The sequence below is a fragment of the Streptomyces sp. NPDC023527 genome (assembly GCF_055560115.1).
In genome coordinates, this window is record NZ_JBVHJJ010000019.1 from 56,642 (window position 1) to 144,976 (window position 88,335).

76 protein-coding genes and 6 pseudogenes are annotated in these 88,335 nt (G+C 70.2%); 47 read left to right on the forward strand and 35 right to left on the reverse strand.

All coding sequences use genetic code 11. The annotated features are described in order from the left end of the window. Positions 1–68: 68 nt before the first annotated feature. Positions 69–539 carry an RICIN domain-containing protein gene (locus ACZ303_RS30260; RefSeq protein WP_467343671.1) on the reverse strand — a complete coding sequence of 157 codons (471 nt, stop codon included), beginning with the start codon at positions 537–539 and terminating at the stop codon, positions 69–71. Between the two features lie 376 nt (positions 540–915). Here ACZ303_RS30260 and ACZ303_RS30265 point away from each other — a divergent pair. Then, positions 916–1,161: pseudogene (locus tag ACZ303_RS30265) on the forward strand (ADP-ribosylglycohydrolase family protein); the annotation flags it as partial. Between the two features lie 102 nt (positions 1,162–1,263). Here the strand turns inward: ACZ303_RS30265 and ACZ303_RS30270 are convergent. Continuing rightward, positions 1,264–1,803, reverse strand: coding sequence for an ArsR/SmtB family transcription factor (locus ACZ303_RS30270; protein ID WP_467343672.1), 540 nt, complete (start codon positions 1,801–1,803; stop codon positions 1,264–1,266). Positions 1,804–1,860: 57 nt separating this feature from the next. On the opposite strand from ACZ303_RS30270, the gene ACZ303_RS30275 reads away from it, so the two are divergent. Beyond that, complete coding sequence (locus ACZ303_RS30275; protein WP_467343673.1) at positions 1,861–2,766, forward strand: S41 family peptidase; 906 nt, start codon at positions 1,861–1,863, stop codon at positions 2,764–2,766. 263 nt (positions 2,767–3,029) lie between these two features. On the opposite strand, the gene ACZ303_RS30280 is transcribed toward ACZ303_RS30275, so the two are convergent. Next, positions 3,030–3,203 (reverse strand): hypothetical protein, encoded by a 174-nt coding sequence (locus ACZ303_RS30280; protein WP_467343674.1) that lies wholly within the window; start codon positions 3,201–3,203, stop codon positions 3,030–3,032. A 439-nt stretch (positions 3,204–3,642) separates the two neighbouring features. Then, positions 3,643–4,860, reverse strand: coding sequence for a GDSL-type esterase/lipase family protein (locus ACZ303_RS30285; protein ID WP_467343675.1), 1,218 nt, complete (start codon positions 4,858–4,860; stop codon positions 3,643–3,645). A gap of 335 nt (positions 4,861–5,195) precedes the next feature. Between ACZ303_RS30285 and ACZ303_RS30290 the strand changes: the two genes are divergently transcribed. From ACZ303_RS30290 to ACZ303_RS30300, 3 genes are all read left to right on the forward strand, one after another. Beyond that, positions 5,196–5,903, forward strand: coding sequence for a nuclear transport factor 2-like protein (locus ACZ303_RS30290; protein WP_467343676.1), 708 nt, complete (start codon positions 5,196–5,198; stop codon positions 5,901–5,903). A gap of 94 nt (positions 5,904–5,997) precedes the next feature. Further along, the gene (locus ACZ303_RS30295; protein ID WP_467343677.1) at positions 5,998–6,531 is read left to right on the forward strand and encodes a DUF4282 domain-containing protein; all 534 of its coding nucleotides are present in this window, start codon (positions 5,998–6,000) and stop codon (positions 6,529–6,531) included. A 6-nt stretch (positions 6,532–6,537) separates the two neighbouring features. Continuing rightward, positions 6,538–7,203 carry an NPCBM/NEW2 domain-containing protein gene (locus ACZ303_RS30300; RefSeq protein WP_467343678.1) on the forward strand — a complete coding sequence of 222 codons (666 nt, stop codon included), beginning with the start codon at positions 6,538–6,540 and terminating at the stop codon, positions 7,201–7,203. 88 nt (positions 7,204–7,291) lie between these two features. Here ACZ303_RS30300 and ACZ303_RS30305 read toward each other — a convergent pair whose 3' ends face one another. Further along, complete coding sequence (locus tag ACZ303_RS30305; RefSeq protein WP_467343679.1) at positions 7,292–7,603, reverse strand: hypothetical protein; 312 nt, start codon at positions 7,601–7,603, stop codon at positions 7,292–7,294. A 1,164-nt stretch (positions 7,604–8,767) separates the two neighbouring features. Between ACZ303_RS30305 and ACZ303_RS30310 the strand changes: the two genes are divergently transcribed. From ACZ303_RS30310 to ACZ303_RS30410, 21 genes are all read left to right on the forward strand, one after another. After that, entirely contained in the window at positions 8,768–10,240 is a 1,473-nt protein-coding gene (locus ACZ303_RS30310; RefSeq protein WP_467343749.1) for an FAD-dependent monooxygenase, read from the forward strand. 159 nt (positions 10,241–10,399) lie between these two features. After that, the gene (locus ACZ303_RS30315) at positions 10,400–10,726 is read left to right on the forward strand and encodes a TcmI family type II polyketide cyclase (RefSeq protein WP_467343680.1); all 327 of its coding nucleotides are present in this window, start codon (positions 10,400–10,402) and stop codon (positions 10,724–10,726) included. A gap of 73 nt (positions 10,727–10,799) precedes the next feature. After that, a complete protein-coding gene (locus tag ACZ303_RS30320) occupies positions 10,800–12,068 on the forward strand; it encodes a beta-ketoacyl-[acyl-carrier-protein] synthase family protein (protein ID WP_467343681.1) in 1,269 nt (422 codons plus the stop codon). Then, complete coding sequence (locus ACZ303_RS30325) at positions 12,065–13,282, forward strand: ketosynthase chain-length factor (protein WP_467343682.1); 1,218 nt, start codon at positions 12,065–12,067, stop codon at positions 13,280–13,282. The genes ACZ303_RS30320 and ACZ303_RS30325 overlap by 4 nt, the downstream gene beginning before the upstream one ends. A gap of 228 nt (positions 13,283–13,510) precedes the next feature. After that, entirely contained in the window at positions 13,511–13,780 is a 270-nt protein-coding gene (locus ACZ303_RS30330; RefSeq protein ID WP_467343683.1) for an acyl carrier protein, read from the forward strand. Between the two features lie 138 nt (positions 13,781–13,918). Further along, positions 13,919–14,704 (forward strand): 3-oxoacyl-ACP reductase FabG, encoded by a 786-nt coding sequence (fabG, locus tag ACZ303_RS30335; RefSeq protein ID WP_467343684.1) that lies wholly within the window; start codon positions 13,919–13,921, stop codon positions 14,702–14,704. Positions 14,705–14,925: 221 nt separating this feature from the next. Then, entirely contained in the window at positions 14,926–15,870 is a 945-nt protein-coding gene (locus ACZ303_RS30340; RefSeq protein ID WP_467343685.1) for an aromatase/cyclase, read from the forward strand. 3 nt (positions 15,871–15,873) lie between these two features. Continuing rightward, entirely contained in the window at positions 15,874–18,246 is a 2,373-nt protein-coding gene (locus ACZ303_RS30345) for an SDR family oxidoreductase (protein WP_467343686.1), read from the forward strand. 541 nt (positions 18,247–18,787) lie between these two features. Continuing rightward, positions 18,788–20,233 (forward strand): MFS transporter, encoded by a 1,446-nt coding sequence (locus ACZ303_RS30350; RefSeq protein ID WP_467343687.1) that lies wholly within the window; start codon positions 18,788–18,790, stop codon positions 20,231–20,233. A gap of 75 nt (positions 20,234–20,308) precedes the next feature. Further along, the gene (locus ACZ303_RS30355; protein ID WP_467343688.1) at positions 20,309–20,848 is read left to right on the forward strand and encodes an acyl carrier protein; all 540 of its coding nucleotides are present in this window, start codon (positions 20,309–20,311) and stop codon (positions 20,846–20,848) included. Then, positions 20,845–21,669, forward strand: a complete 825-nt coding sequence (locus ACZ303_RS30360) for a 4'-phosphopantetheinyl transferase family protein (protein WP_467343689.1) — start codon at positions 20,845–20,847, stop codon at positions 21,667–21,669. The genes ACZ303_RS30355 and ACZ303_RS30360 overlap by 4 nt, the downstream gene beginning before the upstream one ends. 134 nt (positions 21,670–21,803) lie before the next feature. Beyond that, entirely contained in the window at positions 21,804–23,426 is a 1,623-nt protein-coding gene (locus ACZ303_RS30365) for an acyl-CoA carboxylase subunit beta (RefSeq protein WP_467343690.1), read from the forward strand. 14 nt (positions 23,427–23,440) lie between these two features. Then, the gene (locus tag ACZ303_RS30370; protein WP_467343691.1) at positions 23,441–23,659 is read left to right on the forward strand and encodes an acyl-CoA carboxylase subunit epsilon; all 219 of its coding nucleotides are present in this window, start codon (positions 23,441–23,443) and stop codon (positions 23,657–23,659) included. A gap of 113 nt (positions 23,660–23,772) precedes the next feature. Next, positions 23,773–24,264, forward strand: a complete 492-nt coding sequence (locus tag ACZ303_RS30375) for a nuclear transport factor 2 family protein (RefSeq protein WP_467343692.1) — start codon at positions 23,773–23,775, stop codon at positions 24,262–24,264. A 333-nt stretch (positions 24,265–24,597) separates the two neighbouring features. Continuing rightward, a complete protein-coding gene (locus ACZ303_RS30380; RefSeq protein WP_467343693.1) occupies positions 24,598–25,878 on the forward strand; it encodes an MFS transporter in 1,281 nt (426 codons plus the stop codon). A gap of 38 nt (positions 25,879–25,916) precedes the next feature. Beyond that, on the forward strand, positions 25,917–26,543 hold the full coding sequence (locus ACZ303_RS30385; protein ID WP_467343694.1) for a DsbA family oxidoreductase: 627 nt from the start codon (positions 25,917–25,919) through the stop codon (positions 26,541–26,543). Between the two features lie 150 nt (positions 26,544–26,693). Next, complete coding sequence (locus tag ACZ303_RS30390) at positions 26,694–27,278, forward strand: NADPH-dependent FMN reductase (protein ID WP_467343695.1); 585 nt, start codon at positions 26,694–26,696, stop codon at positions 27,276–27,278. Between the two features lie 452 nt (positions 27,279–27,730). Next, positions 27,731–28,630 carry an alpha/beta hydrolase gene (locus tag ACZ303_RS30395; RefSeq protein WP_467343750.1) on the forward strand — a complete coding sequence of 300 codons (900 nt, stop codon included), beginning with the start codon at positions 27,731–27,733 and terminating at the stop codon, positions 28,628–28,630. Positions 28,631–28,869: 239 nt separating this feature from the next. Further along, on the forward strand, positions 28,870–29,334 hold the full coding sequence (locus ACZ303_RS30400; RefSeq protein WP_467343696.1) for a nuclear transport factor 2 family protein: 465 nt from the start codon (positions 28,870–28,872) through the stop codon (positions 29,332–29,334). Positions 29,335–29,630: 296 nt separating this feature from the next. Further along, positions 29,631–31,754 carry a hypothetical protein gene (locus tag ACZ303_RS30405; protein ID WP_467343697.1) on the forward strand — a complete coding sequence of 708 codons (2,124 nt, stop codon included), beginning with the start codon at positions 29,631–29,633 and terminating at the stop codon, positions 31,752–31,754. After that, entirely contained in the window at positions 31,751–33,301 is a 1,551-nt protein-coding gene (locus ACZ303_RS30410; protein WP_467343698.1) for an ABC transporter substrate-binding protein, read from the forward strand. The genes ACZ303_RS30405 and ACZ303_RS30410 overlap by 4 nt, the downstream gene beginning before the upstream one ends. Before the next feature lie 74 nt (positions 33,302–33,375). Here ACZ303_RS30410 and ACZ303_RS30415 read toward each other — a convergent pair whose 3' ends face one another. Next, positions 33,376–34,974 (reverse strand): alpha/beta fold hydrolase, encoded by a 1,599-nt coding sequence (locus ACZ303_RS30415; RefSeq protein ID WP_467343699.1) that lies wholly within the window; start codon positions 34,972–34,974, stop codon positions 33,376–33,378. Positions 34,975–34,986: 12 nt separating this feature from the next. Continuing rightward, positions 34,987–36,537: an alpha/beta fold hydrolase gene (locus ACZ303_RS30420; RefSeq protein WP_467343700.1), complete on the reverse strand. Its 1,551-nt coding sequence runs from the start codon at positions 36,535–36,537 to the stop codon at positions 34,987–34,989. A 250-nt stretch (positions 36,538–36,787) separates the two neighbouring features. On the opposite strand from ACZ303_RS30420, the gene ACZ303_RS30425 reads away from it, so the two are divergent. Continuing rightward, the gene (locus ACZ303_RS30425) at positions 36,788–37,237 is read left to right on the forward strand and encodes a nuclear transport factor 2 family protein (protein WP_467343701.1); all 450 of its coding nucleotides are present in this window, start codon (positions 36,788–36,790) and stop codon (positions 37,235–37,237) included. A 20-nt stretch (positions 37,238–37,257) separates the two neighbouring features. Here ACZ303_RS30425 and ACZ303_RS30430 read toward each other — a convergent pair whose 3' ends face one another. Further along, positions 37,258–39,291 (reverse strand): ABC transporter ATP-binding protein, encoded by a 2,034-nt coding sequence (locus tag ACZ303_RS30430; RefSeq protein ID WP_467343702.1) that lies wholly within the window; start codon positions 39,289–39,291, stop codon positions 37,258–37,260. Continuing rightward, complete coding sequence (locus ACZ303_RS30435) at positions 39,288–39,761, reverse strand: NUDIX hydrolase (protein ID WP_467343703.1); 474 nt, start codon at positions 39,759–39,761, stop codon at positions 39,288–39,290. The genes ACZ303_RS30430 and ACZ303_RS30435 overlap by 4 nt, the downstream gene beginning before the upstream one ends. A gap of 637 nt (positions 39,762–40,398) precedes the next feature. Between ACZ303_RS30435 and ACZ303_RS30440 the strand changes: the two genes are divergently transcribed. From ACZ303_RS30440 to ACZ303_RS30450, 3 genes are all read left to right on the forward strand, one after another. Further along, positions 40,399–40,896 carry a hypothetical protein gene (locus ACZ303_RS30440; protein WP_467343704.1) on the forward strand — a complete coding sequence of 166 codons (498 nt, stop codon included), beginning with the start codon at positions 40,399–40,401 and terminating at the stop codon, positions 40,894–40,896. A 363-nt stretch (positions 40,897–41,259) separates the two neighbouring features. After that, the gene (locus ACZ303_RS30445) at positions 41,260–41,385 is read left to right on the forward strand and encodes a hypothetical protein (protein ID WP_467343705.1); all 126 of its coding nucleotides are present in this window, start codon (positions 41,260–41,262) and stop codon (positions 41,383–41,385) included. A 24-nt stretch (positions 41,386–41,409) separates the two neighbouring features. Further along, entirely contained in the window at positions 41,410–42,411 is a 1,002-nt protein-coding gene (locus ACZ303_RS30450) for a hypothetical protein (protein WP_467343706.1), read from the forward strand. A gap of 489 nt (positions 42,412–42,900) precedes the next feature. Here ACZ303_RS30450 and ACZ303_RS30455 read toward each other — a convergent pair whose 3' ends face one another. From ACZ303_RS30455 to ACZ303_RS30480, 6 genes are all read right to left on the reverse strand, one after another. Continuing rightward, complete coding sequence (locus ACZ303_RS30455; RefSeq protein ID WP_467343707.1) at positions 42,901–43,113, reverse strand: hypothetical protein; 213 nt, start codon at positions 43,111–43,113, stop codon at positions 42,901–42,903. Between the two features lie 418 nt (positions 43,114–43,531). Beyond that, a complete protein-coding gene (locus tag ACZ303_RS30460; RefSeq protein WP_467343708.1) occupies positions 43,532–45,097 on the reverse strand; it encodes a phytoene desaturase family protein in 1,566 nt (521 codons plus the stop codon). 96 nt (positions 45,098–45,193) lie between these two features. After that, a complete protein-coding gene (locus ACZ303_RS30465; protein WP_467343709.1) occupies positions 45,194–46,738 on the reverse strand; it encodes an AMP-binding protein in 1,545 nt (514 codons plus the stop codon). Between the two features lie 87 nt (positions 46,739–46,825). Then, positions 46,826–47,713: a LysR family transcriptional regulator gene (locus ACZ303_RS30470; protein ID WP_467343710.1), complete on the reverse strand. Its 888-nt coding sequence runs from the start codon at positions 47,711–47,713 to the stop codon at positions 46,826–46,828. 161 nt (positions 47,714–47,874) lie between these two features. After that, positions 47,875–49,035 (reverse strand): FAD-dependent monooxygenase, encoded by a 1,161-nt coding sequence (locus ACZ303_RS30475; RefSeq protein ID WP_467343711.1) that lies wholly within the window; start codon positions 49,033–49,035, stop codon positions 47,875–47,877. Next, on the reverse strand, positions 49,032–52,022 hold the full coding sequence (locus ACZ303_RS30480; RefSeq protein WP_467343712.1) for a LodA/GoxA family CTQ-dependent oxidase: 2,991 nt from the start codon (positions 52,020–52,022) through the stop codon (positions 49,032–49,034). Before ACZ303_RS30480 ends, ACZ303_RS30475 begins: the two co-directional genes overlap by 4 nt. Before the next feature lie 228 nt (positions 52,023–52,250). Between ACZ303_RS30480 and ACZ303_RS30485 the strand changes: the two genes are divergently transcribed. The 4 genes from ACZ303_RS30485 to ACZ303_RS30500 all read left to right on the forward strand — a co-directional run bounded on the left by ACZ303_RS30485 (position 52,251) and on the right by ACZ303_RS30500 (position 56,563). Then, positions 52,251–53,039 (forward strand): aminotransferase class IV, encoded by a 789-nt coding sequence (locus ACZ303_RS30485; RefSeq protein WP_467343713.1) that lies wholly within the window; start codon positions 52,251–52,253, stop codon positions 53,037–53,039. A 58-nt stretch (positions 53,040–53,097) separates the two neighbouring features. Continuing rightward, the gene (locus tag ACZ303_RS30490) at positions 53,098–54,309 is read left to right on the forward strand and encodes a cytochrome P450 (protein ID WP_467343714.1); all 1,212 of its coding nucleotides are present in this window, start codon (positions 53,098–53,100) and stop codon (positions 54,307–54,309) included. Between the two features lie 57 nt (positions 54,310–54,366). Beyond that, positions 54,367–54,750, forward strand: coding sequence for a VOC family protein (locus ACZ303_RS30495; protein WP_467343715.1), 384 nt, complete (start codon positions 54,367–54,369; stop codon positions 54,748–54,750). A 529-nt stretch (positions 54,751–55,279) separates the two neighbouring features. After that, positions 55,280–56,563 (forward strand): NucA/NucB deoxyribonuclease domain-containing protein, encoded by a 1,284-nt coding sequence (locus ACZ303_RS30500; RefSeq protein ID WP_467343716.1) that lies wholly within the window; start codon positions 55,280–55,282, stop codon positions 56,561–56,563. A 7-nt stretch (positions 56,564–56,570) separates the two neighbouring features. Here the strand turns inward: ACZ303_RS30500 and ACZ303_RS30505 are convergent, their stop codons facing one another. From ACZ303_RS30505 to ACZ303_RS30525, 5 genes are all read right to left on the reverse strand, one after another. Then, positions 56,571–57,062 (reverse strand): hypothetical protein, encoded by a 492-nt coding sequence (locus tag ACZ303_RS30505; RefSeq protein ID WP_467343717.1) that lies wholly within the window; start codon positions 57,060–57,062, stop codon positions 56,571–56,573. Between the two features lie 160 nt (positions 57,063–57,222). Then, complete coding sequence (locus ACZ303_RS30510) at positions 57,223–59,058, reverse strand: CASTOR/POLLUX-related putative ion channel (RefSeq protein ID WP_467343718.1); 1,836 nt, start codon at positions 59,056–59,058, stop codon at positions 57,223–57,225. Between the two features lie 211 nt (positions 59,059–59,269). After that, complete coding sequence (locus ACZ303_RS30515; protein WP_467343719.1) at positions 59,270–59,500, reverse strand: hypothetical protein; 231 nt, start codon at positions 59,498–59,500, stop codon at positions 59,270–59,272. Then, the gene (locus tag ACZ303_RS30520; RefSeq protein ID WP_467343720.1) at positions 59,497–61,599 is read right to left on the reverse strand and encodes a CHAT domain-containing WD40 repeat protein; all 2,103 of its coding nucleotides are present in this window, start codon (positions 61,597–61,599) and stop codon (positions 59,497–59,499) included. The genes ACZ303_RS30515 and ACZ303_RS30520 overlap by 4 nt, the downstream gene beginning before the upstream one ends. Before the next feature lie 24 nt (positions 61,600–61,623). After that, positions 61,624–62,328, reverse strand: coding sequence for a hypothetical protein (locus ACZ303_RS30525; RefSeq protein WP_467343721.1), 705 nt, complete (start codon positions 62,326–62,328; stop codon positions 61,624–61,626). Between the two features lie 153 nt (positions 62,329–62,481). On the opposite strand from ACZ303_RS30525, the gene ACZ303_RS30530 reads away from it, so the two are divergent. After that, positions 62,482–62,805 (forward strand): CU044_2847 family protein, encoded by a 324-nt coding sequence (locus ACZ303_RS30530; protein WP_467343722.1) that lies wholly within the window; start codon positions 62,482–62,484, stop codon positions 62,803–62,805. Positions 62,806–63,356: 551 nt separating this feature from the next. Here the strand turns inward: ACZ303_RS30530 and ACZ303_RS30535 are convergent. Together ACZ303_RS30535 and ACZ303_RS30540 are read right to left on the reverse strand one after the other, a co-directional pair. Next, positions 63,357–63,659 (reverse strand): hypothetical protein, encoded by a 303-nt coding sequence (locus tag ACZ303_RS30535; RefSeq protein WP_467343723.1) that lies wholly within the window; start codon positions 63,657–63,659, stop codon positions 63,357–63,359. Between the two features lie 309 nt (positions 63,660–63,968). Next, positions 63,969–64,397 (reverse strand): annotated as a pseudogene (locus ACZ303_RS30540) (transposase); the annotation flags it as partial. A 274-nt stretch (positions 64,398–64,671) separates the two neighbouring features. On the opposite strand from ACZ303_RS30540, the gene ACZ303_RS30545 reads away from it, so the two are divergent. Continuing rightward, a complete protein-coding gene (locus tag ACZ303_RS30545; RefSeq protein WP_467343724.1) occupies positions 64,672–65,343 on the forward strand; it encodes a hypothetical protein in 672 nt (223 codons plus the stop codon). 154 nt (positions 65,344–65,497) lie between these two features. After that, complete coding sequence (locus ACZ303_RS30550; protein ID WP_467343725.1) at positions 65,498–66,634, forward strand: barstar family protein; 1,137 nt, start codon at positions 65,498–65,500, stop codon at positions 66,632–66,634. Positions 66,635–66,682: 48 nt separating this feature from the next. On the opposite strand, the pseudogene ACZ303_RS30555 reads toward ACZ303_RS30550, so the two are convergent. The 3 genes and pseudogenes from ACZ303_RS30555 to ACZ303_RS30565 all read right to left on the reverse strand — a co-directional run. Beyond that, positions 66,683–66,841, reverse strand: a pseudogene (locus tag ACZ303_RS30555) (site-specific integrase); the annotation flags it as partial. A gap of 170 nt (positions 66,842–67,011) precedes the next feature. Then, entirely contained in the window at positions 67,012–67,389 is a 378-nt protein-coding gene (locus ACZ303_RS30560; protein ID WP_467343726.1) for a lasso peptide biosynthesis B2 protein, read from the reverse strand. Between the two features lie 69 nt (positions 67,390–67,458). Next, positions 67,459–67,770, reverse strand: a complete 312-nt coding sequence (locus ACZ303_RS30565; RefSeq protein WP_467343727.1) for a lasso peptide biosynthesis PqqD family chaperone — start codon at positions 67,768–67,770, stop codon at positions 67,459–67,461. 70 nt (positions 67,771–67,840) lie between these two features. On the opposite strand from ACZ303_RS30565, the pseudogene ACZ303_RS30570 reads away from it, so the two are divergent. Then, positions 67,841–68,686: pseudogene (locus ACZ303_RS30570) on the forward strand (ABC transporter ATP-binding protein); the annotation flags it as partial. Positions 68,687–69,098: 412 nt separating this feature from the next. Here the strand turns inward: ACZ303_RS30570 and ACZ303_RS30575 are convergent. The 3 genes and pseudogenes from ACZ303_RS30575 to ACZ303_RS30585 all read right to left on the reverse strand — a co-directional run. Further along, complete coding sequence (locus ACZ303_RS30575) at positions 69,099–69,512, reverse strand: hypothetical protein (RefSeq protein ID WP_467343728.1); 414 nt, start codon at positions 69,510–69,512, stop codon at positions 69,099–69,101. Between the two features lie 67 nt (positions 69,513–69,579). After that, entirely contained in the window at positions 69,580–70,296 is a 717-nt protein-coding gene (locus ACZ303_RS30580; protein WP_467343729.1) for a leucine-rich repeat domain-containing protein, read from the reverse strand. Between the two features lie 63 nt (positions 70,297–70,359). Next, positions 70,360–70,743: pseudogene (locus tag ACZ303_RS30585) on the reverse strand (ISL3 family transposase); the annotation flags it as partial. Positions 70,744–70,924: 181 nt separating this feature from the next. Here ACZ303_RS30585 and ACZ303_RS30590 point away from each other — a divergent pair. Further along, positions 70,925–71,270: pseudogene (locus ACZ303_RS30590) on the forward strand (transposase family protein); the annotation flags it as partial. A 239-nt stretch (positions 71,271–71,509) separates the two neighbouring features. Here ACZ303_RS30590 and ACZ303_RS30595 read toward each other — a convergent pair. From ACZ303_RS30595 to ACZ303_RS30610, 4 genes are all read right to left on the reverse strand, one after another. Beyond that, positions 71,510–72,208 (reverse strand): hypothetical protein, encoded by a 699-nt coding sequence (locus tag ACZ303_RS30595; RefSeq protein ID WP_467343730.1) that lies wholly within the window; start codon positions 72,206–72,208, stop codon positions 71,510–71,512. Positions 72,209–72,530: 322 nt separating this feature from the next. Beyond that, positions 72,531–73,328 carry a class I SAM-dependent methyltransferase gene (locus ACZ303_RS30600; protein WP_467343731.1) on the reverse strand — a complete coding sequence of 266 codons (798 nt, stop codon included), beginning with the start codon at positions 73,326–73,328 and terminating at the stop codon, positions 72,531–72,533. Positions 73,329–73,335: 7 nt separating this feature from the next. After that, a complete protein-coding gene (locus tag ACZ303_RS30605; protein WP_467343732.1) occupies positions 73,336–74,559 on the reverse strand; it encodes a cytochrome P450 in 1,224 nt (407 codons plus the stop codon). Next, the gene (locus tag ACZ303_RS30610) at positions 74,556–75,344 is read right to left on the reverse strand and encodes a tRNA-dependent cyclodipeptide synthase (RefSeq protein ID WP_467343733.1); all 789 of its coding nucleotides are present in this window, start codon (positions 75,342–75,344) and stop codon (positions 74,556–74,558) included. Before ACZ303_RS30610 ends, ACZ303_RS30605 begins: the two co-directional genes overlap by 4 nt. Before the next feature lie 262 nt (positions 75,345–75,606). Between ACZ303_RS30610 and ACZ303_RS30615 the strand changes: the two genes are divergently transcribed. The 4 genes from ACZ303_RS30615 (at position 75,607) to ACZ303_RS30630 (ending at position 82,219) form a co-directional block, all read left to right on the forward strand. Continuing rightward, on the forward strand, positions 75,607–76,140 hold the full coding sequence (locus tag ACZ303_RS30615) for a hypothetical protein (RefSeq protein ID WP_467343734.1): 534 nt from the start codon (positions 75,607–75,609) through the stop codon (positions 76,138–76,140). 555 nt (positions 76,141–76,695) lie between these two features. Further along, on the forward strand, positions 76,696–79,212 hold the full coding sequence (locus tag ACZ303_RS30620; RefSeq protein ID WP_467343735.1) for a SpoIIE family protein phosphatase: 2,517 nt from the start codon (positions 76,696–76,698) through the stop codon (positions 79,210–79,212). A gap of 382 nt (positions 79,213–79,594) precedes the next feature. Then, positions 79,595–80,494: a methyltransferase domain-containing protein gene (locus ACZ303_RS30625; protein WP_467343736.1), complete on the forward strand. Its 900-nt coding sequence runs from the start codon at positions 79,595–79,597 to the stop codon at positions 80,492–80,494. A gap of 270 nt (positions 80,495–80,764) precedes the next feature. Further along, positions 80,765–82,219 (forward strand): APC family permease, encoded by a 1,455-nt coding sequence (locus ACZ303_RS30630; protein WP_467343737.1) that lies wholly within the window; start codon positions 80,765–80,767, stop codon positions 82,217–82,219. Here ACZ303_RS30630 and ACZ303_RS30635 read toward each other — a convergent pair. After that, positions 82,187–82,987 (reverse strand): GNAT family N-acetyltransferase, encoded by an 801-nt coding sequence (locus ACZ303_RS30635; RefSeq protein WP_467343738.1) that lies wholly within the window; start codon positions 82,985–82,987, stop codon positions 82,187–82,189. The genes ACZ303_RS30630 and ACZ303_RS30635 overlap by 33 nt on opposite strands. 298 nt (positions 82,988–83,285) lie before the next feature. On the opposite strand from ACZ303_RS30635, the gene ACZ303_RS30640 reads away from it, so the two are divergent. From ACZ303_RS30640 to ACZ303_RS30650, 3 genes are all read left to right on the forward strand, one after another. Beyond that, a complete protein-coding gene (locus tag ACZ303_RS30640) occupies positions 83,286–84,095 on the forward strand; it encodes a hypothetical protein (protein WP_467343739.1) in 810 nt (269 codons plus the stop codon). Positions 84,096–84,493: 398 nt separating this feature from the next. Further along, complete coding sequence (locus ACZ303_RS30645) at positions 84,494–85,606, forward strand: NucA/NucB deoxyribonuclease domain-containing protein (RefSeq protein WP_467343740.1); 1,113 nt, start codon at positions 84,494–84,496, stop codon at positions 85,604–85,606. A gap of 23 nt (positions 85,607–85,629) precedes the next feature. Then, positions 85,630–86,148, forward strand: coding sequence for a hypothetical protein (locus ACZ303_RS30650; RefSeq protein ID WP_467343741.1), 519 nt, complete (start codon positions 85,630–85,632; stop codon positions 86,146–86,148). Between the two features lie 162 nt (positions 86,149–86,310). Here ACZ303_RS30650 and ACZ303_RS30655 read toward each other — a convergent pair whose 3' ends face one another. Further along, positions 86,311–87,036 carry an alpha/beta fold hydrolase gene (locus tag ACZ303_RS30655; protein WP_467343742.1) on the reverse strand — a complete coding sequence of 242 codons (726 nt, stop codon included), beginning with the start codon at positions 87,034–87,036 and terminating at the stop codon, positions 86,311–86,313. Positions 87,037–87,235: 199 nt separating this feature from the next. Here ACZ303_RS30655 and ACZ303_RS30660 point away from each other — a divergent pair, with 199 nt between their 5' ends. Further along, positions 87,236–87,568 carry an Imm21 family immunity protein gene (locus tag ACZ303_RS30660; RefSeq protein ID WP_467343751.1) on the forward strand — a complete coding sequence of 111 codons (333 nt, stop codon included), beginning with the start codon at positions 87,236–87,238 and terminating at the stop codon, positions 87,566–87,568. On the opposite strand, the gene ACZ303_RS30665 is transcribed toward ACZ303_RS30660, so the two are convergent. Further along, the gene (locus ACZ303_RS30665) at positions 87,487–87,894 is read right to left on the reverse strand and encodes a peptidase inhibitor family I36 protein (RefSeq protein ID WP_467343743.1); all 408 of its coding nucleotides are present in this window, start codon (positions 87,892–87,894) and stop codon (positions 87,487–87,489) included. The genes ACZ303_RS30660 and ACZ303_RS30665 overlap by 82 nt on opposite strands. Positions 87,895–88,335: the final 441 nt, after the last annotated feature.

Below are 88,335 nucleotides of genomic sequence, written 5' to 3' on the forward strand. Positions count from 1 at the left end.
GTCCGGTGGACCTCCACCGGCCCCGGGCGCCGGCGCGGGCCGTTCCGGAGCCGGGCCGGGTCCGGGATCTACCGGTAGTCCCAGCGCTGGTAATCCTGGCTGTTGCAGGGGAAGGAACGAACTCCCACGGGGCTGTCGTCCAGACAGCGTCCGGTCTGGCGGTTCCGCAGTTCCAGTGCTCCGGCGGTGTCCGTCAGGACCCACTCCTGATTGGGTCCTCCGTTGCACACGATGGTGCGCAATCCGTACGGGTTGCTGTCGTCCAGGCAGCGACCGGTAGCCATATTCGTGACGTTCCACCAGTAATGGAGAACGGTATTCCAGCGTTGGAAATCAAGCCCATTGCACGGGAATCCGCGCAAGCCGTACTCGTGACTGTCGTCCAGGCACGCACGCGTGTACCGATTTTGCAGGGTTATTATGCGGTTGGCGACGGCGACCCGGTGCTCGCCGGGCGCGGTGACCGTGCCGGAAGCCTTGCCCGAGCCGGCCGCGGCTTGCGCGACCGTGGGTGTCGGGATCATCGCGGTGACGGCCATCCCCGAGACGAGTGCGAGAACGAGACGCCTTTTGCCTCTCATTGTCATGATCTCCTTTCCTTTCAGGGGCAGTAAGGAAGATGTAGTCGTCGCAGATCTCTGACACTCCGGCCGGTGAGGCCGCATCTTTCATGAGCGCCCCCATCTCGGGGGCCATCGTCCTCTGTTGAACTCGCCCACGGCGAGCCCTGTTTCCAGCCGATTCCTACGAGTTGTCACCGCGTGGTTCTCCGGACTCGGGGAGTCTTTCGGCCTGCCAGGCAAATGCGGGTTCGATTTCGGGAGCCTCCGGCCGACGCGTGGACGCGCCTGGCTGTCCGAAGGTTTGGCAGGCGCGCGAGTCGTTCTGTCGGCGTGGCACAGACAGTCTTCACGAATGAAGCGGATTCAGCGGGCCGCCGGCGCGGTCATCGGCTCAGCGGTGGGTGACGCCCTGGGCGGCCCCTTCGAGAGCATGCCCTGGGACCTGGCCGCCGCGAGCCGTTTCCAGGTCAACCAGCGAGCTGCGGGAAACGGCTCCCTGATGCGGGCATCGACTTCCGCGGTCTACTTCGCGCCCGCCGGCCAACAGGCCACCATGGACGCGGCCCGCCGCATCGCCGCCCTCACCCACGCAGCGAGGCACACCTCGCCTGGGCCGTGATCACCCTCATGAGCCGCCGCCTCGGGTAGGCGTCGTGGTCCCGCTGCGGACGGACTGGCGCGAGGTGCCACTGCTGCGCGGCTAGGCGGAACTGGTGGTGCTGGTCGGCAGAGCCTGCTGGTAGAGCGCTACCAGCACGCCGTGCACGGGCTGGTCCTCTGCATTTTCCTCGGCCTCGTTGACCAGTTTGGCGAGCGTCTCGCCGAGTTCTCTTGCCTTCGCGGGGCTGAGACGCAGGTGGCGCAGTGTCAGGTTCTCGGCAGGGGAGAGGTCCAGCTCCTGGGCGACCGCGGCGAGCATCGCGGCGGTTCCTGCCGCTTGGGGTTCGGCGACGACCATGCGGCGTGCCGTGCGCTGGTAGTACTGCTCGGTGCCGCCGCGGACCTGACGGGTCTCGGCGACGTGGACCAGTCCGGCTCCGCGGAGCACTTTGAGGTGGTGGGCCACGTTACCCTTCTTCGCGTCGAGTTGCGCGGCAAGCTGGCTGATGGTGGCAGGCCGATGGCCCAGGGCGAAGAGCAACCGCTGACGCAATGGGTGAGAGAGCGCCGCGAACTGCTCAGGCGCACCGATCTCCAGGACGTCCTCAGGAGGTGGCAGGTAGGAAGGCTGGTCGCGCATACCGAAAGTGTCTAAATTCTTTGACGCTTTCGCAAGGTCGGTGCTCTACTCTCTGCCATGACAACGCGTACGAAACTTCCGTCGGCTCCTGTCATCGGCGAGACGGCCCGGCTGCTGATCGAGCACTACGTCTTCCCCGAGATAGCCGAGCAGCTCGTCGGCCTGCTGCAACGACGCCTCGCCGAGGGCGCCTATGACGTCGACGGCGCGGAAGAGCTCGCTCGGCTGGTCACCGCGGACCTGCAGTCCGTCAACGGCGATCGGCACCTGAGCCTGAAGTACCACGCCGACCCGGTGCCTCCCAAGCAGGGGGCGGCCGCCCTGGATTCCATGCGCCGGGACTTCGACGCCTCGCTGGGCGGTGCGCCCCGGATCCAGTTGCTCGACGGAGGGGTCGCCGTACTGGAGCTGGCGCCGATGCTGTTCCCGCTGGATTGGGTCGCCGAACCGCTGAGCGCCGCGCTCACCCTGGCCTCCCGAGCCCAGGCGCTGATCGTGGACCTTCGCGCCAACCGGGGCGGCGACCCGGACACGGTCGCCTTCGTCTGCAGCTACCTACTGGACAAGCGTACCCACCTCAACACCATGTACTGGCGCGGCGGTGAGCGCAGCGAGCAGTCCTGGAGCCTGCCGCACGTTCCCGGCGCGCGCTTCGGTGGCAGCAAGCCACTGTATGTGCTGTCCAGCGGCCATACCTTCTCCGCTGCTGAGGAGCTGGCATACGACCTGCAGCAGCTCGGCCGCGCCGTTGTCGTCGGCGAGCGCACCCGCGGCGGCGCACACCCTCGGGAGGGATGGACGGTGCACCCGCACTTGGAAGCCACTATCCCGGTTGGCCGCGCGATCAACCCCGTCTCCGGCACGAACTGGGAGGGCACCGGTGTGCAGCCGGACATCCCTTGCGCTGCTGCCGACTCCCTCGACCGCGCTCACGCACTGGCCCTCGCCCAGCTGGCAGGCTGACCCACTCCAGCTGACGGAGCGTCACCAACCACGGGATATGGCACAGCTCTTGAACAGCCTCACCGCCGCCTGCGCCGCGGAGGCGGGGCGAAGCCGATGGCTGGAGTACGACCCGGCTCACGACTGGCTGCCCGAACCGGCTCGTAGCGCACGGTGTGCGTCCGTCTCGGGGTGATCAGCAGCAGGTGCCCGGTCGGCTCGACGGCTGCCCGCGGTAGTACCCACCGGACCGTGCCACGCGACCGCTGGGACTCTCAAGGTGCTCAGCCTTTCGGTTTGCCGAGCACCAGGGCGTGGTAGCGGGCAACTCGGCTCACGGCCCGGTGGGCCTGGGCGGTGTCGATGAGCTCGCTCCAGTCCGAGGCAGTGAATTCTTTCAGTCCTGGCGAGAGCAGGTGCAGGGCTTGGCGGCCGGCACGGCGCCGTGCGAGGAACATCGCCGCGGTTGTCTGCCAGGCGTGCGGTGGTGTAGCCCCGCCCAGGCCGCGTCGAGGACGAGGTGTCCGGGCAGGGCGTGCAGCAGGGCCGTTGAACGGTGCGCCAGGGCACGTTGGAAGGAGGCCAGCGAGCGGAGGCAGGAGGCAAGGCCGGCAGGGTGGCGTAGCCCAGATTGTGCAGGTCGCCCCAGCCCAGATGACGCAGGAAGTGAAACAGGACGTTGGTGTCGTCGTACGCCGGGGAGAGGTCTGGACGGTGGTTGGGCACAGTCTTGCCTCCTGGCGGTCGGGGTGGGCTGGGAGGGCGTCCTGCCAGGGTTGCAGCACACCAGCTCCACGCGCCGGGGGTGAGTTCGCCCATGACGGCGGCATCCACCCGTCCGCCGGTGGTGACGGACTGATCAGGCCCCGTTCGTCGGACGACGCCGTCCACAACGTCTCAAGCACGCTCTGCGGCGGCGAACAGGCCGCCGGAGCCGAAGACCAGCGCGGCGAAGCGTTCGCCGATGCGGTGGTGCGTGGCGGCGTCCGGGTGGAGCTGGTCGGGCAGGGGCAGTTCCGCGAAGTCCGCCTCGCCGTAGAGGTCGCGGCCGTCGAGGTAGTGCAGGTTCGGGTCGTCGACCGCCCGCTGCTTCACGATGCGGGCCAGTTCGTCCCGGATGACATTGAGGGTCAGCTTCCCGGCGGCCCGTTCCGCAGGGTCACCCGCGGCCCGGAACTGGAGCCTCCCGGCGCTGAAGTCCGGGGCGCTGGGTCCGGGCGTGTCCTCGTGGATGGGGCACAGCACGGGCGAGACGACCAGGAGGGGAGTGGCGGGGTGGCCCTCGCGAATGGTGTCGAGGAAGCCGTGCACCGCGGGGCCGAAGGCGCGCAGGCGCATCAGGTCGGTGTTGACGAGGTTGATGCCGATCTTGACGCTGATCAAGTCGGCCGGGGCGTCACGCAGGGCACGGGCGGTGAACGGGTCGAGCAAGGCGCTGCCACCGAGACCCAGGTTGGTCAGCTCCACGCCGCCGAGGGAGGCGGCCAGCGCGGGCCAGGTCGTGCTGGGGCTCGCGGCGACGGAGCCGTGGCTGATCGAACTGCCGTGGTGCAGCCACCGCTTGCGGCCCCTGTCCGGCAAAGGCTCGACGGGGGCGTCGGTGCGCAGGGCGACCAGCTGGGTGATCTCGTTGTACGGCAGCCAGATCTCGACGTCCTTGACGCGGTCGGAGAGGCCGGAGAACCGGACGGTGCCGACCGGGCCGGGCCGGGTCTCCGCGGACCCGGTGGCCATGTCCACCATCAGGACGTTGCCGCCGGGCACACTGGCCTGCCCGGTCAGCCGGCCGTCGACGAGCAGGTCGTACACGCCATCGGGGCGGGGCGGGGCGCCCTCGTAGGCATTCTTGGTGCGCAGTGCGTCCAGCTCAACGGTCGTGGCATGCGTGCGGAACACCATCCGTACGCCGGAGGGCTGAGCCTCGGCCATGGCCAGCTGCCCGTCGGCACACTGAGCACGGGCCCGGGCGGGCAGCCGGTGCGGCAGCACGCCGTGCTCGGTGCGCTCCAGATCCAGGGCGCCGCGCAGGAGGTCCGCGGTGATGGGCGTGGTGATCCAGTCCGTCGCCGGGGCCGCCGTGGGGTCGCCGGGGACGTCGTCGAGCCGGTCGTTCATGATTGCATTCTGCTGGTCGGATGCGTGGTCCGGCCAATGGTTTTCCTGGCACGGCGGGCCTTCACTCCGACCACCGGCGCCGGTGTCTCGGACTGATTCGCGGATGCGCCCACGGCGTCGGCGCCGGAGAATAAAAGCAGGAAGATCCTCGCTCCGTCGAGGGGAAACCGCTGATGACGAGCGAACAGGTACCCCACTGCAGGAACGGGCATCAGCCGGCGCCGGGGGAGCCCGCATCCTGGTTTTGCGCGGCCTGCGGCGCACCCATGGTGGTCACATGCCCCAACGGCCACGAGGTCGAACCCGCACCGTACTGCAGCGTGTGTGGCGTCCCCGTGACAGGCACCGGCGGGGACGAGGCGCCGACAGTACAGGGAACACAGATACCGGAACCTACGGCTCGAAATCTGTACAGCGACGAGCCGACGGTGCAGGGCGGCTTCTACGCGGACGAGCCGACGGTCCAGCACCCCTACGCCGAGGAGCCACCCGTAGAGCCGCCACCGGGAGGACCACCCAAGCACCGGCGCGGACCGCCCCCGCGGTTGATCGCCGCGGGGCTGCTCCTCGCGGCGATGCTCGCCGGGGGCGCGTACGCAGGGGTGACACAACTGACCGGCTCGGACTCCAGGGAGCCGGTGGACACCGTCACGGTGACGGAGTCCGCCTCGCCCTCCGAACCGGCCTCCCCCTCTCAGTCCGCCGGGCAGCCCGCACCGGGCACCACGGGGGGCACAGCGTCCTCACCGACCGCATCCGGCCCGCAGGCCACGGTCGAGGCATACTTCGCCGCCATCAACGCAGGCGACTTCCGACAGGCATGGGACCTCGGAGGCAAGAACCTCATCGGGGGCACCTACGAGTCCTTCGTCGACACCTTCAAGGGAACGGCGTCCGACGAGGTCACCGTCCTCTCCGTCGTCGGTGACCGGGTACAGGTCGCCCTCGACGTCACGCAGACGGACGGCACCCACCAGCACTTCGCCGGGATCTACACCGTCAGCGACGGCGTCATCACGTCGGCCGATATCGAGCAGCAATGACCACCCCTGCACCCCGCGCCGGCATCCGTCGCTCGTGGGACCCGGGTGCCGAGGGCCGGTCGTGCCGCGCAATGAGGAACGTGAGTGAGGCATCATGTCGGACTCAGTGAACTGCCCGAACTGCGGCGCATCGGTCGGGCCGGCGGCCGCCTTCTGTCCTCAGTGCGGCCACCAGCGTGTCACCGCAGCGGGCGTGGGCGGTGGGGCGCCGAGCCCCGGGCCGCCGCAGCCTTTGGGAGCCCCCACCGCGTCGGGAGCACCACTCCACGGTCCGCCGCCCCGGTTCGGCCCTCCGCATCAGCGGGTCGGAGGGCCACCTGCCGCGGAGAAGGGCTTCTTCGGGGATCTGTTCTCCTTCGGCTTCACCAGCTTCGTGACTCCTAAAGTCATCAAGTTCATCTACGTGGTGGCCACGATCATCATCGTGTGCGCCTGGATCTTCTATGTCATTCTGGGCTTCACCGTCTCGGCGGCCGGGGGCGTCATCGTCCTGGTCTTCGGCCCCGTCGTGGCGCTGTTGTGGCTGCTCGCGGTCCGTGTCGCCCTCGAACTGACGATGGTGATCTTCCGGATGGGTTCCGACCTCCATGAGATCCGGGAGCGCGGCGACGGACACAGAGGAGTGTGACGAGTCATGGCGATTGTGCGGGAGGCGACGCCGAAGGACCGTCATCCGAGAAGGACTTCGCCGGCCCGGCGGCGGTGCACTGCGCGGGCAGCCGCGCCCGCCCTGGCGCTGGCCGCGTCCGCCGCGCTCACCGTCGTGGCCTCCGGATGCGGATCCGATGAGGCGCCCCCGGCCCACGAGACCACGAAGACGGCGCCGGCCGGGGGCGGAGCGAGTGCCGGGGGCGGGACGAGCGATTCCCCCACGACGGCGCCTTCCACGACGGCACCCGCTACGGAGTACCTCGGCGAGATGGACCCGCTGCGCACTTCTTCTGGCGTCGACAACGGATCCGCCGACGTGAACGGCAGGACGTTCCCCCGCAGCGTTTCCCTCCGCGCGGACAAGAGCTCCATCCCGGCGAACGAGGCGGAATACCAGCTCGGCCGCCATTGGCGGACGTTCACCGCCGCAGCCGGCCTGCGCGACGACTCCCCGACAGGATCGACGACGACGTTCGAAGTCCTCGCCGACGGCAAATCCCTGTACAAGGAGCCGATCCGGCTGGGCGAGGTCAAGAACGTCCGCCTCGATGTCACCGACGTCCTGCGCATCACGCTGGTGGTCACCTACACCGGTCCCGATGCCGACACGTACGCCTACGGCGTATGGGGCGACGCCCGCCTCGACTGAGCCGCCCGGATCCCGGACGGTTCGGCGGGCGCCTCCGGCGCGCGTGAGCCAGGCGGCTGTGTGCGCTGCCCGGCTCTGTACGAGTGGTTCAAGACATCAGCGGTGAGGTGGCGATGCCACCCCGGAAGACGGGATCGATCTGGTGGAAGAGGCAGCCGCCCGGGCCCCTGCTGATGTAGGTAGCCTTGTCGCAGCGCAGCCCCAGCGTGTGGCGTACGAAGACACCGTTGCTGCCCTCCATCCGCACCACGGCCTGATGGAAGCTCACCACATCGTCGTCGTGATGGGGATTCTTCGCACCGGTATCCGTCACCGCGCTCTTCGGCGAGCTGGACGCATCGAGGGTGAACTCGCCCTTGTGCTGGGATAGGTACCAGTTCTCGAGTGTGTGGCTGTTCACGCGGGCATTGGTACTGCACGTGGCGCCGCCGTGGCCGCGCACGTCAGGGAGAGTGTGAAGGCCTCTTTCTTGGCCCTGTTCCAGTCGCCCCAAGGGTCGATGTCATCCAGCACCCACTCGAATCGGGCCTCACGGCCCCCGGTGTGCCGTCCATGGCCCAACAGCGTGACACGGAAATTCAGCACCGCCGAAAGGGGGTGCGCCCGGTTCTCTTGCGCCCATTTGAGCGCGCCGTACCATGCACGACTCGAATCGGCTACGGAACGCGTAGGCCACACCGAACTTACCCGGGAGCTTGGCCTCGTCGCGGCACTCCTTGAAGGAATACGGACCGACTGTCGCCGGATCGGCTGCTGACTCGGACCCCGCCGAGGTGGATGGCTGCTGCGGAGCTTCCTGGACGGAGGCATGTCTCCCTCGCGCGACAGAGGCGGATGCCTGCGTGGGTAGCGACGCGGGCACGGTGACGGCGACCGCCGCGGCCAGTACGAGCGCGGCCCGCCGCCAACGTATGTGGATGGGTCTGCCCAAGGGGTGATCCATTTCTGTGATCCCTCCCTTGGCGTCCGAGCCCCGTGCGAACCGCCCGGAGTCCCCGGAAAGGCCGCCAGGGTACTGGCGGACCCAGGAGCAGGAATAGGTCTCTTCACTGACCCGTACCTCTGTGCCGAGCGCATGGGCGCGGAGGCGCGTCGGCCGCTTTTGGTGAGGCCGGCGGCCGGCCCCGGTCGCCTCTCGCGTATGCCGTGACAGGCCTGGTGTTGGGCGGGTGGGGTGGGTTCGGGTGGCGGGTTGGTGGGCCGTTGGTAGTTGGCGTGAAGGAATCTTGCATGGTTTTGACGTTGCTCACCAAGGCCTGAATGGTTGCGGGTTGACGGGGGGTGTGGTGAGCGATGAAGCTTTATCTCAGCCCCGCCGGGCCGGTAAAACCGATGAAAAGGAAGAACTCCCGACTTTCGTGTGCGCGGTGTGCCGACGCGCCATTGAGAGCGCGTACCGGCAGGCAAGAGTCTCCTGGTGAGTGAGGGTTTGCTTTTCGGGTTTCGTGGCCGTGGTGCGGTGGTTTTGGTCGTGTCGGCGTTGTTGATTTCCGCAGGGTTTCTTCTTGTTGCATGTCTGGTGGCCGTGGTGGCCGTGAAGTTTTTCGTTCGTGAGGAGAGGTTTATGGATGCCGCGGTGATTATCGTGGGTGCTGGTCCGGCCGGGCTCATGCTCGCCGGTGAACTGCGCCTGGCCGGGACGGAGGTCATTGTTCTGGAGCGGCTGGCGGCACGGACGGGTGAGTCACGGGGTCTGGGCTTCACCGCGCGGACGATGGAGATCTTCGATCAGCGGGGGCTGCTGGGCCGTTTCGGGGATATCGATACCAGTACCCAGGGTCATTTCGGTGGGCTGCCCGTCGATTTCGGGGTCCTTCAGGGGGCGCAGCAGGCCGCCAAGTCGGTGCCGCAGTCGCACACCGAGACGGTGCTCGAGGAGTGGGTGCTCTCGCTGGGCACGGACCTGCGGCGCGAGCACGAGGTGTTGTCCTTCGCCGATGAGGGCGATCACATCCGGGTCGAGGTCAGCGGCCCCACCGGTCCGCTCACGTTGCGGGCGAAGTATCTGGTGGGGTGTGACGGGGGGCGCAGCCTGATCCGTAAGGGAGCGGGTTTCGATTTCCCCGGTACGGCGGCGACGATGGAGATGTTCCTCGCCGATGTGAAGGGTCTGGATCTCGAGCCGCGGATGATCGGGGAGACTCTGCCCGGCGGTATGGTCATGGTCGGCCCGCTGCCCGGCGGGATCACCCGGATCATCGTCTGCGAGCGCGGTACCCCGCCCCAGCGGCGGGCTGTTCCTCCTTCGTTCGAGGAGGTCGCCGCGGCGTGGAAGCGGCTGACGGGTACCGACATCTCCCACGGTGAGCCGGAGTGGGTCTCCTCCTTCGGGGACGCCACCCGTCAGGTCACCGAGTACCGGCGGGGCCGGGTCCTGCTGGCCGGTGATGCCGCGCACATCCATCTGCCCGCCGGCGGACAGGGGATGAACACCTCGATCCAGGACGCCGTCAACCTCGGCTGGAAACTGGCCGCCGTCACCGCCGGGACCGCGCCGGAGAGCCTGCTCGAGACCTACCACGACGAGCGGCACCCGGTCGGGCAGCGGCTGCTGATGAACACCCGCGCCCAGGGCCTGCTCTTCCTCTCCGGCCCCGAGGTCCAGCCTCTGCGTGACGTGCTGGGCGAGCTCATCGGCTATGAGGACGTCAGCCGCCATCTGGCCGGCATGGTCAGCGGCCTGGAGATCACCTACCCCGTCGGGACCGGCAGCCACCCGCTGCTCGGACGCCGGATGCCCCGCCTGGAACTGGTGGGGCCCAGCCTGAAGACCTCCAGCACCGAACTGCTGCACGCCGGCCGGGGTGTTCTGCTCGATCTTGAGGACAACCCGCGGCTGCGTTCCCGGGCCGCCGGCTGGCGCGACCGCATCGACATCGTCACCGCCGCCCCGCACGGCCTCGTCCCCGGCGATGATCTGCACGGCACCGGTGCGGTCCTCATCCGCCCCGACGGCTACATCGCCTGGGCCGCTCCCGGCGCCCACCACGATCTGCCCATGGCCCTGGAACGCTGGTTCGGCAAGCCCCTTATCTGACCCTCCGCCCCGCCCTGACCTGCCCTGGGTGGACTGCGGCCGGCAGACGATGCCACCCGGCGGGGCCGCGGACCACGGTCGGCGCGACCACGTACGTACCCACCCACCGGCGTACCGGATTCCGAATTACTGTCCTCCCATTCAGAAGAGAGTTCCTTCATGCACAGCACGTTGATCGTGGCCCGGATGGAGCCTGGCTCCAGCACTGATGTCGCCCGCCTTTTCGGTGACTTCGATGCCACGGAGATGCCGCACCGTATGGGTACGTTGCGCCGTCAGCTGTTCTCCTACCGGGGCCTGTATTTCCACCTGCAGGATTTCGAGGGGGACAACGGCGGCGAGCTGATCGAGGAGGCCAAGAGCGACCCGCGGTTCGTGGGGATCAGCCAGGACCTCAAGCCGTTCATCGAGGCGTACGACCCGGCGACCTGGCGGTCCCCGGCGGACGCGATGGCCACCCGTTTCTACAACTGGACGGCCGAGTGACCCCCGCCCCGGAGCCGGGCGCGGATTCGGTGGCGTGGACGTTGTTTACTGATACGAGGGGAGGCGACCTGTAGTGGGACGCCGGGTAGTAATCACGGGAATCGGTGTGCTGGCACCGGGCGGTATCGGGACGAAGAATTTCTGGAGTCTGCTGAGCGAGGGCCGCACCGCGACCCGGGGGATCACTTTCTTCGACCCCACTCCATTTCGCTCGCAGGTCGCCGCCGAGGCCGACTTCGACCCCGAGCTGCACGGGCTGAGCCCGCAGGAGATCCGGCGGATGGACCGCGCCGCGCAGTTCGGTGTCGTCACCGCCCGCGAGGCGCTGGCCGACTCCGGCCTGGACCTGGCCGGCCTCGACCCGCACCGCACCGGTGTCACCATCGGCAGCGCGGTGGGTGCGACCACCGGTCTGGACAACGAGTACCGCGTCGTCTCCGACGGCGGCCGCCTGGACCTGGTCGACCACACCTACACCCCCCAGCACCTGTACAACCACTTCGTGCCCAGCTCGTTCGCGGCCGAGGTGGCCTGGGCGACCGGCGCGGAGGGCCCGGCGACGGTGGTCTCCACCGGCTGCACCTCCGGTATCGACTCCGTCGGCCACGCGGTCGAGCTGATCCGCGAGGGCACCACGGATGTGATGATCGCCGGAGCGACCGACGCGCCGATCTCCCCGATCACCATGGCCTGCTTCGACGCGATCAAGGCGACCACGCCCCGCAACGACGACCCCGCCCACGCCTCCCGCCCCTTCGACGGCACCCGCAACGGCTTCGTCCTGGGCGAGGGTTCGGCCGTCTTCGTCCTGGAGGAACTGGGCTGCGCCCTCAAGCGCGGCGCACGGATCTACGCCGAGATCGCCGGCTACGCCTCGCGCTGCAACGCCTTCCACATGACGGGCCTGCGCCCGGACGGCCGCGAGATGGCCGAGGCGATCACCGTGGCGCTCGACGAGGCGCGGATGAACGCCACCGAGATCGATTACATCAACGCGCACGGCTCGGGCACCAAGCAGAACGACCGGCACGAGACGGCCGCGTTCAAGCTGAGCCTGGGTGAGCACGCCTACCGCACCCCGGTCTCCTCCATCAAGTCGATGGTGGGCCACTCCCTGGGCGCGATCGGCTCGATCGAGATCGCCGCCTCGGTGCTGGCCATGGCGAACAACGTGGTGCCGCCCACCGCGAACCTGCACACCCCCGATCCCGAGTGCGACCTGGACTATGTGCCGCTGACCGCCCGGGAGCACACCACCGATGCCGTGCTGACCGTCGGCAGCGGATTCGGCGGGTTCCAGTCCGCGATGGTGCTGGCCCGTCCTGAGAGGAGCATGGCGTGAGCGCCAAGGTAGTCATCACCGGTATCGGCGTCGCCACCCCCAACGGACTGGGCGTGGACGACTACTGGGCCGCCACCCGTATCGGCAAGAACGCGATCGGCCCCGTCACCCGCTTCGACGCCGGCCAGTACCCCTCGAAGCTGGCCGGTGAGATCACCACCTTCACCGCCGAGGACCACCTGCCCAGCCGGCTGATCCCGCAGACCGACCGCATGACCCGCCTGGCCCTGGTCGCCGCCGACTGCGCGTTCGAGGACGCCGGTGTCAAGCCCGGCGACATCCCCGAGTTCGACATGGGCGTGGTCACCGCCAGTGCCTCCGGCGGTTTCGAGTTCGGCCAGAACGAGCTGAAGAAGCTGTGGGGCCAGGGCAGCCAGTACGTCTCCGCCTACCAGTCCTTCGCCTGGTTCTACGCCGTCAACAGCGGCCAGATCTCCATCCGCAACGGCATGCGCGGCCCCTCCGGTGTCGTCGTCTCCGACCAGGCCGGCGGCCTGGACGCCATCGCCCAGGCCAGGCGGGCGATCCGCAAGGGCAGCAAGCTCATCTTCTCCGGCGGCTTCGACGCCTCCATCTGCCCCTGGGGCTGGGTCGCCCAGCTCGCCGGCGGCCGGATGAGCACGGTCGAGAACCCCGAGCGGGCCTACCTGCCCTTCGACGCCGACGCCTGCGGCTACGTCCCCGGCGAGGGCGGCGCCCTGCTGATCCTGGAGGACGCCGACGCGGCCCAGGCCCGCGGTGCCACCAACATCTACGGCACCATCGCCGGCTACGGCGCCACCTTCGACCCCAAGCCCGGCTCCGGCCGCGAGAGCGGTCTGCGCCGCGCGATCGAGGTCGCCCTGGCCGATGCGGGCCTCGAGCCCGGCGACGTCGATGTGGTCTTCGCCGACGCCGACGGCAACCCGGCGGCCGACCGCATCGAGGCCGACGCCATCAGCGCCGTCTTCGGTCCCGGCCGCGTGCCCGTCACCGCGCCCAAGACGATGACCGGCCGCCTGTACTCCGGCGCCGCCCCTGTCGACGTCGTCGCCGCGGTCCTGGCCATGCGCGAGGGCCTCATCCCGCCCACCACCAACGTCGAGCTCTCACCGGCCTACGACATCGACCTGGTCACCGGCAACGCCCGCCCGGCCGAGGTCCGCGCGGCCCTGGTCGTCGCCCGCGGCTACGGCGGCTTCAACTCCGCTGTCGTCGTGACCGCTGCCGACTAGCTCCCACGGCAGGGCGGCCCCGGGGAGCGCCAGGGCCTGACGGAGACCAGCCCGCCGGGGACCCGCTGGGGCCCGTGGGAGAACAACTCCCGGGGATTCGCCCGGGGTTCGCGGGCGAGCGGTCCGACGGGGACGTGTACGCGCCCCCCGCCCGGCGCCCATCCGACCCCCTTCATTCTCTCCTTTTTCTTCTCTCTTTTTCTCTTTCGCATCGGAAGGACAACCACCATGTCTGCCAAGGAATTCACCATCGAGGACCTCAAGCGCATCCTGCTCGAGGGCGCGGGCGCGGACGAGGGCGTCGACCTCGACAGCGACATCCTCGACACCGACTTCGAAGAGCTCGGCTACGAGTCGCTGGCCCTGCTGGAGACCGGCGGCCGCATCGAGCGCGAGTACGGCGTCTCCTTCGACGACGACACCCTCACTGAGAACCGCACCCCCCGCGCCCTGGTCGCCACCGTCAACGCCCTCCTCAACGACACCGTCGGCGTCTGACACACCCCCCAGGGGAAGGGCACGTCCCTTCCCGCACCACCTTTACGCCGCGGCCGCCGTGCCGGCCCACCCCGGCACGGCGCCCCGCCCCCCCGGCCCCGCCCCGAACACCCCTTTACCTTCTTGGAGTAGGCACTCATGTCGCAGAGCCCGGCGCGCGTCGCCCTCGTCACCGGCGCCACCAGCGGGATCGGCCTGGCCGTCGCCCGCCTGCTGGCCACCCAGAACCACAAGGTCTTCATCGGCGCCCGCAACGCCGACAACGTCGCCGCCACCGTCAAGGAACTCACCTCCGAGGGCCTGGACGTCGACGGCACCACCCTCGACGTCCGCTCCGCCGACGACGTCCGCGCCTTCGTGCAGGCCGCCGTCGACCGCTTCGGCACTGTCGACGTCCTGGTCAACAACGCCGGCCGCAGCGGCGGCGGCGTCACCGCCGACATCGACGACGAGCTGTGGCACGACGTCATCGACACCAACCTCAACAGCGTCTTCCGCCTCACCCGCGAGGTGCTGACCACTGGTGGCCTGCGCCACAAGGACCGCGGCCGCATCATCAACATCGCCTCCACCGCCGGCAAGCAGGGTGTCGTCCTGGGCGCGCCCTACTCCGCCTCCAAGCACGGCGTCGTCGGCTTCACCAAGGCCCTGGGCAACGAACTCGCCCCCACCGGCATCACCGTCAACGCCGTCTGCCCCGGCTACGTCGAGACGCCCATGGCCCAGAAGGTCCGCCAGGGCTACGCCGCCGCCTACGACACCTCCGAGGCCGCGATCCTCGACAAGTTCCAGTCGAAGATCCCCCTCGGCCGCTACTCCACCCCCGAGGAGGTCGCGGGCCTGGTCGGCTACCTCGCCTCCGACACCGCCGCCTCCATCACCGCCCAGGCCCTCAATGTCTGCGGCGGCCTGGGCAACTTCTGACCCGGCCCCGGCACCCGTACGCACACCCCGTACGCACAGGTCGGAACCTCGTACGGACCTGCCGGAACCCGTACGTACGCCCCGCGCCCCCGGTACGTACGTGCCCTACACGCGCGGCGCGGCTTTCCGTGGCCCGGGCCCGGGACCCCCGCCCGGCCCCGGCCCGGGGAGAGCGCCCCGAAAACAACCCGTCTTTCGCGTCTTTTGAGGAGTCATCGAACATGCCGCAGTCTTCCCTGCGTGAGGTGGAGCACGAGATCAGCGTCTCGGCCCCGGCCGTCGCGGTCTACGCCCTGATCGCCGATGTCGCGAACTGGCCGCGGATCTTCCCGCCCACCATCTACGTCGACCACGCCGAGCGGGGCGAGAACAGCGAGCGGATCCGTATCTGGGCCACCGCCAACGGCGAGCCGAAGAACTGGACCTCGCGCCGGACCCTGGACCCGCAAGCACTGAAGATCACCTTCCGCCAGGAGGTGTCGACCCCGCCGGTCGCCTCGATGGGCGGTACCTGGATCATCGAGCCGCTCGACGAGGGGTCCTGCCGGGTGCGGCTGCTGCACGACTACCGCGCGGTGGACGAGGCGCCCGAGTCCCTGGCCTGGATCGACGAGGCCGTCGACCGTAACTCCCGCTCCGAGCTGGCGGCGCTGAAGACCAACGTGGAGGCCGCCCACGCCGCCCAGGAGGCGACGTTCTCCTTCGAGGACACCGTGTACATCGACGGCTCGGCCAAGGACGTCTACGACTTCATCAACGAAGCCCACCTGTGGCCCGAGCGCCTCCCGCACGTGGCCACCGTCGACCTCCGGGAGGACGCCCCCGGCCTGCAGAGCCTGCAGATGGACACCCGCGCCAAGGACGGCTCGACCCACACCACCAAGTCCTACCGGGTCTGCTTCCCCAGCAACAAGATCGCCTACAAGCAGGTCACCCTGCCGGCCCTGATGACCCTGCACACCGGCTACTGGACCTTCGCCGAGCACGGCAACGGCGTGGCGGCCTCCTCCCAGCACACCGTCACGCTCAACACCGCCAACATCACCAAGATCCTCGGCCCCGACGCCGGTATCGCCGAGGCCCGCGCCTACGTCCACACCGCTCTGTCCACCAACTCCACCGCCACCTTGAACCACGCCAAGGCCTACGCCGAGCAGCAGCGCTGACCCATGGCGACGGACCACAGCGAAACCCAGGTGATCGTGGTCGGGGCCGGCCCGGTCGGGCTGATGCTCGCCGGTGAACTGCGCCTGGCCGGCGCCCAGGTGACCGTCCTGGAACAGCGCACCGCTCCCTCCACCGAGTCCCGGGCCTCGACCCTGCACGCCCGCACCATGGAGATCCTCGACGCCCGCGGGCTCCTGGAGGAGCTGGGGGAGACGCCCCCCAACCAGCGCATGGGCCACTTCGGCGGCATCCCCCTCGATCTGAGCCTGCCCAGCCCCTACCCGGGGCAGTGGAAGGTCGACCAGTGGCGCACCGAGGAACTGCTGGACGCCTGGGCCAGGCGCCTGGGCGCCACCGTCCTGCGCGGCCACCAGGTCCACGGGATCAGCGTCACCGACGACTACGCCCAGGTGGAGGCCACCGGTCCCGACGGCAAGCCGGTCATCTGGCGGGCCAAGTGTGTGGTGGGCTGCGACGGCGAGGATTCCACCGTGCGCCGTCTGGGCGACTTCGCCTTCCCTCACACGGCGCCCACCCGGGAGCTGCTGCGGGCCGATGTGCGGGGGATCTCCATCGCCGAGCGCCGCTTCGAGCGGCTGCCGGGCGGGCTGGCCATCGCCGCCCGGCGCGGCGACACCACCCGCGTCATGGTGTGCGAGTTCGACGCCGAGGCGAAACCCCGCACCGGCGACGTCGACTTCGCCGAGATCGCCGCCGCCTGGCACCGGGTGACCGGCGAGGACATCAGCGCCGGTACCCCGGTCTGGGTCAATGCCTTCACCGACGCCTCCGGCCAGGCCACCGCCTACCGCGACTACCGCCTCTTCCTGGCCGGCGACGCCGCCCACCAGAAGATGCCCATCGGCGGTCAGGCCCTCAACCTCGGTCTGCAGGACGCGGTCAACCTCGGCTGGAAGCTCGCCGCCCAGGTCGCCGGGCGCGGCCCGGACGGGCTGCTGGCGAGCTACCACAGCGAACGCCACGCCACCGGCGCCCGCACCCTGAGCAACATCCGCGCCCAGGCGCTGCTGCTGCTCGGCGGCGGCGAAGTGGACGCCGCCCGCGAGGTGATGGCCGAGCTCCTCGACCACGAACCGGTCCGCGAACACCTCGCCGGCATGATCTCCGGCCTGGACATCCGCTACGACACCGGCGACGGCGTCGGCGAACACCCCCTGCTGGGCATGCGCATGCCCCACTTCACGCTCACCACCGCCGAGGGCGAGAGCGTCACCTCCACCTCGCTGCTGCGCACCGGCGGCGGCCTGCTGCTGGACCTCACCGGTCAGGCGGCCGGGACCCTGGCCCGTACCGCGGCGCCCTGGGCGTCCCTGGTCCGTACCGTCACCGCCCGCCCCACCCCCGGCGGAGAGGTACCCGCGGGCACGGAAGCACTGCTGGTACGCCCCGACGGCTACGTCGCCTGGGCCGCCGGCGCGGACGCCGCTGGTACGGACAACACCGCTACGGGAGCCGCTGGTACCGGGGGGTTGGTCACCGCCCTCACCCGCTGGTTCGGCACCGCCGCACCCGCGCCGGGGTCCGCCGTCCCGGCGCCCGATCCATCCTCAGCACCTGTCACCGCACAGACCGCACAGAACGGGAGTACCCCCATGGGCAGGCTCAACGGCAAGACCGCGCTCGTCACCGGCTCCAGCCGCGGCATGGGCCGCGCCGCCGCCCTCCGCCTGGCACGCGAGGGCGCCCTGGTCGCCGTCCACTACACCGCCAACGCCGACGCCGCCGGCGAGGTCGTCGCCGAGATCGAGAAGGACGGCGGCCGCGCGTTCGCCGTCCGCGCCGAGCTGGGGGTGCCCGGCGATGTCCACGAGCTGTTCACGGGCCTGGAGAAGGGCCTGAAGGAGCGCACCGGCACCACCGACCTCCACATCCTGGTCAACAACGCCGGCGTCATGGGCGGGGTGGCCGCCGACGCCACCACGCCCGAGCAGTTCGACCGCCTGGTCGCGGTCAACGCCAAGGCACCGTTCTTCATCATCCAGCGCGCCCTGAAGAACATCCCCGACGGCGGCCGCATCATCAACATCTCCTCCGGCCTGACCCGCGTGGCCAACCCGGAGGAGATCGCCTACGCGATGACCAAGGGCGCCGTCGAACAGCTCGCCCTGCACTTCGCCAAGCTCCTGGGCCCCCGCAACATCACCATCAACAGCGTCGCCCCGGGCATCACCCGCAACGGCAACCCCGCCTTCGACATCCCCGAGGTCGTCGAGCAGATGGCGGCCCTCTCCGCCTTCAACCGCGTCGGCGAGCCCAACGACGTCGCCGACATCGTCGCCTTCCTCGCCGGTGACGACGCCCGCTGGATCACCGGCGCCTTCATCGACGCCACGGGCGGCACGCTCCTGGGCTGAGCCCACGGCCCTACGAGACGCCCCACGAGTACGAGCGCGCATGCCGGCGCTCCGTGTGGCCCACGCCTCTCTGCGGTCCGCGGCCCGTGCGGCGCGTGCGGCCCGACCACCTGCGGCCGCGCCCTGTGCGGGCGCGCGTACCCGGCGAGTCGACCGCGCTCTTGCGCCGTGCGGCCGGCCCCGGGGCCCAGCACGGACCGGCCCGGACCCGGGCTCCGGGGCCGGCCCTGGGCATCCCAGGCCGCGCCTGGTCTTGGCTCACGGGGCCGACTTCGGAGCCCGGGCCGCCCGTGCCCCCGGCCCCGGACGCCGGGCAACCCTGGCCGTACTGGCCTTGGATGACGAAGCCGGGGCGGGGGTTGCCCACCGCTGCGGCTCGGGCTCCGGGGGCTTGGCTCCCGGCCCGGTCCCGGGCTCTCGGTCCAGGGCCCCGGCCTCCGGCCTTCCGCCTCCGGCCTCGCGGTGCCCGGACCCCAACTCCGCCCGTAGCCGCCCGCCCCCCCTTCTCCGCCTCTCCGCCTCACCGCCCCGGAAAAGGACCATGAACCGCTCCCCACTCCTCTCCCCGCCCGCCGCCGCGGCACCCTCCGGCACGTGGAGCCCCCGCCTGTGGGGCCTGCTGGTGGTCCTGTCCGGGAACATGCTCATCGACGCCCTCGAAGTGTCCGTGGCCGTCGTGGCCCTGCCCTCGATCGGTGACGACCTGGGCCTGGCCGCCACCACCGTGCAGTGGACGATGAGCGGCTTCGCCCTCGGCTTCGGTGCCCTGATGCTCTTCGGCGCCCGGGTGGTCACCCACCTCGGCCGCCGCCGCATGTACCTGCTCGCGCTCCTCGTCTTCGCCGCCGCCTCCCTCCTGGCCGCCCTCACCAGCGACCCCGCCCTGCTGATCGCCACCCGCTTCGTCAAGGGACTGTGCGCCGCACTGACCGCCCCCACCGGCCTGGCCATCCTCTCCACCACCTTCGCCGAGGGCCGTGACCGCGACCGCGCCTTCTCCCTCTACACCCTCGCCGGCGCCAGCGGCTTCACCGCCGGTCTGCTCCTCTCCGGCGCCCTGACCACCGTCAGCTGGCGCCTGACCTTCCTCTTTCCCGCCCCCGTGGTGCTGCTGCTGTTCGTCTTCTGCCTGCGCCTGGTGCCCACCGACACCCCACCCGCCACCGGGGGGCGGCGCCGCTACGGACTGCCCGGCGCCGCCGCCCTCCTGGCCGCCCTGACCGCCCTGGTCCACGCGGTCAGCGGCCTGCCCTCAGACGGCCTGACCCACCCGCGCACCCTGGTGCCGCTGGCCGCGGCCGCGGCCCTGATCGCCGCCTTCGTCCGCCTCGAACGCGCCAGTGCCCAACCGCTGATCGGCCCCGGCGTCCTGAGCGACCCCGCCATGGCCCGCTCCGCGCTCGGCGCCGCCGCCCTCAACGGCTCCTACCTCGGCCTGCTGTTCATCGTCACCTTCCAGACCCAGCACCAGCTCGGCTACGGACCGATGCGCACCGCCCTGGCCATCGTCCCCGCGAGCCTGCCGCTGGCCGTCTGCGCCCTGGCTTCCGGACGCCTCGTACGCCGCTTCGGCGCCCCCCGCCTGATCGCCGTCGGCGCCCTGGCACCACCCCTGGGCTACGCCCTCTTCCTGCGCCTGCCCGCCCCCACCAGCTACCTCACCGACATCGCCCCGACGATGGTGCTGGTCGGCGCGGGGTTCGTCGCCTCCTTCGCGGCCCTCAACGCCCAGGCCGTCTCGGCCTTCCCGCCCGAGCGGCGCGGTGAGGCCGGCAGCGTCTACCAGACGGCCGTGCAGATCGGCGCCGCCCTGATGCTCGCCGCCACCGCCGCCCTGGTGGTCGCCTACCAGGCACCGCCGGGCGCCTCCGCCCAGCAGGCCATGGCCGGCTACCGCCCCGCCGTGGCGCTGGTGACCGCCGTCGGCACGGCCGGCCTGCTGGTCGCCCTGACCGGCGTCGTACGCCGTCGGCCTTCCGCCTCCTGACCCCACTGTGAACTCCCCGGCCCCTCTTCGTCCGCTGTCTTCCTTCCCGCCCTCTTTCCGCCGTCCGGGAGAACCATGAGCACCGACCAGCACACCGTCGACTGGGACGCCTCCGCCCTCGTCCACACCACCCACCCCGGCGCCGGCTCCGACTTCGATCCCGCCTTCGATTCCGACTTCGACTTCGGGTTCGACTTCGACGCGGCCTTCGCCTCCCACCCCGACCCCGACCCCGATGCCTGGGCCGGTGAGGCAGCGGAGGCGGCGGAGGTGACCGTGCCGGACCTGGGCGTCCTGGCCCGCGCCGCGCTGCCCGAGCGCACGGCCCTGCTGGAGCGTTACGTCCGCCAGGAGATCGGCCGCGTCCTGGGCGTCGCTCCCGAGGACATCGACACCACCGGCCGGCCCATGAACAGCCTGGGCGTCGGCTCCATCAACGGCATGGAACTCCAGGCCCGCATGGAGGCCGCCCTGGGCGTGGAGCTGAACCTGCAGAGCCTGCTGCGCGCCAACAGCGCCGCCGAACTGATCGACTGCCTGGCCGGCCAGCTCGGAGACGAGGACAGCCCCCACAAGCGTCCCGCCGCCCCCACCACCCCCGCGGCCGGCGCATGAGAACCACCGCCGCACCTCCCGCCGCGACCCCGGCGCCCACCGTGCTGGACCAGGGCCGCCTCGACCTGTGGCTGATCGCCACCCCGCCCCCGCACAACTCCACCGGCGTGTCGGATGCCTCCGTGTTGGACACCTCCGAGCTGGACGAGGCCGAACGCCGGCGCACCGCCTCCTTCATCCGCCCCTCCGACGCCGCCACCTACGCCACCGCCCACATCGCCCTGCGGCGCCTCCTGGGCGCCTACCTCGACCAACCGCCCCAGGACCTGGTGTTCGTGCGCGAGCCCTGCCCGGGCTGCGGAGAACCGCACGGCCGGCCCGCCGTCGCCGCCCCGGGCCCCGCACCCCTGCACTTCTCCCTCTCCCACAGCCACGGCATGGTCCTGGTGGCCGTGGCCGCCCGCCCGGTGGGCGCGGACGTGGAACGCCTGCCCCGCCCGCAGACCACCGCGGTGTGCACCCCCGCCCTCCACCCCCAGGAGCGCGCCGAGCTCCAGCAGGTCCCCGACGCGCTGCGCCCGGCCGCCTTCGGGCAGCTGTGGACCCGTAAAGAGGCCTACCTCAAGGGCATCGGCACCGGACTCAGCCGCTCTCCCGCCGCCGACTACCTCGGCGCCGACCCCGCGCGCCGTCCGGCCGGCTGGACCCTGCTGGACATCCCCGCGGGCCCCCGCCACCACGGCGCCGTCGCCCTGGCCGGCCCCCCGCCCCGCACGGCGAGCGTGCGGCCGCTGTCCGCCCGCGCCCTGCTGCCCGGCGCCACCGTGGACGTCCACGCCGCAGGCGGTCGGCCCCTGCCCACCCCCCGACGCACCCCCTGAACCAGGCGCGCGCATTCCACAGCCGCCGTTCTCTGCCCCCGTTTTCGCCCCGGCCGCGCCGTAACGCCGGAGCCCGCCGGACGTGACCCCGCCGGACGTGACCCTTCGATCCGAACCAAAGGTGAGGAACACCCATGCCTGTTGCCGCAACGACCACGACCGAGCACGACGAGCCCAGCACCGCACCGGCGGACCAGCCGCGCGAGTGGACCCTGCACGAGCGCGTCGAGGAACTGGGCCTGATCCGCGACGAGGCCCACGCCGGCCCCGATCCGGCCGCCACCGAACGCCAGCACGCCAAGGGCAAACTCACCGCCCGCGAGCGCATCGCCCTGCTGCTGGACGAGGACTCCTTCACCGAGGTCGAAACCCTGCGCCGACACCGTGCCACCGGATTCGGCCTGGAGAGCAAGAAGCCTTACACCGATGGTGTGATCACCGGCTGGGGCACCGTCCACGGCCGTACGGTCTTCGTCTACGCCCACGACTTCCGGATCTTCGGCGGCGCGCTGGGCGAGGCTCACGCCACCAAGATCCACAAGATCATGGACATGGCCCTGGCCGCCGGGGCACCGCTGGTCTCTCTCAACGACGGTGCCGGTGCCCGTATCCAGGAGGGCGTCTCCGCGCTCGCCGGTTACGGCGGCATCTTCCAGCGCAACACCAAGGCGTCCGGCGTCATCCCGCAGATCTCCGTGATGCTCGGCCCCTGCGCCGGCGGCGCCGCCTACAGCCCCGCGCTGACCGACTTCGTCTTCATGGTCCGCGAGACCTCGCAGATGTTCATCACCGGCCCCGACGTCGTCCGCGCCGTCACCGGTGAGGAGATCACCCAGAACGGCCTCGGCGGCGCGGACGTGCACTCGGCCACGTCCGGCGTCTCCCACTTCGCCTACGACGACGAGGAGTCCTGCCTGGAGGACGTGCGCTTCCTGCTCTCCCTGCTGCCCGCCAACAACCGCGAACTGCCGCCCGCCACACCCCCCGAGGACGCCCCGCACCGGCGCACCGACGCCCTGCTCGACCTCGTCCCGGACGACCCCACCCGCAGCTACGACATCCGCGCGGTCATCGAGGAGATCGTCGACGACGGCGAGTACTTCGAGATCCACCCCGCCTGGGCCACCAACATCGTCTGCTCCCTGGCCCGCCTGGACGGCCACGTGGTGGGCATCGTCGCCAACCAGCCCGCTTCCTACGCCGGCGTCCTGGACATCGAGTCCAGCGAGAAGGCCGCCCGCTTCGTGCAGTTCTGCGACGCCTTCAACATCCCCCTGATCACCCTCGTCGACGTCCCCGGCTTCCTGCCCGGCGTCGACCAGGAACACAACGGCATCATCCGCCGCGGCGCGAAACTCCTCTACGCATACTGCAACGCCACCGTGCCGCGGATCTCCCTGGTCCTGCGCAAGGCCTACGGCGGCGCCTACATCGTCATGGACTCCCGCTCCATCGGCGCCGACCTGGCCCTGGCCTGGCCCAGCAACGAGATCGCGGTCATGGGCGCCGAAGGCGCGGCCAACGTCATCTTCCGCCGCGAGATCAACGCCTCCGCCGACCCCGAGGCGGTACGCCGGCAGAAGATCAAGGAATACAAGGCCGAGCTGATGCACCCCTACTACGCCGCCGAACGCGGCCTGGTCGACGACGTCATCGACCCCGGCGCCACCCGCGAGGTCCTCGTCCGCTCCCTGGCCATGCTCCGCAACAAGCACGCCGACCTGCCCTCCCGCAAGCACGGCAACCCGCCCCAGTAAGGCAGAGACCCCTCATGTCCCTCCCCGCCCCGCTCATCCGCGTCGAGAAGGGCCACGCCGGCCCCGAGGAGCTCGCCGCGCTGACCGCCGTCCTCCTCACCCGCGCCGCCACCACCGCCGGTGACACCGGCAGTGACGGCGGTGGCCGGGCCGCCGCCGGCTGGGCGCGCCCCGAGCGCACCGCTCGTACCCCCGGCCCGCGCAGCTGGAGCGCCCCGCGCCGGCGCCCATGACCCACCGCCCACCTCCACCCCACCCCACCCCTGACACCGGGGGCCGGGGGCCGGTGGGGGAGCGGCACCCCATCCGCGTACCACCGCCCACCGCCCCCTTCGGAGAGCAGGCCATGCCCCCGTCCGACGACGAGTTCACCGCGCTGCGCACCCAGCTGCGCACCCTGGCCGACCGGGCCGCCATCAGTGAACTCATCGACCGCTACGTCATCCTCCTGGACACCCAGGACGACGACGGCTTCGACGAATCCTGGCCCGCGACCGTCTTCACCGACGACGTCGAACTGTCCTTTCCCGTCGGCGACTGCAAGGGCCTGGACGGCGTCGCACGCTTCCACTACAACGCCAAGTCCCGCTTCGCGCGGACCTTGCACCTGAGCTCCAACCACACCATCGCCCTCGACGGCGACCGGGCGACGGTGCGCCTGCACCTGATCGCCACCCACGTCCACCACCCCACCACCGGGGGCCGCCCCCCGTTCGACATCGGTGGGGTCTACCGCGGCGAGGCCGTACGCACCGCTGAGGGCTGGCGGTTTCGCACCTGGGCCTTCCGCCTGGAGTGGAGCACCGGCCCCGGACCCGACGGCCATCCTCTTAACTGACCGGTGGCCGGTGAAAGTGCCGCTCCCTTACGAAACCGGGGTGAAGAAACCCTCCCAAGTGAAATCTCTGTCCGGTCCCCGATAAATCAGCGGCAATCCACCCATCACTACCGCCTGTCGCCGGGAATATGGTCGCGAAGCGGCCCCGCGACGGCAGGGCCATTCGCCTTTTTCACCGGCACGTTTCGTCGGCGCATACCGAGAAGAATTCCGGCGTCGACCGACCCACCCCCAGGGCCCCGGCCCCGGGGACCATGGCCGTCCGAGTGACGCGGCATCCGGTGCCGGCGGGGGACACGCGGACGGGATGGGAAACACACAAGGAGACCAACCGTGGCGACCCCCACCGACAACCCCGCACGCCCCGGGGCCCCGCAGCCCCAGGCACAGGCGCGGCCCGGCTCCCGCCCGGTGCTGCTGACCCTGCTGCTGGCCAGCATGCTCACCACCATGGCGGGCGCCATCATCGCCCCCTCGCTTCCGGCGATGGAGAAGCACTTCGCCGGCGTCGACAACGCCGCCTTCCTGGTCCGCATGGTCCTCACCGTCCCCGCCCTGATGATCGCCTTCGGCGCTCCCGTGGTGGGCACCCTGGTGGACCGCGTCGGCCGCAAACCCGTACTGGCCGCCTCCGTCGGCCTGTTCGGCGTCGCGGGCGGCTCGGGCCTGCTGCTGGACGACCTCTACGCCATCCTCGCCGGCCGCCTCCTGCTGGGCGTCGCCGTCGCCGGCATCATGACCGCCACCACCACCCTGGTCACCGACTACTACCCCGGCACCTCCCGCTCCCGCGTCCTGGGCCTGCAGGCGGGCTTCATGGGCTTCGGCGGCGTCGCCTTCCTCTCCCTGGGCGGCGTCCTGGCCGACATCGACTGGCGCGGCCCCTTCGCCATCTACCTCATCGCCCTGCCGCTGACCCTCCTCGTCCTGCGCTTCATCACCGAGCCGCCCGCCGCCGCGCCCACCGCCGACGGCCGCCCCGCCGGCGCCCGCATTCCCACCATGGCCTTCGGGATCTACGCGCTCGTCCTGGTCTCGCAGATCATGTTCTACACCGTCCCCTCCCAACTGCCCTTCTACCTGGAGGACATCGGAGGCATCGGTGCCAGCGGCGCGGGCCTGGCGATCGCGCTGATGAGCCTGGCCAACGCCCTGGTCGGCCTCAACTACGGGCGGATCAACAAGCGCTTCGCCTTCCGCCCGGTGGCGGTGGCCACCTTCGCCCTCCTCGGTACCGGCTTCGCCGCCATCGGCGCCTCCTCCCACCTGGCACTGGTCCTGCTCGGCCTGGTCGTCGTCGGCGCCGGCATCGGCCTGCTGATCCCCAACCTCAACACCTGGCTCGCCTCCCGCACCCCCGCCGCCATCCGCGGCCGGGTGCTGAGCGGGGTGACCTCCTCGATGTTCCTGGGCCAGTTCCTCTCCCCGGCCCTGTCCCAGCCGGTCACCGGCCCCATCGGCATCGACGGCGTCTACCTCGCCGCCGGCGTGCTGGGTGCCCTGGTCGTGGCCGTCCTGTTGCTCCTGCGCACCCCTGCCCAGCCCGAGGCACAGGTGGAGGCGGGAACCGGGCTCCGGCCGGCCGACGACCGAGCCCCGGCGAAACGGCCCTGACCGACCACCCTGCACCACACCCCGTTTTCGAAGGAACCATGACCATGGTGAGCGTCCCGCCCGCACCCCGCCGCGTCGACATCGTCCTCGACATCATCTGCGCCCACTCCTACATCGGCTACACCCGCTTCGCCCGCGCCGCCCGCCGCTACCGCGACCAGGGAGGCACCCTCGAGGTGCGTTTCCTGCCCTTCCAGCTGGACCCCGAGGCGCCCACCACCGGCGAGCCCCTCCTAGCCGCCCTGGAGCGCAAGTTCGGCAGCGCCGCCGCGGCCGAGACCGCCCGCATCGCCGCCCACGCCCAGCGCGACGGCCTGCACTTGGACTACGAGCGCGCCGTGCACACCACCACCTTCGAAGCCCACCGCCACATCGCCCTGGCCGCCGGGCAACACCTGGCCGAAGAGGTCACCGAACGCCTCTTCCGCGCCTACTTCACCGACGGCCTCAACATCTCCGACCCCGCCGTCCTGGACCGCCTCGCCACCGAGACGGGCCTGAAGACCGGCCCCGACCCGCAGGCCTGCGCACAGGACGTACGCGCCGGCCTGGAGCGCGTACGCCGCGGCGGCGTCCACGCGGTGCCGCTCTTCCTCTTCGAGGACGGCCCCGTCCTCTCGGGCGCGCAATCGGAACAGACCTACCTCGCCGCACTCGGGAACTGAAGAAAACACAGGGGAACGACAATTCCCCGTCAACTCCCTTCCCGGCGCTTGACCCCACCCCGGGTCCATCAGGAAGGCTTTACCGCACCCCCTCCGCTACATCCCCCTTCTTTTTCTTGTTCGCATTTCCCGCACCACAAGGAGCACACCGTGTCCCAGACCCCCTTCCGGCTCGCCGTGATCGTCGCCAGCGTCCGCGAGGGCCGCTTCGGCCCGACGGTGGCCAACTGGTTCGTCAAGCAGGCCGGCGTGCGTGACGACTACGACGTCGACGTCATCGACCTCGCCGACCACGAGCTGCCCTACGTCCTGTCCCAGCAGCCCTCCGCCGAGGTCACCGAGGCCCTCGCCAAGATCACCCCGCGCCTGGAGCAGGCCGACGCCTTCGTGATCGTCACCCCCGAGTACAACCACAGCTTCCCCGCCTCCCTGAAGTCCCTCATCGACTGGCACTACACCCAGTGGCAGGGCAAGCCCGTCGGCTTCGTCTCCTACGGCGGCCTCGCCGGCGGCCTGCGCTCCGCCGAGCAGCTGCGCCCGATCTTCGCCGAGCTGCACGCGGTCACCATCCGCGAGGCCGTCAGCTTCCACATGGCCTGGGAGCAGTTCGACGAGAACGGCGAGCCGAAGGACACCAGCGGCCCGGCCGGCGCCGCCAAGTCCCTGCTGGACCAGCTCGGCTGGTGGGCCGACGCCCTGCGCGAGGCCCGCGCCCGCCGCCCCTACGGCAAGTAACCGCTCCCACCTCTCCCGGACCCGGCAGCCGCCCCCTCCTTCCACCCCGGGGCGGCCACCGGGTCCGCGGCGCACCTGGCTATTGCAGCGCCCGCTCGCTGCGGGCAGTCGCCCGTCCTGGCGGGGTCGGGTGCCAACCTGACCCTGGACGAGGCGGGTTGGCACGCACCGCCGGGTAGGGGCAGGGCGGCGCGACGGCGGCTCGCCCACCACCGGGCACCTCCACGCACGGCCCAGGCGCCGGCACCGCACGACCCGCCCGCGCCCCAACCCGCACCCCCACCGCGCGACAGCCGGTCACCCCCAGTCAACCCCTCTCGCAGGGCACCGCGTACGTCCGCCACCCTCCGGCCCGCCAGGCCGGCACCGCCCCGCCCCGATGCGGTCACCGCCTCACGACGACCCGTCATCCGGGCTCTGGACCAATGGAGTACGGACCCGTCATGTCACCACTGACCCAACCCACCGCCCCCGTCGCCGCTCCTGTCACCGCCCCCGTCTCCGACGTGCGCGACATCGTCCTGGACGCCGACGGCGCGCACCTGTCGGGGCTGCTCATCGAGCCGCGCAACACACCCCCGCGGGCCTTGGTGGTCGCCGTCCACGGCGGCGGCATGCGAGCGGGCTACTTCCACGGCCAGACCCACCCCAGCCAGTCCCTGCTCACCCTCGGCGCCCGCCTGGGCTTCACCGTCCTGGCCATCGACCGCCCCGGGTACGGCCTCTCCGCCGCCCGCTTCCCCCACGGCCAGACCCTCGCCGAGCAGTCCCGCATCCTGCACACCGCCCTGGCCGGCTTCGCCGCCACCCACGACACCGGCGCCGGGACCTTCCTCATGGCCCACTCCTACGGCGGCAAGCTCGCCCTGCACGCCGCCGCCGACGACCGCGGCACCCATCTGATCGGCCTGGACATCTCCGGCATCAGCCACCGCTACGCCGTCGACGTGCGCCAGTTCCAGGACTTCCACGCACTGAAGACCTGGCCCCTGCACTGGGGAAAGCTGGCCCTCTACCCGCCGGGCACCTTCCGCTCCGCCAAACCCCTGGTCACCCCCATGCCCCGGCGCGAGGCCGGCGAGGCCCGCCGCTGGGCCGGCGACTTCCCCGGGCTGGCCGCCCGCGTGAAGGTACCGGTGCGCTTCACCTTCGCCGAGCACGAGGGCTGGTGGCACCACGACGAGGACACCATCGCCTCCATGCGCCACCTCCTGCACGCCTCACCCAAGGTCGTCTTCGACCGCCAGCCCCACGCCGGACACAACATCAGCCTGGGCTGGGCCGCCCGCTCCTACCACCTGCGCGCCCTTGCCTTCGTAGAGGAATGCCTCATCACCCGCGACGCCGCGTGAACCCTTGCCGGCCGAGGGGCCTTCCCTGCCCACGCCACCGCGCCGTCGGCCGGTTGCCCGCGCGCATCGGCCGCCAGGCCCGCACCGTCGCCCGGCAGAAGGCAACACGCGTACGCACGACTGACCCCGCGGGGACACCCCTGACCTCGGCCCACCCCTTGCCCCAGGCCCTGGCCCGGGCGCCTCCCCACCCCTGCAACCTGCCCCTGATCACCCTCACCACCCGGAGCACCTTTCCCATGCCCTCCCTCGCTGACGAGATCAGCCGCCTGCGCCACGACGTCACCGCCCTGACCGACCGCGTCCACCTCACCGGCCTCCTCGACCGCTTCGCCGCCGGCCTGGACCACCCCGACCCAGACGCCTGCGACGAACAGTGGTACCGCGCCCTGTTCACCGAGGACATCCACCTCGACCTGCCCAACGGCCACCACCACGGACTGGCCGGCCTGCCGGAGTTCTTCCGTGCCCCCAAGGCGGCCTGGGAGCGCACCCACCACCTGGTCACCAACCACAGCATCGACATCGACGGCGACCGCGCCTCGGGCCAGGCATCCGCCCACGCCACCCACGTACCCCCGGGCGGCGGCCCCCTGTTCACCGGCGGCGCCCACTACCACTTCACCGCCCGCCGCACCCCGGCCGGCTGGCGCATCGACCACCTGGCCGTCACCATCATCTGGGCCACCACCGCCCCCCACTGAGACGCCGCTTCCTGTGCCGGGCCACCAGCGCCCCTGGTCGGCGAGCGTGCGGCGCTCCGGTTACGGGGCGAACCCCCGGGCCTGCGAGGCATTCTCGGGTCATCTCAGGTGGGCCGGCCGGCTGCGGACGGCCGAGCGTGACAGCGAAAGTCGGCCACTTCCGTCCGGCACCCTGAGTCACAAGTGATTACCCGAGGTCGGGTCAATAGCCTGTTTTCCCGTCCGGCACCTGGCGGGGTCCCCTATCCTCCTTCCACCGCAGCTGCGCATCACTGAGCCGGGCTACTGGGGGGATCATGGCAAGGCTGTATGGGCGGACGGCTTTACTCGAGATCGTCGTGCCCTCGCTCGTCGGACTCAAGCCCGGCGGTAAAGGACGTATCGCCCCGCCACGCCGGGGACATCCGCTCCTGGTCAAGTGCGTCGGCGGGCGAGGCGCGGGCAAGAGCGCCGTTCTGACGGCGCTGACGGAGCAGTACGCCCAGTGCATACCCCAGGCCCACGCGGACCTCGCGGCCGATGACTTCGGCCAGCCGGCTCTCGCCGCATTGGCCGAGGACAACACGGCGAACGCCTCCCGCACGTCCGATCTGCTCTTCCATCTGAATTACCGGCTGAGCCGGAAACCGGCGGAATTCGGGAAGAAGATGTCCTTCCCCCGGCTCACGCAAGGGCTGCTCGCGGTCAGCGGCTGGCAGACGGAGAACGAGGGCGATCCCGGGCACGCGGTCCGGCCGGAGGAGCTGGCGGCCGCGAAACGACGGCTCGCGGAACTGCTCCGGGCGAGCCAGCCGGACCAGCAGCGACGCAAGGACAAGGCCGCGGCCTGGGCCGACGAGGTGGTCCAGGCGGTCGGCCCGGTGCTGGGTCTGCCCCCGGGGACGGACGCGATGGTGCAGGCCCTGTTGCGGATCGTCGCCGGTGAATTGTTCACTCCGCGCGCGCATCAGGGCGGCCTGACATGGTGGTCCGGCCGACAGGTGACCCAGCAGGGCGATGCCCACGACCAACTCACCGAGCTCGCCATGAAGTTCCGCGGTGACACCGACGACCGGCAGCTCGCCGAACGGCATCTGATCGCGGCCCTGCTCGCGGACATCGCGAACCACTACGGCTTCCTTCAGGTCGCCAACGGTGTACCGCGTCCCTTGCTGCTCCTGGACAACGTCCACAGTCCGCTGGGCCGCGTATTCCTGGAACAGCTGGGGCGGGTCTGGCACGAGGAGACGGCGGGCCCCCGCCGGGTGATGCGGCCGGTCGTCGTCGCCACGTCGTTGCGGGAGACCTCACCCGTCCGGGACGACGACATCACGCCCTCGACGCGGCGTGCGACCGGCCCCTTCTGGCAGGAGCGCAGGCCGGACGCGGCGGCCGACTGGATCGTGTCACTGCCCCTGGCACAACTGGACCTCGACGAGGTCAAGGCGATGTTCAAGGAGTTCAAGGAAGGCGACCCGCCCGGCATCGCCCGGCTGATCCTGCGGCTGAGCAGCGGGCGGGCGGGCATCGCCCACGCCCTGGTCAAAGCGATCGCGCGGCGCATCCGCCTGAAAGAGAGCATCAGCCACTCAGGGCTGCTCGACACCCCGGCCGCCGCGGACCCGGAGCCCACCTTGAGCACCGCGCTCCTGGAGTGGCTGATACCTGAGGAGGTGACTCGCCGGCGGCTCACCTACTACGCGCCGGCTCTCGACGACACAGCCGCCCACCGGCTCAGCACCCACTACCCACCGCAGGACCCCGGCGGCGTCCCCGTCCAGGAGGCCAGGGCCCACCTCCGCGACAATCAGTGGAGTCGGCTGCCCTGGCCCGGCACTGAAGGGCCGTTCGTCGGCGACCCCACTCTGCGGCCGCTGCTGCTGCACGAGCTGAGAACCCGCACCGGCCAGGTGACCGGCGCCGAACCGTGGAAGAACATCCATCTGCGGCTGCGGTCCCTGTACGACCCGGACGGTCGGGGCGGTGCGGCCCACCGCCCTGATACGCTGTATCTGCACCACTCGCTCGCCCTGGGCGAGACAGGCCCCGTCGTACGCTCCCTGCACCACAGGTTCAGCGAACAGGACGCACCCGGCTGGCTCGCCGCCGTGAACCTCATCTGCGCGGCGCCACGCCCCCCGGACACCCTGCCCGATCCGCCCGACGACACCGTCGCGTGCCCCGCCTGCGCATCCGGCCACCGCCCCGTCCACCAGGCCGTCGAGCTCCTCGTGAACCAGCTGTGGCACCTGTCCCAGCCGCTCGCCACCCCACAGGCCGCCACGATCGACAGCATTGGACTGCAACTGCTCACCCTGGCCCAGAACAGCGGCCCTCAGGCCCAGAGGATCTTCTTCCGCGCCCACGAGGAGTGGCCGAAGGAGCTGCACCACTGGACCCAAGCACCCCATCTGCCGATCTACGGAGAGTCCGGCGCATGAAGCTGAAGCCGTGGCCCGAAGGAAAGCTCTACCGCACATTGTTGATCGGCGCCTTGGCCCTCGCACTCGGCCTCGGTATCTACTTCCTGGTGATTTGCCTGACCACTGATGATCCGTCGTGTTCCGAGGGCGTCGAGAAGCGCGGCACGAAGAACGAATGCACAGGAGTGACCGACGGCAGATTTCCCTTCGCCGACTCACTGGCGCAGGTCTCACGGCGCATCAAAGCCGAGAACGACAGCGTCGCCGACAAGTCGCCGGCCACCGTCGCTCTGATGATCCCGATGATCTCGAACAACCCGGCCGAGCAGCACGAGTTGACCGAGCAGGTCCAAGGCGCCTATCTCGCCCAATACCATGCCAACCACGAGGGCAACGGACAGCGGCCGCCCATCCGGCTGACGCTCGCCAATCCCGGGCGCAATTACGAGTTCTGGGAGCCGGTGGCCGGACAGCTCGCCGACGCGGCCGCCTCCAGCTCCGAGAACCTCCGGGCCGTCGCGGGCATCAACATCAGCATCAAGGAGACCGAGAAGGCGATTCGCTTCCTCACCGCGACCAAGGGCATTCCCGTGGTCGCCGGGCCGATGACCGCTGACGACATCATGAACACCGCCGCCAACCCACATGCCTACCCGGGCCTTGCCCGAGTCGCCCCCAGCAACTCCGACCAGGCGGCCGCCCTCGGCTCCTACGGGTCGGACATCAAGCCCGCCGAGACCATGGTGGTCGAGGACATCCGGGAGGACGACAACTACCTGTCCACCCTCCGCCAGACCTTCGAGAAGCTCGCCAAGGGGGCACCGAACGCCCCGGAAACCTTCCGTTCCCCCGCCGATTTCAACGACGAGGGCAACCTCTCCAACGACTTCCACCAGATGGTGCCGGACATCTGCTCCTCCGACGCCAAGACCATTTACTTTGCCGGGCGTCCTGTGCAACTGCGCCAGTTCCTCGTGGAACTGGGCAAGCGCAACTGCAACAAGCACTACACGGTCATCAGCGGCTCGCACGCCTCCACTCTGACCGTGGACAGCAGGTTCGCCGACAAGTGGGGCGCGCTGACGGCGGGCGCCGGGATCACCGTCCGCTATGCCGCCCTCGCCCACCCGGACGCCTGGGGCGGTGACGGTCCCGAAACGCCAGGCGGCTCCAAGAGCGGATACAAGGATCTCGCTCAGCTCGCCCGGAAGTTCGGCAACACCTCGCCCACGGGAATCGGCCCGACCTCGCTCTCGGACGGGCGCACCATCATCACCTACGACTCCGTCACCACCGCCATCAGCGGTATCCGTAACGACACCGTCGGCAAGGTGGAGATGCCCACCCTGGCCGAGGTGACCAACAGCTGGCTCCGTCTCCACGGTGGCAACCGGGTCAACGGCGCCAGCGGTTGGATCTGCCTCGACCAGCACGGCAACCCTTACAACAAGGCCGTCGCCATCGTGCACTTGGATCCGGCCACCAAGTCCGCTGTCTTCGACCGCCTGGCCTGGCCCGACGGCCGCGCTCCGGACACGAACTGTTCGATCCGCTCGGGTGGATGAGGGATCCGCCCTACCGCGTCCGGTCGAGCACCCTCCGAAATGAGCCCGTCAGCTCTTGCTGAGACTCGCGCATTTCAGGGCCCGATCTCGAACTCAGGCGGCTTCGGACTCTCCAGGCACCCGGTCTTCGGCGCGCCCGGATTGTCGAAGAACGAGACGGTGATCTCCTGGGCGCATTCCGACGTGGCGAACACGACGTGCGGCTCGTAGGGGACCGTGACGACCTTGGCCCGGCTCAGCGTACGGGCGACGTACGGCCCGTTGTCCGCCCCGGTCTGGGAGTCGAACCCGCCCGACAGGGCGAGGGTGGGGATGTCGCCGCGCGTGACGTCCCGGATCGAGGGCGCCGCCGCGGGGACGTTCCAGACCTCGCAGTCCGGACGGAGGAAGGTGAGCTGCGGAGCCTGGGCCTGCACCGAGCGGGGGAAGGTCGGGAATGCTTCCTGCCCGCCCCGGAGCGCCTCCTCCTGGCTCTCGTACGGCGTCCACTCACCGCAGAAGATGCCGTAGGCGAGACCGTGCGCGACCCTTCCCATGGCCTGCGGGCCGAGCTTGCCGCCCGCCCACTGCTGGGCGATCCGCTGCGGCTTGCCGTGCGCCAGCTCGTCGAGGGCGCGGGGGACCAGGGGCGCCACGTGGGTGGCGGAGGTCATCCAGTTCACCAGGGCTCCGCCGTCCAGTACGACCTTCACCGGCTTGTCGTCGCCGGGGAGCGTGACGGTGGTGGTGACCGGCTTGGCTTCGAGGTCGCGGACGAGCCGGTCGAAGGTGGCCGACAGGTTCGGATAGCGCTTGTCGCACGCCGGCTGGTCCGCGCAGGCCTTGAACAGGCCGTCGAAGCCCTGCCGGGCGCTGCTCCAGGTCATGGCCGACCCGGCCTTGGACGGCGGCAGTATGCCGTCGATGCCCACCGAGCGGAGCCCCTCGGGGTGCAGGCGCATGTAGACCAGTGCCAGGTGGGTGCCGTAGGAGATGCCGAACAGGTTCCACTCCTTGATGCCCAGCGCGGTGCGCAGGTCCTCGTAGTCGGCGGCGCTCTCGGTGTCGTTGTAGGCACTGAGGTCGATCCCGCGGCCCGCCAGCTGGTCGCGGCAGGCCTTCGTGGCCTCGACGTGCAGGCGCTCGGTGGACGGCGCGTCGTGGACGAGGCCGACCGCGCGTGCGTTGAACTGGTCGATGTCGGGGCAGAGGAGTGCCGGGTCGGCCGAGTACGTACCGCGCTGGGACATGAGGACCACGTCACGGTCGCGGTTCAGGCCGCCGTCGACGGCCATCTTCGCCTCCCCGACCGCGTCGTCCCCGGGTCCGCCCGCGAGCCACACGATGGGGTCGGGTTTCGGTGTGTCGGTCGCGGCGGGCACGATCGCGACACCGAGTTCGATCGTTCGACTGCTCGGCTCGGCGCGGTTCTCGGGCACGGTGAGCGTTCCGCAGCGGGCCCCCTTGAGCGCCTCGATCGGTTCCGGCGTCTTCGGGCAGGGGCCCGGTTCGAAGCCGGCGTCCCCCACCGTCCGGGCGGCCGTCCCGATCGGCGCTGCGGCGCCGGTGCGGGACTGTGCCGGAGCGGGCGCTGCGAGCAGGCCGGTGACGAGGAGACCGGTCGCCAGGCCGGCCGACGTGGCCTGCAGTCGTCGGACGGTGCGCCGACGGCGGGATGCTCGGTGGAGAATCATCTGCCCTCCCGGTCATTTCGGGATGATCGTGAACGGTTCGGGCTCAAGGCCGTCGACGCATCTGGTGTCGGGCGCGGTCGGGCGAGCGAGGAACGAGGCCAGCACGCGCTGCGCACAAGGCAACTGCGGGAGCACCCAGTGGCCGATTCCGGGGACCTGCACGGCGGTCGATCCGGACAGGTCACGGGTCACCCCCCGCGCCCAACCCGCCCCGGTCTTCACGTCGAACGTGCCGGAGATGAGGAGCGCCGGCACCGAACTGACCGTGGCCACCCGCTGGACGGACGCGCGGTCCGGAACGTTCCAGACCCGGCACGCCGCGTACTGGAAGGGAAGTTGCGGCGGCTGGGCCAGGACCGTGTCCGGCCACCCGGGGAAGGCCCGGCGCCCGGCGTTCAGCACGTCGGATTCCGAGTACCCCGGCGCCCACTCGCCGCACGCCACCGACTCCGTCAGGCCGTGCGCGAACGCGCCGACGTTCTGGACCGAGCCGGCCGCGCGGGCCTGCGCGAAGCGCTCCGGTTTCCCGTGGCCGAGTTCCTCGAGCGCCGCCGGAACGTCCTTGGGCCGGGGGGTGTGGGCGACGATCAGGTTCAGCAGCGCGCCCCCGTCGAGGACGACCTTGACCGGCTTGCCTCCGCTCGGCGGCGGGACGTTCAGCGTCAGCGGTTGTGCCTCCAGCCTGCGCACCTGCTCCGTCAGCGTACGGGGGAGGTCCGGGTACCGGCCCTTGCAGGCGGGCTGCGCCGCGCACGCCTCGAAGAGGTTGCCGATCCCCTCAGCGGCGCTGCTCCAGGTCCAGGGCAGGGTCGTGGTCCGGGGAGGTGCGATCGAGTCGAGTGCCACCGCGCGGATTCCCTCGGAGTGCCTGCGCAGGTAGGTGAGGGCGAGGTCGGTACCGTAGGAGTACCCGTAGACGTTCCACCGGGGGACGCCCAGCGCCTTCCGCAGGTCGGCGAAGTCGGCGGCGTTCTCAGTGGTGTTGTACGCGCTCAGGTCGATGCCGTCGGCCGCCAGTCGGGCCCGGCACTCCTTCACGGCCTTCAGCAGGAGCTTTTCCGTCGGCTGTGCGTCATAGGGCAGGCCCACGGCCTGCGCGTTGAACCGGTCGACCTCCGGGCAGGCGAGGTTCGGCTGCGAGTAGAGGTTTCCGCGCTGGGCCATGATGATCAGTTCGCGGTTCCTGTTCAGCCCGGAGTCGATGAGGAACGGAATGTCGTCGATCGCGTCGCTACCGGGGCCGCCCGCCATGAACACCACGGGGTCCTGTGCGGGCTTCGCGGGGGTGGCAGCCGGAATGATCGCCACGGCCAGCTTGATGGTCCGGCCGCCGGGGCGGGAGCGGTTCTCGGGAAGCTCGAGGAAGCCGCACCGTGCGCCGCTCAGCGCGGCGACTGGCTGAGGCGGCTTCGGACACGGGCCGGGCACGAACCGGTACGGAGCTGCCGGGCTGCCGGCGGACTGGGCGGGTGACGAAGGGGCGCCGCTGGGTGTGGGGCCGAATGCTGTCAGGCAGGTGAGAGCGGCCGCGGCAGTCACCGCGTGGATGCTGTGCTTTGGCATGTGATTTCGTTCCTCTGCCGACATCGACGGCGGCGCTGCCGGGCCAGGCCGCGGCGGTTCGGAACGCGCGTTTTCGACGCTACCGGGTGGCGCGTCCGCGCGCACGCGGAGCGGTCGCGCCCCGTGGCTTGAGCCGCCCCCGGCCGTCCGGCAGGACGCTCCAAAGCGCGTTGCGAAAGTGCCGACCGTGTCGCATGACGATGTCTGGTTTCCGCCAGCAAGAGGCGACTTTGCCGATCATGCTGGCAGCATGACGATGACATCCACTACAGACTCAGTGACAGTCCTCACCGGCATGTACGCGGCTGAGGCGCAGTACCTGGCAGCCGGGGGCCCCGGCGAGGCTTCGTTCGACCTGCTCGCCCCCTTCTTCGCGCCGAATGTCGAGCTGTATCAAGCGGATGCTCTGCCCTACGGAGGCACGTGGCGCGGGCACAAGGGAATGACGCGGTTCTTCCTTGCCATGGGGCAGGCCTGGGAGACGTTCGACATGGTGGAGCAGGAGTTTCTTGCCACCGGTAAGACTGCGGTCGTGCTCACTCAGGTCCGTGCTCGCGCTCGTGCTACCGGCCGTGAACTCAGCTTCCCCATCCTGCAAACGATCACGGTCGAGGACGGGCGGATCACCGAAGTGCGTCCGTTCTACTGGGACACTCAGGCCATCGCCGACGCCTGCACCGCGCCCTCGCCGAAAGACTGAGACCGACCGCAATCCGCCGGTCACAGCTCCTGCCTCCTCTTGGTCGCCTCCTCCGGCCGGCGCTGCCCCGGCACCGCGGCGTCCTGGAACTGGGCGCGCTGCATCTCGTACAGGTCCCGGAAGACCCCGGCCGCCGGCTTGCTCAGCAGTTCTTCGAAGGTGCCGCTCTCGCGCAGCTCGCCGTCCTCGAGCACGTGGATGAGGTCGGCGTGCCGGACCGATGCGAGCCTGTGGGTGATCAGGACGACGGTCTGCCCGCCGTCGGCGAGCTTGCGGATCTGGTCGAAGACTTCCAGCTCGGCCTTCGCGTCGAGGGCGGAAGTGGGTTCGTCGACGATGAGGATCTGGGCGTCGCGGTAGCGGGCGCGAGCGATGCCCAGCTTCTGCCATTGGCCCCCCGACAGCTCCCGACCTCCCTTGTAACCCTTGTTCAACAGGGTGTCCCAGCCCCGGGGGAGTTCGGCGACGACCTTGTCGGCTCCCGCGTAGGCGGCGGCCTCCTCCAGAGCCTGCTCGCGGAGTGGCCGCTCCGCCCGGCCGATGGCGATGTTCATGCGGCAGGTGAACGGCCACCGGTGAAAGTCCTGGCTGACCACCGCGATCCTGTCCCACAGCTGGGCGCGGTCCAGGTCGCGGGTGTCGATGCCGTCCCAGCGGATGCTGCCGTCGTCCGGCTGGTAGAGGCCGGCCAGCAGCTTGGAGACGGTGGTCTTGCCGGAACCGTTCTCGCCGACCAGCGCCACGATCTTGCCCAGAGGAATGTCGAGGGTGACCTCCTTCAGCGCCGGCCGCTCCGCCTTGGATGTGTCCTCCGGGTCGTCGTCGGCGTCGCCGTCTTCGGGGTAGTGGAAGGTGACGTTCTCGAAGCGGATCAGTGCCAGGTCGTCGGGCACGGGCACGCCCCCGACGGGAACCGCCCGGCTGACGGCTTCTTGGAATAGGCGTTCGAGGTCCTGCACGTAGCACGCCTGCTCGTACAGGTTGTTGACCTGGAGGACCAGAGTGGCCAGGCTCTGCCCGCCGGTGCGGATGGCCAGCACGGCGGTTCCCGCGACCGACAGCGCCATCATGCCCGTGGCCAGCAGCGTGCCGAGGGCGACGTAGGTGAGGGTGGCGGCGATGCCGGTCAGGGCGGAGGCGGCCAGGCGGACGCGGGCGCGGCTGGAAGCCAGGCGGGACTGCTCGGTCTCGTATGCCTGCGACATCCCCCGGAAGTGATGGAGCAGGAACGGGCCGACGCCGTGGACCCGGATCTCCGGTGCGGGACCGGTCCGCATCAGGGACTGGCTCAGCAGCCGCCCGGCCCGCGAGTGCTGCATCCACTGCTGGTAACTGGCGTACCGGGCCCGTGAATTGCGCAGGGAGGCCCATGAGCGGGGAAGGGTCATCAGGACCAGGAGGGGAAGCAGCGCCGGGTGGAGAACGGTGAGGACGCCGGCGGCGGCCACGAAGGACACCAGGGAGCCGACGACCCCGGTGCAGGAGTTGACCATGCGGCGGGCTTCACCGGCTCCGTACTGGGCGCTGTCCATGAGCCGGTTGAAGTCGGAGTCCTCGACCGCCGCCAGCTCGACCCTGACCACGTGATCGAGGTACATCTCCGTGGCGACACGCTCGACCTTCGGCTCCAGCCGCCCCGTGCCCGCCGTCGACGCCGCCGACGCGAGCGCGCCGATGACGCCGGTGACCGCGACACCGATCATGGCGGGGATCGCCGCCTGCACACGGTCCTGGACGGTGCCGGTGGCCAGCACGGTGGCCAGGACCGAGTTCACCGCGATCAGACCGATGGCCTGGCTGATCCCGCGCGCCAGCTCCCCGGCGCCCACCGTCCACAGTGCCCGGCGGTCGGCGCGCCACGCCAGACGCACGGTGAACGCCACCAGACGAGGCAGCTGCAGGGCCATGGCCCACAGCGACATCTGGAAATAGGCGTTCTTGTGCTCCGCCCAGCGGGCGTTGTACAGCAGCGGCCCGCCGAACAGCAGCCGCTCCGACTCCGACCCTTCCGCGGAGTCCGGCTGCTCGTGCGGCTTCTTCGGCTTCAGCTTCACGCCGTGCCTCCCGCAGGGGTGGTGGGCCAGCCGTGCGTGGACAACAGCGCACCGGAGCAGAACCGGTCCAGGACAGCGGCCGTGTAGGGCACACAGTCGGCCGGTGGCCGGGCGGGGGCGGCCCACACCAGCCCCGAGCACTTGGCCGGCTCCCGGTTGCGCGGCTCCCCGGACCAGCGTTGGGTCGTGAACACGACCCCCAGCCGTGCCTCGCCTTCCGGGGAACGGTGGTGGACGAGGTGGCAGAACTCCAGGTCGGCCGGAGCGATACCGACCCCGACCTCTTCGTCGACCTCCCGCAGGGCCCCCTCGGTGACGGTCTCGCCGTCCTCCAGGTGCCCGCCCGGGGGCGCGAGGAGGCCGCTGGCGTACACGTCCCCGGCCCGGCGCAGCAGCAGGACGCGGCCGTCGGCCCGGTGCAGCAGGACCATGACGTCGACCACGCTTTTGTAGCGGATCTGCTTGTTCACGCCGACCTCCTCGTACTGGGTGCGGTGGGGGCTGTGAGTGGCTGGCAATCGAACAGCAAGGGCACCCTCGTGCAGTTCGTACGGCGGGTGTGACGGTGATGCACTTCGCCTCCTCGTTGACGCGTGGATCGGACGAGTGATCGGAAAAACGACCCCCGATCGGGTCCGTCACGGACTCTTGAGGGCGTTTCGTCGCGCGTAAGTTCGGGTTGAGGTCAATGGGGCTGTGATCGCGGGGTGGGAGCATGGGCCGACCGTGTGCGATTCACTCGGCCGTGGCTGCTCACCCGTTCCGGGGGTTGCGTTGCGGGCGGAAACGGCAGCCCGCCACCTGCTGACCGGCATCTTCCGGGCGGCGGGCGCGACGTCTTTGCAACTGGCCGGGTGACGGGCCCGACGGGCATGCCCAAGGCTCGTCGGCTTCCTGGCCTCCCCGACCAGGGCCTGGTGGAGCAGTGAGGGGTCATCCGGCCGGCTGGGCGGGACGCCCCGCCGGACGTCCCGGCCACCGAGGCGGGCACCGGGCAGTGGAAGCCTCAGGTCCTCCCTCGGAGGGTGCGCGCTCCTTCGCACGGCGGAGACGGTCCGCCGTTGCGGATGAAGCGCGGCTGCCATGCCCTGGCCCAGCATGAATGTCATGACCACAGCGACCGCTTCTCTCTCCACCGCTACACCGGCGCCTGTCTGGGCTCGCCGTGCCGCTCACGCCATCGCCCTGTGCGCCCTCCCGTCCGGCCTGTGGCGCATCGCCATGGCATCCGGTGTCTATGTGGGCTACAGCGACCAGGTGCTGCGCGACGTCTTCGCCATCCCGGGCTGGGGCATCGCATACGTCGTCGGCCTCTCCGTCCTTGCCGAGCTGGCCGCCTTGTTTCCGCTGCTGCTCGTCAGCGACCGGTGGCGGCCGCTGCGGCCCAGGACCCTCGCCGCGCTGGCCTGGACCGCCTCAGGCTTCCTGGTCCTGGTGGCGCTGTGGCAACTCGTGGTTGCTGTCACCGTCGAGAGCCGGACGTACATGTCGAGCGATACGGCACAGACCGCCTGGGGCTTCATCTTCGCCCCACTGTCCGCCATTCCGGCCTTGATGACCGCGGTGACCTGGTCGTACGCAAAGCGGCACCGGGCACGGGGGTAGGCGCGGCGGGCACGTGCCGGCACAGGGGGCGCGATCGTGACGGCTGGGAGGCGGCTGCTTGTACGAGGCCCGACACGGCAGACAGACGTACGCGGTCTTGGCGGGGGAGCCACCCGGTGACGGTCGCCACCGGGGTGCTCATGGCTCGCCCTCGCAAGCGCCTCAGGGCGCCCCCGTAGCGGCGTTCGGCGTCTGGGATTCCCGGTTCTGCGGGGCGTCTTCCCGCTGGGCGCGGACGCCGGGGACGAGAAGGAAGCGCTGCCGGTCACCGAGATCGACCAGCCCGAACTGTGGGGCACCGTACGCTCGTCGGCCGAGCGCTCCGGAACCCGTGCGCCCGACGAGATCCTCCTCACCGGGGAGGTGAACGCGGCGGTCTCCGAGGACGCCCGGCTGCTGGGTCTGTTGCCGCAGCTGCACTCGGTGATCGCCCACGAGCTGGGCCACTACGGCAACGCGGACACCCGCCTCGCGGGCATCACCCGGTGAGGCCGCGACTGCGTGCTACGGACCGTGGCGGCCTTCCAGGAGCAGGAGGCGAAGCGCATCGGCAAGGCGCGGTCCCGGCAGGAGGAAGCGGCCGCCAGGCGGCTGCGCAAAGGCAAGAAGGCAAAGGACGTGGACACCCGAGGCGCCGGGTTCCGCTACCGGATGATGGCCAAGCCCTTCCAGGCGTACGCGCGGTACTACCTGCGGGTCACCAGCGGTGTGGGCCGGCAGCAGGAGCTCGCCGCCGACCGCATGGCGGTCCGGGTCGCGGGCTGGGACGCCACGGCCTCGGCACTGAGGGAGACCGCGGCGCTCGACGCCGCCCACGACTTCTACCAGAGCCGGTACGCCCTGCTGGGCATCGAGGCGGGCCTCCTTCCGCCGCGCGGCGAGGCCTTCGGCGGGCTGCGCCACCTGCTCGCCGACCCCGGGCGCCGGTCCGCCCTGACGGAGCTGCGCGGCGAACCGCCGGCCGGCGAGGAATCCCCGTACGACTCGCACCCCCCGGTGGCCGAGCGGGTGCGGCTGATCGAGGCGCAGCCCGACGACGGCCGTGGGACGGATCCGGCGCGGCCCGCGCTGGCACTGCTGCGCGATGCCGAGCGGGTGCTGGTGGAGTTGGAGGACGTCCTCCTCACACCGGAGGCACTGGCCATGGAGCGGGCGGACTGGCCGGAACTGGCACACAGGGGGATGCACGCGCTGGCCGCGGCGACCGCCGAGCCGTTGCGGACGGCACTGGCCAACGCGGGGGTCGCCTCGGGCAGCGCCGCGGGAGACCTCGCGGCCTTGCTGGACTCCGCCGACGCGGGGCGACTGTGGCTGGTCGCGGGCCACTTGCCCAAGTCGCCGGAGGCGGCACGGGCGACAGGCCGGGCGGCGCGGGAATTCCTGCGGCCGGCTCTGGAGGCCGGGACGTACCGGCTGGCGGAGCTGGCCCCTGGTGGAGAAGGCAGGGGCGTACTGGGAGCTGTCCTGGTCCGAGCGGCCGCGGCTTCGGACGGCGGGGGCCGCGTACACCGGTGAGATGGAGGAGGCTCTGGCGGCCGCGGTACGGGCGGCCGTCGCGGACGCTCCGGACACCGCGCCGCTGCGCACCCTTCTCGGTTACTGAACCCACGGACGCACGAACCTTCCCGGACCCACGGACCCACGGATCCCGGGGCCCCCGGACCCCCTGGCCCCCGGATCCCGGGACACCCGAGCCCCCGATCCACACATGCACGAACTCATCACTGACCTGATCGGACCTCAAAAACCCATGCCCCGGATCATCCCGCTCATCGTCATCGCAGCCATGCTCTTCTTCTGGCTCCGCTCCAAAAAGCGCGCCAAGCGCACGGAGAGACTCGCCGCCGAAATCGGTGCGGGCCTGCTGCCGCCGGAGCGCCAGAACACGGACCGGGCGTACTTCGACCCCGAAGCGGAAGCCGTGCTGGCGGCCCTCTCCCGGGGCGACTGGCAGCCCGCCGCACAGGTGCTCGCCGCCGCGGGCGCCGACTGGGAACGCCGCTCCTACCTCGTCGGTGTCATCGCGGGGCGGGCGGCCGAGGACGACACCTGGTTGCGTGCCTGGCAGGCCGCGCGCCCCGACGACCCGGACGCGGCCGTGGTCCACGCGGACGCGAAGGTGTCGCTGGCCTGGCGGATACGCGGCTCGGGCTGGGCCGAGGACACCACCGCCGCGCAGGCCGCGGCGACGGCTCCGCACGGCAGTCTGCTGACCATGTTCCCGCTGATCAGCTGGTACGAGCACAACGACGACGAGGCGCCGGCCGAGGCCTACGGCTGGCCGGAGATGACGGCGCTGACCGAGGCCGCCCTGGCGGATGCCGCCGCGGCGCGGCCGGACCACCCCAGGATCGCGGAGGTCCGGCACATGCTGGCCTACTGCCTGACCAAGCAGGGCGGCCACGAGGCCGCCTGGGACAGTTCCGGCTGGTGGACGGTTATGTGGCGGCCCTGCCGTGGCGCTACTACAGCGACCCGGCCGAGGTCTACTGCCACGTCAGGGACAGGGCGCTCAAGGGCACCGCAGCGGCCTCCGGCTGAGCCTCTCCCGCCGGGCCGCTCCGCCCGGTCGGTCTCCAGGGCACCCACCGGTTCGGCGCGGGCTCGGCGGCTGAACTCCGTCGGCGGACGGCGGTCAACGCCCCAGCACGGCCATCGCCGCGTTGTGCCCCGGGACCCCGCTGACCCCGCCGCCTCGAACCGCGCCCGCGCCGCAGAGAAGCACGTTGCGGTGGGCGGTTTCGACGCCCCAACGGCCGGTGGCCTCGTCCGCGTGGGGGAAGGCCAGATCGCGGTGGAAGATGTGCCCACCGGGCAACCGCAGGTCACGTTCCAGGTCGAGTGGCGACTTGGCCTCGATACACGGCCGACCGTCCTCGTCAACGGCCAGACAGTCCTCGATCGGCTCCTCCAGACAGGTGTCGAGTTCGGCGAGAGTGGCCTTCAGCAGAGCGTCGCGTACCGCCTCATGGCGCTCCGTGAAGAGGCGCGCGGGGGCGTGCAGTCCGAAGAGGGTCAGCGTCTGGAAGCCCTGGGCAGCGAGTTCGGGTCCGAGGACGGACGGGTCGGTCAGCGAGTGGCAGTAGATCTCGGAGGGCGGCGCTCCGGGCAGCCGCCCGGCGGCGGCCTGCGCGTAGGCCGCCGCCAGTTGGGCGTACCCCTCGGAGACATGGAAGGTGCCCGCGAACGCCTGGCGCGGATCGACGGTGTGGTCGCGCAACCGCGGCAAGCGTCGCAACAGCATGTTGACCTTGAGCTGTGCCCCCTCCGCGGAGCCCGGGGATTCCTCGCCGAGCAGCGTGGCGAGGGCTTGAGGGGAGGCGTTCACCAAGACCTTGCCGGCGGCCACGGTGCCTTCACGGCAGGCGGTGCGGAAGGCGACCTCGGCCGATGTCCCGTCGGTGTCGATCCGGATCGCCTCATGGCCGGTGACGATCTCCGCACCGGCGGCGCGCGCGGTGTCGGCGAGGGCGTCGGTGAGCGCGCCCATCCCGCCCACGGGCACATTCCAGTCACCGGTGCCGCCGCCGATGACGTGGTAGAGGAAGCACCGGTTCTGCACCAGGGACGGGTCGTGGGCATCGGCGAAGGTGCCGATCAATGCGTCGGTGAGGACGACGCCACGGACCAGGTCGTCCGCGAAGTTCTCCTCGATGGCGACGCCGATGGGCTCCTCGAACAGCATGCGCCAGGTCTCGTCGTCGCCGACCCTGGCGCGCAGCTCGGAGCGGGTCGGCAGCGGTTCGGTGAGGGTCGGGAAGACGCGCTCGGCCATGCGGCGGATCCGGCCGTGGTAGCGCTGCCACGACGCGTACTCCCTCTCCGATCCCGTGAGGTCGGCGAACGACGCACGGGTACGGTCGGGACCGCCGCCCACCAGCAGACCGGTGGGCCTGCCCCTGCGGACCGTGGGCGTGTAGCTGGAGACGGCGCGCTCGCGTACGGCGAAACGCAGCCCCAGGTCGCGCACGATCGTGTCGGGCAGCAGGGACACCAGGTACGAGTAGCGGGAGAGCCGGGCGTCGAACCCGGCGAAGGGACGGGTCGAGACGGCGGCGCCCCCGGTGTTCCCGAGGCGCTCCAGGACGAGGACGGAGCGGCCTGCCCGCGCGAGGTAGGCGGCGGCGACCAGTCCGTTGTGGCCACCGCCGACGATGACGGCGTCGTACGCAGCTCGGTCGAACGTCACGGCTGCGGGCATGACCCTTCGTAACACACGATGTCCGGCGCGGGCCAGGTGGCCTCGGGCCGCGTGGGCCCGCCCGGCTCCCCATGGCCCGGGTCGGCTGCGCCGCACTCAGCCGGACAGCCGGGCCCGCAGCGCCCCCCTGTCCGGCTTGCCCGCTGCCGTCAGCGGGACGGCGGTCACCAGGTGCAGGGCGTCGGGAGCGTAGAGCCGCCCCTTGCGGGCGGTGACGAAGTCCCGGATCTCTTCCAGCGAGGGGCGCTGTCCGGCGGCGGGCACCACGGCGGCGTGGACGTGTTCCACCGACTCCTCGTCCCGGCTCCCGAAGACCACGCACTGGGCTACGGAGGGATGGCCCAGCAGCAGGTCCTCCAGCTCCGCCGGGTAGACGTGGCCCCCGACGACCACGATCATCTCCTTGATCCGGTCCACGATGAAGAGGTAGCCGTCCTCGTCGAGGTAACCGACGTCACCGGTGTGCACCCAGCCGTCCCGCAGCACCTCGGCGGTCAGCTCCGGCTGCTTCCAGTAGCCGGGCATCACGTAGGGCGAACGCACCTGAACTTCGCCCCGCTCCCCGGCCGGCAAGGTGGTGCCGTCGGCGTCCCGGATGGCGATCTCCACGCCGGGCAGGGCCCGGCCGACCGTCAGATGCCCGCCGCGGCCGGTCAGCTCCTGCTCCGCGGGGCCCGCCTCGGTGATCGACTGCGCCTCGGCCTGCCCGTACCAGCCGTAGAGCACGGGCCCCAGGGCCTTGGCCGCCTGCCGCAGCCTGGCCGGTGAGGCCGCGGTGCCGCCATAGGTGATCCGGCTCAGGCTGGACAGATCGGTGCCGGTCAGGTCCGGGTGATCCAGCAGCTGGTAGAGCAGCGGCGGCAACAGCCAGGTGTGGGTGATGCGCTCGCGCTCGATCGCGGCCAGCACGTCGCCGGGCTCGAAACCGTGCCGCAGGACCACCGAGCCGCCCTGGTAGAGCGTCATATCGGTGAGGATTCCGGCGAGGTGGGTGAGAGAGGTGCAGGCCAGATAGCGGGGCGGTTCGCCGGCGTCGGCGATCCGGTGCCCCAGGCCTCGCAGGTAGGAACCATGGCTCATCCGGATGCCCTTGGGGATTCCGGTGGTCCCGCCGGTGTGCCGGATGCACCAGTCGTCGTCGGGGCCCACCAGGCCGCCCATCGGCCGCGCCGGGCGCCGGGCGGCCGCGGCCAGTACGTCCTCGGCGAAGCCGCTCGGCCCCAGGGAGAGCGCCCCGGGGACACCGGCGAGCTGAAGAAGCTCCTCGGCGGTGGTGTGCCGTTGGCTGTCCACCAGCAGGAGGGAGCAGTCCACGCTCGCCATGATGCGGGCCATGGTCGGCGGGCTCGTGCCCTCGTAGAGGCCGACCACCCGGGCGCCGGCCAGATTGGCGGCGTAGCGGGCGATCAGGGCCTCGGCGGTGTTGCCGGTGAGGAGGGTGACCGTGGTGCCGCGGCCCACCCCGCGCTCCGCGAGCTCCCCGGCGAGCCGGTAGACCTGGTTCCGGAACTCGGCCGCGCTGATCACCAGCCCCTCGGCGGTGGTGAGGACCGCCCGCCACGGCTCGGCGGACAGCACGTCGAGGACGGCCTCCACGTAACCGCTGAAGCCGCTGTCCGCGGCGGCGTGTCGCTGGCTCATCGCTGTTCTCCCTTGTCGGAACCCGGTGGACGCTCCTGACGCTAGTGCCGCCCGTTCATGCCTTCCACGACCGGTTTCGCCATATGCTCATGCCTCCGGGAGCGTGATCCGTTCCATGGCCAGCCGGCGGAAGTCCAGGGCGGCGGGGGAGAGGTAGGCGTCCTGACGCCATACCAAAGTCAGCGTCCGGTGGCAGTCCGCGGCGTCCAGCCGCAGCCAGGCCACCGGACTGCGCTCGCCGAGGGTCCGCCGGGCGACGGCCGGCATCAGACCGATGCCCAGCCCGGCGCCGATCAGCTCCGGGGTGGCGGCGGCTTCATCGCCCTCGCAGACCACCCGCGGCGTGAGCCCCTCGCGGGCGAACAGCCGGTCCAGCAGGGAGCGTTGCCAGTGGCCGGCGCGCGTGCTGACGAACTCCTCGCCGGCCAGCTCGGCCACCGTGACACGCTCCCGGGCAGCCAGCGGATGCTCGGGCGGCACGGCCAGCAGCACCTCCTCCCGCGCCAGTTCCACCGAGCGCAATTCGGGCCCGGCCAGCGGTTGCGAGGCGAGCGCGAAGTCCACTTCGGCGGAGCGCAGATGCCGCCGCATCGAGTCCACGGGAGCCTGGAACAGGCGCACCTTCACCCCGGGGCGCTGCGCGCGGAAGGCGGGCAGCACTCCGGCCAGCTGAAGCAGGGTCTCGGCGGCGACGGCGACCCGGCCCGGGCCGTCACCGGCGGCATCGGCCATTTCCCGGCGGGCGTCGTCGAGTTCGGCCAGTGCGCGCTCGACCCGGTGCAGGAAGGCCGTGCCGTGCTCATTGAGCCGTATTCGTCGGCCCTGGCGGTCAAATAGCGGAATTCCTAGTTCCGATTCAAGCCGGATGATGGTCCGGCTCACCGACGGCTGGGCGACCCGGAGTTCCTCCGCGGCCCGGCTGACGTGCTGGTGGCGGGCCACGGCCTGGAAATATCTCAGCGACAGAAGATCCATGACCGAAGTCTCGCCCGCCAGCCGGGTGGGCGGCCGCCCCTCGGATCCTTCGCCGAGGATCAGAGGCCGCCCGCCACTCCGACGCCCACTGGCACACCCGTTCCCGAATCGCTGTCACCGCGATGTCGGCCGGGCGGACGGAGCGGGTCTGCCTCTGACCGTCATACCGGGCGCTGCTCGGGAGCCGGGGAGGGGTTGATGCGCCGCTTCCAGAAAGGGTGCGTCGGCCAGCGCCGTTCCTGGCCGTAGTAGTGCGCGTGGTGGCCGAGGTAGACGTCGGCGATGCCGTCGAGGAACGCGGCGTACTCGGCGAGGGCCTCGCCGGCGGTGCCGCGCAGGCACAGGTCGACGGTGCGGCCGGCGAGGGCCCCGGTGTGCAGGGCGGTGAGGATGCCCTGGGAGGAGAGCGGGTCGAAGGCGAGGGCGGCGTCCCCGGTGGCGAGCCACCCCGCCCCCGCCGGCGGCGAGAGGCGCAGGCTGTGAGCGGCGGCCCAGCGCGGAGCGGCCGCGGGCGGGGCGTAACCCTCCAGCCGGTTCCGCAGGTGCAGGGTGCGTGCGGCGTGGGCCAGGAATCCGGTGGGCGTGCGCAGCGCGGGAGGGGCGAGGTCGGTGTCGGTCAGATGCGCCACGAGTCGACCGGCGGGGATCCTGACGGTGTACCACCAGCCGTGGGGCACCGCCTCGACGAGGGTGCGCAGGTCGTCGTCCGGTCTCCGGCCGTGCGACACGTGGCGGTCGAAGAGGGCGTAGGCGGCGACGAGCCGGTCCTTGCGGTGCCGGACGGCTCGGCGGCGGCCGATGACGCAGCGGCGGCCGGTCGCGTCGACGACCCAGTCGCAGCGCACTTCCTCGACGGCACCCTCCCGGCGCAGCAGGATCCGCTGGTCCGTGCCCTGGGCGAGGTGGCGCACGACGGTGGCCCGGCGGGGTTCGGCGCCCGCGGCCACGGCGGCACCGCGCAGCGAGGCGTCGAAGCGGCTTCGGTCGAGGTGCCTGCCGTGTCCGTTCGGGTCGAACACGTCGCTGCGGTCGTACAGCTCCGACGATCCCCAGGCGGCCAGGGTCCCGGTGGACCGCAGGTGTCCACCGGCCGTGACGTGCGGCCACAGCCCCAGGTCCGCCAGGAGCGGCCGGGCCGCGGGCGGCAGTGTCTCCCCGATGGTGAGCCCTGCGGCCCCGGGCGGCCCGGCGCGGTCGTCGACGAGGAGGACACGGCGGCCCGCCCGGGCCAGGAGCAGAGCCGCCACGGCGCCCGCGGGGCCGCCGCCGGCCACGACCACCTCGAAGCGCCCGCCCGCCGGGGGCGCGGTGCGGGCGGTCACCGCCGGTCCGTGGAGCGGACGATCTTCTCGAAGTAGCCCGCCAGCACCTCCTCGCCGGGGCGGTCCACCGTGCGCAGGGCGGCGTCCACCGCTTCGTCCCGGTGGGCGGGGTCGGCGGCCTCGGGCACGTGCAGGCACACCAGGTTGCGCAGGTCGGGAGGGGGCGTGCTCGGGGTGAAGCCCACTTCGGACTCCACCAGCATGGCCCGGGGGAGCTCCGGGTCGTCGGTCGGCCCCTCGCGCCGTTCGACGAGGCCGAGCTTGCCGAAGTCCTTGACCATGGCGTTCATCTGGGCCGCGGGGCTGGTGGCGGGCAGCCATCTGTCCCACACGGCGCGATTCTCGAAGGCGGTCCGGCGCTCCTCGGGGGTGCGGGTGGTGTCGAGGGCGGTCCTGTAGTCCGCCTCCGTGAGCACGTGGTTGGGCACCCGTGCCGGCCAGAAGGTCGGGAGGTAGGGGTCGTAGCGGGCGCCGTAGCCGGACCGGCAGCGGGCGGTGTCCGCCTGCCAGGGCACGGCCATCCACCGGGTCAGGTCACCCGGCCCCTGTGCATTCACCGGGCCGTCGTCCGCGACCGCCTGCTGGGGCGTGAGCGTCGGACCGTACGAGGGCTCGGGTGTGTCCGGGTCGCGGTGCCGCAGCCGGAAGGGGGCGGCGTACATGGTCAAGTGGCGCATCGGCCAGGTGAACTCGCAGCCCGGGTGGAAGGCGTCGGCCAGACAGAAGGACAGAACGGCCTGATCCAGCGCCCGGGGGCGCTCGGCCAGGGGAAGTTCGTCGAGGGACGTGGGTGCCGTGGCGGCCGGGTCGTGGTCGGCGGTGAAGTCCCCGGCGGCCCAGCGGTCGAGCAACCGGTACTGCAGCCGGGTGAGCGCCAGGTGCTGCCGCGGCGAGGGAGGGCGCGTGCCCATCGCGTCCCCGTAGATCGCGGGCCAGGGAACGGGAGAGGCGCCGTCGCGGTCCATGTCCCGCATCGTCGCCCAGATCTGGTGGCGCAGTTCGGCATTGCGGGGGTGGGGGTCGGCCAGCCGGGCGAGCCGCTCGGGGGCGAGGAGGTGCTCGCGCCCTGCGTGCCCGAAGTGGGCCGCGAAGCCGTGGTTGACCCACTGCAGGTCGCACAGGCGCCGCAGCAGCGGCAGCACCTCGCGGGTGAAGGAGACCTGCCGCGGCGCCGTGAGCGTGCCCGCGGACACGAAGAGGTCGCGCAGCAGGTCGTACATCGTGCGCACCGACTTGAGCTCCGGCGCGTAGTTCGGCGGAGCGACCACGACCCAGGCGGGGTCGACCGGCACGGGACGCCCGTCGATGCGGACCTCGGCGGTCACGGGGCCGTCGGAGATGTCGTCGTGCCAGGTGTCGTTGTTGGCGAAGTGTCCTGCCGGGGTGTTGGTGCTGGAGGCCGACACCCCGCGGCCGCCGAGGAAGACCAGTCGGCCGGCGGTGTCGGTGCGCAGCTCGCCCAGGTAGACGGGCCTGTCCATGAAGGTGCCGGTGTCGAAGACGTATTCGGGCTTGCCCGAGCGGTTGGCGCCGCGGATGGACCGGGGCCCGGGATCGATGACCAGGCGGTGCCGCTCGGGTTCCGGGACGGCGGCGTTGCGCAGCGCGGTCGCGGGGGCCTGGGCCGCCTCCGGGATGTCCAGCGCGAGCTGGAACTGGTACCAGGCGGCCTTCTCGTTGGCCACGTGCACGGTCCACCGGAGGTCGGCGTTGTCCGAGGTGAGCTCGGCGACCGGCTCGCCGGCGGCGTTGAAGCCGTACACCCGGAAGCGGGCCGCCTGGCGCTTGAGGGCGCCGGTCGCGTCCTTGTAGCCCCCGGTGGGCAGCGGAGGGGCGTCGTCCACCTCGGGGCCCAGGAAGAACTCCTCGGCGCTGTCCCCGATCCGCGCCACCCCGATCGCGGGGTGGATCGCGGCCCGGACGATCCGGGTGTCACGGCCGGGCGCTTCGGTGGACGCCGGCCGGGCCGGGCCGGGTTCCACCGCCGGGACGCCGTTCGCGTCGCGGCGGCGGGTGGCCGAGGTGGCGTAGACGACCTTGCGGGCCTCCCCGAGGCTGCCGGCCGGCCGGTGCTCGGGCAGGCCGTGCCAGGGGTTGAAGGCGAGGTTGTCGCCGTAGGCCTCCTGGCCGCGGGCCGTGACGTCCTGCCGGTGCAGGGTCAGCCTCGCCGCCTTCACGGGGGCGCTCAGCGATTCCTCCCAGCGCACGGTCGCCCGGTCCAGCGGCATGCGGTCCGGATCGGTGCGGAACTGCAGCAGCAGGTCGAAGGCGGCCTCGCCGGCGGCCAGCCGGTGTCGCAGGTCGCCGCGGAGGAAGGAGGGGTTCTCGTCCGGCGGGGCCGCCTGCGGGTCGCCCGGTGCGCAGCCGACCGGTACGAGCTTGTACTTCACGTACCGGTCCGGGCCGAACGCGTACGGGAGCACGCCCCAGTACGTGGCGGTCAGTACGCTCTCCTCGGGCTTGCGCATCTCCCGCAGGATGCGGTCGGTGACCGGATGGTCGCGCCGGTAGGCCGCGGGGTCCTGCTGGAACTCGCACATGTCCCGGGCGGTGTCGACGAAGAAGACGTCGTGGTTCTGCAGGATCAGGTCCTGGGTGTCCGCCCGGCTCTCCCGCTCGACCAGCTTCGGGCCGGGCACGTCGAACAGTTTGATGCCGACGCCGGCCGTCCTGCGCAGATCCGGCAGGTCGGGGAGGACGTCGCTGGAGAATCGCACCCAGGCCGTCAGGCCGCCCGTCCGCTCCTCGGCGGCTCGCAGGAAGCCGATGCACAGGTCCGGCGGGAGAGCGGGATCGACGGTGAGCACGCCGCGGGCGACGCCGTGGAACTTGACGAAGACCGGCCGCAGGACCGGGTCCTGCCCCCGGGCGATCCTGCCTCCCATCCGCCGGTCCACGAACTCGGTCACCAGGGCCGCGACGGGATCGGCGGCACAGTCGGGGAGCGCCTCGGGGAAATCCCCGGGGACAGCGGACGTCCCGCTCATGACGTGACCCTTCTGTCGGCAGAGTGGAGTGGACGAGGGGCCTTTCGCCCGCACGGCTGGGATATCACTGCCCTTCGCGCATCCGTCGTCATGCGAAATGCGAATAACAGATGAATGGGGTTCGCGAAATATCACCCGGTCGCCGTAGTGGGCCGAGCACCGGCAGGCCGTAACGGTGCTCAAGCACCCGCCCCCGCGGCGCGCAGCCCGCCACGTACGGTGGTGGACATGAATGATCTTTCCACCCCGTACGTCGAGGTCGACGGCCGTGCCGTCGACGCCGATCCGCTGTTCCTCGCGCTCATGGGCGGCTACGGCCACATGACCGCCATGCAGGTCCGGGAGGGCCGGGTGCGCGGGCTGGACCTCCACCTCACCCGGCTGGACAAGGCCACCGAGGAGCTCTTCGGCGAGGGGCTGGACGGCGCGCTGGTCCGTGGCCGGATCCGGCAGGCCATGGGCGAGGCAGGAGTGCGCGACGCTTCGGTCCGGGTCTACGTGTACGAGCCGGAACCCGGCGGCGGGACCGTGACAGCGGTGATCGTGCGGCCCTCCGTACCCGAGCCCGGCCCGCAGAGCCTGCGCAGCGTCCCGTACGTGCGGCCCGCCGCCCACCTCAAGCACGTGGGCGTCTTCGGGCAGGTTCACCACCTCAGGCGGGTGAAGGCCGAGGGATTCGACGAGGCACTGCTGGTGGAGCCCGACGGCACCGTGGCCGAGGGCGCCATCACCAACGTGGGCTTCATCGACGGGGACACGGTGATCTGGCCCGCGGCCCCCGCCCTGGACGGCATCACGATGTTGGTGCTGCGGCGGGAGATGGACCGGGCGGGCCTGCTGTGGCGGCGCCGTGAGATCCGGCTCGACGAGGTGGCGCGCTTCGACGCCGCGTTCGTCTGCAACTCCCTGGGAGTCTCCCCGGTCACACGGATCGACGAGGTGCCCTTCCCGCCGACCGCGGAGCCCGTGGGGATGTTGCGGCAGCTGTACACGGCCGCGCCGTGGGATGTGATCTGACCGGGATCACGGGCATGAGACCTCCCGGGGCCCGCACCCTCACCGCTAGCATCCGCACATGGATGCGAACACCGGTTTCGACCCGTGGTCTCCCCGGTTCGTCGCCGACCCCTATCCGGGGTACGAGCGGCTGCGCGCCGCCGGGCGGGTGCACTGGTTCGAGCCGAGCCGTCAGTGGCTGGTGCCGCACCATGAGGACGTCCGGGCGCTGCTGCGCGATCGGCGGCTGGGCCGGACGTATCTCCACCGGTTCTCCCACGAGGAGTTCGGGCGCCCGGTCCCTCCGGCGGCCCACGAGCCGTTCCACGTCCTCAACGGCAACGGCCTGCTGGACCTCGAACCGCCTGACCACACACGCATCCGGCGCCTGGTGTCGAAGGCGTTCACTCCGCGCACGGTCGAGAACCTGGTGCCGGTCGTGGCACGGCTGGCGCGCGGGCTGGTGGACGAGCTGCTCGCCGAGGGCGGTGGGGATCTCATCGGCGCGGTCGCCGAGCCGCTGCCGGTGGCCGTCATCGCGGAGATGCTGGGCATCCCCGAGGCCGACCGGAAGCTGCTGCGGCCCTGGTCGGCGGCGATCTGCGGGATGTACGAGCTCAACCCGGACGAGGAGAAGGCGCGGAACGCCGTCCGCGCCTCCCTCGACTTCTCCGCCTACCTCCGGGAACTGATCGCCGATCGTCGCGCCCGCCCCGGCGACGACCTGATCACCGCGCTCGTCCACGCGCACGACGAAGGCGACCGGCTCACCGAGCAGGAAATGGTCTCGACCTGCGTCCTGTTGCTCAACGCGGGCCACGAAGCCACCACCAACACCACGGGCAACGGCTGGTGGGCGCTCTTCCGCCACCCGGAGCAACTCGCCGCCCTGCGCGCGGACCCCGGGCTCCTGCCGGGAGCGGTCGAGGAGCTCATGCGCTACGACACCCCGTTGCAGCTCTTCGAACGGTGGGTCCTGGACGACATCGAGATCGCCGGCACGGTCGTCCCGCGCGGCAGCGAGGTCGCCCTCCTCTTCGGCTCCGCCAACCGCGACCCCGCCCGCTTCCCCGACCCGGACCGCCTGGACATCACCCGCGCGGACAACCCCCACATCAGCCTGGGCGCGGGCATCCACTACTGCCTGGGCGCGCCGCTCGCCCGCCTGGAACTCGCCGCCTCCTTCGGCGAATTGCTGCGGCGGGCGCCCCGCCTCCGGCTCACGGCGGAACCGGAGTGGAAGCCCGGCTTTGTGATCCGGGGGCTGGGGGAGCTTCTCGTGGAGTGCTGACGTCACCTCACAGTGGGAAGCGACGGAGCCGTCACGTCATCTCGTAAAGTGACGGCCATGGCATGCCGAATCAGTGAACTGGTCATCGACGCCGCGGACCCCGACCGGCTGGCCGCATTCTGGAGCGACGTCCTCGGCTACGTCGAGTTCGATCGGGAGGGCGACGGAAGCATCGCGATCGGCCCGCCCGACACCGGTTTCGGCGGCCCGCGGCCCACCCTCGTCTTGAGCCCGACCAGTGCTCCCAGGACGGGAAAGCTCCGGCTGCACATCGATGTCAACGCCACCGATCGCGACCAGGATGCTGAGCTGGAACGACTGCTCGCCCTCGGCGCAAGGCCCGTCGACATCGGCCAGACCGGCACCGAAAGCTGGCACGTCCTGGCCGACCCCGAGGGCAACGAGTTCTGCCTCCTGCGCACCCGGCTCAAGCCCCTGTGACCATTGTGTCCTTCGTGCGAGGCCATGTACGCGGCTTCGGCTGGCGCCGCCTGGGCGCGGTTCTTTCCCGGGGCCCCGGGGTTCCCGCCCAGTCCGACCGCGCTTGTGCCCGCCGTGAGGCCTCGGACTGCGCACCGTTGAAAAGCTCGGCCCCTCAGGGGTGGAGCGCGCCGGCGAGGCCTGGTACCAGCACAACGGGTCCACCAGTCGCTGCTGGATGCCACGTGGCGGCCGGTGCCGGCCGATCCGGTACCGGCGCCGAACGGGCTGATCGACAAGCAGGCGTGGACGTTCTGTGTGCTGGAGGTCCTGCATACCGCCCTCAAACGGCGGGATGTATTCGCCCGGGTAAGGACCCCACATCCAAGACGCCGCCGGACGCAAGTGACGCGCGCCGACACACATGGCCGAAAGTCGGCCGTCCCGGGACGGCTGAGGTAGCACATGCCTTGTGTGCGTCTGTTCGACGAACCTAGCGTCGATGGCTCGTGGCCGGTCAAGGCCGCGAGGAGCGACTCGAGGAGCGTCCATGCACTGGCCGATACGCCGCGCGCTGACCACTGTTCTGGTCGGCGCCGCCTGTACCGCTCTGCCCATCTCCTACGCGGCGGCACAGCCCGCCGCCCATGACGCGACGGCGGGGGTCACCATGACACCCGTTCAAATCGTCGACGCCCACCACGCCCTGCCCGCTCTGGGAAGCAGAGCGCCGGAGGCCGCCCGGTGGCGGGAGCCGGCGCCGCGGCCGCCCGCCACGCTGAACGAGCACGGTGACGAGACCGGCCAACGGCTGGGTCTGTCCTACGTTTCCGCGGACCAGGGCAGTGCCGCGCCCACCGCCGTGGACCTGAGTGCCTGCCGGCGCCTGTTCCCGAACTCCGGTGAACGGATCATCAACCACTACGAGTACTGCCACGTCACGCCCCTGGCCTACTCCGTGGTGCAGGGCGGCAAAGTGATCGGCCGGGTCTCCTGGCGCCACACCACCGCCGGCGAAGGCACCAAGGGCTCCCGGGTCATCCGGCTGGTGACCGGCATGGACAACGTCGTGCGCACGGGCACGACCACGGACGGCAAGCTCGCCATCGGCTGGGCCACCGCCGGCTACTCCGGTCCCGACGGAAGCAACAAGGCGTGCGGTGTCAACGGTTCCGGGCCGCAGTTGCTGAGCGCCTGGCAGGCCGGCCAGACCGCCATCTACACCATTTCCTCGGCCGCGGCCGACGGCTACGGCCGCGACAAGGTGGCACGCTGCGCCATCCGCTCGTCCGTCACCAACACCGGTGGCACCGGGACGGTCCTCGACAACGGGGTCCGGTTCGACTCCGCGAGCTACCTGGGGTCCAACGGTGCCGGCATCTTCGACCGCGTCATGCCGGTGATGGCGGAGTACAGCGTCGGCTCCACGCGCAACGGCGCGGTCGCCCGCCACGTCCAGCTGGCCCAGAGCAACCCGGGAGCCACCTACCCGCCGGCCCCCGCAGGCGGCACGAAGTCCATTCCCGGCGGCATCGCCTCGGGCAAGCCGCTGCACCGGCTGATGTCCACCTGGGACGCCGCGGCCACCACGGCCTACAACAACAACCGCAACGTGGTGCGCAGCACCTGTGCCCCGCTCTCGCACCAGGCGGACGAGGAGTGCGACGAATACCCCTTCGCCTCGTCCTGGGAGGGCGCGGGCAAGGGTGACGGCAACTTCTCGGTGAAGTACGTCAACGGCACCCAGAACGGAAACGCCGGAACCGACCTGAACAACTGGTACGTGGCCGACCGCATCCTGCACAAGGACGCCTTTTACGTCAGCATCCGCTGAACCGCCATCACCGCTGTCCCCCGTCGGGCCCGCCCGACGGGGGACAGCGCCACAACTGGATCACGAACCGCTCCAGACCGGTGAACAGCGGCGGGTCCGCGGCATCCTGCCGGGCCCGCGCCTCCGGGCCGCCCCCGTACCGGTACACACGGACGGCATACGAGCCGGGCCCGTCGAGCGCCATCGGCTCGCCGACCGGACCGTGCGGCACCGCCCAGGCCGTCACCGTGCCGGAGGGAACACTGAGCACACACTCCGCCGACGCCCCACCGGATTCCGGTGGAGGCGGCGCGTCCCACAACTCCAGCCGCACATCCGCGTCGTGCATCGCCACGGTGCTGGCCACCGTCAACCCGCTTCCGTTGACCGCGCTCTGCCGTCCCTCCAGGGCCGGTAGTTCCCACGGTCGTCCGTCGAACGGCGCGGTCGCGTCGCACAGCGCGAACTGGCTTCGCTCGACGCCCACCAGCTGTTCGGACATCCGTACCACAGTCGTCATGCCGACCTCCCGCCACGCCAGAGACCACGTGCGCACACTTCCGTCTTGTGACCCACTCACCGTAGCCCGTAGGGCGTGTCGGGGTGTGCCCGGCGATGCCACGCGACCGTAACCGCTCCGGAGTACCGGACCTGCCGTCGCCTACGCCTCGTGGAACCCGTCAGTCCGCCGCGATGACGATGACCTCGTCCCCGTCCGACCACCGCCGGACCTCCGTCTTGGGAGGGTTGACCCGCACCCCGTACCCCGGGCACACCGCCGCGTCGGCTTGGGACCGGTACCCGATGGCGCAGGCTCCTTGGCGCCGCGCCGACTCCACCACGGTGGCGAAGGACGCCGCGCGTCCAGGTTCGACGTAGTGGCCGGCGGGCCTGAGGTAAACGGTGTTGCCCCCCGGGGAGAACAACTCCTCGAAGAGGGCGGCGAGATCCTCGTTCTGGGAGATCTGCGCCATCAGCAACCCGACCAACTTGCCGCTGACGACGAAGTCCGCTCCGGGGCTGACCGGGGCGATGGCCCGGTTCCGGTCGTCGGCCATCTCGGTGACGACGGGGACGCGGTGCCCGCTCTCCCGTTCCAGGGCGCGCAGGAGCAGCAGCGTGACCAGGGTCCGGTCGTCCGGTTCGGCGTGGCCTGTCCGGCGGTCGGCGCCGAGGACGATGACACCGTCGTACGCGGCGGCGTCGAGACGCTCGACCGTTTCGCGCAGCGTGGGGTCACCGGGGTGGAAGACGACCGACAACGTGTCGCCGCTCGCCGCGCCGGCGGCCCGGACCGCCGTGGCTGTGGCCGCCCGGTCGTCGGCGACGACGTCGAGGACCGAACCGCGGGCGGCGCTCCGCGACAGCTGGTCCACGACGCGCCGTGCGCGGCGGTTCCACCCCAGCAGCAGCACCCGTTCGGGACGTATCTCCCGCGCGGGCCGTGGCACGATCACCGCCGGGTCGACGGGCGGCGGTTCGTCGGGCAGGACGGTGATGCCGTCGTCCTCGGCGATGACGACGAGGCGGTCACCGGCGAGGATCTCCGTCGCCGACGGCGGATTCAGAACGAGATCCCCACCGGCCCGGACGATGCCCACGGTGCAGGAGACGGGGTAGGCGGCGAGCGCTTCGCCGAAGCGGCGACCGACCAGTGCCGGTTCCTCGACCGTGTAGAACTCGTCGCCGGCGAAGTCGAGAAGGTCCTGGTAGATGAGGGAGAGCCCGGGTTGCCGGGCGCACTGCACCAACAGCCGCGCGGACACGTCGTCGATCTCCAGAACGGTCGCGCCGGAACCCGCGGCGAGCTGGGCGGCGACCCGGTACCGGTCGTCGCGGACCACTGCCACGACCTGGACCGGGCAGTCCTCTCCCACCGTGGCCCGGAGGGACAGCAGCGTCTTGACGATCTCGGCGTCGTCGGACGGGTCGTCCCTCGGGAGGACGAGAACGGCGTCGGCCGACGATGGGCTGACCCTCGCCAGGGCGGCGGGGTCGGTGGGACGCCCGCTCCGGCAGATGACCCGTGTACGACCCGTCTCCCCGACGGTGCCGTGCAGTTCCTCCTCCATCTCCGTCTTGTCCCTGTCGGCGAGGACGACGATCGTGCCCCGCCGCTGGTTGGCCAGCGCCGCGACCAGTTCGGCGACCACCGTGGGCGTCTGCTCGGACCATCCCAGTACGACTGTGTGGCCGTGCTCCAGCACGGTGGAGTGGCCGCGGCGCAGAGCGGTCAGCTTCTCGGTGATGCCGGCTGTGAGGAGGCCGACGAGGGCCGAAACGTAGAGGAGGGCGACCAGGGCCAGCAGCAATGAGAGCGCGACGCTCAGCGGTGGTCCGACGTCCCCGCCCAGCCGCAAGGTCTGCCCGATGTTCCGCCACACCGCCGCGATCTTCCCCTGGAGGGAGGCGGGAGCACGGCGGTCGGTCCACACGAGCAGCGCGCTCGCGGGAACGACCACGGCCAGACAGGCTAGGGCCAGCCACCCGATGAGGGCGGAGGTGCCTCGCGCCATCGTGTTGTCGAACCAGTACCGGAGGCGATCCGCAGGGGTGCCCCGCCGGGGCTCCGGTCGCCCGCGCGGTGCAGGTGCCGCCTTCATCCGCTTCGTCGCATGCGTGCGTCCGCCATCGGTCCGCTGCCGGGGGAGCGCCTCCCTGCCTTCCTTGCGCACGCCAGCAGCGTGGTGCTTGACCGCGAGCGAGGAGACCGCATCGGGGTGGCGTTCATCCTTTTGGACGGCTTGCGCCTCGCAGGCGGGGCGATGCCGCCGCGTGCCGTAGCGCGATCGCCTCGTCCTCGCGCAGCGGCCTCACGCCACCGCGTACCCGGCGCGGCGGATCCAGGCCCCGCGTCGGGTCGCTCTCGCACAGGCCCAGCTCGCGCGCACTGTGGAAGCGCATCCGCAGCACGCTGCGGCGCAGGTGCCGGGTGGGCGAGCGCGGCCTGGCGATCACGCGTTGGTTTCTGGGAGCCGTGTACTGCGCACCAGCTTGTCTTCGCCCGCGCTCGCGAGGTACTGACCGTCCGGATAGAAGGCCACCGCGTTCACTGAGCGTTTGTGTTTGACCTGCAACAGCGACTCCCCCGTGGCGGCCCGCCACACGCCTACGGCACCGTCCTCGCCCCCGGTGGCGATCAGGCTGCTGTCCGGGCTGAACGCCAGGGCTCTCAGGCCGCTGCGGTGCTCGATACAGAAGAGCGGGGTCCACGTTTCCGTCTCCCATACCTGGGCAGTTCGGTCCTCGCCGCAGGTCGCAAGTCTCCGTCCATCGGGAGAGAACGCAACACCGAGTACCAAATCCTCGTGAGGGATCTGCGCCTTTCGCTCGCCCGTGTCCACGTTCCAGACGTAGGCGCTTCTGTCATCGCATGCTGTGAGCAGGAGCCGTCCGTCAGGACTGAACATGACGTCTCTGACCGCGCGGGTATGACGCACGGTCAATATCTTTGCACCGGAACCGAGATCCCAGATATGGGCCGAGGCTCCCGCACTCCCGGTGGCCAGGTATCTCGCGCTGAAATCGAAGTCCACTGCATTGACGAAATGCTCGTGCGTCAGCTCCAGTGAGAGGTGACCGGTCGCCATGTCCCAGACGCGCGCGATGTTGTCCGTGCTGCCGGTGGCCAGTCTTCTACCGTCGGCGCTGAAGGCGATCGCGTTCACCATCGTGCTCCAACCGCCGAGCCGACGGTCCCATGTCACCTGGCCGGTGGTGACGTCCCAGATCCGCACCAACTTACGAGCTCCAGTGGCAAGCAGCCGGCCCTGTGGATGGACGGCCATGCTCACAACCCAATGATCCGTGTCGATCTCTGATCGTGGTGCGATGCCGACGAGGGGAGATTTGAGGGATGGGGTGATCGGCGGGGCGGATTGCCCAGCGGGTTCTCCACCCTGCTTTTCCTTCTCCAGCTGGTTGATCTCCTCGACTGTCGTCCTGGGGGGAGTGCTCTTTCTCGGCTGGGTGAAGTCGAAGAGATGGGCATCGCTGCTGCGTTGGTACAGGACGGGTGTGAAGCACTCAAGGCTGTCGTCCTTGTCCGCCCGCAATGCGATGCGGCCCGTGCGCACTGCCTCGTCGACCGGCCGGTTGGCCGCGAGGGCCAGGTAGAGGTTCCTGGAGAACAGAACGGCCCCCTTGTCGGTGACAGGGAACTGCATGGCCACGACTGCGGGCACGGTGTGTTCCAGTTCGGCCGCCGTACTGGAGAACAGCTCCTGTGCGTTCGACGTTCCTGTCTCACAGCTGTTGAGCACGACGAGGCGTGGCGCGGGCTCGGCGACGCTGATGAGCGAGCCGAGAACCTCTGCGTGCAGCGGGTCTTCCCGCCCCATCTCATCGGCGAAGAGGATCATTCCTTGGCGGCGGCGTTCGTCGAACCGCCCGTGACCGATGAAGTGGAGGACATGGCAGCCGCCGAGGAGCGCTTGGTGGAGGTGTTGTTTGGTCTGGCCCGGCACCCAGTCGAGCTGTACCGTGCCTTCGTCGATGAGCGGCTTCAGCGCGGTGCTCAGGCTCTCCTGCTCGGCCTCTGCGTCCAGCGCGCCCAGCGAGCCGGGAAGAGCCACCATGCCCAGGATGCGAAGAGGCGGCTCCACTCGAAGCGGCGAAACCGGCTCCAGGACTTCGACGTAGCGGATGATCGGGTGATGCAGACACAGGTAGCCACCGAGCTTCGTGTCGTAAAGAAGCTCCCAGGGCAGCGCGGCGAGTTCAGGTGAGCGGACCCGAAGAACGAGTCGTAGCCTTTGGTCGTGATCTTTCGCCTTCTGCCTGCTGGAGAGGTAGAGCGCCTTGATTGCGTTTTGAAATACCGAGTTGAACAGAGTGCCGCCGATCTGCCGGACAGGCATCTCGAGTTCGCTTCCCGCACCTCGCGAGCGCGCCGCGGAGCCGAGAACCGCTGCCTTCAGCGCGGGGAGCCTGCTCAGCAGCTCGTGAGCATCGAGGTCGACAAGGGCACGGTCCTCACCGCACGGCGACGACACCTCGATGCTGTAGCCACCGGGCGCCTCGCTCATCTCGACCACGAAGTCGAACTCCGTCGGCATGGCGTCCTGCTCCCTCCGGCCGGGTCAGTGCGTTCCCGCGGGGGGCTGGACAGGTGTCGCAGCTGTGGAGTTCGTCGGCTCTACGGGATGCGAGACGTTGTCGACCCAGTCGACGAATTGGGAAAAGGATTGGGGATCATTATGGGCGGCTTGCACGATGATATTGAATCGTTGATCCGTGTAACTGACCGATGCGACGCCGTCAGGGGATTCCCCACAGGCCTCGTCGCCGATTGTGTCGGACGCGTCACCCAGGGTGTAAGTCGTGTTGGAACCCTTCTGGAAGTCTTCCTTGCTGGAACATTCGGTTCCAGGGAGCTTCTCCGGATCGACGGTCTTAGCCCAGTAGTCCTGCATGGCTTTCCCATCCGGGAACATGATGTAGTAGGCGTCTTGGTTCGGCATGTCGTCGCGCGCGTCGCTGCACATCATTTGAACCGCCCCTTTGGGGGCTTCGACCTGCTCTTCGCAGTTAAGATTACCCGTCACCTCGGGAGGAATGTGGGCTTTGAGGTCCGCCAGCGAGGGACCGTGCTTCTCCGTCTCAAGCGCCAGGAGCAACCCTCCGGTGGCAAGCAGCAACGCACCGAGAACGGCGAGGATGATGCGGGGCGCCCGGTGCATCTTCGGGATGGTCATCAAGCGCCGCGAGATGCCGCTACCGATCAGTGCGAGCACCAGGAGGAGAATGCCGATGACGATGAGTATGATCTTGATGGCGAGAGGCATCGCTCAACTCCTTCATGAGTGAGACCACCTGCTTCGCGGCCGAAGCCCGTCGGCCCCGACCTCGCCTTGGAGTTACGCGTGCGGCGAATAGCAGAACCATCAACTACATCCGCCACTTGGTGATTTCCGATATTCCGTGCTAATCCATACTCTATGAGTATCGTGGAGTTCGCGCTACAAGACGGCAGCACGGTGCTGGTCAAGGTCGCCGATGAGCAGGCTCAGAGCCCTGTCATTACCCGAGGCGCCTCGACGTCCGCGGTCATTGAACGGGCGGAGGGGACGTTCGAGTCCGTCATGGACGCCGTTCGGGCAGTGACCCGTGGTGTGGCCGCACAAGTAGAGGACTTCGTGCAGCGGCCGGACGCGCTCACGGTGGAGTTCGGTATCGAGTTGAGTGCTCAAGCAGGGGCCGTCATCACGACAGCTGGAGCCTCTGCTCACCTGAAGGTCAGCCTGACGTGGAACAAAACGTGATCAGCAGTCACCGATCAGTCCTCAACTCAATGAGGGAACTGCGTATTTCGGGGTTTTTCCAGTTGAACTGGCGATGTCGAGGGGGCAGGGCAGGGTGGTGATCAGCCCGGTCTCGACCGGGAGGCCGTCAATGAGCTGCGGCCGGTACTGAATCTTGGGCAGGCCTTGTCCGGTTGTCCGTAGGGGTGATCGGGGTCAGGGGTGGCGACGTTGGCCCGGTTCTCTCGTCGCAGCCTTGCCGGCATGGAGCCGTCGCGGCTAGGAGCCACCTGCGGGAGAGAGAGCCCTTCCGGCAGGCAGCCAAGCGCCTCGCAACGGCATACGCCCTCGGCCCACCCAGCCCCATGCGCTGGGCCACCCTTGATGGGCGCGTCACCGCAGAACCGGAAGAGGAGTCACCGAATACCTGGCACGACGCTCGCGTGTACATCGCCCACATCGGCACCCCACGAGGTGACGGCGGACGAGCGATGGCGTCCCGCTGAGTGGTGTAGCCGGTCGCGGGCCGAGAACGCGCGGGTGACGGTGGCCTCTGTCGCCCAGGGGATCCGCTACTGGATGACCTCGTAGATCTGCTTGTAGCCGGATACCGCGTTGCTGTTAAACGTATCGATCAGTGACTGGGCGTTCTCATCTGGATTCACGAAGAACGCTCGCTCCATGGTGAAGTACTGGTCGAGGCTGTCGAATTCCCATTGGCAGACGACTGTATCCATGGGGCCGGCGTAATCGACGTAGATTCGCCGGTTCGCGTACCCGGCCTCTTCAAACACCTTGGTGAGGGTCTTGAACGCCGCCACGATCTCCGGCGCCTTCCCACGTTCAGCTTGGTAGACCTCGCGCATCATGTACATGATGTGATCCTGCTTTCCTGCTCGAGCAGTAATCGACTAGCAGGCGCTGTTTTTCATGCTAAGTCATCAAAATGTCGCCCGCATGACGAGCGAGGTCCGGCTATCAGCAGCGTGATCTGGACGTCTCCTGTCTTGGCCATAGTCTGGCTGTACGCCCTCCCTGCACCTCGGGTTCCCGGTGAGTCCGGCCCACGCCCCGACAAGCTGGGACTCGGCGGTGCCCGCATCGTCCTGTCCTACCTCATCGCACGGGACGGTTCCCGCTGTGGCATCTGCCAACCACGGGTCGTGTCTCGCCGAGTGGCGCAGTCACTGGCCGAGCTGATTCGGTTCAGGCGCGGGAAGCCGGCGGTCGTTCTCGGTGGGGTGGGCGGTGAGGAGTTCGGCCATGGCGGTTTCGGAGAGGTAGTGGCGGTCGAAGACCTGCCACTCGTCGTGCAGTTCGGCCAGAACCGCGGCTGCGAGCCGGCCGAGGGCGGCGGGGTTGGGGAAGACCTGGACGACGTCGGCCCGCCGCTTGATCTCCCGGTTCAGCCGCTCCAGAGGGTTGGTGCTCCAGATCTTCTTCCAGTGCGCTGGCGGGAAGTCCGCGAACGCGGTGATATCCCCAGCGGCGTTCAGCCGCATGGTCCTGACCTGGGGGAACTGCCGTCCGAGCATGTCGGCGACTACGTGCGGCTGGGTGCGGACGGCCCCGGCGGTGGTCTGCGCGAAGATGGTGCGGATGGTGGCCGCCATTTCCGGGCCCAGAAGCTCAACTTGCTGCTGGATTTCGATTTCTGAGTTTTCATCAAGCCCCACGGTGACCCGGCGGTGTCAGCACACTCTTCACCGACCTCGTCGCTGCGACGGTCCTCACTGGGTCGTCAACGCTGCCCCGCGAGGAATCTTGAGAGTCGGACCGAAGCGCTGAGGCCGTGAAGCAGACAGGCGCTGTCCCGGAACCGACACCCGATGGCTCCCTGATGAGTACCATCCAGCCACAACGTCCACGAGCGGAATGAGACTTACCGTGCCCGAGCAGACGGCCCCCGCAGGCGGATCCAGGACTCTCGAGGAGCAGTACAGCGCGCAGCTGGCCGCTGACCTGGACCGTATCGAGAGCGAGCAGAGGCAGATCACCGCCGAGGTGGAGGCATTGCAGGCGCGCCTGCTCATTCTGCGCAGGGACCACACTCTGCTCCTGAACATGCAGGAATCGCTGGGCCGCACCAAGCCCGGGCCGGTCGTCACCGACGACCACCATGACGAACCGGCTGACTCGAAGGCGAACACGAAAACGCCGGGCCCTCGCGAAAGCCGGATCCCCGCCGCACGAGCAGGCGGCGCGAAGACCACGGCCTCTCCCAAGACCAGGAAGACGAAGGAGCCGGTGGCCGCCGGGGAGCAGGCGCCGAAGAAGGCGAAGGAGCCGCTGCATGCACTCGTCAGCGCGGTTTTGGCGGAGCAGAAAGAGCCCCGCTCGGCTGTCGAGATCGCCGCTGCTGTGTCTGCGGCGTACCCCGAACGAGAGGTGAAGCCCCCGCTCGTGCGCAACGCACTGGAAACTCTCGTTTCCCGAGGAGGCGCCGAACGCGCACGCCAGAAGCGCGCCGTGTTCTACTCGGCGGTTCCGGTAGATGCCATGCACAGCGCCGGCGAGACGGTTGAGGATCAGGCCAGCGATGCGGAACTACCGGCCTGAGGGACGGTAAGCGCATCTACGAGCGCAATGAGCAGGGCGGGCTCCGTCCGACCTGTGCCAGGAGGGTTCCGTATCGTAGGCGCGAAGGTTGCTCAAAATGTTCGGGGGCTGGGTGCGAATCGCAGATCACGCTGGATGGGACCGGGACTTTCCGGTGAAGTACCTCCTGATCAAGGAGGACGAAGACGGCGTGGAACAGTTTTGGGGGAGGTGCGCGGGCGTCGAAGGGTTGTTCGTCGACCGAGTCCCACCGCCACGGGAGGTCCTTGTTCTCCGCGGATGCAGCCCTGACGGCCCGCTGAACCATGCCCTTGCCGAGCCCGAGGTCTCGCTCCAGGGGCTGGGCGACTTGTGCGTCGAGGTCTGGGACGACGAGCGGCCCGTGCAGTGGTGGGCTCTCGTCGATACGGTTGTGGTGGCCCATCAGCCCCACCCGGCCGACCCTGCGCGGTACGACATCGTGCTCGGCGCCGGCGTCAGGAGCGAGGAGAGCTTCTTCGAACTGCCTGCGGCGCCCCGCTTCGAGCTCTTCGCGGGAACGACGGTCGCTACTGCAAGTGCAGGGCGGTGCTCCGCCGTGGACGGCCTGTTCAAGTCGCGAGCGGACCCGGTCCCCGTCCCGATGGAGCTGATCGGCTGCGAGCCTGCGGAGCCCCTACTCGCGGCGCTGCGGCGACCCCGTCGTTGGGAGCGGGATTGGGTTCGTCTTCTGGTGCTGGATCGCCATGGTGCCGTGATGGCCTCCCGCACCGTGGGCCTGGGGATCACCGGAGCGCACCCGTCCGTGCTCGGCGGCACGCTCGTCGACATCACCCTCACCGACGGTGGCGACGATCGACCATCGCCGGCGGCTCGCCCGATCTGGGAGAAGTGGTACGAGGGTGCGCCGGCAGAGCCCAACATGTGGGCACCGTACGACTCGCAGGGCAGGGCCGATTGGTTGGATCTGACCACTCGGGCCTGGCGGGTGCCTGTGCCCCGGCCGGATCGGTCCGGCGGTGAGCACCATCTCGACGGCCGGTTCGTCACGGATGTTCCCGGGCTGCACTGCGCGATCGCCGAGGCTCTGCTCGGGCCCGGCCGCTACTTCGGCCGGGAGTGGAACGCCTTCAAGGACTGCCTGGGCGGTGGATTCGGAGTGGCCCCGCCTTTCACCTTGACCTGGCACGAATCCGAGGTCGCACGCCGCGCGCTGGCGGACGTGGTGGAGGATCCGGAGGGCAAGCTCTCCTACTTCGAGGAGATCGTGCGACTCCTCGAACGGCGCGGCGTCACGGTCGTGCTCCGGTGAGCCGCAGGCACCCGAGCGAAAAGGACTCCAGGACGGGCTGAGCAAGCTTCAGCGCCTGCGGTTGCCGGGCGCGAGCAGGCTGGTGACCTCAGCGATCGCCTCCGGGGACGGCTTGGAGCAGCGGCGGACGTTCTCCGCCTTGTGCCGCGACCTTGCCATCAGCACCAGCGGGCTGGTCCCGGCCTCACCAAGGTGGGTCAGGCCGGATTGTGTGTCACGGGATTCACTCTGTGGAGTGCGGGTGTTGATGCGTCGCGGTGAACCGTGCGTGGTGGTCAGACCGGTGTCAACGCTGTCCGGCCTGACCGTCGCCATGTTCGATCGGGGGCATGCCGGACCGGTACTGCACGGTTCATCCTCGATGATGTTCGCCCGCGCTACGCGGAGGGAGGGGCGGCCTCGTGTCGCTCCCGGGCGGGTACCTCGATGAGGGTGCGGTAGTAGTGGGGCAGGAAGGGTTTACCGACCGCGGCCCCCTCGGCTTCGACCCAGGCATGCGCGTCGAAGGGTGGCGCGCAGCGGATCCCGACGCACCAGGTGGGCCATTGGCCGCGCACGCGGCACAGCAGGACGGTCGACAAGGACCGCGGCAGGCATCCTTGGTGTCCGGCGCAGGCCGGACTGACCGCGACCACGGTCTCGCGAGCGGCTGCGGTTTCCTCGATGGTGGCTGGCCGGGCGCCGTGGTTCCCCAGGCTCAGCACGGAACGGATGCGCTGAGGCGAACGGGTGGCCAGCACGCGTGCGGCACTCACCAAGGCGCGCCAGGATCCGGCGTGGAAACGGTACGGATCCCGGTCCGTAGGCGACGGCTTGCGGAATGCTCACGGAGTCCCCCTCCGCCGCGGCCCGGAACGCTGTGCTGCTGGGGCATCCGCTTCTTCGATGATCAGTCCGACCGAGCGCAGCCGGCCGAGGATCTCCAGGACGTCCTGCCGGGCGGTGTCGGCGTCGATCGCGTACTGCCGGGTGATCTCGGCGACCGCTTGGTCGAGGGGTCTGCCGTCCAGCAGGGTGCGCAGGGCCAGGGTGCCGGTCGGGTTGAGTCTGGAGTACTGCCCGCTGGCCTGGTCCAGCAGGGCGAGTCCGTAGTCGGTGTCGGTGGTGACCACGCCGCTGCGCGGCTTGAGTGTCATGTGTCCGGTCCTCGGCTCGTCGGGAAACGTTCGAGCCCGCGCAGCCATACCTCGCAGGCCACGGTCTGGCAGGGTGGGCGCCGCGGCGATCGTACGCATTCAGCAGGTCGAACAGCTGCCGATGGAGCCGCTCGGCCCGACCACTGCGGCGCCCCGGTCCCGGGCCGCCGAACACCCTGTTTCCCTCGCCTTCGAGCAGGTGCGCTTCCGTTACCGTCCCGAGCTGCCGGAGGTTCATCGCGGCGTCAGCTTCACCGTTCCGTCCCGTGGCATGACCGCCTTGGTCGGGCCATCGGGCGCGGGCAAGACCACGGTCTTCTCCCTTGCCGAACGGTTCTACGACCCCGATTCCGGAGGCGTGATCATCGACGGCAAGGACGTGGCCGAGTGGCCGGTCGGCGAACTGCGTGCCGCCATCGGCTATGTCGAGCAGGACTCGCCCGTCCTGCCCGGCACTCTGCGCGAGAATCTCCTCTTCGGCGTCCCGGCCGCCGGTGAGGAACTGCGCGCGGTATTACGATCCACCCGGCTCGACACCTTGGAGGCGAGCCTGCCCGAAGGGCTGGACACCCTGGTCGGCCATCGCGGCACCAAGCTCTCCGGGGGCGAACGGCAAAGGGTGGCCATCGCCCGCGCGATCCTCGGACGCCCCCGGCTGCTCCTGCTCGACGAGGTCACCTCCCAGCTCGACGCGGTCAACGAGGCCGCCCTCCGGGCCACCATCACCGAGGCCGCCCGTACCACCACCGTGCTCGTGGTCGCTCACCGACTGTCCACCGTGATCACGGCCGACCGCATCGTGGTCATGAACCGCGGCCGCGTACGGTCGATCGGCACCCACACCGAACTCCTGACCGCCGACCCGTTCTACGCGGAACTCGCCGCCACCCAGCTCCTCACGCCGAGAAGAGAGTGACCGTAGCGCCTCTCCTATGGAGAGCCGGCCGTCAACCCACCGCCGGCGTACCGTCCTGCTTCCCGGTGGGAACGCTCCGGCGCCAGGGCAGCTTGTACGCGCCGCCGCAGATCCGGCACCGCGCGCGGCAGAGGCGGCGGCCGGGCCGAAGTTCTCGCTGGGCCGGGCCGGGAGCCCTCGGCCCTCGATCTTCGCAACCGGCTCCGGCGTTTCGCAGAGGCAGAAGTCCAGCCGGACCACCTCCGCGCGCTGGTCCGTCGGCCGTTTCGGTGCCCCGTAGGCTTACCGGCTGAAGTGCCTGAGCCCGAGCTCGTCGCCGAACAGCCACAGCATCCCGGCCGGCAGCAGGTACGCCTGCCCCCGCAGCAGACGCCGCGACGGGTTGAACACCGCGAACGGCACCCCCTCGCCGTCAACCAGCGGGATACCGCCTGCCCAGCAGGGATCGGCCACGCTCGGCTCGCTGAACAAGCCCGCCTATCGTCCCCCCCTGGCCTGGATCGTGCTCCGGCTCTGCGAGGGCGTCGACGATCAGGATGTGGGGGCGGGAGAGATGGTCGGCCCAATAGGAGTCGCCGTAGTCACGCCGGCCGGCTGCGGACACCTCCGGCAGATACCAGGCGATCTGGGTGAATCCCGCGCTCACCAGCGCCTGTTCCTGGGCCTTGAGCGACCAGCAGCGGGCTTCGGCGCCAATGGTGCGGCCGGCAGTGCGCGTTGTGATGCGCACGGGGGCTCCTTCGGTGCCGCGGTGGTCGGTGGTCAGCGTGATGCTGTAATGGCAGTAGGCCGGGGGCGGTATTGAAGCCGGGGTTGAGATGTTCACGAGTTTTGGTTCTGGCTCAACTTCTGTGCTGCGGTAACGCTACGTAGTCGATGCGAGCGTGTGCGCTTTACGTCCAGACGACGCATCCTCGCTGCGCGAGGAGATCGAGTAGGCGCTGCGCCGGCTCGATGGTGTTCCAGCGCAAATCCAACTTTTCGAGTGAGGAGAGTCTGGGCAGCCAGTCAGGCAATGTGCGGAGTCTGTTGCTCCGTAGGTCGAGGTGGCGGAGCCGTGGGAGTTCCGCCAGGACCTCCGGGAGGTCTGTCAGCGCGTTCTCCCGCAGGTCAAGGTGGCGTAGATCGGTCAGGTCGGTGAAAGATTCTGGTAGGCGGGTGAGCATGTTGCCTCGTAGCCATAGCTCGCGGAGCTTGTCGAGGCAGCCGATCGATTCGGGGAGTGCGGTCAGTTGATTGCGCTCGGCTCGAAGTTCCACCAGCTCCGTCATCGTGCCGATGGTCGTTGGCAAACGGGTGAGTTGGTTGTCGCCGACGTTGAGGTATCGGAGCGCCTTGAGCCGACCTAGTGATCGGGGAAGCTCTGTGAGCCGGTTGTCATGCAGGTACAGGTACTGAGTGAGAGGTAGTTCAGTCAGCTCATGGGGGATCGAGGCGAGTCTGTTGTGGCCCAGATCCAGGGTTTGCAGCTGCCTCAAATGTGCGATCTTGGGTGAGATCTGCGTCAGCGCGTTGTCCGCGAGGATCAGCACGTGCAGTTCGGTGCGCTGCCACAGCGCCTCTGGTAACACCCCGAGTTGACGCTTCCACAGACTCAGTGTCGTTGTCATGCCGACTTGCCTCCAAGTTGATGGGACTCGCTGCCCTGCAGCCTATGGCCGGTGCTGACATCGTCACGCGAGGAGGACACGCTTCCGGAGGAGGCGGAAGCCAGCCCGTCCGAACATCTGACGCTTGAGCATCTTGATGCGGTTGACGTGACCTTCGACAACGCCGGAGTTCCAGGGCAGGGTGAGGCCGGCGATGACGGCGTCGCGGTCACGGTCGATGCCTGCGGCGAGGGTATGCAGGCTAGGCAGGTCGTCCTGCCGGACGGCGTCGAGCCAGTCGGGCAGGTGCTCGCCCTGGCGCTCGGTGAGCATGGTGGCGAAGAAGCGGACGTGCCCGGTAAGGGCGTCGAGTTCGGGGCAGTGCGTCCGGACGGCTTTGAGCTGGAGTTGCTCGGTCTCGGTGAGGGTGTCCGGACGGCGGAGGATCCACCCGGCGACGGCCCGGGGCGAGGGCGGCCGGGCAGTCACTGGCAGCGGTGAGATGCGCTTGTCGTGCACGGCCGCTGGAGTTACTGCTGATGCCTGGATCGACGGTGTTGGAGCCAACGCGGATCTCATGGCGCTTGCCAATGGCCACGCGCAGCAGTGCTTCATCGGGACGGCAAAGGGATTGGTCGACCTGCTGACCGTCCCGCTACTCGAAGCAGCGCCGCCCGTACGGGTCAAGCGCGGCCGCCGCCCGTCGCCGCCCCGACATCGTGCTCGGCGGCCGTGGCTACGACCACGACAAGTACCGCCGCCTCGTCCGCACGCTCGGCGTGAAACCGCTGATCGCCCGCCGGGGCACCGAGCACGGCTCCGGCCTCGGAACCCAACGCTGAGTCGTGGAACGCGCATTTGCCCACCTGCACTTGTTGCGCCGCCTGCGGATCCGCTGGGAGATCCGCGACGACATCCACGAAGCCTTCCTCACCCTCGGATGTGCGCTGATCTGCTGGCGTCGGCTGGTTCAGCTCGGGCAGAGCTGTCCGTAATGGGTCTACTTCGACGACAGCTGACGGACGCGCTCCAAGTACCGGCGCTGTCCTTCGACCCAGCCGTCCGGCAGATCCACCGGGACGGCCATGGCTGTCCCGGAGGCCCATGCAGGAGACGTTCTGGACGTCTTCAGGTGCTCCGGGGTTCCGGGACGGGGCTGGCGTGTGACATCTCATGCGCGCAAGCACACGCCCCCGTCGAGCGCGCTTCTTGGCGCCCTTTTCAGGCGATTGTTTTAACGCTCCGGGCGGACTGACGCGATGGGTGCCTCGCCGCGCAGTGCCTGCTGGATCCGCTCGACGGTCATTGTGGTGACGGACATGAGCCGGTCGGCGGGAACCGGCGTCCCCTGCTTCCAGGTGTATTTGATGCTCGCGATCACGGACCCCTGCCGGACGTTGATTCCGCGACCTTCCCAGCTCTGGCCCGGGGAGATTTCAAAGCCGTCGATCTGATCGCCGGGCGGATTCTTCCCGACCTCGTCCTCGGTCCCTGCGCCGGCGAACAACTCTGCGGCCTTCTGGGGCGTGGTGAAGGAGATCAGCCGGACGGACAGTTCCTGGTCCTGCATGTTCGTGTACGCGGCGATGCCGAACGAGACTGCCTGGGCGCACCACTTGGCCTGCCACTCCTCGGACTGGCAGATGGTGGGGTCGTAGGAGTCCCACGCCTTCCGGTTACGCGGCTGCGCGACGTCTGCGGGGACGCTGAACTGATCCGGCAGCGCGCGCTCGAGCCGCGGGGCGTCGAGGATCAACTCGACCGGCTTGGGCGGCTTGGTGGCCTTGGCGGGGTTGCCGGGCTGGGGATCGGACCCGTTGTCCGCGCTGCAGCCGGTGGACAGGGCGACGGTCGCGAGGGCAAGGGCCAGGCAGGCGGTCGCAGTCTTGGTGCGCAGTGGCCGCGGGCGTGCGCCGTGTCTGTGCGTGTACATGATCAACAACGATACGGCCCGGTCGTTCGGGGGTGCCCGGCGGACCAGGGGACGCTTCCGCGCGCCATTGGCCGCGCCGGGTTTCCGCCATCGCGACTCGGCCGAGACAGGACACCGGCAGCTGCCCGGTGGAGCCCTCTTAGGCGCCGCGGCACGGCGGACGGCATGCGGAGGGCCCCGGCCAGGGAGAGGCGCTGACACGCTGGGCCGGACCAGATGGGTGGTGGAGCGAACCTTGTGCGCCACGAGGCGCTCTGTTGCAAGCGCAGAACGGTGTAGGGATCAGTTAAGGGGTGGTGGCCACACCGGCGTGCAGGAGGGGCTACGGCGTGGTGGCTTCCAGGATCAGCGCCTGCGGTGCGCGGAGGTACGCGGACCAGTAGGCCTCCCCGAGGAGCTCTCGGCCCTGGGGCGACACGGCCAGAGGCGTCCAGGCCGTGCGAGCGAACCCTGCCGCGCGGGCGGCTCTTTCATAGGTGTCGCGCGACCACCAGTGCGCGGTGACGTGCAACCGCCCGCCACTGGGGAGGGTCGCGTCCAGGGTGACGGGGGCGCCCTCCCGCTCGTCCGGCTGCGTCAGGGTGAAGCCGTAGGGGGCGTAGTAGGCGGTACCCCGCCCGTAGTCCGGGTTGAGCGTGACGGCGACGAGGCGGCCTCCGGCGGGGCGCAGCGCGCGGCGTGCCGTGGCGAGGACGGCGGTCAGCTCCTGCTCGGAGCGGGCGTAGCACAGGACGTAGACACTCAGGACGAGGTCGGTGGTGCCTTCGGTGCCGTCCGTGACCGGCCGGGTGGCGTCGGTGTGCACGTACCGGGCGCCGACCGGTCGTGCTCGTTCGACGGCCCGTGCCGTGGCGAGCATGCCTGCGGAGCAGTCGACGCCGGTGACGCGGGCCGCGCCCCATGCCGCCAGGCGGCGGGTGTAGAGCCCCGAGCCGCATCCGAGGTCGAGGGCGTTGAGTCCCGTGATGTCGCCGACGGCCTTCCGGACCGAGTGGTGTTCCAGGTGTTCGCGGAAGGGCAGCCGGGCCGATTCCTCGTAGAGACCGCCCAGGGCGTCGAAAGCGTCCGTCCCCTCGGTCGCGTCCACCGTGTTCAGGTCGCTCGCACTCAGGTCGCCCATAGGGGGTTCATCTCCAGACGACGGGCAGGGCGGCGGGCCGGACGAACATGGAGGTGGTGTCCCAGGCGATTTCCCGGGGTGACACGGCGAGCTCCAGGTCGGGCAGCCGCTCGAACAGGGCGCGGTAGGCGATGGTCAGAGTGGTACGTGCCTGGGCGGCGCCGAGGCAGTAGTGGGGGCCCGCTCCGAAGGTGGGATCGGCGTTCTCCTGCCGCTGGACGTTGAACCTGGATGGGTTGCGGTAGTGGGCGGGATCCCAGGTGGCGCCGAGCATCGTGGCGCATACGGCGTCGCCTTCCCGGATGAGGGTGCCGTGCAGTTCGACGTCCTCCAGGGCGATGCGCGGCAGCCCGAGGACGCCGTTGTGGTGGTAGCGCAGCACCTCCTCGACCGCGTCCGGCCACAGGGCCGGGTCCGCGAGGCAGCGCAGGAGCTGTCCACGGTGGAGCAGGAGTGTCAGGGGGCCGGTGGCCATGGGGGAGACCAGCGATTCCACGCTGGTGACGAGGAGGTAGGAGGCTGTCCCGTAGAGCTCTTCCTCCGTGATGACGCCGGCCTCGTATGCCGTCAGAAGCGCGCCCAGGGGGTCGTCGCGGCCGGACGGATCAGCGCGGCGATGGTCGACGGTCCGCCGAGTGAAGTCGCTGACGGCCGCGGTCGCGGCGGCCACGTCCGCGCTGTCGTCGGCGAAGCTCGTCTGCGTGGCGAACCCCGCCGCGGCCTGTTCCCACAGCGGCCGGGGAATCCGTAGGAGGGCACAGGCCAGCCGGGGCGGGAGGGGAGCGGCGAAGGCCTCCATGAGGTCGCAGGGGTTGGGACCGCAGGCCACCTTGTCGAGAGCCTCGTCGACCAGCGCGCGGATCACCGGCCGGCAGCGCGCGACCGCCGTACGCGTGTAGTAGGGGGCGAGGACCTGGCGGAGACGGGTGTGGTCGGGCGGGTCGAGGTTGAAGAGGGAACCGGGCACGGCGGTGAAGTCCTCGCCGACCACCCGTGGAGCCCCCGCGAAGGCGAGCCTGCGCGAGAAGCGCCGGTCGGCCAGGACGGAGCGGATGTCGTCCCCGCGCGTGAGCATCCAGGCCCGTGCTCCGGACGGCAACAGGACGGGGCAGACCGGCCGGTGGGCCCGCGCCCAGTGGATGACGGGCGGCGGCGTGCCCATGGGGCCGAGGGTGAACGGGTAGCGCAGGGGCAGGGAAGGCGCGGTCGGCGGCATCGGCAGGACGGTCACAGAGCCGAGACCTCCCGACCTTGCGCTCCCCGTACATCCTGGACCTCTTCTGCCGCGTCGCCGGGGGACGGCCGCCCTGCGGGTGCGACGACGAAGCCCTGCCCCGGGGCGGGACGCAGCGCGGCGTCGTCCTGCAGGAGCGACTCGATGAGCGGTGTGCGCCGGTGGTAGACGAGGACCGAGGAGGCGACGCCGAAGATCCCGGGCGAGTCGAGCATGACCGGCAGCTCCGCCCAGGCGTAACGGGCCGCGGTGTCCAGCCGCTCCTCGGACAGCTCTGGTTCCTGCTCCGGCTCGGGCTGCGACGCGGTCCGCGCGTGTGCGGCGAGCGCTCCGGCGACGGCGGCACGGGCAACGGCCCGGCAAGCCGTACGGACGCCTGGATCCTGGTGGTACGTGTGCTCCACCGTGCGACGAAGCTGCAGGTATCGCGGCCGCGCCGCCAGAGAGGTGCCCGTATGGACCCGGCCCTCCCCGCACCCGGCCCGCAGAAGCGCGCGCTGCGCCGGCCCGCGGAGCTTCTTGACCGCCCGACGCGCCCGGCCGACTGCCACGGACGGCTCCACTCCGGCCGCGATCAGGGTGTAGGCCGCCTCGTAGCTCGGAATGAACACATCCACCCTGCGGAAGGCGCCGACGGCCCACTCCACGAGCGTCTCGACTCGCCGCGCCGTGAAGTAGCCGTTCCACGGTGACAGACCGATCAGGGCGTGCTCGGCCGCCAGGAGGTGGCGCCCGCACTGTTCGGTGTAGGGGAGCGTGCGAAAAGAGGACTTGGTCTCCATGGGGCTCCGTGGGGTCTTCGTGGGTCTGGTGGGGTCTCCATGGCGGGGCGGACCGTCCGATGATGAATTCCGAAAATCGCAGTCCGATGGGGAAATGGTGACGCAACGCCCACGTCAGGGCCCGCATCACACGCCGGGTGCGCCCCAGCCCTCTGGGCGCCGACGCATTCGGGTGGCTTCGCGCGTATCCCGCGTACGGGGAAACGGGGCGGGAGATCCTTCAGAGAGCTGCGACGGGTGCACATCGAGGAAGGAAATCGGCATGCTGGGAGACAAACTGAACCCCGGGGAACTCGTCCGTTTCGGTGAAGGGCGGGGTGAATACCACCTGACGTCCCGTGCGGCCACCGCCCTGCAAGAGGCCGGGATCACCTTGCAGGCGCTGTCCCCTGGCGAAGCGCACAGCAACGGAAACGGTGGAGTGTCGCTGCCCATCACCGGCGGGGGCATCAACCCGGATTTCTCCCAGGGCAAGCTGCAGTGCAAGGGTGGATTCGACTTCACTCACAGCAACGGCCGAAGGCTGCAGATCCGCGATCACTGGGCGGACGCGGCGGCCTCGCGCTACTACGCCACCGTCGACGGGCGCGAAGTGCCCTGGCTCGCCTTCCGCCTGGACCCGCAGGCCCTGTCGCTGACCCCTGCCCGGCTCACGGCGAAACTCCCGGTCACGCTGACCGAGGAGGGCGCCGCCCTGTTCACGGAGGTGCTGGGCGTCTCCCCGGTCTCCGCGGGCGAGCACCTCTTCGACACGGAAGGTCAGGTTTCGCTGGCGACGACGCCGTTGGGTATCTGACGGAGGCGGTCTTCCGAGGACAGCAGTGCTCGCTGTCTGGAGTGAACCGACAAGCAACCTTGGCGGAGGGTGCTGGACGCCTTCGAACAGCGCAATGCGCTCGCTGTACTGCCGGCCACGCCTTCCCGGTCGCCCGTTTCGGGACGGAAGCGGAAGCGCGAACATCGCAGGCAGGGCGTTCGGCAAGGATCCAGAGGTTATGCAGGCATCCTGCCGATCGCCCCTATGGACCCTGCATGTATTCAGCATCCGCGGCCTCGTGAGCACTGTCGGTCAATCATGCGCACCGTACGAGCAAATTCACGTAGCCATGAACATTGATTACTTTCAGTAACTGTCGGTTGTGGCGGCTCTTCCGTACTCAGACGGTACGCGTGCTCCATGGTCCGGGGTATGGGCGCTACGGAGCCGGGACATCGGCCGCATCGGACGCAGGGCCGGCGCGGGGCCATAGCCGGATCGCGGCGACGGTGATCAAGCCCTGCGATCTGTGATCGGTGCGTCCCGCTGGGTCGCCGCCTTGGGCCTGTGGGCCGATCCGCGCACACTGGAACTATGCGCGAAATGATCGTCGGCGCGACGGCGGAGCGTGAGGATCTGCTCGCGGCAGCCGTCGTCGAAGCCGTCGAAGGAACCGGCGCTTACGCGGGGAGCGCGTTTCTCCGCTCCCGCGACCGCCGGTCGATCATTCTCGCCGCGACGTGCGGGGTGCCACCCTCGCTGCTCGGTGGCTGGCGCCTCATTCCGGTGAGCAGCCCCATCCCGGTCGCCGTGGCGTACAGCTCCGGGCGCACGGTCCACCTGGCCGACGCGGACGAGACGATGCGCCGGTACTCGCAGCTCGCGGTGGCTCTTCCGTACGCCTTCGGCTCCTGCTCCGTGCCGGTGGCCGCGGGTGGGGAGACCTTCGGGGCTCTGTCGATCGTCTGGGGGGCGTCACCTGGCAGCGAAGGGTTGTCCAAGGCCCAACGCCGCCACGTGCGGAGCGTCGCCAACCGGCTCGGTGGCTCCCTCGCCGCCCTCCGCACCCGTACCGGCGATCCCGTCGAGTGCGACCCGCAGACGATTCCCGTCGAGAACCCAGCCCCCTCGGCACCGGCCGTGCGGGCCGGCCTGTTCGACTGGGACCTCGTTACCGGCACCCTCACCGTCGACGACGAGCTCTGCGCGATCTTCGGTCTCGACCCCCGCGCTTTCGACGGACGAGAAGAAACGCTTGCTTCCCGCCTGCACCCCGGCGACCGCGGCGCCCTTCGGACGACCGCCCGCGCGGCAGCCGCCGAGGGGCGGATCAACGCGCGGCGCCTACGCATACGGGATCGCGGAGACAGCGGCGAGGGGTATCGCACGGTCGAGGTGTGGGGCCGCGTACCGGAGGGCGACGACGCACGGGCGCGTACCCACCTGGTCGGCACAGTCGTCGACGCGCAGGCCGGCAGCGCGGCCGTCGCCGCGGTCGAACGGCTGCGAGACGGGCTGTTCTCCCTCGCCCCCGACGGGCGGGTCACCTACGCCAACCACAGCGCCGTGCAGCTGCTGGGCGTACGCGACGACGAGTTGCTGGGCCAGTTCCTCTCGGACGTGCTGCCGTGGCTGTCCGATCCCGACGTCGAGTACCAGCACCGGTCCGCGATGGTCTCGCAGGCGCCGGTCTCCTTCCTGGCCTGCCGACCGCCCGACCGGTGGCTCGCCTTCTCCCTCCACCCGGAAGCGGACGGAGCAACCGGCCGAGTGGTGCCCTGCGGCCATCCGCCCTCGCCCTCGACGCCATCCGCCTCCTCGGCCGAGACAGCAACCGCTGCCACACCGGCGCGCTTGGGCGTCATGTACCACGTCCTGCAGCTGGGCAGCGCGCTGACCGAGGCGGTCACCGCCCGCGAAGTCTGCGAAGTCGTCTCCGACCAGCTCCTACCGGCCTTCGGAGGCCAGCAACTGGCGATCTACGTGGTGCGCGACGGAACCATGCACCTGCTCTTTCACACCGGCCACCACGCGGACTTCCTCGACTGGTTGGAGGGCATGCCACTGCATGCGAGCCTGCCCGGTACGGAGACCCTGACCTCCGGTGCTCCGCTCTTCATCGAGTCGCAGCAGGACCTCTCCGAGGACTACCCGGGCATCCCCACGGGCGCGGTGAGCTCCTGGGCGTATCTGCCACTGATCGCCTCCAGCCGCCCCGTCGGCACCTGTGTCCTCGGCTTCGACGAGGCCCACCAGTTCACGGAGAAGGACCGCGGTGTCCTGACCGCACTCGCCGGGCTGATCGCCCAGGCCCTGGAACGAGCGCGGCTGTACGACTCGGAGTTCGCCCTCGCGCGCGGCCTGCAGCGGGCGCTCCTGCCGCACCGGCTGCCAGCAGTCCCCGGCATCCGCACCATCGCGCGCTATCTGCCCGGCACCAGCGGAATGGACATCGGTGGCGACTGGTACGACGTCATCCCCACGGGCGGTGGGGTCTATCTCGTCATCGGAGACGTGGAGGGACACAGCATCGCCGCCGCGGCCACCATGGCCCAGATGCGCAGCGCCGTACGGGCCTTCGCGGCAGTAGGCCATACACCCGGCGACGTGATGGCGGGCGTCAACCGAACCCTCGTCGACCTCGACCCCGGGCTGCTGGCCAGCTGCTGCTACATCCGCCTCGAACCCCACGGCCACCACGCCTACGCCGTCACCGCCGGCCACCCCCCGCCCCTGCTCCGCCGTCCCGACGGGACGACCGACGCCCTCGAACTGGACGCCGGCCCAGTCCTCGGCGTGGATCGCGCAAGCGCCTATTCAGCAACCCGGATCGACCTACCGCCAGGATCAATCCTCGCTCTCTACACCGACGGACTGGTCGAAGAACGCGACGCCGACATCGACGTGGGCATCGACCGCCTGCGAACGTCCCTGGCCCACGCCCCTGCGGACTCACTGGACGAACTCGCCAACCGGCTTCTGGCCAACGCCCGAGGCTCCCCGTACCGAGCCGACGACATCGCCCTGCTGCTCACCGAGTTCGGTTCCGGTCACGGCGCTGAGGTGACACCTCAGAGCGGTGCCACTCTCACCGACCCGGCACAACGCTGAGGCCGACGCTGAACTCGCCTGCGGTCGTGATCAGTGATGTCGGGCTGGATCGGCCTGACCGAGCTCAGCGTCGGCGACACCGCGCTCTTCGTGGAGCTCCGCCGGACGGCAGCCTCGTGGTCCTCACCGGCTCCAGCGTTCCACCGGGCCGGAATCCGCCGTACTCGTCGTAGCGGAGGAGAAGAAAAGCCCTTCTGCTGCGCCGAGTTCTACCTATGGTTAACGAGGACATATCTCGAAGAGGGAGGGCTGTGATGGATGGAGGGGACCGGCAGTCGGGGGACGGGCAGGTCGGCGGGCCGTACTCCAGCCCCGGTGACCCGGGCAATCCGATGCCCGAACCGGACGACACCGACATCGACGACTAGAAAGCGGCCCCACGATGGCGATGACCGCCGAGGGCCTGCGCGCACGCTGCGCACAGGAGATGAGCCAAACCCCGCGCGGGTTCGCCGGCTGTGCCTGGCTTCACCGGGCCTTCCTGGAGGTATCCCGGGAGGCGTTCGTGCCGGACCGGGTGTGGTGGCCCGCCCGTCAAGACGACGGCCGCTACCCCTTGATCGACCGCAACGAGAAACCGCGCGCCTGGCTCAGGGCGGTCTACCAGCCCGGCGCCGCGCTCATCACGCAGATCGACGACGGCACCACCCCACCCACCGGCCCGGCCGACGGCACATTCACCTCCAGCATCTCCTCGCCCGGCGTCGTCATCGAGCTGCTGCGCCACTTGGCGCCCGAGCCCGGCGAGAACATCCTCGAGGTCGGTACCGGCACCGGCTACACCACAGCGCTCCTGGTCCACCGGGCCGGCGCAGCCTCCGTGGTCACCGTTGAGATCGATCCCCGCCTCGCCGCCCGTGCCGAAGGCCGACTGCGTGCGGTGGGCATGAGCCCGTGTGTCATCACGGGCGACGGCGAGCAAGGCCACGTCGGCGGTGGACCCTACGACCGCATCTTGTCCACCGCCTCGGTGCGGCAGATCCCCCGCGCCTGGCTGCGACAGCTCAAGCGGGGCGGCGTCCTGGTCACCCCGCTGGACAGCCCGTTCGGCTACGACCTGCTGGTGCGCCTCGTCGGCGACGGCCGCGGTGGCGCGGCGGGCGCCGCGGTGGCGCAGGTGGAGTTCATGCGGGTGCGCGGCCAGCGAGCGTGGCGCCCGTACGCGGAACTGGGTTGGCCCGAAAGGCTGGAGACCACACATTGGAGGGATCTGATGGTGAGAGCCGATCAGGGTGGTCAGCACATCACTGCTGCCGTCACAGAGGCCGCGGGCAACCGGTGAGTGTTCCAAGTTGAGGGGCGAGCCGCACCGCGGTCACGGTCAGCCCCTGTGACGGGGCGGTCCATACGGCAGCGAGATCCCGCACAAGGGACGCCGCCTGGAATCTTCACCCGGGCCTGACCGGGCGCCCGCCGGTGAGGTGCGCCTTGTGGATCAGGCAGGCGGCTGTCTTCCGCCCGTTCGGCCACGCCACTACCGTGATCCTCCGCACCACTGCGCGCCACAAAACAGTTGCACGGCGGGACTGCTGAACGCTCGGGGGAGGCGGCGATGGCGACGGCAGAAGGCGACGATACGGAAGCCGGGCTGCGACGGGATGCCGTGGGCGGGGCCCAGCTGCTGTTCCAGAGCGTGACGGCCATGGCGCCCGCAGCGGCCGTGGTGGCCTCGATTCCGGGTGGGGCGGCCTTCGCCGGAGGCAGCCTGCCGCTGGCCGTCCTCCTCGCCCTGGCCGCGTCGCTGCTCACGGCCTCCTGCCTGGGCGAGCTGGCCCGGCACCTGCCGGCCGCCGGTTCGGTGGCGACCTACGCCGCCCGGGGCCTGCACCCCGCAGCCGGCTTCCTGGTGGCCTGGGGGTACGTCTTCGCGGAGGCGCTCGTCGCACCGCTGGTGCTCCTCCAGCTCGGCTTCACCATGGCGGGTACGCTGCACCGCCAGTGGGCCGCGTATCCGGCGGACCTGTGGTGGCCGTGGGTCCTGGCCGGTGCGGCGACGGTCACCGCCGCCGGGTACCGGGGCATTCGCGCCTCCGCGCGGCTCGGCACCGTTCTCGGTGTCTTCGAGATCGCCGTCTTCGTGGTGATAGCGGTCCTGCTGATCGTCCGGGCGGGCACAGGCAACACCCTCTCCGTTTTCACCGCTTCGCACACCGCCCCAGGCCACTCCGCCGCCGGAGGGGTGTTCGCGGGATCGGTCTACTGCATGCTCGCCTTCGCGGGATTCGAGGCCGCCGCCCCGCTGGCCGAGGAGGCCCGCCGGCCCCGGCACACGGTGCGGCGAGCCATGGTGGGCGCGGCCCTGGGCGTGGGTGCCTTCTACGTCGTGACCACCTACGCCATGGCCGTCTATTACGGGCCCGGCCGGTTCGCGGAATTCGGCGCGAACGGTGATGCGTCGTGGGACGGGGTGGCCCGCGGGGCCTTCGGCCTGTTGTGGGTGCCGGTGTTCCTGGCGGTGGTCAACTCCTGCGTCGCCAACGCCAATGCCGGCGCCAACGCGGCGACGCGCACGGCGTACGCGTTCGGCCGTGCCGGACTCTTCCCACGGTCCCTGGCAACCGTCCACGCCCGGCACCATGTCCCGGTGACGGCCCTCGCGGCACAGACCGTCGTGACCGTCGCGGTGGCCCTGGGGCTCGGCTTCGCGTACGGCCCGGTCACGGCCTTCTACCTCATCGCCACAGGGGTCGTCATCGTGGTCATCGGCGTCTACGTCACGGCCAACCTGGCCTGTGCGGGGTACTTCCTGCGGCATGCGGGGCTCCGTCCGGTACGCCACCTCCTCGTCCCCGCCCTGGCGAGCGCCGCCCTCGTACCGGCTCTGCTCACGGCCACCGGGCTGCCGGTGTTCTCCTTCGTCACCCCGCTCCAGCCACCGGTCTCGTACGCGGGCGCGGCCGTGGGCGCGTGGATGCTGCTGGGGGCGGGCGTGCTGCTGGTGCTGCGACGACGGCATCCGGAGCGGCTGACCGGGTCAGTCTTTCAGGGCGTAGAAATGGATCGGTGAGTTCGGCTTGAAACCGATGCGCGGGTACACGGGGGCCCCGGCGGCGGTCGCGTGCAAAGTGGCGCGGGTCAGCCCGGTGGCCCGGGCACCCTCGTACAGCGCCTTGCGCGTGACCGCCTCGCCGTAGCCCCTGCGTTGCCACTGCGGGTCTGTGGCGACGAGCACGACGAAGAGGCGGCCTTCCGCTTCGACCGCACCTGCGCACGCCACTGGAACGTCCCCTCGCATGCCCAGGTAGGCGAACACCTCGTTCTTCCAGAGCATGGATCCGACGAGCCCATCGCGGCCCTCCTCCAAGGGAAAGCCGTAGGCACGTGAGTTGAGGTCCGCATAGGCGCGCAGCTGATCGTCGGTCGTCACCCGCACGAACGTCAGGTCCGGGTGGGCCGGCTCCGAAATGGGGAGTATGTCTCCGGCCATGCCCGTGGCAGGGAAGGCGTATTGAAGCCCCGCCGCGTCTGCCGCCGCGCCCGACGCGGAACGTGCCTCCTCATCGACAAGGTCTTCGAAGAGCCACAGGAAGCCCGGGTGCGTCTTCGAGCGCATGATGTCCGCTGCCTGGCTCAGGCGATGCCTGACGAGCTCTGCTTCCGCTCCCACATCGGTCAAAGTCACGCAGTTCCAGAACGAGAATCGGCAGTCGGCCCAGCGGACAGCGACGCCCGGAAGGTCACGCACATCCGCACGGGCATCGCGATCGAGCACCATGGCACGCCAGACGGCAGCGAGTTGCTCAACCGATTCGATGGACTCCGCGAGATCATTCACCGTACCTCCAGGAATTATTGAGCGTGCAGCAACACATGAACAGGTAATACACGACTCCGGCGCCCCTGGGCAGTGGACGGATGTTCCACCACTGCTGGTTGGTGTGGTCGGGCGGGCGACAAGGCTGGTTCGGTCGGTGGTGCCGTTGTACTGGGCGGCGAGGAAGGTGGCGTTGATACCCCCGCCCGGCGGGCGCCCCCCGGCAGACACCGGGCAGCTTTGCCCACCGACCGGCCTGCTGGTAACGTCACGCTCTTCGCCGGTGTCGGCCGCGCGGAGTTCCCTGGCAGGTCCCGGCATGTCCGAACCCCTCGCACTCGACCCCTACTCGATGTGGCGCGACGCGCTCGCCGAGCTGGACGAGGTCTTCGCAACGCCACCCAGGCTCGACCGTCCGGTCGGCGGGTGCACGTTCTGCACTCCGGAGTCGGAGCTGCGCGTTCTCGGCGGCGACCCCGCCGATGTGCCGGACGATCTCCTCGGACACTTCATGCGCGAGGTCGCCAGTCACTGGAACGCGGACCAGTACCCCGTCCTGTGGCGCCGCTTCATCCCTCGGGCGCTGCGCCGCTGGGGCCCGGACGGGAACGGTACCGACCCGTCGGAGGAGATGGGGCGCCTCGGCCTCGACGGCGCCCGGCTCGCGGACTGGCCCGCGGCTGAGCGCGCCGCGGTCGAGCGGGCCTTCCGGGCGCTGCTGCACATCGCCGTGACCGACGGCCGGCCGTACTGGGAGATCACCGATCTGATCGCGGGGATCGCCCATGCAACAGGTGGCCTGGAGCCGTGGCTGAACCACATAGCCAGGCTCGCCGGTCCTGAAACGGACGCCGGCGCAGTCCGCCTCGCCTTCGGCTGGGCCACCGAACTCCTTTGGGAGGACCTGAAGTTCACCTGGTGGTACGACGGCGACCCGCGGCTCATCGCCGCCTGGCTGCCCACCCTGCGCGCCCGCATCGCGGCCTTCGCCGTGCGGCACCCCCGCTGCAAGGACGCATCCGACGCGCTGATCGCGATCGGCGCGCTCGAGGACGACGGCTGGGGCCCCTGGCTCTACCCCTACGACATGCGTAGGCTCGGCGGCCCTGCGCTCATCGACCAGGGCTGAGGTCAACGGGCGGCGACGAAACCGCGGCCTGTTCGACTCTCCGCCGCGCCCCATTGCTGCGGCGCATCCCCGGGGTCCGGTGTGCACAAACTTGCCCGGCTGCTTGTGACCGCGACCGCTCGTGTACCGCCGCAGTGGTCTCATCCGGCTTCGCTCGTGATCGGCTGGACAGTGTCTGCGGCAGGCCCACCGAGTCCTGCGGAATCGCTGGGATCCGGGCTTCATGAGCGCTGCCGCTGCCCGACCGTGTGGGCGAATGGTGCCTGGGCGGCGAGCGGTGGGCAAGTCAACTCGCGTTATCGGACGGCTGGTTGGTCCGTTCGATGCTACAGTCGTCGGCCTGTCGTGCACATGACGTCGCGCCTTTTCTCGTGACGTCCCGGCACTAGGGGGAAGCCTTGCCCGCAAGTCGTCAACTCCTCACCATCGTCGCCGCCACCGGTCTGGTCCTCGCATCCGCGCTGCCCGCCGGTGCGGACGGTCCCGAATCCGGGGGCCGGCCCACGCCCTCGGCGGGGGCTGAGCAGCAGAACGCGGTCCTGTCCCTGGAAGAGCCGTTCCGGACCCCGCAGAACGCGGCACAGCGCGACTGGCTCGCCCAGCAGAACACGCTCGCCGCGAAGGTCGGCTGCGAGATAGGCCGGCAGACAAAGGACCGGCACTCCTCATGCTTCATGGAGTTCATCCCGTTCAAGGTGATCCAGCTCCCCAGCCGCCAGGAAATCGGCCGCGGACTCATCGGTTCGGCGAACACCACCAAGCTCGGCTACAAGTCCAGCACCTACACCCAGGATGTGAACCTGGGTCTCGTCCAGGCGTCCGGCGTGGCCACGGAGCTGTCCCGGGCCTCGGTCGCCATGGACTGCGCGGCGTCCTCCGGCGGCGGCTGTACGGTCACCGGCGGGGGCGGCGAGCAGTGGCTGCGCTACCCGACACAGAACCAGCACTTCACCTTCGAGGTGAAGTCGCCCGGCAAGAACATCAGCTACCACCAGCCGTCCGTGAGGGTCACGGTGTCGAACCTCGCCGCGCCGAACAAACTGACGCGCAAACTGGGCGACACCGCCCAGGTCCGCTGTGACAGCGAGCCCGTCGGCAGCGGCACCGGCCGCGGGTGCGTGAACTGGACCTACGACCCCACGTACACCCTCGACACCCGCGACCCGCGAATCACCCAGGTCGCCTGGCACGTGTACTGGGCACAGAACAACCTGCGCTACAAGTGGGGCCTGAAGGGGAAAGGACGGCCCTTGCACCACCTCTCCGACGTGGACGTCCAGGAGTACAACCGCCGTATCGCCTGCCCGCGCGGCAAGTATCCCGGCCGCAGCTGCGACGAATTCCCCTTCGCGGCCACCTATGAGGGCGCCGGCATCAACTCCGACTACTCCACTCACCCGGTGCCCCTGAGGCAGAACACCACCGAGGGCGGGTCCGAGTACCGCGGCAGGTTCCTGCGGGAGAACCGGATACTCGACTACGACGAGTACTGGGTACACGTCAAGCGTTGACCGCCGGAGAGAGGAAGCCGCCGATGCCGGGACCCCTGCGGGACGTACGCGCCCGCCTGTTCGTCGCCGAGGGCCAGTACGTGATCACCGGCGATGAGGAGCGGGTGCCCGGCATACGGCAGCCCGTGGCCACCGGCGTGATCATCGCCGCGACCGACGGTGCCCTGCTCCTGCCCGGCATGAACACCGGCGACATCTGGATGCGGGCCGAGACCTGGGCCGCGGCTCCGCCACTGGAGCTGTCCGGCTGGGACGACGTCGTCGAAGTCAGCTACCCCGCCACGACGGAGGCCCGGCTCCGCACGGGAGCCGGCGGCACGCACGAGGAACTCCCGGATCTCGCCTGGGACGGACCGGGCACCTACCGGCTGCGCGTCAGCACCCGGGGCAGGGACGCCGGAGCCGAAGCCGACTGGCTCGACGACGATGAGGAACCCGTCGAGGAACACCGCATCCAGTCCTGGCCCGCACCAGCTTCGCCACCCGTCGTGCACAAGGCCACGGACGAGCTGGGCGCGTACTGGCGAAGTGACTCCGACTGACGGTCGCGGCCGTTGCACAGACGTCCCTGCTCCGGCCGCCACCATGCGGCGGGACGTGAGCGGGACCAGGTGGTGGCCGCCCGCCTTATCGTTCAGATCAACGACCCAGGCACGGGACGGCCACATGATCGGCTGGACTGGCCCGAGCTGGGACGGGGCGAGTCATCGTCGCGGGGTGGGGAGGGTGGAGGCGGCGATCCGGCCCAGGAGAGTGGCAAGTTGCCGGGGCATGGAGAGGAACGGCGAGTGGCTGCTCGGCAGCCGGTGGACGGAATCGGCGCGCGTGGCGAGCTCGCGTTGCCGGGACGGCTCGAGCGCCTGGTCGCGGTCGCAGACGACGTAGCTGGAGGGTACGGTGCGCCATCCTGCCGTGGTCACCCGCTCCGTGAAGGACCGGACGCTCTGCGGGCGCAGCCGGGCCACGGCTCGGTCGGCATCGGCCTCGGGCACGTCGTCGAAGAGTATCCGCCGGGCGTCCTCGTACGGCGGGGCGTGGCCCGTGCCGTCGTTCGGTACGGGCGCTCCGAGGAACGTGAACATGCTTTCGCCCACGTCCAGTTGGAATCCGGCGAGGTATACCGCCCCCACCACGTTCGCGGCATCCGCGATGGCTTCCGTGGTGGGGACGCCGCCGTAGGAGTGGGCGATCACCACCACCGGGCCGTCGATGCGCCGGAGGCTGTCCCGGATGGCGTCCGCGTCGTCCAGCATGCCCACCGGGCGGGCGCCGTCGTGCCGGCCGGCCGGGGGATTGGCGCTGGGCAGGTCGACGGCGTGGGAGCGCCAACCGTCGGCGTCGAGCGCGGCGCGTACGAGGTCCCAGCACCAGGCTCCGTGCCAGGCTCCGTGGACCAGCAGGAAGGATGGCCGGTCGGTGTCGGCGTTCATGTGCGGTACCTCCGTTGTTCGAGCCGCGGATGGCGGGAGACTGTGGCGCGAAGCGGGCCGCCTCGCCCATGGGTCGCGGGCCGAGTGGCCCGCACTCAGGACCTTCGACGATACTGCTCGGCCCCTGCACCAGCGGCGGCCGGTTCGCGCGTCCGGGGTGGTCGGCTCGTCAGCGTGATCGACCGGACAACTCCCAGTCATCGCGGATGCGCCTGCCACCAGTTGGTACATGCCCGAGCATCGGGTGTTTCCGCGCTGGCTCGGCGCCGACTCGGAGTCGGAGCTGCTCACCGCCGCGGATGCCGTCCTCGCCGATCCCGACGTCGAGTGGGAGGACGTCGGGATCTGGGGGCGGATGGGCCCGCGGTCCTCATGGGCTCTCACACGCCGGGTGCCGAGCTCAATGAGGAGTACTCCGACGGCGGCCAGCTGGAGCAGGCGCCTGGAGTTTCAGCCGTCTTCACCGGGCGGCGTGCCGCAGCTTGGGCCGCCCGGGCCGTCGAACTGCACCGAGCTGAAGAAGCTCTGGTAGGTGGGGAAGAAGTTGCCCTTGCCGGTCGGGCCGGCGGAGGTAACGGCCGTGCAGCCGGTGTAGTTCGCGTCGGACCAGAGGTAGATGGTCGAGGACGTCCGGTTCCAGTCCGACTTGGCGCGGTCGTTCATGCCGATGGATGCGAGGTTCGGCGTGTTTCCCCTCAGGGTGACCATATCGCCGGTGCCGTCGAGACCCGAGAACATGCAGTAGTAGCCGTCAGGACACCGGTCGTACCCGTCGGCCGCGTGAGCCGTGGAGGCGGGCACCAGGGTGGCAGCTGCTGCAGCCACTGGCACGAGCAGTGCGCACAACGCGTTTCTCATTTACGCTCCTTGAACCGAAGCTTCGTGAACTTCTCGTGGGGAACGGTAAGTTGCGCGCACCGCGCGGTCACGCCGACTCGCCGGGAGCCCGGCCGGATCTGAGCGGACTCGGTTTGTCGCATCCCCACCCGTTGACGCAGGCCCCGGACAGGTCGCACTGGGCGAACGGCGCTCCCGCCAGCGAGCACTTCGAGAAGAGCGCCGGCCCCGTCGCGCGGGGCATAGCCCGGTGCGACCGCAGGCGCAGTACGCGGCCGTCAGGGAGATGGGTGTCGGGTAGGACCAGCTCCCGCAGGCTGTCAGCATGCATCGCCTGCTCATTGTCGGGCCACCCTTCTTTTTTCTCTTGTCGTGGTGGGTGTTGGCCGTGTGCTTGTTGGTGTGGAGGGGTGGGTGTGGCCCCCCTTGTCTGGGTGGCGGCTGTGTCTGCCCGCCGCCGGG

Excerpts from the sequence above, each read along its gene's own strand:
- ACZ303_RS30260 (WP_467343671.1), bottom strand. The coding sequence starts at position 539 with ATGGCCGTCACCGCGATGATCCCGACACCCACGGTCGCGCAAGCCGCG.
- ACZ303_RS30270 (WP_467343672.1), bottom strand. The coding sequence starts at position 1,803 with ATGCGCGACCAGCCTTCCTACCTGCCACCTCCTGAGGACGTCCTGGAG.
- ACZ303_RS30275 (WP_467343673.1), top strand. The coding sequence starts at position 1,861 with ATGACAACGCGTACGAAACTTCCGTCGGCTCCTGTCATCGGCGAGACG.
- ACZ303_RS30280 (WP_467343674.1), bottom strand. The coding sequence starts at position 3,203 with ATGTTCCTCGCACGGCGCCGTGCCGGCCGCCAAGCCCTGCACCTGCTC.
- ACZ303_RS30285 (WP_467343675.1), bottom strand. The coding sequence starts at position 4,860 with ATGAACGACCGGCTCGACGACGTCCCCGGCGACCCCACGGCGGCCCCG.
- ACZ303_RS30295 (WP_467343677.1), top strand. The coding sequence starts at position 5,998 with ATGTCGGACTCAGTGAACTGCCCGAACTGCGGCGCATCGGTCGGGCCG.
- ACZ303_RS30300 (WP_467343678.1), top strand. The coding sequence starts at position 6,538 with ATGGCGATTGTGCGGGAGGCGACGCCGAAGGACCGTCATCCGAGAAGG.
- ACZ303_RS30310 (WP_467343749.1), top strand. The coding sequence starts at position 8,768 with ATGGATGCCGCGGTGATTATCGTGGGTGCTGGTCCGGCCGGGCTCATG.
- ACZ303_RS30315 (WP_467343680.1), top strand. The coding sequence starts at position 10,400 with ATGCACAGCACGTTGATCGTGGCCCGGATGGAGCCTGGCTCCAGCACT.
- ACZ303_RS30330 (WP_467343683.1), top strand. The coding sequence starts at position 13,511 with ATGTCTGCCAAGGAATTCACCATCGAGGACCTCAAGCGCATCCTGCTC.
- fabG (WP_467343684.1), top strand. The coding sequence starts at position 13,919 with ATGTCGCAGAGCCCGGCGCGCGTCGCCCTCGTCACCGGCGCCACCAGC.
- ACZ303_RS30340 (WP_467343685.1), top strand. The coding sequence starts at position 14,926 with ATGCCGCAGTCTTCCCTGCGTGAGGTGGAGCACGAGATCAGCGTCTCG.
- ACZ303_RS30345 (WP_467343686.1), top strand. The coding sequence starts at position 15,874 with ATGGCGACGGACCACAGCGAAACCCAGGTGATCGTGGTCGGGGCCGGC.
- ACZ303_RS30350 (WP_467343687.1), top strand. The coding sequence starts at position 18,788 with ATGAACCGCTCCCCACTCCTCTCCCCGCCCGCCGCCGCGGCACCCTCC.
- ACZ303_RS30355 (WP_467343688.1), top strand. The coding sequence starts at position 20,309 with ATGAGCACCGACCAGCACACCGTCGACTGGGACGCCTCCGCCCTCGTC.
- ACZ303_RS30360 (WP_467343689.1), top strand. The coding sequence starts at position 20,845 with ATGAGAACCACCGCCGCACCTCCCGCCGCGACCCCGGCGCCCACCGTG.
- ACZ303_RS30365 (WP_467343690.1), top strand. The coding sequence starts at position 21,804 with ATGCCTGTTGCCGCAACGACCACGACCGAGCACGACGAGCCCAGCACC.
- ACZ303_RS30370 (WP_467343691.1), top strand. The coding sequence starts at position 23,441 with ATGTCCCTCCCCGCCCCGCTCATCCGCGTCGAGAAGGGCCACGCCGGC.
- ACZ303_RS30375 (WP_467343692.1), top strand. The coding sequence starts at position 23,773 with ATGCCCCCGTCCGACGACGAGTTCACCGCGCTGCGCACCCAGCTGCGC.
- ACZ303_RS30385 (WP_467343694.1), top strand. The coding sequence starts at position 25,917 with ATGACCATGGTGAGCGTCCCGCCCGCACCCCGCCGCGTCGACATCGTC.
- ACZ303_RS30400 (WP_467343696.1), top strand. The coding sequence starts at position 28,870 with ATGCCCTCCCTCGCTGACGAGATCAGCCGCCTGCGCCACGACGTCACC.
- ACZ303_RS30405 (WP_467343697.1), top strand. The coding sequence starts at position 29,631 with ATGGCAAGGCTGTATGGGCGGACGGCTTTACTCGAGATCGTCGTGCCC.
- ACZ303_RS30410 (WP_467343698.1), top strand. The coding sequence starts at position 31,751 with ATGAAGCTGAAGCCGTGGCCCGAAGGAAAGCTCTACCGCACATTGTTG.
- ACZ303_RS30415 (WP_467343699.1), bottom strand. The coding sequence starts at position 34,974 with ATGATTCTCCACCGAGCATCCCGCCGTCGGCGCACCGTCCGACGACTG.
- ACZ303_RS30420 (WP_467343700.1), bottom strand. The coding sequence starts at position 36,537 with ATGCCAAAGCACAGCATCCACGCGGTGACTGCCGCGGCCGCTCTCACC.
- ACZ303_RS30425 (WP_467343701.1), top strand. The coding sequence starts at position 36,788 with ATGACGATGACATCCACTACAGACTCAGTGACAGTCCTCACCGGCATG.
- ACZ303_RS30440 (WP_467343704.1), top strand. The coding sequence starts at position 40,399 with ATGACCACAGCGACCGCTTCTCTCTCCACCGCTACACCGGCGCCTGTC.
- ACZ303_RS30455 (WP_467343707.1), bottom strand. The coding sequence starts at position 43,113 with ATGGTCAGCAGACTGCCGTGCGGAGCCGTCGCCGCGGCCTGCGCGGCG.
- ACZ303_RS30460 (WP_467343708.1), bottom strand. The coding sequence starts at position 45,097 with ATGCCCGCAGCCGTGACGTTCGACCGAGCTGCGTACGACGCCGTCATC.
- ACZ303_RS30465 (WP_467343709.1), bottom strand. The coding sequence starts at position 46,738 with ATGAGCCAGCGACACGCCGCCGCGGACAGCGGCTTCAGCGGTTACGTG.
- ACZ303_RS30470 (WP_467343710.1), bottom strand. The coding sequence starts at position 47,713 with ATGGATCTTCTGTCGCTGAGATATTTCCAGGCCGTGGCCCGCCACCAG.
- ACZ303_RS30480 (WP_467343712.1), bottom strand. The coding sequence starts at position 52,022 with ATGAGCGGGACGTCCGCTGTCCCCGGGGATTTCCCCGAGGCGCTCCCC.
- ACZ303_RS30485 (WP_467343713.1), top strand. The coding sequence starts at position 52,251 with ATGAATGATCTTTCCACCCCGTACGTCGAGGTCGACGGCCGTGCCGTC.
- ACZ303_RS30490 (WP_467343714.1), top strand. The coding sequence starts at position 53,098 with ATGGATGCGAACACCGGTTTCGACCCGTGGTCTCCCCGGTTCGTCGCC.
- ACZ303_RS30495 (WP_467343715.1), top strand. The coding sequence starts at position 54,367 with ATGGCATGCCGAATCAGTGAACTGGTCATCGACGCCGCGGACCCCGAC.
- ACZ303_RS30500 (WP_467343716.1), top strand. The coding sequence starts at position 55,280 with ATGCACTGGCCGATACGCCGCGCGCTGACCACTGTTCTGGTCGGCGCC.
- ACZ303_RS30505 (WP_467343717.1), bottom strand. The coding sequence starts at position 57,062 with ATGACGACTGTGGTACGGATGTCCGAACAGCTGGTGGGCGTCGAGCGA.
- ACZ303_RS30510 (WP_467343718.1), bottom strand. The coding sequence starts at position 59,058 with ATGGCGCGAGGCACCTCCGCCCTCATCGGGTGGCTGGCCCTAGCCTGT.
- ACZ303_RS30520 (WP_467343720.1), bottom strand. The coding sequence starts at position 61,599 with ATGCCGACGGAGTTCGACTTCGTGGTCGAGATGAGCGAGGCGCCCGGT.
- ACZ303_RS30525 (WP_467343721.1), bottom strand. The coding sequence starts at position 62,328 with ATGCCTCTCGCCATCAAGATCATACTCATCGTCATCGGCATTCTCCTC.
- ACZ303_RS30530 (WP_467343722.1), top strand. The coding sequence starts at position 62,482 with ATGAGTATCGTGGAGTTCGCGCTACAAGACGGCAGCACGGTGCTGGTC.
- ACZ303_RS30535 (WP_467343723.1), bottom strand. The coding sequence starts at position 63,659 with ATGTACATGATGCGCGAGGTCTACCAAGCTGAACGTGGGAAGGCGCCG.
- ACZ303_RS30565 (WP_467343727.1), bottom strand. The coding sequence starts at position 67,770 with ATGACACTCAAGCCGCGCAGCGGCGTGGTCACCACCGACACCGACTAC.
- ACZ303_RS30580 (WP_467343729.1), bottom strand. The coding sequence starts at position 70,296 with ATGACAACGACACTGAGTCTGTGGAAGCGTCAACTCGGGGTGTTACCA.
- ACZ303_RS30595 (WP_467343730.1), bottom strand. The coding sequence starts at position 72,208 with ATGTACACGCACAGACACGGCGCACGCCCGCGGCCACTGCGCACCAAG.
- ACZ303_RS30600 (WP_467343731.1), bottom strand. The coding sequence starts at position 73,328 with ATGGGCGACCTGAGTGCGAGCGACCTGAACACGGTGGACGCGACCGAG.
- ACZ303_RS30610 (WP_467343733.1), bottom strand. The coding sequence starts at position 75,344 with ATGGAGACCAAGTCCTCTTTTCGCACGCTCCCCTACACCGAACAGTGC.
- ACZ303_RS30615 (WP_467343734.1), top strand. The coding sequence starts at position 75,607 with ATGCTGGGAGACAAACTGAACCCCGGGGAACTCGTCCGTTTCGGTGAA.
- ACZ303_RS30620 (WP_467343735.1), top strand. The coding sequence starts at position 76,696 with ATGCGCGAAATGATCGTCGGCGCGACGGCGGAGCGTGAGGATCTGCTC.
- ACZ303_RS30625 (WP_467343736.1), top strand. The coding sequence starts at position 79,595 with ATGGCGATGACCGCCGAGGGCCTGCGCGCACGCTGCGCACAGGAGATG.
- ACZ303_RS30630 (WP_467343737.1), top strand. The coding sequence starts at position 80,765 with ATGGCGACGGCAGAAGGCGACGATACGGAAGCCGGGCTGCGACGGGAT.
- ACZ303_RS30640 (WP_467343739.1), top strand. The coding sequence starts at position 83,286 with ATGTCCGAACCCCTCGCACTCGACCCCTACTCGATGTGGCGCGACGCG.
- ACZ303_RS30650 (WP_467343741.1), top strand. The coding sequence starts at position 85,630 with ATGCCGGGACCCCTGCGGGACGTACGCGCCCGCCTGTTCGTCGCCGAG.
- ACZ303_RS30655 (WP_467343742.1), bottom strand. The coding sequence starts at position 87,036 with ATGAACGCCGACACCGACCGGCCATCCTTCCTGCTGGTCCACGGAGCC.
- ACZ303_RS30665 (WP_467343743.1), bottom strand. The coding sequence starts at position 87,894 with ATGAGAAACGCGTTGTGCGCACTGCTCGTGCCAGTGGCTGCAGCAGCT.